Below are 87,875 nucleotides of genomic sequence, written 5' to 3' on the forward strand. Positions count from 1 at the left end.
GGATCACCCAGATTGACCAGGTCACCCAGCAGAATACCGCCAGTGCTGAAGAGAGTGCCGCCGCCTCCGAAGAGCTTTCCGGCCAGGCCGCCCAGATGCGCGAGATGCTGATGCGCTTTACCCTTAAAGGTGGCAGCAGCGCTCACTCCAACGTACGAGCTATACCGCAGAAGACAACGGCAGCGAAAAACAGCGGCTGGGGCGAGTCACCGGCACAACCACAGAAGAAGATTGCTGCCAAACAACCTATTGCGCTGGATGACGATGAGTTTGGTAAATACTAGTTTTCTGTAGTATCAATAGACACCTTTTCCCCGGGATCTGGACGAACCTGTTCAGATCCCGGCGTCATCGATAGGCAATAACTTATGGGTTGGCCTGGGTTGCTCTGGCGTCCATAGCGACTGCATCAAATCTCATCGAGTAAACTGCTGAATAATATGGAAGAACCATCGGGTTAGCATCTGAAGATAAAGGAGAGGGAATGAGTTTCGAGTTGACTCTGTCAACGGCACGTAACCAGTCAAGCGAGGAATGATGAACCAGCGTAAAACTCGTATCCTGATCGTTGAAGACGAACAATCCCATGCTGATGTGATCAAACGCCATCTGCTGGCTCACAGCGAGTTGGTGAAAGTCTCCATTGCCATCAACTTGCAGCAATGTGCTAAGGAAGTTGAAGCTAACTGCCCAGATCTTCTTCTGCTTGATCTGAATCTGCCTGACGGCAGCGCAATTGATTTCCTCAATAAAAAGCTGGACCAGCGCTCCTACCCGGTTCTGATCATGACCGCGCAAGGCACTGAAGAATTAGCTGTCGCGGCCCTGAAGGCCGGGGCTCTTGACTATATCGTCAAAAGTCCAGAATCTTTTGCCACGATTGCCCGCGTCGTCGAACGCTCCTTGCGTGAGTGGCGAATCAAGCAGGAACACCATAATGCGTTAGTCGCCTTGCAGGAGAGTGAGCTGCGTTTTCGTACCCTGTTGGAGGATGTCAGCTCCGTTGCAGTACAGGGATATCGCGCCGATGGTACGGTATTTTATTGGAATAAGGCATCGGAAGAACTTTACGGCTATTCCAAAGCTGAAGCCCTGGGAAAGAATCTGATTGATCTGATTATCCCGTCTGAAATGACGGATGAGGTACGGCATGCTTTTAAGAGCATGAACATCTCTGCTGACGTACATCCTTCGGGCGAACTGACATTGCTGCACAAAAATGGTGCGCTGGTAGAAGTTTTTGCCAGCCACAGCCTGGTTCTTAGAAATGGCAATGCCCCCGAGCTCTACTCTTTTGATATCGATATCAGTGCTCACAAGCAGATGAAAAACCAGATTCTGGAACAAAAGGCGATGCTGGAAGCGTTACTGCAACATACCGGGATGCCTTTGTTTGTCCTCGATCTTGACCATACGGTCATCGCCTGGAATGTGGCTTGTGAAGAACTGACCGGCATCAAAGGCGCTGATGTCATTGGCACCAGAGATCATTGGAAAGCTTTTTATTGCCATGAACGCCCTTGTCTGGCCGATGCCGTCCTTGACCACTTCGATAAGAACACCATGTCTTCGTTGTATTCTTCTTATACGGAATCTGATTTTGCAGATGGTGGCCTGCAGGCAGAACGCTGGCTAACCGGGGCAAACAATACTCAACGTTATGTCATTTTCAACGCAACCCCGGTTTACAATGAGACCGGTCAGATGATCGCCGTGATTGAAACCCTACAAGACATTACTGAACGCAAACAGGCAGAAGAAGTTCAGCAACAGGCGCACACACGTTTGACTACAGTCATCAACAGTCTGGATGCCGCCGTTTATATTTCTGATATGGAAACGTACGAGATTCTGTTTATCAACGAGCACACCCGCAAAATATTTGGTGATATTGTCGGTAAAAGCTGCTGGTCTTCTTTGCAGAACGGCCTTGATGGTCCCTGTTCATTCTGTACCAATGACAAATTGATTGATGCTCAGGGGCAGCCAACCGGGACCCTTGTCTGGGAGTTCCATAACACTCTCAACAGATGTTGGTATGAATGCCGGGACACCGCAATCCCCTGGGTCGATGGCCGGTTGGTGCGGATGGAGATTGCTACGGATATCAGCAAACGTAAAGAGAACGAACTGCTTCTGCGCAAACTCAGCCAGGCAGTAGAGCAGAGTCCAGCCGCCGTGGTCATTACCGACCTTAACGCTGCGATAGAATACGTCAATCCAAAATTTACTCAAATTACCGGGTACAGCGTTGCTGAACTGATGGGCAAAAATCCGCGGATACTCCAATCAGGACAAATGGATAAAAACGTTTTCCGTCAGCTTTGGAACCACCTGCGGGCTGGTGAAGAGTGGCAGGGGGAGGTGCTGAACAAGCACAAAGATGGGCATCTGTTCTGGGAACGTGCTCAGATTTCACCCTTGCGAGATGATCAGGGACGGATCACTCACTACATTGGAGTCAAAGAAGATATCACCGTTCAAAAACGCTATGAGAGTCAACTTCAATACCAGGCCAATCATGATGCGCTGACGGGTCTAGCCAATCGGGTCTTGCTGATGGATCGGCTTGACCAGGCAATCCGTTACGCCCAGCGGTCCCAGCGCGTTGTGGCGGTGGCCTTGCTAGATCTTGATCGCTTCAAGATGATCAATGATACCCTTGGACATGCCACAGGCGACGCAGTGTTGTGTCAGATTGCCTACCGGCTTGAAAGCGCTGTACGTGAAACCGACACGGTGGCTCGCTTTGGCGGTGATGAATTCATGGTATTACTGACGGAGGTCGCTGTTGCCCAGGATCTGAATCGGGTGATGCAGAAAATATTGGCGATCTTCACGGAACCTTACCAGGTAGAGCAGCGCCAGCTGATGTTGTCCGCTAGTATCGGGATCAGTTCTTGTCCACAGAATGGTCATGATCCCGAGACCTTGATCCGTTACGCTGATATCGCCATGTACAAGTCGAAAAAATCCGGCAGTGCCTTTTCGTTTTACAACGACGAGATGGCCTCCTTTGGTGTTGAAACGCTGGATCTGGAGCATGATCTCCATGGTGCCCTGCAGCGTCAGGAGTTTTGCCTGCATTACCAGCCCAAGGTCGACCTAAAAACCGGTGATATCAGCGGTTGTGAAGCGCTGTTGCGCTGGCAGCATCCGCAGTTGGGAATGGTTTCCCCGGGGCAGTTTATCCCCTTGGCTGAAGAGACCGGACTGATTGTCCCCATCGGCACCTGGGTGCTGGAAGAGGCCTGTCGTCAGAACCTTGTTTGGCAAGCGGCCGGATTGCCACCGATCCAGATTGCTGTCAATCTGTCGGCCCGCCAGTTCCGCCAGGAAGATCTGGCGGCCACCGTCAATGCCATTCTGTGCGAATCAGGACTCGCCCCAGGCTTGCTTGAACTGGAACTGACGGAGAGCATGATCATGGATGATCAGCAAGGAGCCCAAACAGCTTTGGTTGCGCTGAAAAATCTGGGTGTCTCGTTGAGCCTGGATGATTTTGGGACCGGCTATTCGAGCCTGAACTATTTAAGCCGCTTTCCGGTCGATCACCTGAAAATCGATCAGAGCTTTATTCGCGATATCGGCACATCAGATGCTCGCACCGCTGTTGTCTCCAGCATTATTGATATTGCTCACAACCTGCAGCTCACAGCCATCGCGGAAGGAGTCGAAACGACAGAGCAATTGGCGTTTCTGATCGCCAACGATTGCGATGCCATGCAGGGGTATCTATTCAGCAAACCGCTGCCGGCAGATGAATTTGCCCAGCTGTTACAGCAGGGCACCTGTTTACATGACATGGTGCCTGGAGTGTCCGCAGAAAAATAATCCACTTGTTAAAAAAAATGATGATTGAAGGCCCTCAGTCAGAAATTTTTAGGATGTCGTCTGGTAAGATAGTCAAGAATACAACCACAAAGAGCAAACCCCGAGCAATCCGGGGAAGCAAAGCCACGGATCCCCCAGGGACAGCGGGTTGCCGTAGATCCATTCGCGTACAGGTTTTCAATCGACTGTCGACGGGTCTTCGTCAAGCAAATGACAAGGTGACATATTGCCTTACTGTCCCCCGGGGGGATGGTTGTTAAAATGAGCGACGCGGCGGCTTGAAGTCTGTCCTGGCAGGTTTATTCTTGCCCGTCCCACACAGAAGGTAATCATGGAACCTTACTCTTTTCCAGCACATCTCTCTTTCTCCAGCGATCTCTTCTCTAATAGGTTCCGACACCAAAACTTTGTCGCTCTTTTTGGTGACAAATTACAGGAATGGAACACTTTTGCTCTTCATGCTCAAATTGGTGTGAGGGCTTCATGAAGAAACTATTGATAAGACATGCTCTTACCGCAGTGCTTCTGGTGGCGTTGTTGCCGACAGCTCTGTGGGGCAAAGACATCCCTACTATTCGTGTCGCCGCTTTCAACTATTATCCCGCCATCTTCCTCGACACCGATAATCAGGCTCGGGGATTTTATGTCGATATGCTGGACGAGATTGCCTCACGGGAGCAGCTTCGGTTCGAGTATGTGTTCGGCTCATGGAGCGAGGGCTTGGAGCGGTTGCGAACTGGTGATGTCGAGCTGGTTACCAGTGCCGCCTATACCGAAGAGCGCGCCACATACATGGATTTCGGCCAGCAAGTTCTGCTCACCGTCTGGGGGGAACTCTATATCCCTCAGGATGTGTCAACTGTGCCGATCACAGACTTTAAAGATCAACCGATTGCGGTCATGCTGGGGGATCATAATGCCCGCTCTTTCAAGGAGCATCTGGCCAAGTTCGGCATCAGCAGTCAATTTATTGAGTATGCTGATTTTGACGAGGTATTCGCTGCGGTCAAAGATAAACAGGTCAGCGGCGGGGTCGTCAACTCAGTGTTCGGTGATGCTGCTGCGAAACGATATGAGGTGCACTCCAGTGGTATCGCCTTTAATCCCTTCAATATCTACTTTGCTGCCGCCAAGGGAGAGAATGCCGAGCTGCTGAGGTTGCTGGACGATTATCTTTTGGACTGGCGCAAGGACAACGCTTCAGTTTATTACCAGGCCCGCCTGAAATGGGGTGCCGGGCAGGAACCTGAAGAAGTCATTCCTGCCTGGGTAGTCAAGCTGGCGGTCGTGGCAGCGCTGATGTTTCTCGGCGGACTGGTGTTTATTGTGCTCCTCCGCCATCGGGTAAATAAGGCAACCCATGAAGTACAAGAGAGCAACAACATGATTTGCCTGTTGCTCGACTCCACTGCTGAAGGGATTTACGGCCTCGATACTCAGGGTATCTGTACCTTCTGCAATGCTGCCTGCGTTCAGATCCTGGGCTATGACAATGCAGACCAGCTCATCGGTCGTAACATGCACGACCTGATTCACCATTCCCATGTTGACGGAACGATGATACCTGCCGAAGAATGTGATCTGTTAAAAGGCATGAATCGGAAGGTTCATTGTGACAGTGAAATGTTCTGGCGGGCCGATGGCAGCAGTTTCCCTGTCGAGTACTGGTCATATCCGATCCGACAGGATGATAAAGTTATCGGTCTGGTGGTCTCCTTTGTAGATATCACCGAACGCAAGCGGGCCGAAAAAAACTTGTGGGAGAGCGAAGAACGATTCAGAAAGATGTTCCGTAACCATAGCGCCGTAATGCTGTTGATAAAACCAGAAACCGGCGAAATTTTCGATGCAAATCAGGTTGCGGAAAAATTCTATAGGTATTCGCGAGAAGAGTTGCTACGCCTAAATATCAGCCAGATCAATATTCTCTCACCTGATGTTGTAGCTGCGGAAAGGCAGGCCGCTATTGAAGAAAACCGAAATTATTTCATCTTTCCACACCAACTTGCTGATGGTGAAATTAGAACTGTCGAAGTACATTCGAGCCCAATATCGGTGAACAGTACAACTTTACTTTTCTCTATTGTGCATGACATCACCGAGCGCAAGCGCATTGAGCAGGATCTCATTGAACAGAAAAATGCCTATCAAAGTATTCTGTTTGCTTCACATGATGGATTTTTAGCCATCGACACACAGGGACACATATTGGATACCAATCCAGCTTACCTGGCTTTATCCGGTTACGATCGGGATGAGTTGTTGAGCCTGCATATTTCCGATCTTGATGCCAACGAAAATGCTGAAGATGTCGCACGACACATTAACAAGGTAATGGCACAGGGGAGCGATTTATTTGAAAGCGCGCATCAACGTAAAGACGGTTCGGCCTGGTCCACAGAAGTTAGTACGACCTACAGTCCTTTGAATGAGGGTCGTTTTTTCACGTTTCTTCGCGACATCACTGAACGCAAGCAGGCTCAATGGACGCTGGAGCGGAAAAACCATGAACTGGAGCAATTTATCTACAACGTTTCTCACGATTTTAAAAGTCCCCTGATTACCGTCAGAACCTATACAGGCATGTTGCGGCAGGACCTTCTTGGTACTGACCATCAACAGATCACCGAAGACATCAACTATATCGACAAAGCCTCGGATAAAATGCAGCAACTTCTCGATGCCTTGCTGCAATACTCACGCATTGGCAGGATCGATGCCCCGGCACAAACCCAGACCGCCCAAAAGCTCGTGAATGACAGTTTAGACACATTGGCAGGTATTTTACAGGAACATCAAGTCGAGGTATCAACCAGAGAATTGACCCAGCAGTTACATGGAAATCTCATGCATTTCGGGCAGATCTGGCAGAATTTGATCGAAAATGCTGTCAAATATAGGGGCGAACAAGCTCAGCTTCACATCAAGGTCGGAGCAACTCAAGAAGGGCAAGATGTCGTTTTTTATGTCCGGGACAACGGAAGGGGGATTGCGCCAGAGCATAACGAACGGATTTTCAATCTTTTCTCCCAACTCAACGCGGGCAGCGAAGGCAGCGGTCTGGGACTGGCCCTGGTAAAAAAAATTGTGTCCATCTACCAAGGCCGCATCTGGGTAGAATCGGCTGGAGAGGGTACAGGCAGTTGTTTTTATTTCACCCTGCCGGGAGCGGTGAATCGACATGAGGTGATCAAGTGACACAACATCACCATGGAACAACATCTACTCCGGAGCCCACCAACGACAACAAAGCAACATCACCCCTCTACTTTGTTGTTGCTGCCCTGCTCTGGACCCTGACTATCGCTGCCTTGGGTTACTGGCATTATGATCGGGTTGCCGCTGGTTTTCAGGCCACGGCGCTCACCGCGGCGCGAGAAAGTATCGAAAAAGACAAAATCTACCGGCTATGGGCTTCAGAGCAGGGCGGTGTCTATGTCCCGGTAACGCCTCAGACACCTCCTAATCCGTATCTTGCCCATATCCCCGATCGCGATATTGCAACGCCGACAGGAAAACCACTGACCCTGGTGAACCCGGCCTACATGACCCGTCAGGTTCATGAGTTGGCCAGCGAACGTTTCGGCACCCGTGGCAAGATTACCAGCCTTAATCCCTTACGACCGGAAAACCGACCGGATGCCTGGGAAACACTGGCGCTGCAAGAATTTAGTGCTGGAGTCAAAGAATATTCCAGCCTGGAACAGCTGGAGGGTGAAACATTTTTACGCGTCATGTCACCTTTCTATGCTGAAGTCCCCTGTCTACGCTGTCATGCCTCTCAGGGCTATCAGGTGGGTGATCTGGTCGGTGGTATCGCCGTCGCCCTTCCCTGGGAACCCTATAGGCAGGCCCATCAACAAGCCTGGGTCGGCTATGGCTTTGGCTATGGCGGCGTCTGGATCTTGGGACTGATTCTGCTCGAAGGACATCGCCGGCGTTTGCGCCTGTACCTTGAACAACACCGGCAAAGTGAGCAGTGTCAACGCGAATTGCTGGAGCGTCTGCAGAAACTGGCAGCCCATTTGCCGGGTATAATCTATCAGTTTCAACTGAACCCGGATGGCACATCCCGACTACCTTATGTCAGTGACGCCTTGCCTGCCATTTATGGCGTCCATCCCGAAGATGTCAAAGCCGATGCTGCGGCAATTTTTGCAGCCGTCCATCCGCAGGATCACGCTGAGTTTATCACATCGATCCAGCAGTCAGCCGACACTCTGGATGTCTGGAAAAATCAACACCGGGTGCTGCATCCATCAGGAAACGTCATCTGGGTAGAGGGGCACTCATCCCCGGAACGACTACCTGACGGCAGCACCATGTGGCATGGTTTTGCCCAGGACATCAGTATCCGCAAACAAGCGCAAGATCTCTTGGAGCAACAGAAAACCCAGTTAGAGCAACGCAACAGAGCCCTGAGGCAGTTCAACTATGCCGTTTCTCATGAGCTGAAGACACCCCTGGTCAGCATCGAATCCTCTTTGGGACTGATTCAGAGTTCCTTGCCGCAAACTACGGATCCCGAGCTAACCCGAGTGTTCGGTTATGCCCGTACTGCCACCCGGCAGATGAATAATCTGCTCGAAAGTCTGCTACTGATGTTCCGTATTGATTCAACAAATCGTGGCACAGAGGCAACGGCATTGCGCGGACTAGTAGAGGATGCCATCGACCAACTGACCAGGCAAAGCAAGCTAGAGGGGATCAAGGTGACCATTGCCGAAGAGGGACCAGATTTATGCGGCGACCGGGACACGCTGGTACAGATCTGGCTGCACCTGATCGGCAACGCCGCCAAATACATGGGAGACCAGAAAGACCCGGCAATAGAGATCGGGACTGAGAAAATCGATCAGGGAATTCAATTTTTCGTTCGCGACAATGGGATAGGCATTGAGAAGGCGTATCAGGGTAAAATATTCGGTTTGTTCGATCGGCTTGACAAAAGCACCGAAGGCACGGGCTTGGGACTGACCCTGGTAAAACGGATTGTTGAGTATTATGGCGGCACCATCCGGGTTGAATCGGCTGGAGAGGGTCAGGGAAGCTGCTTCTACTTTACCCTGCCGGATGTTCTTGTCCTTAAGGACACGACAATATGACAAACGAAAAAACCAGGGTCATCTTGCATGCAGAAGACGAGCCTGCTCATGCGGCTATTGTTCGGATAGCACTTCAGCGCCACGTTGATGATGTGCACCTCCAACAGGTCGAGGATGGCAGGGCAGCCCTGGACTATCTCTATCGTCGCGGACCTTACGAAGACCCATCCGTATTTCCCAGACCAAACCTGATTCTCCTGGATTTGCGTATGCCTCATGTCAGTGGGCTTGAAGTTCTCGCCATGATCAAGAAGGACCCGGAGCTTCAAACGATCCCCGTGGTGGTACTGACAACCTCCGATATCGAAGAGGACCGCTTAGAAGCACGCGCCTGCGGTGTTGATGGATATGTGACCAAGCCGGTGGATTTTGACAAGTTTGTTTCTATGATCGATAAATTGTGTGTCACTTGGCTTTAGTATTCAGCTGACACTTACTGAGTGAACCGTTGCCTAACGACGCAGGTAATTATGTCTGTCTCGTAAATCACCATATACCCGACATTTATAACCCCAGCCTGATTTCAGTAGGTTGGACTTTCTCGATATTTGTTTTACCATCGAGTCCTATATCACCTATGACTTATCATACATAAACCAGATGGCCTTTGGGGATGACAATGGTAGGTGGGGGAGAGGCTTGAAGGAACAGATGGATGTAGCGGCAGTGCTGTGGTTTTAACGCTCAAAACTGAGCGGTTCTGGCAAATAAAGAGGGGGAGCAAGAGTGGCAAAATTTTCTTTGGCAAAGGTCAAACAGGCTCAATTTTTTATATTATTTTTCTCAAATAGTGCGTTGGCATGTTTTTTTATTTTATAAGTCACTGGAAATACATTGTCACAGTGACGAATCTGAGGCAAAGGTCATTTTGACCCTGACCGTTACCCTCGGCAAATCAGTGATTTTCCCGAGGGTAACGGTCATTTCGTCACAACGACTGTCACAGAATCGTCACAAGAACGTCACAGACACAAAAAAAGGGTCAGCGAAATCCGCTAACCCATTGATATTATTGGCGCGCCCGAGAGGATTCGAACCTCTGTGCCTCCGGAGGGAATCAGCCTAACACAACATGCTAATCAAAAAAATGCTTAAATAATGTGTGTTTATACGTTTTATAAAATATATATTTTTATTTTTATGTAATATAGATTCATTTTAAATAAGACTATATATTTAAAATACTTTACATTGAAATGATATTAACCTAAGATTTATCCATGCTCAGAAGCCTTGCTTGGACAGAAGAATATATCAAAAACATCTCCCTCCCCCCGGCAGATCTGCTACCAGAAAAGGGGCCAAATTATCTTTGCGTTCTCTCACAAGTAGGCAAAGAAGAGCTCCACAACCTCACACCCGAAAGCGCGCAGATAATTGCTCGGCTGCACCCCATCATCGTCTGGTCAGAGAAGAAACATTGCATTTGCGGCCGCCGAACGTTCCATATAATAGCGAACCGCATCCCAGATAATGAAACAGTCCCTATTGGCATTCTGCCCAAGAATACAAACAAGGAAGAATTAAAGCAGCTTATCTATGCAGATGTCTTTTTAGGGATGCTTGCTTTTGCAGTTAAAGACCCGGCGTCCAGCCTTTTTCAGTACAGTCGACTAACCACCAAGAAAATAAGAAAAAACCTTTCTCCCGCACTGGCAGGCTCTGTCGATACTTGCTCCAAATTTTTAGGAGCCACTCCACCCACCCTTTACAAAAAAACAACATGACACCTCTCCGCACATCAACGAACGAAATAAGAATATATTTCAAAAAATTCGCGAGAGAATACTGCAGAGTTGCAGATAAAGATGTTGAAGAGATTTTTGACATGATCATGGCACCGCCTGATTTGCAAAGGCTCTTTCTCGTATTGAAAAATGTCCCATCTATCTTTCCCCTAGCTAAAAGAGTTTTCGAGGAAGCAGACGGTCCACAGATCATTTCGCCCAAACTGGAATCAGCCATTGCCACTACAAATAAATTGCTTGAGCAGTATGACCGGTTCAAAAACAATCTAATCTTGGACTCCCTCATTCCAATTGAGGGAGAGGAGATCGAAAAGCAACTCTACTCTAAGCTGGAGAGCCATCCCCTTTATTGCTGCCTTGCTATCTCACCACCTGACACATACGACCACGACCAAATCCAAAAACAGGACACCTTCCTAGCCCAGATATTTGTGGCCACGCATAAACTGCCTGACGACTTCAGAGACAACATAACCAGACTAAAAAACAACTTCCTTGCAGTAAGAACCCTCTGTAAGGCATCACACACAAAGCTCATCTCATTACTTCCTAATGTCGCGACATCCCCCCAAGTCTATTTTGAAACTCTTCAACTATACGACGATCACAAATTACTGAGCGAGACAGGAAGAATACTTAAGCTCTCCCTTCGTCTATCAAAGGGTACACCACAAAAAGCAAAACCATTGAAACCCAAATTACCCCTAAACGAGGGAGACACTGAGCTCAGTCTTTCCAGAGTGTGGACCGGAGACAGCAAGATCAGTTCCCCCCTTCTAACCCCTGAAGAGGAAGAGAACTACATCACCCATGGAGGATCAGAAAAAGAGCTTACGAGCGGGTGGGACCAAATTCCTGTCCCATGTCCCGACAACAGACGCTATTCTCACATCACGAGAAGAGACCTGGCAATTCAGGCAAGACATCGCAGCAACCATCTCGCTCACTCCAATCAACTCAGCCCAATTTCCTGGGATGAACTGAATCAATTTGACATCAGTATCTTGATAAAACTTATCTGTGGAGATGAAAAAACAGAAATCCCGGCGGTACATAAAATCGTGCTTGGAGCCATGTTTTTGGCGGGCATATCCGTAGAAAGAGCCGCACGCCTCTACGTCTTGCAAAAAGAGGCGCTAGCCCACAACTCCCCTGAAGGGATTTACTGGCCAAGCGACCAAACACCTTTCATCAGGCTAAGGTCGCCCGGCCCAAACCTTAGCCCAAAAAGCCGCCTCATAACTTCCAAACTGGCGCACAAAGTGATCTACTTCAGCCACATCCCGCTAACTCATATTTTTTGCTATGCTGTAGAGAATAGTATCTCCGAACTGCTTAATTCAAAAATCCCACTCACACTCATTGAACCCTCTCAAGTTGAGCAAACCGTTACTGAACTCAAAAAAATCTTCAGCAACTTAAATTCTCAATACGGCTCTAGGCTCAGCCTCTCAAGAATTCAAAGCTATTTCGTTAATGCTCTTTCCAGGGAACCCCAGGAGGACATTCCTTCCTCTATGCTTTTTTTCGGGCAGCCACCAGAACGATTTATTGCCCGCATGCATTACACCTGCGCGCCACTCCAACGAATGGAGCGCAGCTATCGCAATCTTATTGTCTTAACATTTAGTGAAGTTTTGCGAACAGCAACCTTTCGAAATCCAGACCCGGTGAATCCTGATGCCAGACTTGGCACCCCATACTGCCCTAAAACGGATGCTGTGCAAAATCTTATCAAAAGTCTGCGCACCGCTCTGAAACAAGCCAGACCTCAAGGCATTAGGACATTCAAAAAGGTTAAGAATTTTCATAACCACTACGCAATTTACACATCATGCCTAATTGCCTTCTCGACGAGCTTTCGAGCCATCCATGATCCATCTTTTGACGAAGATGAAATTGATTTCAAGAGCGGCTTAGGAATTATCAGTGACAAAGACGACAAAACCCACTACCACTCACGCATGGTTACTATTCCTACTGTCTGCCAAAAACAAATCAGCAATTACAGGAAACACTTGAACTACCTCTACGATTTTTTTTCGGAAGAAAGTCCTGCAATCTTCAACCTGTTCAAAAACTACTGCTCGCCAGGATCCCCCTTAAACCTGTTCTACCTTACGAATGATGATGAAAAAATTGTCTTACTAAAACCGGCAATCCTAAGTCCCTACTTAGCAGGTATTCATAAATACGATCTTCCGGTAAATGCAAATCGACACTATATAAAAAATGAATTACAGGATCGCGGGTGCTCTCCAGAACTTTACGAGGCCCAACTCGGTCATTGGGAAACAGGGCAAGAACCATGGAATCGATTTTCCAACCTTGACCCAATCGTCTTTTCCGAGCAAATGCAGAGCCACTTGGACGCTATTCTCGAGCGAGATGGTTGGCTACCCATAGAAGGGCTATTGCCATGATAGAACCTGCATACATTTGGGTAGCAGCAGCAAGCAACAAACACTCTCCCTCTGAAGACATATTTAATTCAACCGAAAAAATTGCCCTTAACTTTCTTAAAGAGCATTTTCCAGATCTCTATACAGGGGCCAAAGGGAGCAGCTATTACACCAACGACATACTGGCTTTGTCACAACACCTCAGCACCAAGTTAAAATCAAAACAAAAAGCTGAGTGTTTTAATTTTCTGGCACGCGGTTTTGAGGCAGGAAACAGAGAACTTCTCTGGGATGTTCCACTTGCCCCTGTCTACATCACCGTCAAACATGAAAAGACCTACTCAACACGTAATAAATTTATCCACCTACAAAATGCTAAGGCAATAGTCAACGCCATCTCGGAAGACATCAAAGCTGGCTTACCAAAAAACAAGGATGAACGGTTTGGCCAGATCCTGGTCACTGCGATCATGTTCGGAGGGCTTATTAACAGAAAATGGATTCAGCCGTTCTGGAGCAGTTTATTAAATTGCGACTACTACCAAGCGAACAACATCTTTTGGATAGAAATGAGTCTTTCCCATGACACAGAAAACCAGAAAAACAACGTGCTCCATCATCGACTAGTCCCTGACCCCTTGACTCGCCTATTGATTTATCGGCTACCTCAATCCCTTCAAGATATCGCCCTAAAGAAAAACCAAACGGCCTGGACTTGTGCAGCAACCTATTTTCAACGACTTGATCTGTCCCGTAGATTTCGGCCACCGTCTCTAAACAACCTGCTAGACATTGCTCTGGCTCGCTACATTACACTAATGCCCCACGATATCGTCGGGTTCGCCTGCGGGGATCTCCCTGCGACATCGCTCCCGCTGGAAAGCTGGTTGCGCTGCCTGACAGGCAAAGCGATACCTGTTGAAAAACCAATCATGACCGATGAAGAGCAAAAACCTATCAGTGTGCGGAGAATTTACAATAACGAAAAATGCAAGACGGCCATACAGCTGGAGCTCATGGCAGAGCTCCTTAAAGATCTTCGCAAACCAAAAAAAGGAAAAATTTCAAAACGCAAGGGCTCATCAATTTTAAGCACTTTCCGACAAAAGTATGGGCACGAACTAAGCCCAACCTTCCAGCTGCTGATTTTCTGGGCCGAACGATTTCTTGAGAAAAGAATAACGCAAGTTGAAAGGCGCAATATCAACGCCATAAAAGTTTCGAGCATTCACCGTTATTTAACCGGCATTGGGGCGGACCTCCTTGCTGCCGCCAAAAATCAAAACCCGATCATGATCGACCCCGGTGATTTAGAACTAATCTACGAAGAAACTGCCCAGCGCAAGCCATCAGAAGTCTTGAAAATTAGGCAGTTTCATAGCTTTCTGACCGGTTACTACAGCCTTCCACCACTGGAATGGTCTGAGATGCTTAACACTGGTAGCGGTGCGATAACATGTGTCAGTTCGAACCTCATAGATGAACAAATTTACACGATGCTTTTAGAGTCGCATGGATGGGAAAAAACACATGGGAGGTGGGAAAAACTGCGCATCATAGCAATCATTCTGATGTTCAGATGCGGACTAAGACCCTCTGAGATAAGGGGAATCCGCCTCATGGACATCCAAGGTGTCACATCATACGAAATACTTATTCGCAACACCGCTCTTAGCGACACTAAATCAAAAAAAGGAGTTCGCAGGATTCCGATCTCCGGCCTATTGACCGAAGAAGAACTAACCTATTTATTAGCCTTTGCAAAAGAACGTAAAACAGAGGATCAACTCTTTGGCGATGGTCTATTTTTAGCTCATCCATCCCAAAAAAAAGGCTTGTTGCCAGAGGACAAACTCTACAACCCCGTCAGAAAAGCGTTAAAGAAAATCACCTTTGATGAAACGATAGTTCTTTACCATCTCAGACATTCCTTCCTGAGCTGGTTAAGCCTTCAGGCCCAAGCGCTAGATAAACCATATTTTTGGCCAGTGATCGAAACCCTCGCTAGCCCATGCGTAAAGATTGGTCCCCTGCTAGATAAAATCAGGAAAAATGAGAAATGGAACAGAAAAAACAATTTCATTTTTTCCGCTCTCATGGGTCATGCATCACCACATACATCAAGTCAACACTATAACCACTTCCTCGACCTTACTCTCGGGCTTCACCTACAAAAGAACCAAAACTGTATAGATATGAACCACCAATCACTTGTTAATCTGACCGGGAGTGACAGGTCGACAGCCTTTAAATATCTTGACAAAGGCAACCTCCACCCACTTCAGGTGGCCTTAAAAGCAATTGAGGGGAGATTTTCTAAGCAACTAAGACACCCGTTAGAAAAAGACTCAAAGCAAACTAAAGCCCTAGAATACAAAGTCGAAGAGAACTCACTCCCCCCCTGGGATGAGGCCATCTTTTTGGTACTGAAATATAATTCTGATCGCTCACCCATAGCTCAAAAAGATCTTGAAATGGCAGCTCATGTCTATGAGAAGACAAGAGACTTCGATGGTCGGAAAATAAAAACTGCCAAAAATGGAGTCAATCAAGCAATTAAGAATTTCAATACAAGGTGGGGCGGCATAACATTTGGAAATTATGTTGAAGCTCAAAAATTCATAAAGTTTATAGAGAATTGCAAGATTTCCAAGGAGAACTTGCTAATAGTTCACCATCCACAATACGGACAAAATAAAAAGCAGAGCTGCCTTGAAATGCAAAAGTGGTCAAAGTCGTTAAAAGTAAATATAAAGAATTTTCTATCTGGTGAATTTTCAGACGACCAAGTACTAAAGCTAAAAGGACAAATAACGCTCAAGGTTTTAAACGTTTCCGTAAAGCCAAAAAATAAAAGGGGCCAGAAAATGAGCCGGGGTTTCCAGATTGTAATCAAAGCATTGAATGATTTATGGAGTTGAACTAATTAATACATAAGGATTGATTGCAGTAAAAATATTGCATTTATTATTTTTTTGATTTTACTTAAATTTATATTACTATTCAAAATAACAACATATCTAAAAGTATACTTTTTCTACAATAAGGGTTTTCCCTGCATTATAGTTTTCCTCAACCATTTCCAGATCAACTTTAAAGGCTGTATTTTTTGAAATTTTTATTTCATCATTTTCATATTTTTTCATAAATTCCTCATCAATGATTTTTGCATTATAATTAGTACCCATAAAGTAGACTGTAATCATAGTCCTTAGATTTCTTGCATTCATTCTTCCCAACAATATACGTCCATCAACTTTATTATCAGGGTGGTTGGATGGCGGGCAAAGAACATCCGGATCTATCTTATTGACTGAGTCAAATTTGAACTCATTATTTTCGTTTATATAAATGAGAGGATATTTTTCTTTAATTATAAATTTCCTTGCGGTAATCTTTTTCAAAAAAAGTGCAAGTTTCCTTTCATCTATAACTCTTAATATTTGAATAAAATCACTTTGCTTAGAATGATTAAATTCAATAAGATTTTCAGAAAGCGAACTAATCAAATTCGAGAAGCACTTCATTTCACCATTGATGAAATTAAATATAAGCATTCTTCCGCATAAAATATAGTTTTTAGTACTGCAACTTATTTCTTCGTCAATGCTTTCTTCAAATAAAAATTTACTTTTAATAAACAGAGGAAGAGAAATTTCTTTTTTTGGAAAATTTTTGTTACTTATCTTATCTGTTGCTAAACTAATCAAATATTCATCGACACTTTCAACAGTACTAGATAATAAATCTAAACTTTTTAAAATCTCACTAACCGATAGTCCGCTCAACCCAGAAAGAGTTGCATTCCAATTAACAAAGCTCTCGTTCATATTGCCTCCTGGATGCCTATTGAAATGCCTGGCTAAGGCGGATATAATTGTGTATAGCAGAATCTCAAATACACGTCAATACACAAAAAAATACAGCTGAGGTGATATGACAGAAAATCTTAAAATTCTAGGAAAAATCATTAAAGACTCACGAGAGGGAGCCAATATGAGCCAGCAAGACCTGGCTCATGTCATGGGGATCAAGGCTAAACATTTAAGTCAAATTGAAAATGGCCGAGCTAAGCCCTCAGAATCTCTTATTAGGTTCTTCAGCATGATTTTCGGGCACAACCCTGAAGAATTGGTAAAGATACTGCTGGAAAAGCCAACAAAGAAATTCGACTACCAGAAGGCTTATAAAATTACAGGTTCATTGATTGCAGGCTTAGGACTCGCTGGGCCGGCATTTCCCGTAGTCACTACTGCCGCGCTAGCCGGAGTTGCTACTGCGACCGTTGTATTGAGGATGCGCGAAGCCCTGGGGGCTCGGTCAGATAAGGAGTTGGGTGAAAAATATTTAGGCGTAAACTCAAATACAATTTCCAATTGGAAATCGAGAAACCATATCCCACGTAAATACTTAGAAGAAGTGGCAGAAAGAACGGGAAAATCAATCGAATGGTTTTACGATTCCCACTCTAATTTCAATTTCGACATTTCAGCAGAATTGATTAAATCTTTTGAACAAAAGCTTGAGTTTGCTAATGTAAAACCTTCGCTCGAAGCCAAAGCCAAAACCATTAGCTTTTTATTAAAATCGTCATTCGCCCGGGGAAAACTTGATCTAAAAGAGATTGATCAAGCTATAGAATTACTAGCCTGCGCCTAGCAGTCTGTCGGACTTTTCGTCCAGAAAATGTTAAACTCGCCGGATCTTAAAACTCCCCGCGAAGGTGAAGCTTCCATGAGTGATAAGTTTCGTCAAGTCGACCGGGAAACCCTTTTTCTGCTGCCGCCGTCCATGGACGATTGGCTGCCAGATGGGCATCTGGCCCGCCTTGTTGTCGAAATCGTCAGTCAACTTGATCTGAAAACAATCAAGGCAGTTTGCAGAGGATGTGACTTCAAAAACTTCATCCTGAGATGTTGCTGGCACTTCTTTTTTACGGCTATTCAACCGGTGTTTTCTCCAGCCGCAAAATGGAGCAAGCTACTTATGACTCGGTGGCCTTTCGCTACATCGCTGCCAACGACCATCCTGATCACGATACCATCGCCACCTTCCGTAAGCGCTTTCTCCCGCTCTTAGGTCCGCTGTTCGTACACATTCTACTGATTGCCCAACAGATGGGCTGTTTAAAACTCGGCAAGGTTAGCCTTGATGGCACCAAGATCAAAGCCAATGCCTCCAAGCATCGTGCTTTGAGCTGGAAATATGCCAATCAGCTTGAAACCCAAGATAGAGTCACTTTGTCCACTACTCATGGGATTTTTCCTTAGACTGAGTCTTTTTTGGCGCCCGTTTTCTGTAGGGCAGAGCCTCATCCTGGAGTCGCCGTCCTACCACATCTTCCTTGGCAATCAAGCCCAGATCATCCACCATCCCAAGAACGCGCAGCACCTGTACATAAATTCCCATGGCTACAGACGGACAACCTTTCTCTACTTTGTAAAGGGTGGGACGTGAGATGTCCGCCCGGGCACAGACCGTCTCCATTGAGAAACGGCGGCGCAGGCGCGCATCTTTGAGACGTTGTCCTAATGCTTCAAGTTCTTTTGCCGAAGAAGGATACAGTGTCACGCTTTTTTTGTTCATAGTGATAATTATTATTTACATATAGAGCTATAATGTCAATTTAAATTAACCCTAAGGTTGATCTCCAGCAATGTTGTGTTCGCCGCAGAAGGCGTGGTAAGAAAAACTTGTACACAGTCTCCGTTGATAACCATGTGTGTTGATGTTGATGGAATCCGCTAAGTCAATGGGGTTGCGTTTGTTTGTCGTGTTTGCCCAAATAAATGTCAAGTTGCAGGGAATTTGTTTTTGACCTGAAGATACCCTGAAAAGAAAAGTATAAATACGTTGCTGGGCGGATGAAGAAATAATGTTGTTAACTGGCTGATGTAGTCTTGCTTTGGTTGCTTCCTGGTTCGCTCCCAAAGTAAGTAATCGTCTGTTTGGCGGCGACCATGGCCGTCATGGAGGAGAGTCGATGCAAGAGGACAACTCGGAGATTGTCGATGAAAACAATTGGACTCATCGGAGGGATGAGTTGGGAGTCTACCCAGCTGTATTACCGGCTGATCAACCACATGGTAAGGGACGAACTGGGCGGGTTGCATTCAGCCAGGCTTGTCCTCTACAGCGTTGACTTTGCCGAAATTGAAGCTCTGCAGCATCAGGGAAATTGGAAGGCAACGGCAATGATCCTGGCCTCAGCAGGCCGTGCGCTTGAATCGGCAGGGGCAGACTTTCTCGTTCTCTGCACGAACACAATGCACAAAGTTGCCCCTCAGATTGAGCAGGCCGTCAATATTCCCCTCCTTCATATTGGCGATGCGACGGCCAGCGTGCTTAAAAAAGATGGAATAACCTGTGTCGGACTGCTGGGAACCAGATTTACCATGGAGGAGGCATTTTACTGCGACCGTCTCAGGGAACATGGCCTCCAGATTATTGTGCCTGATGCTCACCAACGAGCTGGTATTCATGCTGTGATTTATAACGAATTGTGCCGGGGTGAAATCAAACCTGAATCAAAAGCCTTCTATCTGGGGGTGGTCACATCATTAGCAACACGCGGCGCTCAAGGTGTTATCCTGGGGTGCACCGAGATTGGCTTATTGATTCAGGGCTCGGATACAGAAGTCCAGCTTTATGACACGACAGAAATCCATGCGCAGCAGGCGGTCCAGTTGGCGCTAGGGAGGAGTTAACCATGCTTAAAGAACAACTTGAAAAGCTTAAAGAGACTGCGGCCCAAAAAATCTCACCTGAAAATATGAAAAAAATGCTCCATTCCCGTGTGGCAGTGGAGAACTCCGGTATTCTTGCCAGGGCCATTCGACCGGGAGAAAAGATGCCCGATTTTTCACTAGAGGATGCCCAGGGAAGATCTGTTTTACTCAAGGAGTTGCGGGCACGAGGACCCGTGCTGATCACTCTGTATCGGGGAGTTTGGTGACCTTACTGCAATGCGGAGCTGGAAGCTCTGCAGCAGACATTGCCACAGGTAGAAGAGACCGGTGCAACCCTGGTGGCCATCTCCCCCATGCTGCCCAAATATGCCGGTCCCCTGGTCAGCAAGTTGGGGCTGACCTATCCGCTGCTGAGTGATCCTGGTGGCTCCTATCTGGACCAATTACGGGTGATGTTCGATCTGCCCGAAGATCTCATAGAGATCTATCGTGGCTTCGGCATCGATCTGGAGCGCTTCAATGGGGATAACCGCTGGCGATTGCCTCTGGTTGGCAGGATTGTGGTCGATACGGATGGAGTTATCCAGAATGCTGACTTTTTTGCCGATCACACCGAACGCGTTGAGCCGGAGATGTCGGTTGCACAGTTACGAAAACTCTAGCCTTCAGACTTGGTTCTCCTGTGTTCTGTTTATGGCTTAAGCGGCTACCCTAGGTGTTTTTTACGTGGATCTTCTCTACAATGGAAGCATATTTGCTAACACCATCGGGAGCATGATCATGACCAATGCATCATTGTTCTGGCGTTGTCTCTTAACAATTCTGGCTCTGGTTTGCTTGCTGGGCTGGACGACGCCACTGAGCGCAGATGCAACGGAAGAAGCGCTCTGGACTGCGCTCGGTACGGGTGAGGCCGTGGCGCTGATCCGCCATGCTCTGGCTCCCGGTACGGGCGACCCGGCCGGCTTCAAGCTGGATGATTGCGCGACCCAGCGAAATCTGTCGGAAGAGGGGAGGCGTCAGGCGCGTCAGATCGGCAATACGTTCCGCGAGAACGGCATAACCAGCGCGCACGTATGGTCAAGTCGTTGGTGCCGCAGCCTGGAAACGGCACGGTTACTGGAACTGGGATCGGTGGAACCCTTACCGTCCCTGGATTCTTTTTTTAACCAGCCTGGTCGTGGTCCTGCACAGACCGCCACGCTGCGAGAGTTTCTCAGCCGTCCATATCAAGGGCCACCGCGCGTGCTGGTCACCCATCAGGTCAATATCACCGGCTTGACGGGTGTCGTGCCCCGCTCTGGCGAAATCGTCGTAGTTCAACCGACATCAGAGGGTGCCATACGGGTTATGGGGCGTTTGGTACCAGGCAGCTAGCAAATGCAATACATAGGATCGGAGGCGGTGTGAAGTCTTCCGGTGGGACGGTTATATTGATTGTCGTGGCCCTGGCACTGATTGTTGCCATGGCAATAACATTGTGGCTGGGCGGTTCCCGCAGTCGCCACGGTTATGGTGTCCTGCCGCCGAAGGGAATTCACTGGTTGGGTCAGGGCATGTGTCTGTGCCGGGATAAAATAAAAAGTCCCCCTGTTTTTCCTGCTCATGGGGCAGGGGCAGATGCCCCTGGCTGATGCGGTGGGCATTGACGATAATCTTTGAAGCGGCGGCCTGGCTGCAGATCTCGGTCAGACTTACGGTCGAGATGACGTCTGAGGTGATCATGTCTCCGAGCATCATGCCCGGACCCACTGAGATGGTAAGTGTTAAGAGGTTTACCTAAGGTGTTCATCTTCAGAACATGTACCATTTCGAGAGGCTCTCTGTTTTTTTATACATAGTCACACCGCAATCAATTTTCAGCAGGCGATCACCATTCCATCTAACAGCTAAAATCGCCCTTTGACAACAGCATCTTGTCTGGTTATACTCGCCTTATAGTTAAGGCGAGTATAACCAGAGGATGTTGAGATGCCAAGAATCCCGCTAGAAACACAAACTTTATATGCAGAACTGCTGGAGCAACTGGCGATTCTTGAGGCCCAGAGGTCTATTGGAAGCCTTACGGGAGGATTTACCCTTAAGAAGATCAAAGGGGAGAGCTACGTGTACTTTCAATACTTCTCGCCTGGTGGAAGTCGGCAGCAAAAGTATGTCGGAAAACTTACGCCAGTCTTGCAGTCAATAATTGGCCAGCACCAGCAGGAAAAGGAACTTTATCAAGCAGACCTGCAAAGTATCCATCGACTCAGCGCTCAAGTCAGTGTCGGCGGTGCCATTACAATTCCCCATGCCCCGTTCAGAGTCCTTCAGTCTTTGGCAGACTCTGGGGTGTTTAGAATGGGAGGCGTCCTTGTCGGAACTCATGCTTTTGCAACGATTGGCAATATGTTGGGTTACCGGTGGGAGAGTGCGGGCATGATGACCCACGATATTGATATCAGCATTGATCGCAATCTGTCAGTTGCTATCCCATCCCTTCCGAACACAGACATCCCTGAAACGCTGGAGCAACTTAAAATGGGCTTTTTCCCGGTCCCGGAACTTAACCCCAAAAATCCGTCGACCTCGTACAAGGTTCGTAATAGCCCACTGCGCCTTGACCTGTTGACACCATCTAGCGGCAGGGGTGAGGACTATAAGTCGGTTCCGATCAAGCAACTGCAGGCTGCGGCTCAAGCTCTTCACTATCTCGACTACCTCATTGAAGGCTCGATGCAAGCGGTAGCTCTGTCGCGGAAAGCTGGCTCTCTTGTTAACGTGCCGGACCCAGCAAGGTTTGCCCTCCACAAATTAATTATCTCCCAAGAAAGGCCGGCGATAGAGCACGCTAAGAGAAACAAGGACTATCGACAAGCATCTTTACTGATAGACCTCTTGATTGAGGAACGCCCCAACGACCTTCAATCTGCCTGGTCAGCACTAAAAAAGCATGGAGAATCCTGGACGAGAAAGGCTTTGAAGGGCTATCAGGCTGCGTTGCGCAACTCACCCTTTGCCCCGGCATTGAGTCTGGAGGATTTTCTTCAGAGTGTTGACGCTTGACATCTTTCATGTCCTGAAGAGCCGGGGGTTTGTCGCGATTCTTGGTGCTCACTGAGTTTGAGTGGAGAAGCTAGGCTCAGACGGCACTGTTTTTACCGCTCAAGGCGCGACGACGATGATGGTTCACACCTTTTGTTGATAACCGGACGATTCTCTGTTGACAGTCAAGGCTAAGCTGGCACCGCAGCACCGGTTTGTCCTTGTTGCCATTATTTTGATCAGCAAGATGCCATCTGGGTAGCCATGGGGCTTCATGCTCGAAGGATCACTCTGCTGGTTGATTCAACATCTGTTGCAGACCGGTCAGTCTGCGGGTCACATTGCGGTTCCTGATGGCCATGCCCAACGCTTTTTTCTGTCCAATCATCACCACCAGTTGTTTTCCCCGGGTCACGCCGGTATAGACCAGATTGCGCTGCAGCAGGGTGTAGTGCTGCATGGCTAAAGGAATGACCACGGCCGGATATTCCGAGCCCTGACTTTTGTGGATCGAGGTGGCATAGGCCAGGGCCACTTCATCAAGCTCTCCAAACTCATAGGGAATCAGCCGCCCGTCATAATCGACCGTTAGTTCTCCCTCCTCCATATCGATTGCGATGATGGTACCGATATCGCCGTTAAACACCTCCTTGTCGTAGTTATTGACCATCTGGATGATCTTGTCGTTTGGTGAGAAGGTGGTGCCGAAACGGGTGACCTTGGGTTCGGAGGCGCCATTGAGTTGTTGTTGTAAGTCCAGGTTCAGCGACCGGGCACCGAGACCGCCACGGTTCATCGGGGTCAGTACCTGGATGTCCCTCACCGGGTTTAGGCCAAAACGTTTGGGAATCCGCTGCGTCACAGTGCGCAGCAAAATCGCGTGAATTTCTTCCGGTGTCTCTGCCGGGATAAAATAGAAGTCTCCCGGTTTGTCCTGCTCATGGGGCAGGGGCATCTGTCCCTGGTTGATACGGTGGGCGTTGACAATAATCTTTGACGCGGCGGCCTGGCGGAAGATCTCCGTCAAACGGACGGTTGGGATGACTTGCGAGGCGATCATGTCTTCGAGAATCATGCCGGGCCCCACGGAAGGGAGTTGATCCACATCACCCACCATGATCAGGGCCGCCGTTTCTGGAATCGCCGCCAACAAGCGATTCATCAGCACCACATCCACCATGGAGGATTCATCCAGGATCACCAGTCGGGTTTCCAGCGGATTATCCCGTCCCCGTTTAAAACCAAAAATGCTGGGATCAAACTCCAGGGTCCGGTGGATGGTTTTGGCTTCCAGGCCGGTTGATTCCGTCAGGCGTTTGGCCGCCCGTCCGGTGGGGGCACAGAGGGTGGTGGGAATGCGCTTGGCCTTAAGGATTTTGAGAATACTGTTGACCAGGGTGGTCTTGCCGACCCCGGGACCACCGGTGATGATGGTGACCTTGCTGGATAACGCCAGACAAATCGCTTCCTGTTGTGATGTCGACAGGGTAAGACCGGTTTGTTCCTGCACCCAGGGCAGGGCCTTAGCCGTGTCGATCTGTCCCCAAGGCGGTTTGCCCTGCAGCAAACGGTGCAGATGCTCCGCCACCCCGGATTCGGCTCGGTACAGGGGGGTCAGATAGAGACAGTCAACCGCGTTGATCTGGCGGGCGATCAGTTGCTCTTCCGCTACTTCAAGGGCGACAGCTTCCTCGATCACCGTAATCGGAATCTCCAGTAAGGCAGCGGCATCAGCGATCAGTTTCTCCCGGGCACAGGCGCAGTGACCGTCACCGGAGAGTTCCTGCAACACATGCCGCACCCCGGCCTGGGCGCGGATCAGGGAGTCAGGAGGAATACCAAGTTTCTGGGCCAGGATATCAGCGGTCTTGAAACCGATGCCGTGGATATCCAGGGCCAGCCGGTAGGGGTTTTCCGTGACCTTGGCGATGGCCTCTTCTTTGTAGGTTTTGAAGATACGCACGGCGCGTGCGGTACCTAGCCCATGGGACTGCAAAAACACCATGATCTCGCGGATGACCTTCTGGTCGGCCCAGGCCCCGCTGATCCGCTCCATCCGTTTTTTGCCGATACCAGGCAGTTGCAGCAAGTAGTCTGGTGTCTCTTCTATCACGGTAAAGACCTCTTCACCGTAAGCCTCTACCAGCGCCCCGGCAAAGTGGGGTCCGATGCCTTTGACCATCCCCGATCCCAGATATTTCTGAATCCCTTCCAGGGTGGTGGGAGGCACGATCTGCAACTGTTTGGTTTTGAACTGCAACCCATGGGTGCGGTCGTTGTGCCAGACCCCGGTGCACTCAACATATTCCCCGGCGCTGACAGACGCTGCCGAGCCAACCACCGTGACCAGATCGCGCTGACCACGGACCTTGACCTGGAGAACACAAAACCCCGACTCCTGCGCATGGAAGGTTACCCGTTCAATGGACCCGGCCAGACGCTCCAGGGGATTGTCGGGATGGTGCGCCATCAGCTCAGCGGTTCCAGACAGTCGGGGCTGTCATGACGCGGGTTGTTGATCAGAGTGGAGATCGGGATCAACTGAAGGAGGTCGGAGGGGAAAGGGGCGTAAAGTGCTTCAAGCTGTTTTGCCTCGGTAATCTGCCGATCCAGCCAATGGTCGTACTCAGACGCAGACAGAATCACCGGCATCCGGTCGTGAATCTTCGCGACCAGTGTGTTGGCCGAGGTGGTCAGGATGCTACAACTGTCGATTGTCCCTTCCGGTCCCTTCCAGGTGTCCCAGATCCCGGCGAAGGCGAGGGGTGCGGCATCTTTTCGATGAATGTACCAAGGCTGTTTGCTGCCGTTTTCTTGCGACCACTCAATAAAGCCTGAGGCGGGAATCAAACAGCGGCGATAGCGAATGGGGTTACGGAAAGACGGCTTTTCATGGGCAGTCTCACTGCGCGCGTTAATCATTTTGTTGCCGATGGCAGGGTCTTTAGCCCAGTGGGGGATCAGCCCCCAGCGCAGCATTCCAGCGTAGCGGGACCCACCACCATTCTGACGAATCACCAGCACATTTTGGGTCGGAGCAATGTTGTAGCGCGAAGCGATTGAAGGAACATCCTCGACGCCAAAGCTCTGCTGGATTTGGTCCGTGGTTGTGGTGAGTACGAAGCGTCCGCACATGGTTAGGCGCCTTATTTTGTGAAAAAGGGAGCTACCCGCCTTTACCGGGGGACCCTTAACAATTGACAGTTCCGGAAATAATTGAAAGCCTCCCATCTGTGAACCGCTCAAGGTTCTCAGAAAAAGAGGCTTCCGTTGGTCAACATACAAAGTTTATGTTATTCGCCTTGGGGCTGCAAGTACCATCTCGTCTGGATACAGAAGTGTCGTTGAAAGATGCTTTATGGTCGAATTCGCCAACACGGTAGAACGCAGAAATCTGTCACAGTTTCAACGTCTCCAGAAAGGATTTGCACGTGCTCTTGCATCACTGCTGTAAGAACAATCAGTTTTTCTCTACTTCTGCCTCCTGTAAAAAAACATTAACATATAGCGTATAAACATATACAAACATATGTATTTGCAAATTCTTTGCTTTCACCGATACTTGATCGGCAGGCAGTAAGCCTTTGTTAGGTCTCGGAATATTGAAAGGAAGCTGGTGTAATGCGCTTCAAGGCACGATATCTCATTGTTTTTATAAGTGTCTTAGCCTTTTTTGTCTTCCAGATATTTGATCTCCAGCAGTATTTTTCACTAGAATCTCTAAAAGCACAACACTCCAATCTTCTCGACCTTCACCACAGATATCCAATTCTGACCCTGGCCATCTTCTTTTTGCTCATGATGTTACTGACCGCTTTGTCGATCCCGGGACTGTCAGTGGTTATCCTTGCAGGAGGTGCGGTATTCAGTTTTCCCCTGACCCTTCTAGTAGTCTCCTTTGCCGATGTCATTGGGTCCATCTTTGCGTTCCTCGGGTCACGTTATTTCTTTGGCTTCCATCTCCAGAAAAAATACTCCAATAAATTAGATATATTAAATCAGGGGATCACGCGAGATGGGGCTTACTATCTTTTGTCTCTGCGACTGATACCGATAGTTCCCTGCTTTATGATCAACCTGATGTTTGGCCTCACACACATCCGCATCAGAACCTTTTATTGGACAACTCAAGTCGGCAAGCTACCCCATAATGCAATCTATGCCAACGCGGGTACCCAACTTGGACAAACAGATTCACTTATTGGAATCCTGTCTCCAGAACTATTGATCTCTTTCGTTCTGATTGGTTTATTTCCTTTACTTGCTAAAAGATGGTTGGCTCAGACACCAGAACCAAAAGTCTATACAAAATAATGGAGGGTTTCTTGAAATTTTTTTGAGCCGAAGCTGTGATTACTTAACCCGTCTTGTTTTTTGACAATTCTATGGTTGATATCCGGAATGTCAGAATGTACGCCTGGAATCACGTTCGTTACCGTTGCTTCGTATATCCTGCATACAGATCCAATTGCTATCGATTTCAACCACGGTTCCTCCTCTTCTCTCCACAATTGTCTGATTAACAATAATGACGTTCCCCCGGTTGAGTAGACACCGGGCTAAGCTACAAGTTTGAAATAGGTCGCCTCAAAATCGGCCGGGCTTTTATAATCCAAAGTCGAGTGAAGACGACGGCGGTTATAGAATCGTTCGATGTATTCAAAGATACTTTGTCGAGCATGGAAGCGGGTCGGATATTTCTGATGAAATACCAGCTCCTGCTTCAAACTACCAAAGAAACTTTCAACAGGGGCGTTGTCCCAACAATCGCCCTTGCGGCTCATGCTACAGAGCATGCCATGCTTGGCCAACAGATTCTGAAAGTCGCTGCTGGCATATTGTGAGCCGCGGTCAGAATGAAAGATGACTCCTGATGGTGGTCTGCGCCTTTGCACTGCCATCATCAGGGCATTCATAACCAATTGCCGGGTCATTCGTTTATCCATGGCCCAGCCAACAACCGACCTGGAAAAAAGGTCGAGGATCACGGCCAGATAGAGCCAGCCTTCAGTGGTCCAGATGTACGTAGTCGATCGTTCTTAACTTTTAAGTAATTGATTTTGCTTATATAAATGTTTAATCTATAGTATAGTGTTTTGCAAGAAAAGGAACTTCTCACCCTCATTTTCTGGCAAAACGATGCGACCTAAAAAACCGAAAACACAACCTCAGGACCAACTGTTTCAGATCAGGGTGAACCTTGTTTGCGACCCGACCAACCCCTTGGTCAAACTGGCCGACCGAATCGACTGGGATGATCTGGATGAACAATTTGCTCCGCTGTACGCTGAAGACGGTCGTCCGGCAAATGCTACACGGATGATGATCGGTCTTACTCTGCTACAGAGCCTCTACGCTTTAAGCGAAGATGAGGTTGTTGGCCGCTGGTCAGAAAATCCGTACTGGCAGTATCTGTGCGGCGAAACCTTTTTTCAGCATCAGCCTCCCATTGCCCGCAGTGGTTTGAGTAAATGGCGTGCACGGATCAAAAGCAAAGGGATGGAAGCTCTGTTACAGCAAACCCTCGCTGTCGGTCTTGTCACCGGGGCCGTGAAAGACACCAGCCTCAAACGAGTTAGTGTCGATACCACCGTACAACCCAAAGCAGTAGCTCATCCAACCGATGCCAAACTGCTCAACCGTAGTCGGGAGCGCCTGGTCCGGTTGGCGAAAAAAGAAGGAATTGACCTGCGCCAGAGTTATCAGCGCAAAGGCCCCCAGGCCGTTCTGAAAGCCGGTCGCTATGCCCACGCCCGCCAGATGAGACGCTTGGGCAAAGAAGTCAAACGCTTGCGGACTTACCTTGGTCGAACTGTCCGCGATATTCAACGCAAAGCTGAGGGTTTATCGATACCCCTCAAAACAGAACTCGAATTGGCAAACCGTCTTCTAGCGCAGCAACGGCATGACAAAAACAAGCTCTACAGCCTGCATGAGCCCCATGTGGCCTGTATCAGCAAAGGCAAGGCCCACAAGAAGTACGAGTTCGGCAACAAGGTCAGCTTCTGCGTCACCAACAAAGAAGGGTTTATCATCGGCGCCCAGGGGCTCGAAGGCAACCCCTACGATGGTCACACCCTTAAAGGAACGCTTGACCAGGTCACAGAATTAGCCGGCACGCGGCCGGATCGCTGCTACGTTGATCGCGGTTACCGTGGCCATGGCGTGACGGATACACAGGTTTTTCTCTCCGGTCAGCGGCGCAACATGACACCAACGATCAAAAAGGAACTGAAGCGTCGCAGTGCCATAGAAGCCGTCATCGGCCACCAGAAAACAGAAGGTCAACTGGGCTGGAACCGATTACGCGGCATCCTTGGCGATAAAATCAACGCCCTGATGGCCGCAATCGGTTACAACCTCAGGCTGATCTTGAGAGCCTTGAGCTTTCTACTTCAAATTTTAAAAGAGCTGGTAGCCACAATATCCGTCAGGTTGGATCAGCAAACAAAAAACGCTATTACTTCAGCCTGAGATTCGGGCTTTGGAGCTATCGACTACGTAATGTCGCCTGCATAAACCTGATTAGGTGCTTCCGGGGAGAAGTTCCGATTTAGTAGGTTCGGGGCGACCGGCAAATTATGCTTCGAGTTAGTGGTCGCCTTGAAACGCCGCTTTGTTTTCGCTTTCAGGCCATCTTCTCGCATCAGGCGGGCAATGCGATTTTCACTGCAGGTTTCTCCCTGCTTTTTGAGCGCCTGATAAACACAGGGGCTACCGTAAGACTCCCCGCTGTTGCGATGGACGGTGCGGATCTTCTTGCGCAGCGTGTTGTTTGACTGCTTCTGCTTGGATTCGGGGCTCTTTCGCCAAGCATAGTAGCCGCTGCGTGAGACCGACAGCACCTCGCACATGACCGAGATGGGAAATTCCGTTTGGAGTTGCTGCATGAAACGGAAAATCACTTCGGGTCGTTGGAGAAGATGGCCATCGCTTTTTTTAAAATGTCGCGCTCCATTTTAAGGCGCTGAACTTCGCGCCTGAGCCGACTCAGTTCTTCAGCCTCAGAGGCTTGCTTCCCTTTGCCGGGAAAAGCCTCTTCGGGATTTTCACTGTACAGGTGAATCCACTTATAAAGTGTGTTGGGGTGGATCTCCAGATCTTTGGCCACCTCCGACACGGAATGATCGCTGCCGGTTACCAAACGAACCGTCTCGATCTTGAACTCACGGGAATAACGTTTTCTCTTCGAAACCATGCCAGTCCTCCTTGTGCTGTTGTAGCAGCTTTTCGGACTGTCCACAATTTCGGGGGAAGGTCATAATAAAATAATTATTACACACTTCTTTAACAGCCAAATTATTGATTATCAACGTCGGTTCTGTTGAGTTCCGACCTCCTGATCATGAACCTGGTGCGACGTTTGTACGGCCGACATTCCTGGCACCATCTTTCATGATCTGACACATGTTATTACCAATCAGACAAGCGAAAGGACATCATCATGTTTCGTAACATTCACCGATCCGTAAAAGCCTCTTTGAGTGTCGTACTTATTGTTGCTATGATTTCTGGATGTGGCAACAGCTCATCTTCAAATGACGACACCGGCCTTCCTCTGCCGAAAAACGTTTTTCTGATGGTCTCCGACGGTACCTCATTCGGAGCCTGGGATGCCACCGCGTTGTTTCAGTATGGCTCAGCTACGGGAGCTGACTATTTCGACGCTGAATTCAGTAAGTATCTGATGACGACCTACCCCCTCAATACCTCGTCCGTACCCACCGGCGGTCTGACGGAGGAGGTCAGTTACGACCCGGATCAGGCATGGGGACTCGCCTCCTACAACGCTGCCGACAGTTACATTCACCAGAATTACACCGATTCCGCCGCTGCCGGGACCGCATTGAGTACCGGCCGAAAAACCTACAACAATGCCATGAACTGGAGTAACGATCCGGCAACAACGGGCTCTGAACTGGTGCCGACCATCGCCGAACTGGCAAAAGAAAACGGCAAAGTCGTCGGGACGATTTCCTACGTTCAGTGGTCCCATGCAACTCCGGCAGCACTGAGCAATGCCCACAATATCAGCAGAAACAACTATGCCGAAATCGCCAATATGATACTCGACGGTGACGTTGTCGATGTCATCATGGGTGCCGGCCATCCCCGATGGGACAATAATGATACCCAACTTTACGCCGCTTATGACGACCCTGCCATCGATGACGCCAGAGCTCACTACGTCGGTGGTCGCAACACCTGGATTCAACTCAAAGAGGGAACTCATGCCGGCAATCTTGCGCTTGTTGAAACCAATAACGATTTCGCTGCTCTCGCCCAGGGCGATTTGAGCGTGCTCAACGGTCGCAATCGGGTCGTCGGCATTACCCAGGCAGGATCAACCCTGCAGTAAAGCTGATCCGGCTATGCCGTAACAGATACCCCCTACAGCGATCCCTACAATACCAATGTACCCAGCCTTTAAACCATGACTAATGCGGCATTGAGTGTATTGAGCCAACTTGACCAGGGGGAAGGAATGTTCCTGCATATCGAAGGGGGGGCAGTCGACTGGGCCGCTCACGGCAATCAGACTTCACGCATCATTGAAGAACAGGCCGATTTCAATCTGGCGGTCGCTGCAGTAACTGACTGGATCGAGGTAAACGGCGGATGGGAGGAGAACCTACTGATCATCCTGACCGACCACGGCAACTCAATGCCCATGGGGACAGCGTCTGATACGGTTCCTCATGCACGTATTTCCTTCAATGACATTTTCGAAGGACAGTACACGACGGAAAACCAGCAGGGAGTTCGTTGGTGGAGTGGCACCCATACCAATGAATTGGTACCGCTGTTCGCCAGGGGAATCGGGGTTGACTATTTTGCTGACCTGGTCGATGGTACGGAAAGCAATTTCTGTGTTTACTATGCCGATTGGTGTGATACCGGTTACGATGGGCGCTACGTTGATAACACCGATGTTTATTCGGTAATGGAAAGAGCGGTTGGCGGGGCACAATAAAAACTCTCCCTTCTGCAAGGATATTTCGGATGCGGGCGGTTTAGCAGAATACCGCCCGCATGTTTAGTCTTCCAATAATATAGAACTCATATAGATCTGGTTTGGTGGTCAATTCAACACCCAACCATAGCAAAGTGATACGGAGCAACGTCATCAGCGTTACACCGTGATCAAGCTTTAACCACAAGGTTTTCACGGCTTGACGCTGTACCGTTTCTGGTTTTTGTACTGCGTTGGGAGGTCCCTGATTAGTTTACGTCAGGCCGGCTGCATATTTCGGATCGGGTCAGAAAACGCATTCCTTCCGACCCTTCCAGAGAAAACATGCCACCACGGCCAGGGATAGCATCAATGACAAGTTGGGTATGCTTCCAGGTTTCATATTGATCGCCACCGATATAAAAAGGGCAGCCACCAATTTCACCGAGAAGGATATCATTTTCTCCCAGTAACAACTCGCCTTCCTGATAACACATGGGAGCGCTGCCTTCGCAGCATCCGCCGGACTGGTGGAACATCAGCATTCCGTACTTTGCTTTTAACCTTTCAATCAGTTTGAGGGCGGCGGGAGTTGCCAGAACTTTTTTCTCTTCCGTATTTTTCTCCATTTTCTAAGACCCTGTTCACGGGATGAGGGCTCGCAGTTGCGAGCCCTCATCTGGCCAATCAGAAGAAACCGAGGGCTTTTGGTGAATAGCTCACCAACAGGTTTTTGGTATGCTGGTAATGGTCAAGCATCATGCGATGGGTTTCGCGGCCTATCCCAGATTGCTTGTAGCCTCCGAAAGCGGCATGGGCTGGATAGAGGTGATAACAGTTGGTCCAAATCCGGCCAGCCATGATGTTACGACCCATACGATATGCAGTGTTCATATCGCGCGACCAGACTCCCGCCCCCAGTCCGTAGAGTGTATCATTCGCAATTTCAAGAGCCTCGGCCTCATCCTTAAAGGTTGTTACAGATAGAACCGGGCCAAAAATTTCTTCCTGGAAGATGCGCATCCTGTTGTTGCCACGAAAAACTGTCGGGTTGATATAGTACCCGTCTTTGAGATCTCCTTCAAAATGAGTGCGTTTGCCGCCGATCAGCAACTCAGCACCCTCTTTTCCAGCCAGATCGATATATGAGAGGATTTTTTCCAGTTGTTCCGAAGAAGCCTGGGAGCCGATCATAGTGTCGGTATCAAGAGGGTGCCCCTGGGTGATGGCAGCAACTCGGGCAATAGCTTTTTCAATGAATTCATCGTAGATCGATTCCTGGATCAAAGCGCGTGATGGACAAGTGCAGACCTCACCTTGGTTGAGGGCGAACATGGCAAAACCTTCGAGGGCTTTGTCATAAAAATCATCATTGTCAGCGCAGACATCAGCAAAGAAAATGTTCGGGGATTTTCCACCCAGTTCCAGGGTGACCGGGATCAAGTTTTGTGAAGCATACTGCATAATCAGTCTTCCGGTCGTGGTTTCACCGGTAAAGGCAATCTTGTCGATGCGTTTGCTGGTTGCCAGGGGTTTGCCGGCTTCGAGGCCGAATCCGTTGACGACATTGAGGACACCTGGCGGCAGGACATCTGCGATCAGATCCATCAATACCATGATGGAGGCTGGAGTTTGCTCGGCCGGCTTGAGGACGATGCAGTTGCCCGCTGCGAGGGCCGGAGCGATCTTCCAGGCTGCCATCAGGACAGGGAAATTCCAGGGAATGATCTGACCGACAACACCAAGCGGTTCATGAAAATGATAGGCAACAGTGGTTTCATCCAACTCCCCCAGGCTGCCTTCCTGAGCGCGAATGCAACTGGCGAAATAACGGAAATGATCAACAGCCAGAGGCATGTCCGCCGCCAGGGTCTCTCGAACGGGTTTTCCATTGTCCCAGGTTTCAGCGACGGCCAGGGCTTCCAGATTGGCCTCCATGATATCGGCAATCTTATTCAACAGTGCGGCGCGTTCAGCAACCGTTGTTTTACCCCAGGCTGTTCTGGCGGCATGGGCGGCGTCCAGTGCCAAATCGATATCCGCCGCTTTGGAACGGGCGATTTCACAAAAAGGCAGTCCAGTGACCGGTGAAATATTCTGGAAATAGTCACCATCAACTGGTGCGGTCCATTTTCCGTTGATAAAATTGTCGTAACGCTGACGAAACTCAACCTTGCAACCTGCCTGTCCTGGTGCTGTGTACAGCATGTTTTCCTCCCTTGTCTTGTTAGGTTGTGGACACTTCAAAAAAGAGACGTTAATGCTTCAGACAGCAGGGATCGTGCCATTATCTATAACAACGTTTTACTTATTGTCACTTGATAAGAAGAGTCCTTGTGTTGACGCGGTTTTGTGGACAGATAAAACATATACATGTCTATTTTCCGTCCCCCAAATAATTTCAATAAGCTTCATACTCATTGATATCAAAGAAAAAAAATCTAAACTGTTTCATCATGGGACATTTGTGTAGAGCGATATGGTTTAAATTGAAACAGTTTCTTTAAAAAATCTGGTGGCCAGTGGCCAGCTCAAAAAAGTGCTTGAGGATTTCTTGCTGCACGGGTAGTCTGTCAAAATATAACAATATTTGAAGGCTGATTGGTTGTTATGGAACTAATAGCTGAAAATGAAATGGTTCAGCAGGCTCGCAGGTGTTTTTTTGACGGGGTGCCTGCGCCGACCGGTCTTGTTTCAGATACAATTCTCAATTCATGGAAACGATCCCGTGCTCACGGTATTGCAGTTGAGCAGGATCCTGCTGATGTGCCGGTTTTGTCTGCAGTGACGCTGAATGAAGTTCAGCAGGCCGGAAGCACTCTGACGGCAATTGCCGGTCAGGTCATGGATCATCTGTACAGTCAGATTCGTCAAACCTCAAGCATGATCTTGCTGACGAATGCCACTGGCACCATTCTGCATTCCCTTGGCGATAATGATTTTGTCGACAAGGCCCGCCGGGTTTCACTACAACCAGGAGGGATCTGGTCTGAGGAGGTACGTGGGACAAATGCCATCGGTACCTGTCTGATTGAACAGTCCCCGGTGGTTGTCCACCGTGAAGAGCATTTTGCTGTCAGCAACCATTTTCTGACCTGTTCGGCAACCCCCATCTTTGATCCTTTCGGTCATATTCTGGGAGTTCTTGATGTTTCCGGCGACGGCGCAGCGTATCAACAGCACACAATGGCGTTGGTACGTATTTCCGCCCAGCAGATCGAGAACACGATGTTTTCTCTGGATTTTGACGACAGTCTGACCATCCACTTTCATTCCCACCCACACTTTATCGGGACTTTTTATGAAGGAATTATCGTTTTTAACGTTACTGGAGAGCTAGTGGCGGCAAACCGCAGCGCTTTGCTACAACTTGATCTCGATCGCTACCGCATCCAGGGATCCGTATTCGAGCAATTCTTCGATTGTCCCTTTGACCGTCTGCCAGGGTGCAGCAACAAGCCGATTCAGCCAGTTTTTGAACTGTTCGGGCCGGAAGGTCGCCGTTTTTATGCCCGCATTCGACAGCGTACCCGCCATTCTAAGCAGGTTAATACTGTTATGAGTGGCCTCTGTGCCGAGATCGATGCGGATCGTGTAAGTAAGAACAACTGTCAAAAACTAGAACGTCTTTCGTTAGGTGATACACGGATGACAAAAGCCATTCGTCAATCAGCTAAAGCTTTGAGCCATGATATTCCAATACTGATTGAGGGAGAATCCGGTACCGGTAAAGAACTTTTGGCTCGGGCTCTGCACGATTGTAGTCCGCGCGCCAAAGGCCCCTTTGTCGCTCTCAACTGCGCAGCGATTCCCTCCGGACTGATAGAGTCTGAGTTGTTCGGCTATCGTGATGGTGCATTTACCGGGGCTAGCCGGAAAGGGTACGTGGGAAAAATCCGTCAAGCCGATGGAGGTATTCTGTTTCTTGATGAAATTGGTGATATGCCTCTTGAACTACAGGCCATGCTGCTACGCGTGTTACAGGAGCGCAAGGTTTCCCCATTGGGGGGAGATGGTGAGCGGGCGGTCGATATCGGTCTGATATGCGCCACTAATCGGAACATCAGTGAGGATGTCAAATCGGGGCGTTTCCGCGAAGATCTTTACTATCGCCTCAACGGCTTAAGAGTGCGTCTTCCACCCTTGCGACAACGCAGCGATCGTCTGTTGCTGGCTGAACAACTGCTGAATGAATTGCAGCCGCAGGATCGACAACTGCAGCTAAGCCAATCTGTTATCGATCTTTTTGATAGACATCCCTGGCCCGGTAATATCCGCCAAATGTACGGTCTGTTGCGGACCGCATGCGCGCTATTGGATACGCATGAGACTCTGCTGGGTATTGAGCATTTGTCGGAAGACTTCCTGGAACAGATTGATTCTTTGTCTCTCGATGATTTCAGTGATGTTGAACCTTCAGCATCAGGTTCTCCCGTTGACATCTTTGCCGATCTTGAAGAATTGCAACAGCAGGCCATTCAAGATGCTATCAAACTATGTAAAGGAAACTTTTCTGCCGCTGCCCGGCGTCTAGGGATCAGCCGTTCGACCCTTTACCGCAAGCTGAAGGGATGAGCATACAAATTTGTTTGTTGATATAAAGATGTGTCAGTCGAACTGATAGATTTCTTTTCCCGGCTTTTTCTTTTCATCAGGGATTTTCTGCGACAGCAGACAACCAGGTACAGACTGGCCGGCAAGAAAAAATGAACGAATAATCTTAAGAAAAAAGCAGGGACCGTTATGCACCCACCAGGGTAACAGGATCGCGCCGGCTCCAGAAAAGCAGGCTGGAGTCTTTCTGTCACGAATGCTGGCTGGCAGGCCAGTAGTCTATTAAGCTCACATTCAACTACATGGAATCCTGCGGAGTAGGCGCCACATCGGTGTTGACAACAACTCCCCCAGTCATTCTGCTTTGATTGAGGGCTACGCCGGCAATAGTGAACATGTCTTCCAGCGACTGATTGTCAACCACTTCGGAAAAGTACCCGATACCAATATTCACATTGAGAACCGAGTAAACACTTTTGCTAGGGTAGGGAATAGTCAGCCCTTTGATGCTTTTTAAGAAGCTATCCGTTGTTCTGGTGATGGAACTGAGCGTGGTTTGTTGTGACAGAATGACATAAAGACCGTTTTCATAGCTCACTAATGATTTTATAGAGTTATCCAGAGATCGCAAAAGTGAGTCGCTGATAATTTTGTTTGTTTGCTGGATTGTCTTATTATTGAATAAAGATGATATTTTTTCAAAATTATTAATTTCTATCAACGTTATTGACAAAGGAGACAGGCTGCTGATCTTCAGGCTGGGGTGAAGGTTGTTGTCCCGCCTTTGAGAGGAACTCTTTTCACCTGTGTTTTTTCCGATCGTCTGTTTTTTGGGTTGGTCCAGTAATGAAATGACATCTTTAAGAGCTGACCCTTCAAGGATAGAATCGTTTTCTCCCTTTTGAATATTGTCAATCAGGTTATTAAAAGTACTTGAATGCCTGTTTGTTTCCGTCATTATGTTAAGCATGATCACTCCCTTGTCTTTGACCGATTTCCTTGATCAGCCTCCACCTATTTAACAGCAAAAACCAATCCAATCTTTTATAAAATGGCACTATATTTTTCTGTTACGCTGCTAACTATTTGAAATAAGACGAGATTATTTCAATCAGACAGGGATGGTGCCGATCTCCATTTGAAGTTTAATTCGATGTAAGTGATCGATGCTGTTTCATTGTGCAAGAGTGGTTGGGTCCCGGACTTTTATTTTGATTCCCTTGAGTGTTTTGTTTTTTTGTGTCATGACAATTTATTATTAACTTCAGGGACTTAACTAGTTTGGGCAGGATGGAATGCTTTATGCTTGAAGTTGCTTTGCTTCGCTGTAACAGGAGCTTTGTTCGGAAATTGCGATACCGAAGGGACAGCAATCAGTGGATAAATCATTGATGCAGATTTCTGCCGACCGATCATGGCCGGAACCGTCTAACCAGACAGATGGTTTCATCACAGACTGCGTGATTGATGGTTATTGTGAACATCAGGACTATATTGATGTAGACATTGTGACCAGTGAAAATAACATGCCCTCTTGCGTGGCTATCGCTTCTTCCGGCCGAGGGAAAAGTGTGTATTGTGTTTTTCAACCAGGGATAGTCAGCGGCACGATTGTTGACTTGTATGTTTAGAAATCAATTTGCTTGTTGATCACGATGAAGAACAACTGACAGAACTTGTATCGCTATAACACTAATTCCTCTGTCGCTACACTTTCATAATGAAGGTCGGCCAGCCATCATTATGATAGCAACGCGCACTAGCTTGACACACCTTTCCATACAAAAGCCCGAATATAACTCATTTATTAAATAAACACTATTGGCACGTTTTTAGCTGTGAAAAAAGCCAGAGGTTGTTTAGCGCAGCTTTGAATCTTATTCGCTGGCAAGGCAGCCAAATATTCACCTTCAATTTGATGCAGTCTCCATTCCAAATCACTGGACGGTCACAATGCTGTTTTGCGAATGAGCATCCTTGAGGAGCGTTGGCACTGCCACACAGGTTGTCATTCTGTTCAGTCACTTAGCCGAGAGGGCCATATGCCATTTTCATTGATGATCGTTGACGATGATCCGAGCCTGATTTCTTCAGTAAAGAGATTATTTCATAAGGACGGTATAGAAATTCATGCGGCCAAAGATGGGCAGCAGGCATTAAGTGCTCTGGAAAAGTTCAGAATCGACACTGCCGTTGTCGATTTGAAAATGCCTGGTATGAGCGGCATGGATGTTCTCAGGGAAATAAGGCAGCGTTCAACGATGACCAGGGTTCTCATGCTCACCGGACATGGGGGAGTATCGGATGCGGTCGAAGCGATGCAGATCGGTGCCTATGATTTTTTGCAGAAACCATTTTGTCCTGAGGGCTTACGTGAAAAAATATTTGCCCAGATTGAAGTCTGGAAAGCTCAGTGCCAACAGGAGCAAAGGTTTGAAAAGATAAAGAAAACCTTTTCCTTTGTTGATCTTATTGGCGAAAGCCCTGCCATGATTGAATTGAAGGAGCTGGTTGTCAGGGTGGGTGCGTCTGATGTTTCGGTGGTGATTGAAGGAGAGAGTGGAACAGGAAAAGAGCTGGTTGCCCAGGCTCTGCACGTCCACAGTAACCGTAAATCCAGGGAAATGGTGGCTGTTGATTGTGCGTCGATGGGCGAAACACTCATGCAAAGCGAGCTGTTCGGGCATACAAAAGGAGCTTTTACCGGGGCATTGTCTGAAAACCGGGGGTTATTGCGCAGTGCTGATAAAAGTTCCTTGTTTCTGGACGAAATTGGTGAAATGGATCTCTCGTTGCAAGCCCGGTTACTACGTTGTCTTCAGGAAAAATCTGTACGTCCGGTCGGTAGTAACCGAACGTACGACATTGATATTCGCGTTATTTCTGCAACGAACAGAAACCTTATTGAAGCTGTTGCAAACAATCAGTTCCGTGAAGATCTTTACTATCGGCTCAATACTGTACTTATCCAGTTACCCCCACTGCGCGAACGGCAAGATGATATTCCCCTTCTGATAGACTATTTCACGAAGAAATACAGCAGGAAAATCGATCTGAAAAAGCGTATATCCAAAGAAGCCTTGCACTGTTTATGTCACTACCACTGGCCCGGCAACGTCCGTGAACTTGCCAACGTCATTGCCCGGGCCCTGGTCATAAGTTCCGGAGACGAGATTACCCCGGCCATGCTACCGAATGAAATATATCGGGCTGCTGATCCGCTACAAGATAAAGTTGTTCAAACCAACGGTGACCGGCTCGACGACTACGAAAAGGCAGCAATTATCAATGCGCTGAAAAAATCCAATCAGGTCAAATTTCATGCAGCAAAACTCCTGGAGATCGGTGAAGCCACCTTGTACCGCAAACTTCGCAAGCACGGTTTGTTCTAGCCGATAACAGGTTTTTGTAGAGGTCCAAAGAAATATCATGAAACAAAAAATACTTGTTCTTGTTTCGGTTTTTATATTGCTGGTTCTTATCTGGTCCCTGCTGGGGGTCAACTATAGGCTCCATTTATCCCTGCATCAGCAGTTTTTTGATCGTGTCCAGATGCAGGTTGATGAGCGAGGATTCGGAATTCAGTTTTATTTCGAAGAGCTCAATCGTGGGTTGCATCAGATCGCGATTGACACTGAAATCGTCGATTATCTCCAACAATACAATACAACTGCGACCTCCGGTGGCATCAGCAGTAGCGGGATCACGGTTAATCTCCTCCCTGAAAAAGTTGCTCCCCCGCTAAGTTGGACTCTCAAGGCGTCATCTCATCCGGACTATCGTGCCTTGTCATTGCTTTCATCAAAAGGTGACCTTCTGGCGGGAGATGCGCTGTCCACCATCCAGGTAGGCCGGGTTCTTGAGTTCTCCTCTTCTGATATGGATTCGATGATTTTTGATAACGATGTGTTGATCGTCAGGGTACTTTTTGCGGATGAGTTGCTCGGATATCTTGTCGCTACGGTTTCATACGATCAGCTATATCACTATCATACTGGTGTAGTGATGGATGGTTGTCTGATCTTCAATGGAGATCGTCTGGTCTTTCCTCTGGCTGACACTGTTTCTTCATCCAGCGGGTCATTGAGCCTGTTTCGTGAGTCCACCCGAAACAAACGCTTGCGCTTAGAGGGTGATGATCGTATCAGCCGGCTTGTGAGCCATATCGGTGACTATCGAAGTCCTGCGATATTTTATGCTGATATAAAAAACACGCCCCTGACCCTGGCTCACATTGAAGACATGGCTGAGCATTTTAATAACCACAAACCGGCCCTCATGCTGACTGTTTTGCTTGTTGCTTCGGTGTCCATTGTGTTTTTTGCGTTACAGATGGTGCGCAGCAACACCCGTAATAGTGTGATGAGAGAGGTATTGGATCAGCAAATCAACGAACAGAAAAAACTTGATTCGGCATTGGCCCAGCGCGATTTCGTGATCAGGGAAACCGAGATAGGCACATGGTCCTGGGATGTGACCACGGGAAAGATCGAAGTCAATGAAATATGGTCAAAGATGCTGGGTTACAGTTTGTCCGAGATCGATAACCAGCTCTCCTTCTGGCAAGAACGTCTTCATCCCGACGATCAGGAACGGGTCCTGGCAGCAATAAATGATGTACTTGAAGGACGCACGGACCACTATCGTACCGAGCACCGTGTCAGACACCGAGACGGCAGCTGGTTGTGGATTCGGGATGTCGGATCAGTTTACCAGTACAATCGCCAGGGAGAGCCGCTGGTCATTAAGGGAATTCACATCAATATCAACGAAATTCGCATCCTGTGTTACGAACTTGATAAAAGCCGAAATGAACTGCTCCAAATTGTCGATCGGTTTCTTGACAGCATGATTGTAGTTGACTCTCAACTAAAGATTAGCAGAGTCAATGAAGCGACAGCATCGCTGCTCGAATTCTCAGCTGCTGATCTGATTGGGCGATACGTTGGGGAGCTTTTTGTTGAGCCTGATCTGCTGGTCGACACCTATTTTGGTTTTCCCAACCATCCCGAACATCAGGATAAGCAAGAGTGGCGCAATATAGAGCTGACGCTGTGCTCAGCCAGCGGTAAGCGTCATCCCGTTTCCATCAATATCAGCCGCCTAAACGATGACAGTGGGCGGCCAACGGGAGTGGTTGCCGGAGCCAAGGATATTTCTTCACTGAAGCATGCATTGGATAAATCAAGAAAACAACAAAAATTCATCAGCGAAATTCTCAATATTTTACCCGGCGGGGTGCTGGTTCTCAGTAGCGGTTTTGATTTGCGGCAGCGTAATCGGACCTTCGAACGTTTGATCGAAGATTGGTCTGCGACCTATGGGATAGATCCGCATGACTTGCGTCATCGGGTCCTTGCCGAGATATCGTCCCGCATGGACGAATTCGGTAAGAATATGCCCGGTAAAAATGTGGTCTACATTCCCCTGGCCGAGGCCGGATTATACATTGAAATCTACGTTTCCCAGGCGGCGACCAGGCACCACGCCGGCAGGGTGGTTTTTATAATTGATGTTACGTCCCGGGAGATACTGGAACAAGAAAAATTACTTCATTCAACCGTGATACGGCAAATCAGTGACGGCATTATCGTGACGGATATACGTGGTGTAATTCAGTATGGTAACAAGGCTGTTCAGCAAATCTCCGGATATTCATTGTCGGAACTGGTTGGTCAGCGGATGTCGCTATTTAAAAGCGGGCATCATGATCTCACTTTTTATGACTCCCTCTGGAACCAATTACTAGCCGGCAATTCCTGGGAAGGGGAAATAAAAAATATTTCCAAAGATAGGAAGATTCTTAACATCGACAGCTCAATTACACCGGTACGAAATACTGAAGGGGAAATCACTAATTATGTATCTGTCTGGCGTGACCGTACTAAGGAGTTGGACTTACGTCGGCAATTGGTCCATTCGCAGAAATTCCAGGCTGTAGGGACCCTCGCTGCAGGAATCGCTCATGAGATCAATACCCCAATTCAATATATTCGGCATAATGTCGATTTTATGAAGGAGTCATTTGATCAGCTGGTCGGCGTTCTGGATAGAGTTAATCTGCTGGTAGATCAGTGCTGCATATCCAACAATCAGGATGTGTGCCTTGCAATTGCTGAAAAATTGAATAAAGCCGATCTGGAGTTTTTGCTTAAAGAGTTGCCCGAGTCCATTGCTGATTCACTAAAAGGCATCAATCAGATCACTAAAATTGTCACAGCAATGAAAGAGTTTTGTCACCCGGGCAAGGGGAGTCTAAAAGAATCCTGCGATATTAATAAAACAATAAAGAATGCCGTTACCATTACGCAAAATGAATGGAAATACGCTGCGACCGTCGAGCTCGAACTCGATCCAGATCTACCGCTTATTTATTGCTATCCCGACGCCATTCAGCAGGCAGTTCTGAACCTGATCATCAACAGTGCCCAGGCCATCAGTGAACAAAATAAAGCAGGTTCGGAGCAGTTTGGCCGCATTGATATCACAACCGCAACAATCAACGGGAGCATACGGATTCTCGTCAAGGATAATGGACGGGGAATCCCTGCCGAACATCAACATCAGATTTTTGAACCCTTTTTTACAACGAAAGAGATCGGTAAAGGGACAGGTCAGGGACTTGCAATAGCTTATGATCTGATTGTCAATAAGCATTGCGGACGGATCGACTATATCCCTTCAGCCGGTCCCGGTGCGACTTTCGAGATCCAGCTGCCATTGCAAAAATCTGACATTGCAGTCTAGCTTCGCCAGCTTGTCCCTTCCGGGATAGCTGCCAGGGATCTTTCTTTCTTTTAACGATGCCAGGACTTTCATAATGAAAGTCACAGGCCAGTTGTTCACTGTTGAAATGAAACAATTTCCATGGTGCAATCTGGTAAAACGTATGGCCACTTCCCGTCTTAATCTGCTCCCATCCGTAACGTACTGATAAAAAAGATAAAAGTAAAGCGAGCAACATTGCCAGAGTTGGCATGTATTATGCTTTGCTATTGGATTTAGTAGTCAGGCATCGTTGCGGCAATAACTTAAATTTTTTGGTTGCTGTGTCAGAATACCGTATATGTGAATAAGCGCATCAACTACTTATCAATCAGATAAATGTGCTTTAAGCGTTGGCGTAAAGTCATTTCCTCTTCATAAGATTAATAATAAAGGAGTCATTGCATGAACCCAGAGGGCAAGCAGACCAAATCACATGAGGGCGCAACTGAAGAGACAAAATATCAAGATACTCGGAATATCGATGAGCGAATCGACGCCTTTGTGTCAGGTGATGAGGTCGTACCTCGGCAGATAGACGAGAGCCATTCTGACTCCGATAAATCAGCGGCGGCCAAAAAATCCCAAGACCGTTTGGAAGAAGAACCTGCAATGGATTTTTCTGAGCTGGTTGATGGTGAAACCATCGATCTGATGACTGATGCCGTGCTGGTGGCTCAGGTTACTCCCCCTGCCGGTGACACCAGTACGCAGGGTGCATCTGAAGATTCCGACAAAGATACTGTTTCAGCAGATGATAGTGCCGCAGAGGCTGGCGACTCATCTTTTAACTATATCCCCTGGCTGTTCGGGGCCGGGCTCATTGGCGGTGCCGCTGCAACGGTGGCGGCTGGTGGTGGATCATCAAAAAGTACTGCTCCGGTGGATCAGGTTCTCACATTTGACGATCTGGGGGATGACGACGATACGACCAACGTGCTTGACACCGACAAAACCAGTTTCAGTGCTGAGATCAACGGTGAAGGAGGGGAAAAGACCTTTACTATCAATGCCCCGAACGCCGAGGTTGTTGAGTTGGTCGGTACACTGGTCAGTGCCCCCGGTGATGGCGTAGAGACAGTCGTATTTACGATTGATGATGTAGAAGGGGACGCACGCACCCTGACCATCAAGACAGCAGGCCTGGCCACCGATAACGATGCACACCGGCTGGTCTTCGATTTTTCTGACGGTGACCCTAACGATGTTGTGACCCTCGATCCTGCAAGTACCATCAGTGCTTTCAGTGAAATCGAGGTTGTCGCCGGAACCCTCAACGTTCTCGGAATTGAACTGCCTGCCGGAACCACTTTTGTCGTGAACTCCGGGCTCGAATTGTCTGTTGCTCAGTTCCTTGCTGCTCCCTCTATCACCAGTGTGACCGGCCATGGCGAAGTGACGATTATCGTGACCAGTGTCGAAGAGGCTGATGCCCTGGAGGTTTTTGTCGCTCAAGCTCAGGATCAGGTTCTGATCGGCACCAGCTATACCATTAAGGTTGCCGAAGGTGTTGAGCTGGATGAGAGTTGGGATGCTACCGAACTCCAGGCTGCTCTCGATGACGTCACTTATCCCTCCATCCCGGAACTGGCTGGCCTGATCAGTGATCTTGAGACAGCCATTCAGGAGCAGATCGACAGCAATGAAGCGGATATTGCCGCGCTGGTTGATGACTCAGCCGACAACGGTGGAACAGCCACCACCGCGTCCATCGCCGGACTGTCGGCTGCACTGACTGCGTTGCAGGATCTGGCCGGAGAGCTGTCCGACACCTTTGATGGCCGTCTTGACGCCGTGGAAGGGCAACTTGCCGGTATCACCGACACGGTCAAAGAATACATCGATGGAGAAATAGCCACCCTGCAAACCGCCATCGCAGGCAACGAAGCTGATATTGCCGCGTTGATTGATGATTCCGCCGACAACGGTGGAACAGCCACCACCGCGTCCATCGCCGGTCTTCAGGCCGCGATTACCGCGCTTGAGACTGCGACGGGCAGTGATGTCAGTGACCTGGTGGCCGAGGTTGGGGCGCCAGCCAGCGGCACGGTAGGTGACGATGATTATGTTGCCGCCACCGGTCTCTATCTGGCCATCGAATCCGCCGTTGCCGCCGCCGTCACTGATCTGGAAGGTCAGATCGCCGACCTGCAAACCGCCATCGATGGCCTCGAAGTTGCCGATATCAGTGGTCTCAGCACCGAATTGACCAGTCTGGGCGATTCCATCTCCGACTTGCAAACTCTGGCTAAAGATTTGTCCGAAACCTTTGATGCTCGTCTTGATGCTATTGAAGACACTCTGGATGGTCTGACCGATACCGTTGTCACCTATGTCCAAAGTGAAATTTCGGCTCTAGAAGGCACCCTCGAAACAGGGGATTACACCACCATAGAAGCCTTGAGCGATGCAGTCAAAGTCCTTGAAGGTGCCGGACTCGGTGATCCGACCGATTTAAGCTCGGTTGCCGGTCAGTTGGCAGCCCTTGCCGCCCGCCTTGGTGCCCTTGAAGCGCCGTCCCTGATTACCGCCAACGAACTCGACAACCACATCGAGCTGTTCGACTACTCCGGCGACAGTGACTTTATTCGAGTCGAAGCCGGCGAGGGCGATGACACTATCAATTCCTTCGATGGCACCACCGAAATCGTCGGCGGCCTGGGTGCCGACACTATCAACCTGACCTACAACGACAGCTCCGCCGACACCGTCGTCTACCAGACCGTTTACGATGGTCAGCACCTGCCGGTGACCACGGTGACTTTCTCCACCGATACCGATGACTACCGCGAAGGCGCAGTCCTCACCGTCACCATCAATGGTACCGAAATCAGCCATACCGTCACCGCCAAAGAAAGTGGAAATATCGAAGCGGCGTTAAATGGGCTGGCGTCTGAAATCAATGCCGAGCTGGTGCCTGTGGATGTGTCGAGTGCTGTGATCGGCACCAAGTTTTCTCTTTCTACCGATGAGGGAACTCCGGTGACGGCGGCAGACCTTGCGGCAGATGGTACCTATACGGTGCCCGAAGGATATCTGTTTCTTTCATTGACCGACCTCTGCAAAGAAGCTGCATTTAGTGCCCCCCCTAATCCACTCTACCCCGGTGAGACCTTTGTTCTGACCAGCGAGTCTTACTACCTTGACGACGATAATAAGCTTATCGCTGTTGAAGCAACAACGTACAAAAACTACTTGAGCTATGATAAAAGTGATACAGACCCTGCTGCCACGATGGCCACTCAGATCGTTAACGCCGACGCCCTGCTCGCCACCGTCGCCGTCAGCGACGAAGTCCTCACTCTGACCGGCCTTAGCGCCACCAACCTCACCGTCACCGCCGGTGGCGATGTCGAAACCGCTATCGACCACGCCGGAACCAAAACCCGGTACAGCGTCGAGTTCAGCAGTGACAGCGCCGACTGGCCCACCGCCACCAACGACGATAACAGCACAGAGTTTGATCGTGAGCTGAGTGTCACTCTCGATCTGACCCCGGATGACGACAGCGATACCGACGTTACCGTCAGCGCCGATGTGCTGTACAACGAAGATGGCTCGGTGAACATGACCGGCTCGGTCGCCGCCCTGGTGAGCGCCATCAACGCCGATACCAGTGTGAACGGATCGATCACCGCTGCAGTTAACAGCAGCGATAATTACGTGATCAACATTACCGCAGCTGCAATACCGGATACTGCCGACGACATCCCGAGCTTCACGGTGGTAAGCGCCCAGATCGACCAGAACGGCGCCCAGCAGGAGGTGACGGTCAGCTTCAGCGACGACGATGCCGACTATTACGACGGCGGTACGCTGAGCGTCACTATCAACGACGAAGAAATCAGTGTCGATATGGTTGCTGGTGACGCCGCAGCCTCGGTTAAGGCGCTGGTTGACGAAGTGACTCGGATTCAAGCGATCACGGATGTTGATGACACTGACTATTCTGCAGCCGTTGCCGGGGCGCTGGAAAGCGCCGTGCAGGCCACCGCGCCCTCAGGCGAAGAAGCGGTCATTTCCAGTGAAAGCACCACGGCTTTGGTCATGACCTTCGACGAATACGTTAAGGGTGAGTCTGTTTATTTGACGACCGATGCTTTTGTTGTGAGCGGAAATTATTTCTCGGTTGGTACCGGTTTAGTGGCGGCGGAAGAACTGGCCGGAACAAGCTATTCCAGTTACTACGGATTTGAAAGCCTCACCGCTGCTGCCGCCGCGTTGCAGGACCGGGTTGACGCGAACACGAACTTCACCACCGGGGATATAACCGTCACCGCCGATGAGGACGCAGGGACGATCACCGTGGCCTCAATCTATAACGTGACAACAGCGGATGGAATGAGCTATGCGGTCATGGCTGACCTGCCTTCGCTCACCCTCACCGCCAAAAGCGAAGCCGATTCCCCGCTCACCGTCACCTCCAGCCTCGATTACGCCGGGGTGCTGCAGACCGCGACCATCGACCTGGACGATGCGACCAGCTATACCAGCTACGCCGATGACACCGCTGCCGACCATGACGACTTTGCCGATGTTTATTACGACGGCGGCAAGGTCTATGCGACCATTACCCCGGTTGACGCCGATGGTCATGCCGATACCGAGAATGCGGTCACGGTCAGTGCGGATATGGTGGAGGGGATTAACGCCAAGCTGGCTGTGTTCGCACAGGGTTTTGTAACGACCGGCATGGCTCTGACCTTGCATCCCGCTTACCTGGAGGGAGGGAATCCATTCTCGTTCACTGTCTCCGGGGAGACATACGATTATACTGATTACACCGACTACCTTACCTTGAACTCTATTGCGATAGATGCTGATACGCTGGGGAACTTCCTGGATTGGCTTGGTGCCTTAGCGGGTGTGTCTGATGCATCCATTGAGAACAATGCAGAAGAAACAGCCTCCAATCTTGTTATTACGATGGAAGACGGTCTGGGCGTTGCAGATTTCCACTTGAGCGAAATGGGGCTTGTGGCCTCCAGTAACGTTCTTAATTATTCCGGAAGTGAACGAATTCCACCCGTTTCCGCTGCCGACGCCACCACCGCCGCCCTGGCCGATGCCATCAACACCGCCATCACCAACAGCACCGACAACCTAGACGACCTGCTCAGCAGCGCCAGCGTCGGCGACGACGGCACCATCACCCTCACCGCCGCCGAGCCGGGCGTCGAAACCTTCAATGTCAGCGCGACATTGGACTACGCCGGTGTGCAGCAGATTGCCACCATCAGTCTGGACAGCGACGCCACTTACGACACCACCTTCACCGACGGCGAAACAGTTGATGACAGCGCTACCGCTCGCGGTGCCGAGGTTTATTACGACGGCGGCAAGGTGTATGCGACCATTACTGGCGCAGGCGATGACGGTGAGTTGGGGACTGCCGATGATGTCGAGTTGACGGTTTCGGCGGATATGGCGGAAGGCAGTGGTGAAATCTGGTATGTCCAAGGGGAAGCTGCTGTTACGAGTGATATGACACTTCACGCGGGCCCATATAGCATCCGTATTGGTGATGGAACTTCCTATACAGAAATTGATACGAGTTCCGTTGATTACGACACCGATACCATTGGCACCTACATGGCTTTCCTCAGTGGGCTCGACCAGATTAAATCTGCTGAAATTGTTGCTGCTGGTGACGATGCCGGAATGATCAGGATTGAAACAGAAGTTGGTTATACATTGGATTATTTATCACTTGCTGCCAATATGTACCCATCTTCGGTAAATGGTATACCGTATAATGATGGTGGTTTAAAAAAATTCACACTGAATCGTAAGGAGGCAGGCGTAGATGCCGCCGCCGCCACCTCTCAAGCCCTGGTCGATGCCATCAACGACCATATTATCGGGGTCACTGAAGTTAGGACAGAGGATACCCCAGCGGTAATTAAGATCATCGGTAACTTCACAGAATCAACAAAAATCCATTCTGATAAGCTCACTTTGAGTTACACAATCGACTCTGGCGGATCATCTCTGTCTGATACGGTAACTTGGAATGGTGAAACAAACGAAGTTCCTGGTTATTATTATCCTGGCTACTCCGGCTATTATCCTGGCTACTCCGGCTATTATCCTGGCTACTCCGGCTATTATCCTTTCTACTCCGGCTATTTTATGCCAGGGACTTCTTACAATTATCTGGCAAACAATGATTCGTCTCTCGGTAATGCTAACCAGGACGCAGAGTTGAAAGATTTTCTTGCTTTTATCAGGAATATAGATGGAATCTCATCCGTTGCTCTTGGAGATGCTGATGGTGATGGTAATGCCGACGATATCGTCATTACCAGCGAAGGAAGTGGATCTGGCACATCTTTGTCCTTCACCATCAACGATCATGGGGCTGACTGGTTCACAGACGATGACCAGGAATTCTCTGCCAGCGGAACCGATGGAGATGTGATTACACCAGCTGTACCAGCAGATCTGGCCGGCATACTGGAATCGGCCAGCTACGACAGCTCGACCGGCGAAATCACCCTGACCGCCGCAGTTGCTGGCAAAGAAACCTTCAAGATTTCCGACGTCACCCTCGATTACCAGGGCGTCAAGCAGATCGCCACCGCGCAGTTCAGCACCACCGATAGCGATTACTACGAAGGCGGCACCATGACCGTGACGATCAACGATGGAACGGCGGACATTCCGGTTGTTGCCACCATGGTCGCCGCCAGCGCCTCAGGCAGCATTGCCGCGCTGGTGACCAAGCTGACAACCGAAACCGCACAAGGCGGCGTTCTGGACGGCATTGTCGGCAGCGTCTCCGCCGCCTCTGACGGCACCATCACCCTGACTGCACCAACCGCCAGTGATGACATCGCCTTCACCATCACCGACGCCGAAATTTCCACCACCGGCACCAAGCAGGAATCGACGGTTGCGTTCAGCTCTTCGGCCGATGATTACTACGATGGCGGTGAACTGAGTGTGACCATTGACGGGGTGACCATCAGTGCGGATATGGTTGAAGGTCAGATGGTGACATATACAGCTTCAGTTGCCCTGACCGATAGTGTTACTTTTGCAAGTGAAGTGCCAAATGTAGCAGACCTGGTTCTGCTCTCCCCTGAAGGTGATACTGTAACAATCGATTGGGATGAATACGACGGCGATCCGATCAGCGCAGTTTGTACGGATCTTATCGATAATGTTGCAGCTATTGCTGATGCTGGAATTGATGCTGATGGCATATTCTACCAGACTCTTGCTTCGGGTTACGAGATTGATAGCAGCTATTCCGGGTCCACGACATTGGCCTTTGATAGCCCTGAGGGTGGCTTCATTTTCGGTAACTATGCTGTTGTCGAAAAAGACGGCGTCAGTGTTCAGGCTCTGGCCGACGCTATTCAGGATGCGATTGATCAAGATCCCGAAAATGCGGATCAAGATAATCCAAGCCTGCAAGGCACTATCGGCGAGGTCTCCGTCTCCGGCACCACCATCACCCTGACCGCTGCCGATGTCGGTGCGGACAGCTTCAGTATTGATTCGGCAACCGCCAATGTCGCGGCGGTGACGCAGGTGACCGAGCTGGACTTCTCTGCGACGAGTGACGAGAACTTCTACGTCACGGGCGATGACGGCAACCAGGGGACATTGAGTGTAAAAATCGCCGGGGTCACCGTCACTGCCGACATGGCCGACAGCAAATCGGCCAGCATCCAGAACCTGGCGGACCGGATTATTGCGCTCCGTGATGGTACTGAAACCGTTCCGCAGGACCAAGCCATTGCCGCCGCTGTCGGTACGGTCGAGGTTTCCGGTGACAGTTTGCTGCTCAGCGGCGCGGCTGGCGGTGTCGACACCATGGAGGTTGGCGACCTGACCCTGACGACCCCCTACATCAATGGCTCCAGGCATGAGGTGACCATCCAGTTCAGCAACACCTATTTGGATTCGGACGACATCCTCGGCGAAAGCATCAGCATCACTCTGGATGACATCACCACCACTCTGACCATAGATCAGGCTCTGCTCGACGGCATCACCGGGGACCGGTCCGAAGGGATCATCGCCGCATTGCTGAGCGCAACCATCGCCGACCACCAGGCTGCCACTAGCAGCTACCTCGACCTGACCGCTGCGGCGAACGCACAGACTACCAATATGCTCACCTTTGTCGCTGATACTCGCGGCTTCGGTCTGCTCGATGAGGTGACCGTTGCAGTCACGACAGATGGTGGCAACCAGGTCAGCCCGGTCGCAGCCATCCTTGAAGTGATCGACCCGGGTGTCGACGATATTGCTGACAGCACCGATTCGAGTACTGTTGTGGTCAATTCTACGGACGGTTCCGGCAAGGCTGTAACTGGTGCGGACGGATACACCCTGAACGACGATGATTCGACCGACGATAGCCTGGAGGTGACCAATGAAACGGTCGAAGGCATCGACCCCGATCCGGAGGATCAGATCGTCACCAATCCGGATGATGATGACGATTACCTGGGGGACAGCGCCCTGACCGGTGCGGCAGGTATTGTGCAAGAGGTCACCAACCCGGCTGATGATGACGATCTCTACGGGGATGATCCGCTGAGTGGAGCGGACGGCGTGGCGCAGGATGTCGAAAACCCGGATGACAACAGCGACCTGGAAGGTGTTGCAGATGGTTATTACACCGAAGAAGCCGGCACCGACACCCTGTACTACTCCGACGGCACATCGACAACGACCGATGCCGACAAGATCGACCAGACCAGCACCGCCGGCGCGGTGGTAGGTGAGCTGGCCGACACCGACACCACCAGCGGTGATTTCGATGTCACCGAGGAGGCAGAAGGGATTGAAGCCTATGACTGGGATGAGGCGACAACCACCAGCTTGTTCGGTGGTAGTGATGAAGCCGATATCATCAGCAACTTCCAGGTAGAGATTGACAAGATTGCAGTGGACGGTGATTTGGCGGACAGCCTCATCTCCGGGGATGTAGAAGCCTTCTACGCCTGGAACGATTTTAACCTTAGCTTAGATGAATATGGTCTCGTGTCAGCGGGTCAAAATACTGTCAATTCCAAGTCGGTGACTGCTGCCGACCTGGACAACGCTAACGCCATTGCTGATCTGCTGAATAAAGTTTTCGATTTTGACGGCGAGGCAACAGATAACGGTGCCCTCAACACCAGTATTTTCGCGGTCAACGCAGCAGATGACAGTTCACAAACAGCGATCTGGGTGCATGAGCAGAGCACAACAGGAGATGATACGGTTGAGGCTTATGAGTTAAGTCTGCTGGCTCTGGTCGATACCATCGGTGGCGAATTCAGCTCTACTGACTTCGAAGGAGTCGATTTTACATATATGATTCCTGCATAACTTTTTGTCATGTTTTCGTCAAACAACGCCGCCTCTGAACAGGCGGCGTTGTTTTTTCCTTTCCGCGCCCCCTCTGAATGCAACAGATATTCACGATAGATGAACTTAACCCATTTAAAACAACTTGAAGCTGAAAGTATCCACATCATGCGTGAGGTGATTGCCGAATGTGATCATCCGGTAATGCTGTATTCCATCGGCAAGGATTCCTCGGTAATGCTGCATCTGGCACGCAAGGCGTTTTACCCGGCGAAATTACCCTTTCCGCTGTTGCACATCGATACCACCTGGAAATTTAAGGAAATGATCACTTTCCGCGACCGTATGGCTGCTGAATATGGTGTTGAGCTGAGGGTACATACCAATCAGGAGGCGCTTAGGCAGGGCATCAATCCTTTTGTCCACGGCAGTGGAATCTACACGGATCTGGCTAAAACGGAAGGGCTTAAACAGGCTCTTGATTTATCCCGGTTTGACGCTGCTTTTGGTGGTGCCAGGCGTGATGAGGAAACGTCCCGGGCCAAAGAGCGGATCTTTTCGTTTCGAACCGATACCCATCGCTGGGATCCTAAAAACCAGCGCCCGGAGCTGTGGAATATCTACAATACCAGGGTCAACAAGGGGGAGAGTATCCGCGTCTTTCCTCTGTCCAACTGGACGGAGCTTGATATCTGGCAATATATCGACCAGGAGCATATTCCTGTTGTTCCGCTCTATTTTGCGCAAGAGCGCCCGGTGGTCATGCGGAACGGTCTGATGATCATGGTTGATGACGCTCGCCTGGCGCTGCAGCCCGGTGAACGTGTTGAAATGAAATCCGTGCGCTTTCGGACCCTTGGCTGTTACCCCCTGACGGCTGCTGTTGAATCAACCGCCGCAACAGTGCCGGATATTATCGAGGAAATGCAGCTGACCAGCACCAGTGAAAGACAAGGGCGGCTGATTGATCATGATCAGGCCGGTTCGATGGAAAAGAAGAAGCAGGAGGGGTATTTCTGATGGCCTATCCATCAAGCCCGATGGCAACGGGTGCTCCTGCCGGTCGAAAGACGCAACACCGCAAAGATCTGCTGCGTTTTATCACCTGCGGCAGTGTCGACGATGGAAAAAGTACCCTGATAGGAAGGCTCTTATGGGATTCCAGACTCATTTTTGAAGATCATCTGGCGGCGCTGGTTGCTGATAGCAAAAAGCTTGGAACCCAGGGTGATGAGATCGATTATGCCCTGTTGCTCGATGGCCTTCAGGCGGAAAGAGAGCAGGGGATTACCATTGATGTCGCTTACCGATTTTTCTCGACCGACAAGCGCAAGTTTATCGTTGCCGACACCCCGGGGCATGAGCAATACACCCGTAATATGGTGACCGGGGCATCGACGGCCGATGTTGCGGTGATCCTGATCGATGCACGTAAGGGAGTGCTGACCCAGACCAGACGCCACAGTTACCTGGTTTCTCTGGTAGGAATCAAAAAGATTGTGGTTGCCGTCAACAAAATGGATCTGGTTGGCTACAATCAGGCATGTTTTGATGCTATTTGCCATAATTACCGGCAAATCGTCAGCGCCCTCAATGTTGATGAAGTCACCTTTATTCCTTTGTCGGCTTTAAGAGGTGACAATGTTATCAATCCGTTGCCGCCGGTAGCTACCGGTTTCAGGGGCGACGTTGCCGATGATACTGCCGCTGCAAAAATGACTTGGTACCAGGGGCCGAGCCTGCTTCACTATCTTGAACAGGTAGAAATCAATGACGATTCCGCCCAGCAGCCGTTCAGGATGCGGGTTCAGTGGGTGAACCGGCCAAGCCACGATTTTCGTGGTTTTTGCGGCACCCTGGCTGCAGGGACCATCAGGCCGGGTGACCCTGTTGTCGTGTCATCGTCGGGACGCACCACTAACGTATCACGTATTGTCAGTATGGATGGAGATCAGGATGTCGCTGTTGCCGGGCAGGCCGTGACCCTCTGTCTGGACGATGAAATCGATATCAGTCGCGGCGACATGCTCAGTCATCCGACCTGCGAACCAGCTTGTGCCGATCAGTTTCAAGCCAGGGTTGTCTGGCTGCATGAAGACCCTCTGTTGCCGGGACGCCGATATCTGCTGAAAGCCGGGTCAGCCTCCGTGACCGCCCAGATCACTGAGATGAAGCATAAGGTCAATGTTAATACCCTGTGCCTGGAGCCAGGTAAGACCCTTGACATGAATGAGATCGGGATATGTACGATCAGTATCTCCAGACCGATTGCTTTCGACCCCTATGAGGAAAACCGACACACCGGTAATTTTATTCTGATTGATCGCTTGAGTAACGCGACAATCGGTGCCGGCATGATGGAATTTCCATTACGTCGGGCCACCAATATTCATTGGCAGACCATCGCTATCGACAAGCGCAACCGCGCCCGCATGAAAGACCAGAAGCCGATGGTACTCTGGTTTACCGGGCTCTCCGGTGCCGGAAAAACGACTATTGCCAATCTGGTCGAACAAAAGCTCCATTCTCTCGGCAAACATACCTATTTGCTTGATGGAGACAACGTCCGTCATGGTTTGAACCGCGATCTTGGATTTACCGCTGCAGACCGGGTCGAGAATATCCGCCGGATTGCAGAGACCGCCAGGCTGTTTGTTGATGCCGGCCTGATCGTACTGGCCGCGTTTATTTCCCCCTTTAAAAATGAGCGGCTCCTGGCCAGGGAATTACTGGATGAGGGGGAATTTGTCGAGATTTTTATCGACACCCCACTGGACATCTGCCGACAGAGGGACCCCAAGGGGTTGTATGCCAAAGCCGGGAGCGGCGAACTGAACAATTTGACCGGGATTGATTCACCCTATGAAGCCCCTGAGTGTCCTGAGATTCGCATCGACGGCTCACGTTTGACAGCTGAAGATGCTGCAGACAATATCGTCAACATTCTTTTTGGTGAGGTTTTAACCTGACGTTGACAGGGTTATTTTAAAAGGAAAAAGCAGTTGATATCTAACCAGAAAACCAAAACCTGTCTCTTTCTTTCCGAAGCCTGCCTGCTCGATCGTAAAAGTGGTGCGGCGCAGAGTGCTCTGGCGATATTACAGACCCTTGGACAGAACGGTTGGGCGTGTCATGCGGCAACAATGACGTTGTTCGATGGCGACGATGAATACCCCCTCGCCGAGGCATATCCTGAACTCGATCCAGCTGTTCATACTGGTACAACAGTGAATGTTGCAGTCTCGCAGCTGCGGCAGAAAATTTTCGTTACCAGTTCAACCCGGCACCGGGCACTACGCCCCTGGGAGTTTCGAGCTTATCGCGATATGGCCGAAGAGCTGCTGGCGCAGCTCAAGCCCGATATCGTGCTGACCTACTCCTCCGAGGCGCTGCAACCGCTGCTGGCGCAGGCGCAGCAACGCGGTGCGCGGACGGTGTTTTACCTGGCCAGTGCCGGCTATGCCATGCGTGATGGTTGCAATTTCCGGTATATCGATGACTTCCTGATGCCGTCACGGGCTCTGGTTAAACTGTATCGGGACAAAAAAGGCATTGAAGGACGGGTTGTACATAACCCCGTCGCACAATTATTCGAAGGGAGTCGTAACCTTGACCCGGTACGTATCTCGACGCGCCGCCAGCGTTACGTGACCATGGTCAATCCCGAACCAGCCAAGGGGGGACTATTCTTTCTCAATATTGTCGGCCAGGCCGGGGCACTGACTCCGGATATCCGCTTCAGGGCCGTGGAAAGCCGCTGGGGGCGTGCCGACTGGGAGGCAAAGGGGGTCGATCTGACCCTGCTTGATACGATTGACTGGCAACCGGCAACCGATGATATTGCAAAAATTTATCAGGAAGCAGCTCTGCTGCTGGTTCCGTCTTTGTGTTTTGAAGCAGCAGGCCGCGTCATCGCCGAAGCCCTGCTGGCCGGGGTGCCGGTACTGGCGATGAACAGTGGCGGAATTGCCGAGCAACTGAACGAGGGCGGTTTTCTGTTCGATCCGCCGGCAGCGATGAAGGATCATTTTTTCGCCTCGCCGGATAAAAAAGATCTGCACCAATGGGTCAAGTTTATCAAGGTGTTGATGGAAGATGATACTCTCTATATCCGAGCGGTCAAGCTGGCACTGCATGCGGCCCGGATGCACGAACCCGGTGCAAGCAGAACAGCAATCGTCGAAACCTTTGACTTCTTGTGCGCCAAACCAGCGCTGACGAGTATCGGTGCCGACCAGGCAGTACGCGATACCCTGGCAGCGCTGCGCCTGAAAATGAACCATCTGCGCGAAGCGGTCAATGCGCGACTGGAGCAGGTGGCCGAACCCATGAAAAATGATGCGGCAAAAGATCCCTATATTGACATCCTTAAAATGTCGCTGGCGCAACCGGCGATCCGCGATGCCATGACGGCGCTGAAAAGTAATGACCTGGAGCGCGCACGGGCGATTCTGGAGCAGTATCTGCGGATTCTTCCGGAAGATCTCACCGCCCTTGGATTGCTGGCCGATACAGCGGATAAACAGGAACGCGACCATGAAGCGCGCCGGCTGATGGAACGGGTGGTCGAGTTAGCTCCCGGGTTCCTGCCCGGTCAGCAGCAACTGATGCGATATCTGCGCCATGCCGGGGATGCGGAAGCGGCCCTGAAGCTGAGTGCGGCGTTGGTGGCACGAGTCCCGAATCAGCCTGGCTATCTGGTATTGCATGCCAGCCTGTTGACGACGGCCAATCGTTTCGAGGAAGCAATCGATACCTACGAACGTTATTTTTCTGCCAATCCCGGCCAGGCCCACGATTGGATGCATTATGCTCTGGCGCTGAAAACCCTGGGTCGGCAGCAGCAGGGGGTTGATGCATACCGCCGGGCCATAGCGCTGGCTCCTGGACATGGAGCGGCCTGGCACGCGCTGTCGAACATGAAACTGGCGGTCTTCACGAATGAGGATATCGCGCTGATGGAAGCACAGCTGGAGCGGTCCGATCTGGCCGAAGACGACCGTTACCATATCAACTTCACCCTCGGCAAGGCTTATGAGGATCAGAAGAACTTCGCGGCTTCGTTCAGCAACTACGCTGCCGCTAACCATATCCGGCATGGCCAGACAAATTATGCCATCGACCCGCTGGAAGAGTATGTCGCCGGAGTAAAAGAATTGTTTACCAAGGAATTCTTCAGCGAGCGCGATGGTTGGGGTGATCCGGCTGAAGATCCGGTTTTCATCGTGGGTCTGCACCGGGCCGGGACGACCCTGACCGAACAGATCCTGGCCAGCCACAGCCGCATTGAGGGAACCAGGGAACTGACAGACATGCTGCACATCGGTCGTGATTTCGGCGGTATCGGGGCAAAAGGTCAGGAACAGGGGATCAATGCCGCCCTGTTGCGTGATCTGTCGGCAGCTGAAAGTGCGCTGCTGGGGCGGAAATATCTCAGCATGACCCGCGAAGAGCGCAAGACGCAGCGACCGTTGTTCATCGACAAAATGCCCAGTAACTGGATGTACGCCGGGTTGATCCACCTGCTTCTGCCGAACGCGAAAATTATCGACATCCGACGTAAGCCGATGGCGGCGGGGTTTGCCCTGTTCAAAATGAACTTTGGCCAGGGCGTGGATCATGCCTACGATCAGCAGAACATCGCCCGTTATTATCTGGCCTATGCCGACCTGATGGCTCACTTCGACGTAGTGTTGCCGGGGCGCATTTATCATATCCAGTATGAAACGCTGGTGGATGACACGGAAACAGAGATCCGCCGCCTGATCAAGTATTGTCGTGTGCCGTTCGAGAATCGGTGTCTGCGCTACTGGGAAACGGAGCGGGCGGTGCAGACCCCTAGTTCAGAACAGGTGCGTCGGCCTATTTACCGTGATGCGATGGAGCAGTGGCGCAACTACGAACCGTGGCTTGGACCGATGCGGGAAGCATTTGGTGACCTGGCATTGAACTGATCAGACGGGCGAGCGCGATGGTCAGGCATGCTGCCAAGGCGGCTGACCCCTTGTCGCGGTACCCAGATCCGGCGGCGTGGGCGAAACGCGATGGATCAATAGCTCGATAGTTACCGGCTTATTAAGGCAAGGGATATCATGTCAAAGATTTTAGCTGTTTGTTTGTTTGGGTTGACTCTTTTTGGCGCACCACACCCAGCCGTGGCCGCTGAAACCCTGCCATCCTTGTTACAGGAGGCTTTGGCCCAGCATCCGAGCGTGCGCTTGCGACAGAGCGAGCTGCGGGCCGCTGACAGTGATCTGCAGAGCGCACGCTGGGGCCGCTTCCCGTCGGTTGGGGTAACCACACAGCTGGTGGGGGGTGGTGATTCCCAGGCGGTACTGCGGATTGAACAGCCCTTGTGGACGGCAGGACGGATTACCGGAGAGATCGATTATTCCAGTGCTGCCAGGGCCGATGCCGATGCTGCACTAGGCGAAACCCGTCTAGAGTTGCTGGAGGAAACAGCCTCCGCTTTTTATGAGCTGGCCCGGCTGCAGGACCGGCTGCAAATTGCCCTGGATAATGAGACGGAACACCGTCGTTTACTCGATACGATCCGGCGACGGGTCGTTGCCCAGGTCAATCCGACAGCCGACCAAACCCTGGCTGCGTCGCGTCTGCATCAGGCGGTCAATGAACGGCTGACGACCGAACGGCAGTTGGCCATGACCCGTACCCGCCTGGAACAGATCGTCAATCGGTCAATCGGCAATGTCCTTGCGCCTGGACAAATGTCCTTTGAAATGAACAATTCGACCGATTTTGAAGATCGCGCTCTTGATTATTCACCCACCCGCCGCCGATTTACCGCTCAATCGCGCCAAAGTGCTGCAGATATCAAGCTTCAGCGTTCCCAGGTTTTTCCGGCCGTCGTGGCCGGATATGAGCGGGTCTTCGGGGATACCAGCTACTCCGGGATGAGCCGCGATCGAACCTATGTCGGATTGCAACTGCAACTTGGTGCGGGGTTGTCAAGCTATTCCAGGGTTCAGGCCGCCCATGCCCGGAATCAGGCCTCATACGACCGGATTGCGGCTCACGAACGGGAACTGCGCACGACGGTTCAACATCTCCATGCAGAAATCACGAGTTTACGTGCGCAGGAACCAGCGGTTCGGCAGATGCTGGTTGATGCTGATGAGATCGTCGAATCCTATCTCCGTCAGTTTCAGGTGGGGCGTAAAAGCTGGCTCGATGTCCTGAATGTCCAGAGAGAAAAAGCCCAGGCTCATTATGCCCTGACCGACCTTGTATACCCGCTGCAGCTGGCACAGGTTCGCCTGCTGCTATGGACCGGCGAACTTAACGAACATAACCTGGAAGAGCGCTTATGACGATTCACAATAAAGTTGCCCCGGATACAGGCATTCACGGAAGGCAAAGCACCGCATCCAACGTAGCTCCGAGGCCGGCGAATACCGGTGAGGAAACTGAAACCATCAGTCTGGCGGACCAACTGGCCATGCTGCTGCAGCGGCTGGCGGCCCTGCAGGGGGAGGCGGTGCCGGCTCATCGCTTCAGTATGCTCGAACACAGTCGCGATGGTGCCGAACTGGCGCATCTGCCGGTTGCTGAGCAGATGCGGGAAATGTGGCTGGCACGCTTTCGACGGGGACTGGTGCGCACTGTTGTGGGGGGCGAACTCACCCAGCGCGACTTCCCCCTGATCTGGGTCGCTCCTTACAGCGAAACCACTGAGCGCGGCGCTGCTTATCTGATTCGTGGCCGTCTCAGCAGTGGGGCCTGCACTGCCGAAGACTGCGACGGTCTGACTCTGGAGCTTGCTGCCGACGAACTGGCGCAAGGGCAGTGGCTGCGCTTGCGGGTCAAACCCGACAAGCTCCACATCGGCGCTAAGGCTCCCGAGAGTGCCGGTGACTGGTTTGCCTTTGCCGTGCGCAAACAGCGGCGGGTGTTTCTCGAAGGGGTTTTTGCGACCTTTGTGATCAGCAGTCTGGCGCTGTTTGCCGCCCTGTATACCATGCAGGTCTATGATCGGGTAGTGCCGACCAGCGGTTTTGCCACCCTGTGGGTCCTGACGATAGGCGTTGTGCTGGCCATTGGCCTGGAATTCATGATGAAGCAGGCACGAGCCCATATTGTCGAACGGGCTTCCAAGCAGATCGATATCGAACTGGCCGGGGTGTTTTTCGGCAAGGCCCTGGATATCCGGATGGATGCCCGGCCGGGGACGGTGGGAACCTTCGCCTCGCAGATCCGTCATTTTGAAGCAGTGCGTAACTTCATGACCTCATCGACCCTGTTTATTCTCGCCGATGCTCCCTTTGCCCTGTTTTTTATCGGCGTTATTGCTCTGGTTGGTGGGATAGTGGCCCTGGTGCCGACGGTGATGGTACCGGTTGCGGTATTTTCCGGGCTGATCGTCAGTCGCAAGATCAAAGAGTACACCCGTCGCCAGATGGATGAATCGAACCGTAAGAACGGACTGCTTATCGAAGCCATCGACGGGATCGAGTCGATTAAGGCCTGCGGTGCCGGCTGGAAGATGAATGATCGTTACCGTGACCTGACAGTCTCCCTGGCAGAAAACGACATCCTGCTGAAAAAGGTGTCGATCCGCGCGACCAATCTGTCCCAGTCGATCCAGCAGGTCAATTACGTTGGCATGATTGCCGTAGGGGCTTATGCCATCACCAGTGGGCAACTGACCATGGGGGGGCTGATTGCCTGCTCGATTATCGCTGGGCGAGCCCTGAGCCCGATCGCCCAGATTCCGCAGATGGTGTCCCAGTGGAGTAACGCCAAAATTGCCCTTGAAGCTCTGGATAATATCATGAAAATCCCCAGTGACCGGCTTGACGACAGCCGTCTGGTGGTCCCTGAGAGGTGCAGTGGTCAGTTGCGGATTGATCAGACAAGCTTTGGTTATATTCAGGAGCGTCCGGCGCTACAGGTGGAAAGTTTGCAGATCAAAGGTGGTGAGCGGATTGCCGTGGTGGGGGCGGTCGGTTCCGGTAAATCAACCCTGGTCAAGCTTCTTTCCGGGCTCTACAAGCCCCAGAACGGTGCGATTTTTCTTGACGGTATCGATATGGAGCAGCTGGCCCCGGACTTTCTGCGTGAGCACATCGGCTATCTCCCCCAGGATGTACGGTTGTTTAACGGCACCCTGCGGGAAAATCTGACCCTCGGGCTGCCGACTCCGAGTGACAGCCGGATTCTGCGGGCGGCCCAATTGACCGGTCTGGACAAGGTCATTGCCGGTCATCCCCAAGGGTTGGAACTGATGATCGCCGAAGGAGGGCGGGGGCTGTCCGGTGGACAGCGCCAGTTGGTGGGGCTGACCCGGTTGCTGATCATGCGCCCGCGTATCCTGCTCCTCGATGAACCGACGGCCTCCATGGACTCCCCGCTTGAGGGGCGGGTGATGGATCATCTGTTCAAGGAAATGCCTAAAGAGACCGTGTTGATCATTGTCACCCACAAATCGGCGATTCTGCCCCATGTGGAGCGGATCATTGTTGTGAATGAGGGGAAAATCGTTCTGGACGACAGTCGCGACAAGGTGCTGGCGTTGATGCGAAAACCGGCAACGCCGACCACGGGGCAGGGGTTACAACAGAAGACCCAGGGGGGGACCCCTCCCATCTCCCGTGCTGCCGTTGAGACGGGTGAGGCTCGGTTGCAAGCAGGAGGGGCACGATGAAACTGTTCTGGTTTTTACGTTCCTCGGATGTGTCTGATGAAGATGTCAACCAGGAGCCGCGCTCGCGGGTGGTGATCTGGGGGACGGCTCTGGTGTTGGCCGTGTTTGTCGGCTGGGCCTATCTGGCGGAGATTGATGAAATTACCCGGGCACCGGGATCGGTGATCCCCAGTTCGCGTACCCAGTTGATTCAGTCCCAGGACGGCGGCACGTTGGAGCGTTTACTGGTGGCGGAAGGGGATATCGTCGACGCCGGACAGTTGCTGGTGCAAATCGACCGTACCCGCGCCGAAGCCGCTTTTCTGGAAACCCAGGCCCGTTACGCCGCTCTTTCGGCCTCGGCGGCACGACTGCTGGCCGAGGTGCTTGATCGAGATCCTGACTTTCCCGTACTCCTTGACCAATACCCCCATTTGCGGGCCAATCAGCTTGAGCTGATGAAAAAGCGCCGTTCATCCCTGAACGAGGAGTTGAGTGCCTTTGCCAAAGTGCGGGAACTGGTCGAGCGGGAATTGGAAATGAACAAGCCCCTGGTAACGTCGGGGGATATCAGCCTGACCGAAGTGCTGCGCCTTGAACGGCAGGTCGCCGAACTGACAGCGCAGATCACCAACAAGCGTAACGGTTATCTTCAGGATGCCCAGAACGAACTCAGCCAGATTACCGCGGAGTTGAGCAGTGTGGAACAGCAGATGGCCCAGCGCAAAAATCTGCTGGATCAGACGGAACTGTTCGCGCCGCTACGGGGCGTGGTTAAAAATGTTCGGGTGACGACTGTCGGTGGGGTAATCCGCCCAGGTGAAGAGGTCATGCAGATTGTGCCGCTGGAGGATGATCTGGTCATCGAGGCCCGCATCAATCCGCGGGATATTGCCTTTCTGAGCATCGGCCAGGAAGCCAGGGTCAAGATTGATGCCTACGATTACACTATTTACGGTGACCTGCCCGGCAAACTGATTTTTATCAGTGCCGACACCCTCAAAGATGAGCTGAAGCAGGGTGAGCAACCTTATTACCGCATTCGTGTCCGGACCGAAGGGCGGTGTTTCAGCGCGACCCCGGATCGCGACCTCGATATTCAGCCCGGCATGAATGCCACGGTGGAAATATTGAGCGGGCAACGTACGGTATTACAATATCTGACCAAGCCGGTAGTCAAGACCCTGAGTGAATCAATGGGGGAGCACTAAAACGTTTTTCAGGTGCCGTGAATTGTTGATCAACGATCCGGGGCTTTTATTCTGGACTATTGTTTTGAAAGTCTTCTCAGCGAAACAGTGCCTTTCATATTGAAAAGATAGTCTGCTCCTTTCGTCTTTCCTTGGCGCCAGATCCCTTTCCTGTTCCCGCCCTCAAATCTAAGGCCATGAAATTATTTAGGAATATAATTTCATTGGGCAGATTCCAAAGTAGGTTCGCTTTTTGCTCTATAAAAAAATTAAAAAAACAGACAGATAAAAATGTGATCAGGGTTTGTCAGGTTGCTGTCGCTGTTGCTAAATGAAGGATGTCGATATGACCAGAGATGAACAAATAGGAAGCCTCGTCAAGATGCGGCGAGAAGAGTTGCTCGTGGGAAAAGCCGAACTGGCAAGGATGACCGGTTTATCCGTTCAGACCATCGACCGGATTGAGAGGGGGCATCAATGCCGCTACTCAACGATCGAAAAAATTATTAATGCCTTAAGAGTTCGCTTTGATGAGTGTCGCAGCCCTTATCTTGATGCTACCTGACGAGTATTCGCACAGACGGTTTAAAAACAATGGATTACACATCATTGATGGTTCATGCCTACAGCATCGTCACCGGACAGAGCCATGAGGAAGCTCTTGACTCATTGGGTATTGCCGGCCTGATAGCGGTTGCGGATATCTGCCCGGTAGAAGATGAACCGTTACTTGAAGATTTATGTCGGGATGCGCGCGGGGTTCTTGCATGGACGGCAGCCGACAGAATATAGGGCTACCAGCAATAACGCGACCCGACTGATTCGATCTGTCAGCGGAAAAAACCTTATTGATGGAGTGAGTCATGTCGTTGTCCGTTATGTTTGTTGATGATGAAAAGCCCATTCTGAATTCCCTGAGAAGGATTCTGCATCCTTTTTCGGACGAATGGAAATTTACTTACGCCGACAGCGCAGAAGGAGCATTGATCGCCCTTAAAATCATACCTGTCGACGTTATCGTTGCTGATATGTGTATGCCGGGTATAGATGGTTTCGAGTTGCTAAGTGGTATCAGTGAGCAATACCCGGATATGGTGCGCGTCATGATGACCGGCCGAACCGAGTACGACATTTATCGTAATGGCAGGGAGATCAGCCACTATTTTTTGTGGAAACCGATCAAGGCCGAAGCATTGAGAGCCTTTTTACTGTCGGTATCAAACCATGATGCCGATCAGATAGCATCCACAATGAAAGAACATTTACTGGATTAGACATTTCATGAAACCTGTTAGTGAGGGCGAACAGCGTGTTTAAAAAGAAAAAAACAGCCGGTAAGCAGATCGACGTCTTTATTTGTGAGGGAGTTGAAATTAGTGGCGACCTTTCCTATGGCACATCAGCCGTTGTTGATGGTGCTTTTCAGGGGACCATCTTGAACGGGCGGAAGTTGACAGTCGGCACGAATGGGCATATCACCGGTGATATTCAGGTAGGCCATTTAATTATTGCCGGACAGGTAAATGGAAACATCAATGCCGAAAAGCGCGTGGAAATCAAGGAAACAGCGCAGATCTTTGGCGATATTGACACACCTGAACTGCATATTGCCGAAGGAGCAGTTTTTTCAGGAAAGCACCGCCGACCCAGGCGGTCGCCGCGTGACATCGGATCGCCATTGCGATCTGAGCTGGTTTACAAACCGATCCCCTGACAGTTGCCCCCGGCAGGAGGATCTTGATTCTTGTTCACAACCAGCAAACAACAGACCCAGCCTCAGGTACCATACCGGACCTGTCGTTCGATCTGTCTGTTAAGCGAACCCAAAATGTGGAGGTAGTCAGATGAAATTTTTTACCAAGGAAGGCCAGGAAGCTCCTGCGGGAACCCGCACCGCCAACATTGAGTCCGACTCGTTGACGAAGCAGAACGGCACCACTGACGAGAGTCATGGTGAAGGCACAGTCAAGGGTTCGCCCCTGGCTTATGAGGATATAAACAAAGATGTAACCATTGTCAGTGATAACTCCATTGTCAACGGGGAGCTTGACGTTAAAGGTGCCCTGGTTGTTTTTGGCAGGATTGACGGCAAGGTTCGATGTGATGCCGATGTGCTGGTTGCACCGTCCGGCAGGGTCAATGGTGAAGTGTTAGCCTTGAACCTGCAGGTTGGAGGACGAATTGATGGCAACGTGGAATGCGGTACGCTTCATATCCACAAAACCGGAAAACTCTACGGACAAACGGCAACCGACACCTTTGTTATCGATGCCGGCGGTTTTTTTGAAGGGCAAAGCGGGCGCCGGACGACCGACAACGTCACTCAGCTTAAGCGCAGTGCGTCCTGAACCGATCAATAGCATCCTGGCTGTCTTTGGACGGTGAACGGGCCTTTATTGCCGTCTCTGCCGTTTTGAAAGGCCCAGGTCGGCAGTGAGCTCTTATTCTGAACGTCTCTGGAGATGATCACTCCGGCAGACAGAGAAATGACAGTAAAAAAGGGCAGTTATTGTCCTGGCTCGTCATTTGCTTATTGGTCCGGCATACGTCCATGTAAGCTGCGAGCCGATTTTCTTTTTTGCTATGGAATGGCTTTGTCTAATATGTGGCCAGGCTGCAGACTCGACCGCGAGGGGTATATCCTGTTTGTTTTCTCTGATTAATTTTTCTGTCAAGCTCCTGTGCAAAAGCGCGCCAGGACGGCCAGGACCACTTGCGTCGCTGATGTTATTATCACTCGTTCAGGTGGTGCCGGGTCCCCTATGCGCCCAGGTATTTGTCGTTCGTGACTATCAGTCCGGGGTGACCCTGGCCGCAGGACAGCTTGAGGTTTCAGCCGACTACCTCGGTATGAACGATACCCTCGATGTCCTGGGCATCAAAGCCGCGCGGAGCGCATCAGTCAGTTCCCGCGTTCGCAGTGACAGCCTGGGCGACCTTGAAGGGGGACGACTGCTGGTCTCCTACGGGTTGACAGATCAGTTGATGGTTTCGGCGGGATACAGTTACCGCATCTTTGATGTCACCTTCGCTGATTTATCGGTTGACAACTACCAGCTCAGTGTCAGCCGGCGCCACAATCTGTATCAGCGGCCCGACGCGTCAGCCGCTTATCTGTTCAGTGTTCTCGGTGTCAGACACAATCGCTCAGCGGACTTTTCGACGGAAAGAATACCGGATATTGATTATCTGGCTCGTAAGGTATCAGACCGGGTCAGGGTTACCGAAGAGCCGGGACGTATCGTTATTCAGTACGATGAACTGATCTACAGTTCGCCCCGGGTGGCCCGTGACGGAACCGTAAAGGATCCCCTGCAGCTGGGGTTGAGCCACAGCAACGATACAACCCTGTATCTGCGGGGCGGAGCGGGACGGCGCTGGGAGCGGTTTAATATCGCCCTGTTTGCCGAAGTCGGTTCAACCTGGATTACAGGGCACCTGGAGCATAATCTGGAGGATTACGGGGTGGATACCAGCAGCCCGCTGCTGAAGAACCTCGACACCGATCTCGATCGCCGCGAGCATTATGCCAAAGCCGGTATTGATCTGTATTACGAAACCTTGTTCGGGGTTGCCGCCCACGTTGGATATGCTTACCAGTTCCTGCAGCGAGACGGCGGGCTGAATGATTACCAGAGCAATCATACCCTGAGTGCCGAACTGGTCATGCGACTGAATCGCCAGATCGCCCTGACCCTGGGCGGCAGCTATTATCGCAACCATTTTAACGGACATATTCCGTTGCTTTACAACCGTTATACCCAAAGTACCTTTGCCCGCGATTATGGAGTCGTGACCGCCGGCATGACCATGGTATTCGGGCGTTAAACGACAGAAAAGAGACAGCGCGATGCTGGAACCGGATGGCCAGGACAGTTCAAACAAGCCTTCAGGCGCGGAGGCAGATCTCCCGCGGGTGGCTTTTCCCTGGTATCTGGTGCGAACCAAGCCCAGACAGGAACATCTGGCCTGCTGCCAGTTGCTGCGTCAGGATTACCAGGTTTACCTGCCCAGGTACCGGCAATGGATCAACAGGAACGGAGACTGGCAGCCGGAAGAAACCCCCTGGTTTCCCGGATATCTGTTTGTCAGACAAAGCGATGAGGATCAGAGTCTGGCACCTGTTCGAAGTACTTACGGCGTACTGAACCTGGTCTCCTTCGGACCGCAGCCGCAACCCGTGGGCGACGCGTTGATCAACCGGCTTAAAAAGCTCGAACAGCAGCAGCAGCAAAAGTACGACAAAGAATTCCGGCTGCCGTTTAAACCCGGCGATCGGGTGTTGATTGACGAGGGGCCACTACGCGGGCGCCGGGGGATTGTTTCCAGATGCGGTCAGGAACGTGTACAGGTTCTCTTGTCCATGCTCGGCCGAACCGTCAAAGCCAATGTCAAGGCCGGGGCCCTGGTCGTCGGCTGAATAACCTCGAAGGTGGTTTGGCTCGTATGAGAAGGTGCGCTTTATAGGCCCTGCTCGATTTAACAACTATCCAGAATAATTGATAAAAATCGAAAGCTATTGCGTTTCGAAAGGGCGGTAGCTTGTCCTGAATTCGATATTCTACGCACCGAACAGGTCGTCAGGGAATGAGTAAATGAACAACATTTTCCGTAGTGTGCTGTTAACCATGATCAGTGCCATGTTGGTGGGTTGTATCAGTTATGCCGAGCTGGTCGGGGCGCCTGAAGAGCGCTTGCTGACCAGCGCCGTGGTGGAACGCTTATTGGTCACGGTGGCAACGGAAGATCAGCATGCCGTACCCCAAACGCGGTTACCCCTTCAGCGTCAGGCAGAACCACACAATTACCGTATCGATCATGGCGACGTGCTGCTGGTCAATGTCGCTGGCCGTTCCGAATTGAGCAGCCCCGGTGCCGTTGCCGGCACTTCTGCCGGACGTGCCACCGGCAGCCGTATTGACGGCGATGGGTATCTGCGCCTACCGCTGATCGGCCGGGTTCATGTCGCCGGCAACACCACGACCAGAATCGAGGAGATGCTGGTAGAGCAATTCTCCCGTTATCTGGTCGATCCCTGGGTCATCGTTGAAATCGCCGAGCACCGCAGCCAGCCCTTGTATTTACTCGGGCAGTTTCGCAACCCGGGCACCCATTATCTCGATCGCCCGCACAACCTGCTGGCCGGTATTTCGCTGGGCGGAGGAACCCTTGACAGTGCCAATCTGCGCAGTGCCCGGCTGATCAGAAACAACCAGACCCAGCCGGTCGACATTTATCGTCTGCTGCAGGAAGGAGCCCTGGATCAGAATATTCAACTGCAGGGGGGGGACACCATCTTCGTGCCTGACGATAAAAACCAGAATGTCTTCGTCTTTGGTGCAGTCAGTCGTTCCGGGGCGGTGGCCATGCCGAGCGGGCGCCTGAACATTTCCCAGGCCCTGGCGGCGGCCGGAATCTTTGAAACCCGCGGTCAGGTCGGCAAAATCCGGATCATTCGCTCATTGTCACCAACCCGCGGTGAACTCATCACGGTCGACCACCATTTGATTCTCAGTGGTCGGGCTCTGCCCTTCGAGCTGGTGGAAGGGGATATTATCTACGTACCGCGCAGCGCCGTTGGCAGCTGGAACCAGGCCATTCAGGACCTGCTGCCCTCATTGCAGATGGTCAGCGCTATCCTCCAGCCCTTTGTCTCCATCAAATATCTGCGCGACAATTAATCCATCCGTATCCGCATACCACCGTCGAACCTGTCAATCCTGACCCAACACGGCAGCGCGCAGTCACGCCGACAGGTCACGTTTGACGGCTGAACCCAGGGAAAACCTCACCTATGACGCTCAATCATCACAGAGACACCAATAACTCCGCAGCTGCAGAACCGCCGAACGCGACCGACATGGAAGAGATTCACCTGTCCGATTATCTGTTTGTACTGCGTCGACGCTACAAAATCCTGGTGAGTTGTTTTGTCGTAATCGTCGGCGCTGTCGCAGCCTATACGTTTCTGGCGACACCGATATACCAGGCGGACGCGACATTGTACGTCCGCAGTGAAAAAGCCAAGGTCGACCTGCTCGGAGACCTGGGTTTGGGCTCCACCAGCCCGATCGAATCGGAAATTGAAATTATCAAGTCCCGCACGATTGCCGAGGAAGTTGTCAGGCGACTGAAGCTGATCTGGCATGTTCAGCGCAACAGCCTGCCGGTTGAGGTAAATATCGTTGAATTTGTTTCCGGCGCACAAGAGCCGGTCTATCAATTGACCCTGCTGGATGATAACCGCTACCTGATCGACCACAAAAGCTTCTCTCGCCCGGTCGAAGGGGTTGTCGGCGACCTGGTGCGGACAGAAAGCCTGAGGCTGCTCATCAGTGAATTCTCCGGTCAGCCAGGCAGCATCCTGCGTCTGGCCCTGATTCCCGAGCATGCTGCCGTCGACCAGATCAGAAGCAACCTCACGGTGTCCCAGCGCGGGCGTAATACCAATATTATCGACTTGTCCTCTCGGGATTCCGATCGTCATCGCGTCGAAGAGATTGTCAACACCATTGCCCAGGTTTTTCTGGAGCGAACCGTCAGCCGAAAATCGCAAGAAGCCGGCAAATCCCTCGATTTTATCTCCCGCCAGCTTGACAATATTCGTGATGACCTCAATCGCGCCGAAGAGCAGCTCGCCTTTTACCAGAGTGAATCGGGACTGCTTGAGCTTGATTCAGGCGTCAGCCTCGCCATTGACCGCCTGGCTGAGATCGAAAAAAATCTTGCCGCTGTTCAGGTTCGGCGCAGTCAGTTGAATGTGGCCATCGAATCGGTCGAGAACGCCATCAACCGCAACGAAAACTATGTACCGGCCTTGCTGCTCACAGAACCACGGGTGGCCCAGCTTGCCGGCCGACTGGCCGAACTGGAGCTGCAAAAGCAAGCCCTTTCCCTGGAATTTACCGGCGAGCATCGCGCCCTGATCAGCATCAGCGGCGGTATTGCCGATACCCAGAAGCAACTGCTGGCGACCTACCGGGGACTGTTGACCGATCTGTATCAGCAGGAAAACAACCTCAACCAGCAATTGCAGCAGTACGAACAAAGCTTCAAAGAGTTGCCGGACGCCCAGCGCCGCCTGGCCCAGTTATCCCGTCAGGCCAAGGTCAACGCCGATATCTACATCTTTCTGCTCCAGAAGCATGAAGAAGCACGCATTATTCAGGCTTCCACCATCAGCCATATCGATATCATCGATCCGGCGATCACGCCTCGCTTGCCAGTGAAGCCCCAGAAAAGGAAAAACCTGCTGCTGGGGATCATCGTTGGCCTGATGGCCGGGGTCGGCGCCGCATTTTTTCGTGAATATATGGACGACAGTCTCAAGGACCCCGAACAGATCAAACGTCTGCTTGGTGCCCAGCTGCTCGTCACCATCCCGTTTATGGGGACATCCAGTGAGCGGCGAAAAAAGAACAACGCGCCTGCCCGGATGCTCATTACCAATGACAAGGTCAAGCGTACAGCATCGGAAGCCTTTCGCATGCTGCGTACCGCGATTCATCTCTCCCCGGCCGCCATCGATAAAAAAGTGATCATGGTCACCAGCGCCCTGATGGATGAAGGCAAGAGTACCATCTCAGCCAATCTGGCCCTGGTGCTGAGCCAGGCCGGAAAAAGAGTGCTGTTGCTGGGTTGCGATTTGCGCAAGCCCTCGCTCCATCACTTTTTCGGAGGCAGACGTTCAGACGGCTTGTCCGAGTTGTTGCTGGGGGATGTCACCCTCGATGTGGCGGTTTCAGCAACCGACTTTCCTCGGCTTGAATATATGACCTCCGGAATGAAGGTTCCGAACCCGGCAGAACTGTTGGAAACGCACCAGATGACAGATCTGCTGGCGCGATTAAGCGAACGTTACGACCATATTGTTCTCGATGCTCCGCCATTAATGCTGGTAACCGATGCCCTTATTCTCAGTCGCCTGTCACACCTCAACATCATCGTTTATGAGGTCGGACGCATGGGACGCAAGGCAACCACAGCGCTGAAAGACCTGCTCCAGAGTCTGCCGACGCCGGTTGCCGGAATCGTCCTGAACGATAAGCAGTCACGCGGTGCCGGCTACTACGGTGGCTACTACGGTGGCTACTATGGTGATGACGACGATTCGGCAGTGCGAAAGCGCTGACCATGATCACAGGCCCTGGGGTCACTGACGCCAGGATAAACCGGAGAACTGTTTGTTCCGACAAAAGAAGGATTTTCACGATGATCGATTATCATTGTCATCTTTTGCCTGGCCTGGATGACGGCAGCCGGTCGATCCATGAATCAGTATTCATGGCCAAAGAACTGGTGGCAGCCGGTTTTTGTACGGTCTACTGTTCGCCCCATCTTATTCGCGGGATCTATGACACCAGCAGGCAACAGCTCGAAAGCTCACTGGCCGCCCTGCAGGATCTGTTGGATAAAGAGGGAATCTGTCTGCGGTTGAAGGCGGGTATGGAGTATTATGCCGACGAATTCCTGGAGGAATATCTCACCACGGCTGTCCCGCTCGAAGGAACTGACCTGCTGCTGTTCGAGATACCCTTCCCCTGTCATTCGGCGAAGATCATTCTGGATGCGATACGACACATAAAAAACAAGGGATTGACGCCCCTGCTGGCCCATCCCGAACGCTGTGTCGCTCTGCCACCCGACTGGACACCCGGTTTGTTCAAGCGATCCATCCATCATCTGCGCACTGATCAATTAATGGTTTCCCATCTCTATGATCAGATCAGCCTGGCCGATCTGATCGATTGCGGCTGCAAGCTGCAGGGAAATATCGGCAGTTTCGCCGGTATTTATGGAAAAACCGCACAGCGGGTTGCCACGGCTATCGCTGATCAGGGGCTGTACTTCTGCTTCGGCAGCGATGGCCACCGCATCGACCAGCTCAGCCGCTTGCTTCAGTGGCTACCGCAGGTTCTGACATATCTTAAACAAGATCCCTGATCGATTGAGTGGGCTGGAAGATTTCTGCTTCATGTTGTCTATTCATAAAGGAGTGTGACATGCGTAACCTAATGATATTTTTTATGATTGTCATCCTTGTTGCCGGCACCAGCGGCTGTGGCAGCAGCAGTAAACGCAAATCGCCGGTCGACATAGACCCCGTCGCCGGACGCATCATCCAGGGTCCTGTGGATGGGGCCATTGTTTTTGCTGATAAAAGTGCCAACCGGTTACGTGATGACGATGAAGTCTGGACCGAGAGCGATCGTTTCGGCAATTTCAGTCTGGCTGTTCCTGCCGATTATGGCCCTTTCCAGCTGGTCAGTCTTGGAGGAACCGATACCCTGACCGGCAAGCCTGCCTTGCCCATGATGGCACCATCCCGAAGCACCACCGGAAATACCAATATCACGCCGATAACCACCATCGTCGCATTAGCACCGGTCGCGGAACAAGAGTCGGTCAGGTCCAAACTGGAAGGACTGATCGGCACATCCTTCGATGTGGATCATGCCGCCACCGAAGGGGTCTCCCCCCAAGTCCTGGCAACCGTCAAAGCGATAGAACAGAATCTCACTGTCGTCCGGGACACCTTTGGTGTCACCAGTTCAACAGATCAATTCAGGGTCATGTCAACCATCGCCACTGAAATAGCCAAGCCTTCAGTCACCCTTGACGAGGGCACCGCTGCCCTGAAAACCGTCCTTCCCGCCGCCATCTTGCAGGCACCACAGGTAGTGGAAAAGGTTGAAGATAAAGACATCGCTGCCATTCAGGAGATTCTTACCAGTGTCACAGATAGCGTTGTAGCTAAGGTAATCGAAGCACCTACAAACGAGGCCGGCATGGTGGTCGAGGATGAAACTTTAAGCACCGCGGTGGAACAAGAACAGCAGGAGATCCTGGAGGAGCATAAAGACACCATTGTTGATGCAGTGAAAACCGTGCGTTTGTCCTTGGAGCCGATGGTGGTGTGGCAAGGGAATTCCGATGTAACTGAAGTTGCAGGCAGGGTTACCGTGACCGCAGCTGAAGTGACCCGGGTTGACCTGGAGGTGGTTGTGTTCAACAACACCGGTGAGGAGAAAAGCTACCTTGACGAGCAACTCGAACTGGTGATTCGCGATCGTGTTTCCGATCGTTCCGCCCGCTTCAAGGTCTCCGCTGTCGACGTGACCGTCTACGCCGATAAGAGGGTATCTATTGATTTTAGCGAGGCACGCCTCGATGTCACCGCGACCAATTCACAAGGCAATGAAATTTCGACCCAAAGTGTGACCAATGACGGTGGTGGTTTGAGCGACCTGGTTACGTTTGATGAAACGAATAATCAAGTGCGGTTTTTTGTGGAGAATATTCAACAGAAACTGGCTGATCGCGTCGCCGATGATTTTGCCAATATCACCCTGGTGGGAGAGTATACGCTGACCCTGACCGCCGATCAGGTCCCGCTGCTTCCCCGAAGTGTCGAGGTTGTTGCCAACTGATCTGTTTTACCGCCTTCGGGACTGACGTCGTCAGGGCTTGCCCCTGACTCTTTGATGATTGTGCCTCTGGCTCATGGAGACGTTCTTGAACAGAATATTCTGCCCCCATTGTGACCGCATCACCCTCATGACAACGGTGGAACCTTCTATCCAGGCGGAGAATCAACAGCGGATTTTTGTCCAGCAACGCCGGCGCTGCCAGCGCTGCGGGCGCAGCTATCATACCATCGAAGTTCACGCCGACATGGTGCACCAATGTGATCAACTGCAGACCTTCAACCGTCTGGTCTATCAGTCTGAACTCTGTGGTGAAGAGCAAGCCAAAGACCTCCTCCGTGAGCGTCTTCAGCGGATGAAATCCTAGGCAGTATATCTGCTTGCGCCTGAAAGCGGTAACCCCATGCTCACCGTTCTGTATTGTCCTCACTGTCGCAAACGAAGCCTGATGGAGACCGTCGCGGTTAACGGTCAGGCCGAGCAGCAGAAACGCCCGTTTTTCGAGCGGACCTATGTCTGCCGATCATGTATGCGCAAACTCAATACCATTGAAATCGCCGCCGATGAGTATGTCGCGTGCGACGATCTGAATCGACGCATGGATCAGTACGCTCAAGCCATGCCGCAAACAACCAGGTCCCTGTCGGCCGATTCAACGGTCGCCAGTGGCATCGATACACCGGGAAAATCCGATGATTCTGCGCATTGATCAAATGGCATTTGATGGTCCGTATCTGGATCCGGAAGAGCTGATGGATATCGAAGGGGTCTATGTGGTTTTTTGCTATTTGCAGGGCAGGATCCATCGGTTGACCAGCGGAGGATCGACACTGGTTAAAACCGCCTGTCGAGAAATTCTGCAGAATTGTAGTGAACATGGGGAGTGCCGGGAGGGGGGAGTGCCCATCCTTCTTGTGCGCTACATGGCGGGCAGCAGCAAGCTCGAACGGATGGATGTTTTGACAGCGGTAAGGAAAAAACTCACCAGCGCCAATGTCGGTCGGAAACCCTGTCTCGCTCTGGAGCAGACAAAGGATCACCGGATGTCAACAAACGCTGAATAAATACAGCAGGCAGTGGAGGCTGAAATATGGGGTTGGCCTATTGTAGCAACTGCGGTCAGACAACAACCACCAGGGTTCTTGAGACCCGTACCGTGCGGGAGCAGGAAAACGCCCTGGTCAAGCGCACAAGGCAGTGCACCCACTGCAATGCTCGCTTCCTGACCTACGAAATACCCGAAGAAGAATACAGCAAAGTCAACAAGGTCCTGAGCCTGCTCTCCTGTATCCGTAACGAAACGGCGTAACGACGCAGAGGCGCACTATGAATTACAACTCCCATGTCAGTGTTATTGTTCCGGTATTGAATCAGGAAAATAATGTCGAGCAGATTCTCACCAGGGTAAAGGATCAGACCAGAGCCCCGCTCAAGCTCTTTGTTGCTGATCTGGGATCGAGTGATGAGACGGTGGCAGTGGTCCTGGAATGGTTTCGGAACCATCAGCATCAGCAACTCCAGTGTGTCTTGACCTGCAAGCTGAACGGTTCAGACAAGGATCCCTGCCAGGTTGCGCTCAAACACAGTGCCGGGACCTCCACCTACCAGTTAAAGCAGGGCGAAATCCCGGATCCGGATGAGATTAACAGGTTCATCCAAAACGCAGAACGACAGTTTTCAAGGTGTTAAGCCCAGGACCCATTGTTATCAGAAACAACCATCTCACACAGAGCCACCAAGCCACCAAGACCACCAGGAAAGACGAATCCTGTAGTCCACGGAAAACACGGAAAAACACGGAAAAAACCATCTCTCACAAAGCCACGAAGAGCACAAAGAAAATCTGATTTTGGGGTTAACCCTTAAAAACCGGTTATTAGCATTTGCTTCAGTGTCCGCTTCTGTCCGTGTGGGTCTGTGGCAAAAAAAGGTGGTTGCCTTGCCTTTGACCTTGACCCTGCCGCGTATGTTTGAAGGTTTTCACCGCGACAAAGGGCCCTGGTTTTGATCCGTTTCTATCCGCGTTCATCAGTGTTCATCTGTGGCTAAATAGATCGTTTTTCAGCTTCTGCCTATATCTGCTTCTGTCCGCCTGCGTCTGTGGCCAACAGATGATATTTCATTCACCAATCACGAGAAACACAATGAATCTGAAAAAAAACTTCGCCCTCATCGGGGCCGCCGGGTATATTGCGCCGCGCCATTTAAAAGCCATCCGTGATACCGGTAACCGCCTGGTAGCAGCGGTTGACAAGTCCGACTCGGTCGGTATTCTCGACAGCTTTTCCCGTGACGTCGCTTTTTTTACCGAGTTTGAGCGTTTTGACCGCCATGTCGAAAAGCTTCGGCGGCAGGAACCGGAAAGCCGCATCGACTATGTCAGCATCTGTTCCCCCAACTACCTGCACGATGCCCACATCCGCTTCGCCCTGCGAATCGGTGCCGATGCCATCTGCGAAAAACCCCTGGTGCTCAATCCCTGGAACCTCGACGCCCTGGCGGAAATGGAGCGCGAAAGTGGCCGGAAGGTCTACAACATCCTTCAGCTGCGCCTGCATCCATCCATCATTGCTTTGCGCGACAAGGTCGCCGCCACTCCGGCTGGAACCAGGTACAACGTCGATTTGAGCTACATCACCTCACGCGGACGCTGGTATTTCACCTCCTGGAAGGGCGATGAACAAAAGTCGGGTGGAATAGCCACCAATATCGGCGTGCATTTTTTTGACATGCTGCTGTGGATTTTTGGCCCGGTCCGTGATTCCCGGGTCACCCTGCTTGAACCGGGAGCCATGGCCGGAGAGCTCGAACTGGAGAGGGCCGACATCACGTGGTTTCTCTCGGTGGACGCCCATGATCTGCCCCTGATGGCCGTGCAGAAGGGGCAAAGCACCTTCCGCTCAATCAAGGTTGACGGCGTGGAATGTGAATTTTCCGACGGTTTTACCGACCTGCATACCCGGGTTTACGAGCAGATTCTTGTCGGCCAGGGGTTCGGGATCGAAGAGGCCCGCCCCTCCATCGAACTGGTCCACCAACTCAGACAGGCCGTCCCGACGCCAACAACCGGCGGGCGGCGTCTCTCCAACCTCTTTCCCCTTAAAGGCTCATATCATGGGTGATTTTTTCGTTCATCAATCCACCTACATCGATGATAACGTCACCATCGGCAACGGCACCAAAATCTGGCACTTCTGTCATGTTTTGCCCGAAACCCGTATCGGCAGAAACTGCTCCTTCGGACAGAACTGCGTCATCGGGCCACGGGTCACCATCGGTAACAACGTCAAGGTGCAGAACAATATCTCCATCTACGAAGGGGTGGAGATCGAGGACGATGTCTTTCTTGGCCCCTCCTGCGTCCTGACCAACGTTACCAATCCCCGCTCCCAGGTACAGCGCAAAGCCCTGTATGAAAAAACCCTGCTGCGGCGCGGGTCCAGTATCGGAGCCAACGCCACCATCGTCTGCGGTATCACCATTGGTCGCTACGCCTTTATCGGCGCCGGAGCGGTGGTGCACAACGATGTTCCCGACTACGCCCTGATGCTCGGTGTTCCCGCCCGGCAAAAGGGGTGGATGAGCCGCCACGGTCATGTACTTAAAAATCCTGACGACCAGGGAGTGATGGTCTGTCCGGAAAGCGGATTGCGCTATCGTCAGAGTTACGAATGTACCCTGCGTTGCCTCGACCTCGATGAAGACTGCCCCCTGCCGGCCAAATTCGCAACCGGTACCGTCACGTATGATGCACTGAAAAAGGCTTGTTTTTAGCAGGCTTAAAACAGAATGCAGAATGTAGAATATAGAATATGAACCATTCTGAATGCTGACTCCTGAATTCTGAATTCTGTTTCATCATCTCAAGCCCTTTGTTTTCGGCCACCAAGTCACCAAGGCCACCAAGAAAGATTTTAAGGTTTAACCCCAAAAACAGATTTTGCCTTGCCTTTGACCTTGACCCAACCGTGAGAGATTTCAAGGTGTTACCGTGATCAAAAAGATTTTAAGGCTTTAAGGACTTTCAACACGGTAAAGTCAAATGCAAAGATGACACGGTAAAGTCAACGGCAAAAGCGATGAATTTAAGGGTGTCACCGCGACAAAAAGCCAACAGCAGGTTTGACCCCATTGTTTTCGGCCACCAAGTCACCAAGGCCACCAAGAAAGATTTTAAGGTTTAAACACAAAAAACAGTTTTAGCCTTGCCTTTATCTGCGTTCATCAGCGTTCATCAGCGGCTAAATACATAGTTTTTCAGCTTCTGCCCCTGTCTGCAGTTGTCCGCCTGTGTCTGTGGCCAACAGATGATCTGTGCCCATCTGCGGCATAAATATTCATTAGATAACAAGGTCCCCCCATGCAATTTATCGATCTGAAAGCCCAGCAGGCGCGCCTGCGTCCGAAGATTGAAGCTCGCATTCAGGCGGTTCTCGACCATGGTCAGTACATCATGGGGCCGGAAGTGGCCGAACTGGAAGACTCTCTGTCCGCCTGTACGGGAGCCAAACACTGCATCACCGTTGCCAGCGGCACCGAGGCTCTGCTGATCAGTCTTATGGCTTTGGGGATTCAACCCGGTGATGAAGTCATCACCACGCCGTTCACCTTTGTCGCCACCGCCGAAATCATTGTCCGGCTGGGTGCCACCCCGGTGTTTATCGATGTTGAACCCGACACCGGCAATATCGATACACGTCAAATCGAAGCGGCCATCACCGACAAAACCACCGCCATCATCCCGGTCAGTCTCTATGGGCAACCCGCCGATATGGATGAGATCAACGCCATTGCTGCCCGTAACGGGGGGATTCCCGTCATAGAAGATGCCGCCCAGAGTTTCGGTGCTCTTTATAAGGGCGTTCCCAGTTGCAATCTCAGCACCATCGGCTGCACCAGCTTTTTCCCCAGTAAACCGTTGGGTTGTTACGGCGATGGTGGTGCGATCTTCACAAATGACAGTGGTCTTGCCCAGGCTTGTCGGGAGATCAGGGTACATGGCCAAAGCCGGCGCTACGTTCATACCCGCATCGGGGTCGGTGGTCGCATGGATACCCTGCAATGCGCTGTGGTGCTGGCCAAACTGGAGCAGTTTGAGTGGGAGGTGGAGCAGCGTCTGCTACTGGGGGCACATTACGATGAGTTGATGGATGCCATGGGGATCAAGCGGGTTCAGCAGCGTCTTGATCGCACCAGTGTGTATGCCCAATATACCGTGATGGTAAACAAGCGTGATGTCGTCCAGACCCGACTCAAAGAGGCCGGCATCCCGACGGCCGTGCATTATCCGATCCCGCTGAATCAACAACCGGCCTACCTGGGGTGCTGCAAAAGGGGGCCAACCCCGGTTGCGGCAGAACTCGCAGGGCAGGTCATGAGCCTGCCCATGGGAGCGGATCTGACCAACGAACAACAGCAGTGGATCGTTCAACAGTTGTATCAGGCCTCTGAATTCTGACAAGGGGAGTCATTGTAGCATCCGTCAGTCCACGGAACACACGGAACAACACGGAAAAAACCATCTCACACGAAGTCACGGAGTCACGGAGAAACCCGTTTGAAGGGGTTAACCCTTAAAGACCGGTTATTAGCATTTGATCCATGTCCGCTTCTGTCCGCCTGCGTCCGTGGCAAAAACAGATATTGCCTTGCCTTTGACCTTGACCCTCACCGCGTATGTTTAAAGGTTTTCACCGTGACAAAGGGTCCTGGTTCAGATCCGTTTCTATCCGTGTTCATCAGCGTTCATCTGTGGCTGACTAAAAAGTGTTCCAGCATCTGCCGTTGTCCGCTGTTGTTCTTTTCGGTCAGACCACATGAATTTTACAGCCAACGGCCTCTACCACTTTTTTAATCGTCTCAAACTTCGGGGCGCTACCTGGGGTCAGGGCTTTGTATAAGTTTTGTCGGCTCAAATTGGTTTTACGAGCGATTTCGGTCATTCCCTGCGCTTTGGCAACATCACCAAGGGCGCGCTGGAAGCCGTCAATGCCGTTTTCTTCCAGCATCACCTGAAGGTATTCATGAATCATCTCGGGGCTGTCGAGATATTCACTGGCATCAAATTTCTTGGTTTTAAGAGTCATCATTCCTCCAGTAATTGCCGCGCTTTTTCAATGTCTCTGCTCTGGCTGGACTTATCGCCACCACAGAGCAACAGAACAATGACGTCGTCGCGGATGGTGTAATAAATTCGATAGCCGGGACCAAAAAACAAGCGTGCTTCAAACAGGTTCGTGGCGATGTTTTTGTGATCACTCATATTGCCCTGCTCAAAACGGTAAATGCGAGCAAGGATTCGACTGATCGTGTTTTTGTCTTTGAGTCTCATCAACCATCTGTCGAAGATTTCGGTTGTCTCGATCTGGTATCTCATGGCGAGATTGTCGCACAAAAGAGACACCTGTGCAAGCATTGTTGAACCGTAAAAATCAGCTGGGTCTGCTAATCCTGTTTGCCTTGGGTGATGGGGACTGGCTCCGAAGTTGCCTGTCCCTCTCAGCGGCTTCGTTTTTATCCTGTCCATCCATGTCAATAAAGCTTCTGATCTTCCCTTCTTCGCCTCTTTGCGGCTCGGATCAGGGGGCCTACTTTTGGTGAGTGAGCACAGCGAACGGGCGTGAGACAGGTTTTCAAGGTATTAAGGTAAAAGCCGGCGGCAGATTTTTACGGCTGCCCAACAGCCACTCCTTGTCTGAAGTGTAAAAATGGTGCAAAATAGATGTACATATGCACCAGATAAGGAGGTTTGTTATGCCCCGCCAGAGTGTCAGCCTAACAGAGCCGAATGCCCTATGGATCAAGGCGCAGATAGACAGTAAAGAATACACCGGCGTCAGTGATGCGATAAACGATTTGATCCGTCAGGCACGGCGTAAGGAAAACGAACAGACAGAAAAAATCAGAACCTTGTTGATTGAAGCGGAAAAATCGATAGAAGAGCAGGGGTACAGCACACTTTCGGTTCAGGAGCGTCTGGCCGAATTCAAGAAGAAAGCCGGAGCACGTGACTTGCTATAAGCTTGCACCGGCAGCCGATAAAGATCTTGAACAGATCTGGTTTTTTGGCCTTGAACAATTCGGCGTAGAGCAGGCTGATCATTACTACACTGCGCTGATGGACCATTTTGATACTCTGGCTGAAAAGCCCCTGAGCTATCCTGCCGTTGACCATATACGTGCAGGCTATCGCAGAAGTGTTTTCGGAGCGCATTCTGTTTTTTATAAGGTCCGCAGTGATCACATCGAGATTATGCGTATCATCGGGCAACAGGATTTTAGCGGCTAGAGCTTAAAGCTTTCAACGCGGTAAATTAACATACGCCAGTCCACGGAAAACACGGAAATACACGGAAAAACCATCTCTCACGAAGCCACCAAGTCACCAAGGCCACCAAGAAAGATTTTAAGGTTTAACCCCAAAAACAGATTTTGCCTTGCCTTTGACCTTGACCCTCACCGCGTATGTTTGAAGGTTTTCACCGCGACAAAGGATCCTGGTTTAGATCCGCTTCTGTCCGCCTGGTGTTAATCGACAAATGAATGTCCCGGGAAGTTCCCGCCCCTGTCGGGTGATGTCTACGTTGTTGACACAGTCTCTGATGATGGTAGAATTGTGTGAATAGTTCACACAGGAGGTGCTGTCATGTCAAGAACAACGAGTGTTACGATTGGATCCCAGCTGGACGAGTTTATTCTGACGTTGATCAAGTCCGGGCGCTACGGCTCAACGAGTGAGGTCGTGCGTTCAGCTTTACGGCTGCTCGAACGCCAGGAAAATCAAACGGCAGCTTTGAGAAAAGCGGTCGAAGCGGGAGAACAAAGTGGAGAAAGTGATTTGTCGCTGAGCGATATCGCCGCACAGGTGAAACGGAAACATCTTGTATAGGCTTTCCAGGCTCGCGGCAGAGGATTTTGCTGCCATTTTTGAATATACCCTGCTCAAATTCGGAGCTGACCAGGCCGATGCGTACACAGATGATCTGGAAAGGTGTCTCTGTCTCTTGTCGGATTCTCCACAGCTGGGGCACGCTTGCCCGGATATTGCAGCCGGCCTTCGTCGATTGAATCACCAACGACACGCTATTTTTTACCGGCAACGCAAGTCCGATATTTTTGTTGTCAGAATACTCCACCAGCAGATGGAACCGCTTAAACATTTTCCGGAGTTGTAAAGGTTGTCACCCGCCTGCGCGGGAATGACGGTAAAGAAGTTTTACCATTGCTACAGGGTTTCAAACCAAAGATAAATTTTTTAGCCCTTATCCTTCTTTATCCTGTCCATCCCTGCCAATAAAGCTTTTGATTTGCCCTTATCAGCGTTCATCAGCGTTCATCTGCGGCTAAAAAAAGAAGTCCACGGAAAACACAGTAAAACACGGAAAAAACCATCTCTCACGAAGCCACGAAGAGCACAAAGAAGCCCGGTTGAAGGGGTTAACCCTTAAAAACCGGTTATTCGCATTTGTATCATTGTCTTCTTCGGTCCGCCTGTGTCTGTGGCCAACAGATTGTATTTGCCCTGATCCGCGTCCATCTGTGTTCATCTGCGGCTGAATAAAAAAGTTTTCCAGCTTCTGCCTCTATCCGCTGTTGTCCGTGTGGGTCTGTGGCCAACCGGTGTCAATCGCCTGAGCTCTGAAGGTTTCCACAAAGCAACATTTGTGGTAATGTGGGCCATATACTTTCACATGCCGGAGACAGGGATATGAGCCGACTGACCATCGACATGACCGAACAGCAACATCAAACACTGAAAGCTATGGCAGCACTTGAGGGCAAGACCATCAAGCAGTTTACGCTTGAGCGCCTTTTCGAGACAAAAAAGGTGGATCACAACAGCCTTGACGACATCAGAGCGTTGCTCGCCGAGCGCGTCGCCCAGGCGCAGAGTGGAGAAGTCAGTCAAGGCAGCATCAGCGACATCGCAGAGCAGACCATACGCGCTGATCTTGCAAAATGACGAAACCTTATATACTCACGACTGGTGCGGTTGCCGATCTTCAAAAAATTGCACGCTACACCGAACGCGAATGGGGTACCTCACAGCGTAGGGAATACCTGCTGCAGATCGAGGTTGCTGCAACCGAAATTGCGACAGGGCAGGGAGTTTATCGGGAACGGAATGATCTCTATCCAGGTATTCGTGTACGAAGCGCAGGTCACCACTACATTTTCTGTCTACCACAAACTAACGCACCAGCACTGATTCTGGCCATCCTTCACAAGCGGATGGATCTTGTTGTGAGATTAAAAGAGCGGCTGGACTAGTTTCTGTCCGGAAACCGCCCTTTTTCACCAGCTCGGCGTCAATCTGCGCATCCGCTTGTGCGGCGTAAAGCACTACGCCTCCGCGCAACTGCTTGATTTCCTTGATCCGGCAAAAAATTACAGTTTCCAAACCAGAAACGCACGTCGCGCCATCCGGCCAACAGATTGTACTTGCCCTTATCCGCGTTCATCCGCGTTCATCCGTGGCTGAAAAAGGAAGTCCACGGAAAACACGGAAAACGGTCAAAACCATCTCTCACGAAGCCACGAAGTCACCAAGAAAATCTGATTTTGGGGTTAACCCTTAACTGGTTATTCGCATTTGCTTCATTGTCTGCTTGTGTCCGCCTGCGTCTGTGGCCAATAGATTGTATTTGCCCTTATCAGCGTTCATCTGTGTTCATCTGTGGCTGAATAAAACATTTTCCAGCTTCTGCCTCTGTCTGCCTAGTCTTAATCGACAAATGAACAACGTCCCGGAAGCTTTCCTGAATGGCGCGGCAAAAGTCGAGTCGCTAACCGGTGAATAGTGCATGTTCCTTTATTGGTTTCCTGGACAGCATACGTCGATACGCCGATGACGGATTTGGAAATATACAAAATGAGGAACGGAAATCGATAAAGTTGAGTTGAGGGTTGTGGTTTGGTGCCTGTCCCCCTTGGAGTTTTGTGTCTGTGGCCAACAGATTGTCCTTGCCCTGATCCGCGTTCATCAGCGTTCATCTGCGGTTAAAAAAGTTTTCCAGCTTTTACCTCTGTCACTCTCGGTGTGCTTCGTGCATTGCCGGCTTGAAGATTCAATTCTGAATTCTGAATCCTGTTTCTCCATCCCCCAAAGTGATCATCATGAAAATTCTTGTTACTGGTGGTGCCGGTTTTATCGGCTTGGCGGCTTTGTGGGGGAAGGTAAGTAAGGAGACCCTGACTACTAAGATTTGTCAGGTGAAAATACTGGATACCCGTTTTCAAGGTAATAACCATCGGCACCAGTGGTCACTTTTTTGCGAATATTGCATAAGCCTACGGCAGATTTAATCCTTTTTTCGACGCCTCTACTTCTAACATTCATGGAGGGTACTAATGGCAATTGTAAAGAGCTACGCTGTTGGCGCAGGCGATATGTTTTATATTCGCCATGGAAGTGACAACTTTACCATTATTGACTGCGATCTTAATGACGACAATCGAGACGACATCATCCAAGAGCTTAAGGTTGAGAGCAGGAACAAAGGGATTAGGCGATTTATATGTACTCATCCTGATGAAGATCACTTTGGCGGGATTCACTGGCTTGATGATGCCTTGCAGATCTATAACTTTTATGTTGTAAAGAATCAAGCCCTCAAAAATCAAGTTACGGATTCGTTTAAGAGATATTGTGAACTAAGGGACGGAGAAAAGGCCTTCTACATTCATAAAGGGTGTTCCCGAAAATGGATGAACATTAAGGATGACGAGAGGGGTAGTTCTGGACTTAGTGTGCTGTGGCCTGATACCAGCAATCAACATTTTAAGGAAGCTTTGAGAGCATGCGAGGATGGTGAAAGTTGCAACAACACTTCCGCGGTTATTCGTTACAAACTTTCAGGTGGCGCAAGTTTTTTATGGCTTGGAGATCTTGAGACAGCGTATATGGAGGATATTGTAGATGAAATTAAGCTGGAAAAGACGACTGTTGTTTTTGCTGCACACCATGGCAGGTGTTCAGGAAAAATACCTAATTCTTGGCTTAAAAAACTTGATCCCCAGGTTATCGTTATTGGAGAGGCCCCGTCCCGTCATCTCAATTACTATACCGGATATGAAATATTAACCCAAAATAGAGCGGGGCATATAACGATGGAGTGTGTCGATAATAAGATTCATTTCTATTCATCGAAAAGCGATTACTCGAAAGATTTTCTTGATGATGAAGGGCGTACAAGCTACCCAAACTACTTTGGTAGCCTTACTGTTGAAACTGAATACACTCTGTAATGTAAGAATTGGCTGCCGTAAAAATGAGTGAACTACCGAAATACTTCGATGCATATAGCTTGAACGCTAGGGTAAAACCGGCATTATTTTTAGTCTTTCCAATATTTATCTCTTTGCTTGTTCTCTTTGAGCCTTCGCGAACTTGGACAGGTTCTACAGTAATTTTCCTTGTCGCTTTTGGGGTGATCAATTTCGCTGCAAATCAGATGTCAGCAAAAGGTAATGACCTTCAGGACAAATTGTTCAAAAGCTGGGGTGGAGCCCCGACTACTACCATATTGAGGCACAGCGACAAGACCATCGATAGTGTCACTAAATCACGTTACAAGGAAAAGTTGGCGCAACTTATTCCAAATTTCACCCCCACAACGGCTGAATATGAGAAAGCAAACCCAGAAGAAGCTGACGATCTATACATGTCCGCATCAAATTACCTTAAGGAGTACACCCGAGATACGACAAAATACCCGTTAATATTCAAAGAAAATATCTCATACGGATTTTCTAGAAATTTAAGAGCATTTAAATGCTTAGGAATTTTCATAGTGGTTTCATCTCTGTTTGTGAGCTTGACCGTAATATCTTTTGATACCCCAAATTTTGGCAATATGTCAGTGAAGGCTGATATTCGCCATCTTTCGTTTTCGCATTTTGGGCTTGTGATTATTCATCTAGCGTTGATATGGGCTTGGGCGTTTCTTGTGACGGAAAAGTGGGTAAAAATAAGAGCTTTCGCTTATGCAAAGCGGTTATATTCCGCATGCGAAACAATAACTGTAGATTGACGAAGTTTCTAAATGTCTAAAATAGAAATATCAGTATGATATCAGATGGTTGTCATTGCCCGACTCAAAATCGGAATATTTAAAAACACAGTAATTAGTCCCTATGACGCAGTACTGCGTTTCCATCGAAAGTGCTCAATTTGACATCGTCTATTCACCGCTTAACCAAAAGCAAATTTGCCCGAAACGTTGCCATCGTTGCCAGCGGTACCGCAGCGGCTCAGGCCATCGGCATGGCTTTTGCTCCGGTTATTACCCGCTTATACGGCCCGGAAGCCTTTGGTTTGCTAGGTGTGTTCACTGCTCTGACAGGCGTTTTGGTACCTGTTGCCGCGCTGACGTATCCGATTGCCATTGTCCTGCCGAAAGACGATTCCGATGCGCGGGGCATTGCGCGTTTATCCCTCTACATTGCCGTTGTTGTGTCGACACTCGTAGCCATGGCCCTATACGTCGGCGGAGAGAAATTACTAACCCTGCTGGATTCGCAGTCCATTGCCCCATATGTGATGCTGATCCCCTTGTTTATGCTGTTTGCAGCATGTCAGCAAATTGCCCGTCAGTGGTTGATTCGGAAAAAACAATTCAGCATTACTGCCAGAGTCGCGGTTTTGCAGGCATTTATCATTAACAGTGCAAAGTCGGGTATCGGTTGGTTTAATCCGGTTGGTGCTGTGTTGATTCTGTTGGCCACGGTCGGCCAGGCATTGCATGCCGCAATGTTATGGATAGGGATTCGCAAGAGTCAAAACGATCAAAAAGATAAGAATCGTAAACCGGCAAGCCTGAAGGTATTGGCAAAAAGGCACCGTGATTTTCCTTTCTTTCGTGCACCCCAGGTCATGATCAACGCGATATCACAAAGCCTTCCCGTACTTATGCTTGCCAGCTTCTTTGGGCCTGCGGCTGCGGGTTATTACGCACTTGGTAAAACCGTTATGGGGGTTCCATCCACACTTATCGGCAAATCCGTTGGTGATGTTTTCTATCCACGCATTACAGAAGCAGCTCATAACAAAGAAAATTTATTCCGATTGATCCTTAAAGCAACCCTGGTACTGGCAGGCGTGGGATTTTTGCCATTTGCATTGGTAGTGGCTTTTGGGCCCTGGTTGTTTGCTTTTGTTTTCGGTGCGGAGTGGGTTACCGCTGGGGAGTATGCCAGATGGTTGGCGCTCTTCTTTATGTTTAATTTTATTAACAAGCCAAGTGTTGCAGCTGTTCCGGTGTTGGGAATACAGCATGGATTATTTGTCTATGAATTGTTCAGTACCGGAGCCAAGGCAATCGCTCTGGCGGTTGGATTTCTTTTGTTCAACAGTCAAATCTGGGCTGTAGCTTTGTTTTCTATTTCTGGGTTGATTACTTATACCGCGATGATCATTTGGATAATGTTTCATTCGTTAAAAGGTCATGTCTGATGCATAAGCAGGTTGATAGTTCACACTATAAATTCAGTAAATATATGCATTATCGCCGATGGTTGAGTATGTTTTATCAACTTAGTGAGGTAGTGAATTTAAACCCACAAAATGTTCTGGAAATCGGTCCTGGACCAGGATTATTCAAAGCAACGGCCAGTGCGGTCGGTATTCGTGTAAAAACACTAGATATAGATCCTGATTTAAGTCCTGATTATATAGCTTCAGTCTTCGATATGCCATTTCAAGACAGTTCATTCGACGTAGTTTGTGCATTTCAAATGCTTGAGCACTTACCTTTTGATAAAAGTTTAAATGCTTTTTCCGAAATGGCCCGAGTTGCAAAAAAAAATATAGTGATCTCTTTGCCCGATGCTGCTACACGCTGGCCATATTCTATTCACATCCCAAAAGTTGGTGTTTTTCACTTTTCAATACCGAAGCCGCGAATACGTAAGACAATTCATCGTTTCAATGGAGAGCATTATTGGGAAATCAATAAGTCCGGTTACGAACTTTCTAAAATTATTGAGGGCCTTACCAGCTCGGCTCCTGTTACATTGCTGAAAACATACCGTGTCCCCAAAATCCATATCATCGTTTTTTTATTTTTCGCCGTTAATTCACATCCCCGATCGCATTATAAACATAAGAAAACAATAGTAAGAAAACAATAGTAAGAAAACAATAGTAAGAAAACAATAGTAAGAAAACAATAGTAAGAAAACAATAGTAAGAAAACAATAGTAAGAAAACAATAGTAAGAAAACAATAGT

68 protein-coding genes, 4 pseudogenes and 1 riboswitch are annotated in these 87,875 nt (G+C 50.4%); of the genes and pseudogenes, 60 read left to right on the forward strand and 12 right to left on the reverse strand.

Annotated elements, in window-relative coordinates; all coding sequences use genetic code 11:
* The 8 genes from AC1931_RS13865 to AC1931_RS13900 form a co-directional block, all read left to right on the forward strand.
* Positions 1 to 284 (forward strand): hypothetical protein (locus AC1931_RS13865; RefSeq protein WP_483877880.1); only part of this gene is annotated, 284 nt, incomplete at its 5' end.
* 253 nt (positions 285 to 537) lie between these two features.
* On the forward strand, positions 538 to 3,834 hold the full coding sequence (locus AC1931_RS13870) for an EAL domain-containing protein (RefSeq protein ID WP_483877881.1): 3,297 nt from the start codon (positions 538 to 540) through the stop codon (positions 3,832 to 3,834).
* An 82-nt stretch (positions 3,835 to 3,916) separates the two neighbouring features.
* Positions 3,917 to 3,990: riboswitch (cyclic di-GMP riboswitch) on the forward strand.
* A 327-nt stretch (positions 3,991 to 4,317) separates the two neighbouring features.
* The gene (locus AC1931_RS13875; RefSeq protein WP_483877882.1) at positions 4,318 to 7,032 is read left to right on the forward strand and encodes a PAS domain S-box protein; all 2,715 of its coding nucleotides are present in this window, start codon (positions 4,318 to 4,320) and stop codon (positions 7,030 to 7,032) included.
* Positions 7,029 to 8,939, forward strand: a complete 1,911-nt coding sequence (locus AC1931_RS13880) for an ATP-binding protein (protein WP_483877883.1) — start codon at positions 7,029 to 7,031, stop codon at positions 8,937 to 8,939. The genes AC1931_RS13875 and AC1931_RS13880 overlap by 4 nt, the downstream gene beginning before the upstream one ends.
* On the forward strand, positions 8,936 to 9,358 hold the full coding sequence (locus tag AC1931_RS13885) for a response regulator (RefSeq protein ID WP_483877884.1): 423 nt from the start codon (positions 8,936 to 8,938) through the stop codon (positions 9,356 to 9,358). The genes AC1931_RS13880 and AC1931_RS13885 overlap by 4 nt, the downstream gene beginning before the upstream one ends.
* A gap of 801 nt (positions 9,359 to 10,159) precedes the next feature.
* Positions 10,160 to 10,666 (forward strand): hypothetical protein, encoded by a 507-nt coding sequence (locus AC1931_RS13890; protein WP_483877885.1) that lies wholly within the window; start codon positions 10,160 to 10,162, stop codon positions 10,664 to 10,666.
* Between the two features lie 101 nt (positions 10,667 to 10,767).
* On the forward strand, positions 10,768 to 13,110 hold the full coding sequence (locus AC1931_RS13895; RefSeq protein WP_483877886.1) for a hypothetical protein: 2,343 nt from the start codon (positions 10,768 to 10,770) through the stop codon (positions 13,108 to 13,110).
* Positions 13,107 to 16,010 (forward strand): hypothetical protein, encoded by a 2,904-nt coding sequence (locus tag AC1931_RS13900; protein WP_483877887.1) that lies wholly within the window; start codon positions 13,107 to 13,109, stop codon positions 16,008 to 16,010. The genes AC1931_RS13895 and AC1931_RS13900 overlap by 4 nt, the downstream gene beginning before the upstream one ends.
* Before the next feature lie 99 nt (positions 16,011 to 16,109).
* Here AC1931_RS13900 and AC1931_RS13905 read toward each other — a convergent pair whose 3' ends face one another.
* A complete protein-coding gene (locus AC1931_RS13905; RefSeq protein WP_483877888.1) occupies positions 16,110 to 16,919 on the reverse strand; it encodes a hypothetical protein in 810 nt (269 codons plus the stop codon).
* Positions 16,920 to 17,025: 106 nt separating this feature from the next.
* On the opposite strand from AC1931_RS13905, the gene AC1931_RS13910 reads away from it, so the two are divergent.
* Positions 17,026 to 17,748 carry a helix-turn-helix domain-containing protein gene (locus tag AC1931_RS13910; RefSeq protein WP_483877889.1) on the forward strand — a complete coding sequence of 241 codons (723 nt, stop codon included), beginning with the start codon at positions 17,026 to 17,028 and terminating at the stop codon, positions 17,746 to 17,748.
* A 75-nt stretch (positions 17,749 to 17,823) separates the two neighbouring features.
* Positions 17,824 to 18,317: pseudogene (locus AC1931_RS13915) on the forward strand (transposase); the annotation flags it as partial.
* 19 nt (positions 18,318 to 18,336) lie between these two features.
* Here the strand turns inward: AC1931_RS13915 and AC1931_RS13920 are convergent.
* Positions 18,337 to 18,675 (reverse strand): helix-turn-helix domain-containing protein, encoded by a 339-nt coding sequence (locus AC1931_RS13920; protein ID WP_483877890.1) that lies wholly within the window; start codon positions 18,673 to 18,675, stop codon positions 18,337 to 18,339.
* 425 nt (positions 18,676 to 19,100) lie between these two features.
* Here AC1931_RS13920 and AC1931_RS13925 point away from each other — a divergent pair, with 425 nt between their 5' ends.
* The 4 genes and pseudogenes from AC1931_RS13925 (at position 19,101) to AC1931_RS13940 (ending at position 21,155) form a co-directional block, all read left to right on the forward strand.
* The gene (locus tag AC1931_RS13925) at positions 19,101 to 19,796 is read left to right on the forward strand and encodes an aspartate/glutamate racemase family protein (RefSeq protein WP_483877891.1); all 696 of its coding nucleotides are present in this window, start codon (positions 19,101 to 19,103) and stop codon (positions 19,794 to 19,796) included.
* 2 nt (positions 19,797 to 19,798) lie between these two features.
* Entirely contained in the window at positions 19,799 to 20,044 is a 246-nt protein-coding gene (locus AC1931_RS13930; protein ID WP_483877892.1) for a hypothetical protein, read from the forward strand.
* A gap of 12 nt (positions 20,045 to 20,056) precedes the next feature.
* Positions 20,057 to 20,440: pseudogene (locus AC1931_RS13935) on the forward strand (redoxin domain-containing protein); the annotation flags it as partial.
* 118 nt (positions 20,441 to 20,558) lie between these two features.
* Entirely contained in the window at positions 20,559 to 21,155 is a 597-nt protein-coding gene (locus AC1931_RS13940; protein WP_483877893.1) for a histidine phosphatase family protein, read from the forward strand.
* A 51-nt stretch (positions 21,156 to 21,206) separates the two neighbouring features.
* Here the strand turns inward: AC1931_RS13940 and AC1931_RS13945 are convergent, their stop codons facing one another.
* Positions 21,207 to 21,518, reverse strand: coding sequence for a hypothetical protein (locus tag AC1931_RS13945; protein ID WP_483877894.1), 312 nt, complete (start codon positions 21,516 to 21,518; stop codon positions 21,207 to 21,209).
* Positions 21,519 to 21,749: 231 nt separating this feature from the next.
* On the opposite strand from AC1931_RS13945, the gene AC1931_RS13950 reads away from it, so the two are divergent.
* Entirely contained in the window at positions 21,750 to 22,823 is a 1,074-nt protein-coding gene (locus AC1931_RS13950; protein ID WP_483877895.1) for a GSU2403 family nucleotidyltransferase fold protein, read from the forward strand.
* 265 nt (positions 22,824 to 23,088) lie between these two features.
* On the opposite strand, the gene recD2 is transcribed toward AC1931_RS13950, so the two are convergent.
* Together recD2 and AC1931_RS13960 are read right to left on the reverse strand one after the other, a co-directional pair.
* Positions 23,089 to 25,272 carry an SF1B family DNA helicase RecD2 gene (recD2, locus tag AC1931_RS13955; RefSeq protein ID WP_483877896.1) on the reverse strand — a complete coding sequence of 728 codons (2,184 nt, stop codon included), beginning with the start codon at positions 25,270 to 25,272 and terminating at the stop codon, positions 23,089 to 23,091.
* The gene (locus AC1931_RS13960) at positions 25,272 to 25,937 is read right to left on the reverse strand and encodes an SOS response-associated peptidase (protein ID WP_483877897.1); all 666 of its coding nucleotides are present in this window, start codon (positions 25,935 to 25,937) and stop codon (positions 25,272 to 25,274) included. Before AC1931_RS13960 ends, recD2 begins: the two co-directional genes overlap by 1 nt.
* A 486-nt stretch (positions 25,938 to 26,423) precedes the next feature.
* On the opposite strand from AC1931_RS13960, the gene AC1931_RS13965 reads away from it, so the two are divergent.
* Complete coding sequence (locus tag AC1931_RS13965; protein WP_483877898.1) at positions 26,424 to 27,116, forward strand: TVP38/TMEM64 family protein; 693 nt, start codon at positions 26,424 to 26,426, stop codon at positions 27,114 to 27,116.
* Positions 27,117 to 27,361: 245 nt separating this feature from the next.
* On the opposite strand, the pseudogene AC1931_RS13970 reads toward AC1931_RS13965, so the two are convergent.
* Positions 27,362 to 27,829 (reverse strand): annotated as a pseudogene (locus AC1931_RS13970) (IS3 family transposase); the annotation flags it as partial.
* A gap of 112 nt (positions 27,830 to 27,941) precedes the next feature.
* Here AC1931_RS13970 and AC1931_RS13975 point away from each other — a divergent pair.
* Positions 27,942 to 29,276 carry an IS5 family transposase gene (locus AC1931_RS13975; protein WP_483877899.1) on the forward strand — a complete coding sequence of 445 codons (1,335 nt, stop codon included), beginning with the start codon at positions 27,942 to 27,944 and terminating at the stop codon, positions 29,274 to 29,276.
* A 26-nt stretch (positions 29,277 to 29,302) separates the two neighbouring features.
* On the opposite strand, the pseudogene AC1931_RS13980 reads toward AC1931_RS13975, so the two are convergent.
* A pseudogene (locus AC1931_RS13980) lies at positions 29,303 to 30,000 on the reverse strand (IS3 family transposase); the annotation flags it as partial.
* Between the two features lie 246 nt (positions 30,001 to 30,246).
* Between AC1931_RS13980 and AC1931_RS13985 the strand changes: the two are divergent.
* Positions 30,247 to 31,161: an alkaline phosphatase gene (locus AC1931_RS13985; protein WP_483877900.1), complete on the forward strand. Its 915-nt coding sequence runs from the start codon at positions 30,247 to 30,249 to the stop codon at positions 31,159 to 31,161.
* A 75-nt stretch (positions 31,162 to 31,236) separates the two neighbouring features.
* Complete coding sequence (locus AC1931_RS13990; RefSeq protein WP_483877901.1) at positions 31,237 to 31,776, forward strand: alkaline phosphatase; 540 nt, start codon at positions 31,237 to 31,239, stop codon at positions 31,774 to 31,776.
* Positions 31,777 to 32,024: 248 nt separating this feature from the next.
* Here the strand turns inward: AC1931_RS13990 and AC1931_RS13995 are convergent, their stop codons facing one another.
* Together AC1931_RS13995 and adh are read right to left on the reverse strand one after the other, a co-directional pair.
* On the reverse strand, positions 32,025 to 32,384 hold the full coding sequence (locus tag AC1931_RS13995; protein ID WP_483877902.1) for a DUF779 domain-containing protein: 360 nt from the start codon (positions 32,382 to 32,384) through the stop codon (positions 32,025 to 32,027).
* Between the two features lie 58 nt (positions 32,385 to 32,442).
* A complete protein-coding gene (gene adh, locus AC1931_RS14000) occupies positions 32,443 to 33,963 on the reverse strand; it encodes an aldehyde dehydrogenase (protein WP_483877903.1) in 1,521 nt (506 codons plus the stop codon).
* 402 nt (positions 33,964 to 34,365) lie between these two features.
* Here adh and AC1931_RS14005 point away from each other — a divergent pair, with 402 nt between their 5' ends.
* Positions 34,366 to 36,330: a sigma-54-dependent Fis family transcriptional regulator gene (locus AC1931_RS14005; protein ID WP_483877904.1), complete on the forward strand. Its 1,965-nt coding sequence runs from the start codon at positions 34,366 to 34,368 to the stop codon at positions 36,328 to 36,330.
* Positions 36,331 to 36,607: 277 nt separating this feature from the next.
* Here the strand turns inward: AC1931_RS14005 and AC1931_RS14010 are convergent, their stop codons facing one another.
* Positions 36,608 to 37,279 (reverse strand): nucleotidyl cyclase domain-containing protein, encoded by a 672-nt coding sequence (locus AC1931_RS14010; protein ID WP_483877905.1) that lies wholly within the window; start codon positions 37,277 to 37,279, stop codon positions 36,608 to 36,610.
* Between the two features lie 406 nt (positions 37,280 to 37,685).
* Here AC1931_RS14010 and AC1931_RS14015 point away from each other — a divergent pair, with 406 nt between their 5' ends.
* The 29 genes from AC1931_RS14015 (at position 37,686) to AC1931_RS14155 (ending at position 79,104) form a co-directional block, all read left to right on the forward strand.
* Positions 37,686 to 37,940, forward strand: coding sequence for a hypothetical protein (locus AC1931_RS14015; RefSeq protein ID WP_483877906.1), 255 nt, complete (start codon positions 37,686 to 37,688; stop codon positions 37,938 to 37,940).
* A 411-nt stretch (positions 37,941 to 38,351) separates the two neighbouring features.
* Positions 38,352 to 39,701, forward strand: coding sequence for a sigma-54-dependent transcriptional regulator (locus AC1931_RS14020; protein WP_483877907.1), 1,350 nt, complete (start codon positions 38,352 to 38,354; stop codon positions 39,699 to 39,701).
* 37 nt (positions 39,702 to 39,738) lie between these two features.
* Complete coding sequence (locus AC1931_RS14025; protein WP_483877908.1) at positions 39,739 to 43,056, forward strand: PAS domain S-box protein; 3,318 nt, start codon at positions 39,739 to 39,741, stop codon at positions 43,054 to 43,056.
* Positions 43,057 to 43,479: 423 nt separating this feature from the next.
* The gene (locus tag AC1931_RS14030) at positions 43,480 to 52,407 is read left to right on the forward strand and encodes a beta strand repeat-containing protein (protein ID WP_483877909.1); all 8,928 of its coding nucleotides are present in this window, start codon (positions 43,480 to 43,482) and stop codon (positions 52,405 to 52,407) included.
* Between the two features lie 99 nt (positions 52,408 to 52,506).
* Positions 52,507 to 53,406, forward strand: coding sequence for a sulfate adenylyltransferase subunit CysD (gene cysD, locus AC1931_RS14035; protein ID WP_483877910.1), 900 nt, complete (start codon positions 52,507 to 52,509; stop codon positions 53,404 to 53,406).
* Positions 53,406 to 55,355 carry a sulfate adenylyltransferase subunit CysN gene (gene cysN / locus AC1931_RS14040; RefSeq protein WP_483877911.1) on the forward strand — a complete coding sequence of 650 codons (1,950 nt, stop codon included), beginning with the start codon at positions 53,406 to 53,408 and terminating at the stop codon, positions 55,353 to 55,355. The genes cysD and cysN overlap by 1 nt, the downstream gene beginning before the upstream one ends.
* A gap of 33 nt (positions 55,356 to 55,388) precedes the next feature.
* Positions 55,389 to 58,340, forward strand: a complete 2,952-nt coding sequence (locus AC1931_RS14045; protein WP_483877912.1) for a sulfotransferase — start codon at positions 55,389 to 55,391, stop codon at positions 58,338 to 58,340.
* 138 nt (positions 58,341 to 58,478) lie between these two features.
* Positions 58,479 to 59,717 carry a TolC family protein gene (locus tag AC1931_RS14050; protein WP_483877913.1) on the forward strand — a complete coding sequence of 413 codons (1,239 nt, stop codon included), beginning with the start codon at positions 58,479 to 58,481 and terminating at the stop codon, positions 59,715 to 59,717.
* Positions 59,714 to 62,050 (forward strand): type I secretion system permease/ATPase, encoded by a 2,337-nt coding sequence (locus tag AC1931_RS14055; protein ID WP_483877914.1) that lies wholly within the window; start codon positions 59,714 to 59,716, stop codon positions 62,048 to 62,050. The genes AC1931_RS14050 and AC1931_RS14055 overlap by 4 nt, the downstream gene beginning before the upstream one ends.
* A complete protein-coding gene (locus tag AC1931_RS14060) occupies positions 62,047 to 63,240 on the forward strand; it encodes an HlyD family type I secretion periplasmic adaptor subunit (protein WP_483877915.1) in 1,194 nt (397 codons plus the stop codon). The genes AC1931_RS14055 and AC1931_RS14060 overlap by 4 nt, the downstream gene beginning before the upstream one ends.
* A 325-nt stretch (positions 63,241 to 63,565) precedes the next feature.
* Positions 63,566 to 63,784, forward strand: coding sequence for a helix-turn-helix domain-containing protein (locus AC1931_RS14065; protein WP_483877916.1), 219 nt, complete (start codon positions 63,566 to 63,568; stop codon positions 63,782 to 63,784).
* A gap of 29 nt (positions 63,785 to 63,813) precedes the next feature.
* Positions 63,814 to 64,011, forward strand: coding sequence for a hypothetical protein (locus tag AC1931_RS14070; RefSeq protein ID WP_483877917.1), 198 nt, complete (start codon positions 63,814 to 63,816; stop codon positions 64,009 to 64,011).
* 71 nt (positions 64,012 to 64,082) lie between these two features.
* A complete protein-coding gene (locus AC1931_RS14075; protein WP_483877918.1) occupies positions 64,083 to 64,493 on the forward strand; it encodes a response regulator in 411 nt (136 codons plus the stop codon).
* A 35-nt stretch (positions 64,494 to 64,528) separates the two neighbouring features.
* Positions 64,529 to 64,933, forward strand: coding sequence for a bactofilin family protein (locus tag AC1931_RS14080; RefSeq protein WP_483877919.1), 405 nt, complete (start codon positions 64,529 to 64,531; stop codon positions 64,931 to 64,933).
* A 130-nt stretch (positions 64,934 to 65,063) separates the two neighbouring features.
* Complete coding sequence (locus tag AC1931_RS14085) at positions 65,064 to 65,567, forward strand: bactofilin family protein (RefSeq protein ID WP_483877920.1); 504 nt, start codon at positions 65,064 to 65,066, stop codon at positions 65,565 to 65,567.
* A gap of 376 nt (positions 65,568 to 65,943) precedes the next feature.
* Positions 65,944 to 67,047, forward strand: coding sequence for a hypothetical protein (locus AC1931_RS14090; protein ID WP_483877921.1), 1,104 nt, complete (start codon positions 65,944 to 65,946; stop codon positions 67,045 to 67,047).
* A gap of 22 nt (positions 67,048 to 67,069) precedes the next feature.
* Positions 67,070 to 67,639, forward strand: a complete 570-nt coding sequence (gene nusG / locus AC1931_RS14095; protein ID WP_483877922.1) for a transcription termination/antitermination protein NusG — start codon at positions 67,070 to 67,072, stop codon at positions 67,637 to 67,639.
* Positions 67,640 to 67,814: 175 nt separating this feature from the next.
* Complete coding sequence (locus AC1931_RS14100; protein ID WP_483877923.1) at positions 67,815 to 68,900, forward strand: polysaccharide biosynthesis/export family protein; 1,086 nt, start codon at positions 67,815 to 67,817, stop codon at positions 68,898 to 68,900.
* A gap of 113 nt (positions 68,901 to 69,013) precedes the next feature.
* Positions 69,014 to 71,350, forward strand: coding sequence for a GumC family protein (locus AC1931_RS14105; RefSeq protein WP_483877924.1), 2,337 nt, complete (start codon positions 69,014 to 69,016; stop codon positions 71,348 to 71,350).
* An 80-nt stretch (positions 71,351 to 71,430) separates the two neighbouring features.
* Positions 71,431 to 72,162 (forward strand): tyrosine-protein phosphatase, encoded by a 732-nt coding sequence (locus AC1931_RS14110; protein ID WP_483877925.1) that lies wholly within the window; start codon positions 71,431 to 71,433, stop codon positions 72,160 to 72,162.
* Positions 72,163 to 72,221: 59 nt separating this feature from the next.
* On the forward strand, positions 72,222 to 73,649 hold the full coding sequence (locus tag AC1931_RS14115) for a hypothetical protein (protein WP_483877926.1): 1,428 nt from the start codon (positions 72,222 to 72,224) through the stop codon (positions 73,647 to 73,649).
* A gap of 85 nt (positions 73,650 to 73,734) precedes the next feature.
* The gene (locus AC1931_RS14120; RefSeq protein WP_483877927.1) at positions 73,735 to 74,013 is read left to right on the forward strand and encodes a hypothetical protein; all 279 of its coding nucleotides are present in this window, start codon (positions 73,735 to 73,737) and stop codon (positions 74,011 to 74,013) included.
* A 36-nt stretch (positions 74,014 to 74,049) separates the two neighbouring features.
* Positions 74,050 to 74,355, forward strand: a complete 306-nt coding sequence (locus tag AC1931_RS14125) for a hypothetical protein (protein WP_483877928.1) — start codon at positions 74,050 to 74,052, stop codon at positions 74,353 to 74,355.
* Positions 74,339 to 74,710 (forward strand): hypothetical protein, encoded by a 372-nt coding sequence (locus AC1931_RS14130; RefSeq protein ID WP_483877929.1) that lies wholly within the window; start codon positions 74,339 to 74,341, stop codon positions 74,708 to 74,710. Before AC1931_RS14125 ends, AC1931_RS14130 begins: the two co-directional genes overlap by 17 nt.
* A 26-nt stretch (positions 74,711 to 74,736) precedes the next feature.
* Positions 74,737 to 74,955: an NrdR family transcriptional regulator gene (locus AC1931_RS14135; protein WP_483877930.1), complete on the forward strand. Its 219-nt coding sequence runs from the start codon at positions 74,737 to 74,739 to the stop codon at positions 74,953 to 74,955.
* A gap of 17 nt (positions 74,956 to 74,972) precedes the next feature.
* Positions 74,973 to 75,335 carry a glycosyltransferase gene (locus AC1931_RS14140; protein WP_483877931.1) on the forward strand — a complete coding sequence of 121 codons (363 nt, stop codon included), beginning with the start codon at positions 74,973 to 74,975 and terminating at the stop codon, positions 75,333 to 75,335.
* A 455-nt stretch (positions 75,336 to 75,790) separates the two neighbouring features.
* A complete protein-coding gene (locus AC1931_RS14145; protein WP_483877932.1) occupies positions 75,791 to 76,768 on the forward strand; it encodes a Gfo/Idh/MocA family oxidoreductase in 978 nt (325 codons plus the stop codon).
* Complete coding sequence (locus AC1931_RS14150; RefSeq protein WP_483877933.1) at positions 76,761 to 77,420, forward strand: acyltransferase; 660 nt, start codon at positions 76,761 to 76,763, stop codon at positions 77,418 to 77,420. Before AC1931_RS14145 ends, AC1931_RS14150 begins: the two co-directional genes overlap by 8 nt.
* A 586-nt stretch (positions 77,421 to 78,006) precedes the next feature.
* Positions 78,007 to 79,104 (forward strand): DegT/DnrJ/EryC1/StrS family aminotransferase, encoded by a 1,098-nt coding sequence (locus AC1931_RS14155; protein WP_483877934.1) that lies wholly within the window; start codon positions 78,007 to 78,009, stop codon positions 79,102 to 79,104.
* A gap of 349 nt (positions 79,105 to 79,453) precedes the next feature.
* On the opposite strand, the gene AC1931_RS14160 is transcribed toward AC1931_RS14155, so the two are convergent.
* Positions 79,454 to 79,732 (reverse strand): addiction module antidote protein, encoded by a 279-nt coding sequence (locus AC1931_RS14160; RefSeq protein WP_483877935.1) that lies wholly within the window; start codon positions 79,730 to 79,732, stop codon positions 79,454 to 79,456.
* Positions 79,732 to 80,172, reverse strand: a complete 441-nt coding sequence (locus tag AC1931_RS14165) for a type II toxin-antitoxin system RelE/ParE family toxin (RefSeq protein WP_483877936.1) — start codon at positions 80,170 to 80,172, stop codon at positions 79,732 to 79,734. The genes AC1931_RS14160 and AC1931_RS14165 overlap by 1 nt, the downstream gene beginning before the upstream one ends.
* A 227-nt stretch (positions 80,173 to 80,399) precedes the next feature.
* Between AC1931_RS14165 and AC1931_RS14170 the strand changes: the two genes are divergently transcribed.
* The 11 genes from AC1931_RS14170 to AC1931_RS14220 all read left to right on the forward strand — a co-directional run bounded on the left by AC1931_RS14170 (position 80,400) and on the right by AC1931_RS14220 (position 87,776).
* A complete protein-coding gene (locus tag AC1931_RS14170; protein ID WP_483877937.1) occupies positions 80,400 to 80,666 on the forward strand; it encodes a ribbon-helix-helix domain-containing protein in 267 nt (88 codons plus the stop codon).
* Complete coding sequence (locus AC1931_RS14175; protein WP_483877938.1) at positions 80,653 to 80,934, forward strand: type II toxin-antitoxin system RelE/ParE family toxin; 282 nt, start codon at positions 80,653 to 80,655, stop codon at positions 80,932 to 80,934. Before AC1931_RS14170 ends, AC1931_RS14175 begins: the two co-directional genes overlap by 14 nt.
* 357 nt (positions 80,935 to 81,291) lie before the next feature.
* Positions 81,292 to 81,534 (forward strand): type II toxin-antitoxin system ParD family antitoxin, encoded by a 243-nt coding sequence (locus tag AC1931_RS14180; RefSeq protein WP_483877939.1) that lies wholly within the window; start codon positions 81,292 to 81,294, stop codon positions 81,532 to 81,534.
* A complete protein-coding gene (locus tag AC1931_RS14185; protein WP_483877940.1) occupies positions 81,527 to 81,820 on the forward strand; it encodes a type II toxin-antitoxin system RelE/ParE family toxin in 294 nt (97 codons plus the stop codon). Before AC1931_RS14180 ends, AC1931_RS14185 begins: the two co-directional genes overlap by 8 nt.
* A gap of 533 nt (positions 81,821 to 82,353) precedes the next feature.
* A complete protein-coding gene (locus AC1931_RS14190) occupies positions 82,354 to 82,608 on the forward strand; it encodes a hypothetical protein (protein ID WP_483877941.1) in 255 nt (84 codons plus the stop codon).
* Positions 82,605 to 82,916, forward strand: coding sequence for a type II toxin-antitoxin system RelE/ParE family toxin (locus AC1931_RS14195; protein WP_483877942.1), 312 nt, complete (start codon positions 82,605 to 82,607; stop codon positions 82,914 to 82,916). Before AC1931_RS14190 ends, AC1931_RS14195 begins: the two co-directional genes overlap by 4 nt.
* 846 nt (positions 82,917 to 83,762) lie before the next feature.
* Positions 83,763 to 83,951 carry a hypothetical protein gene (locus tag AC1931_RS14200; protein ID WP_483877943.1) on the forward strand — a complete coding sequence of 63 codons (189 nt, stop codon included), beginning with the start codon at positions 83,763 to 83,765 and terminating at the stop codon, positions 83,949 to 83,951.
* Positions 83,952 to 83,996: 45 nt separating this feature from the next.
* On the forward strand, positions 83,997 to 84,893 hold the full coding sequence (locus tag AC1931_RS14205; protein ID WP_483877944.1) for a ComEC/Rec2 family competence protein: 897 nt from the start codon (positions 83,997 to 83,999) through the stop codon (positions 84,891 to 84,893).
* 23 nt (positions 84,894 to 84,916) lie between these two features.
* On the forward strand, positions 84,917 to 85,678 hold the full coding sequence (locus AC1931_RS14210; RefSeq protein ID WP_483877945.1) for a hypothetical protein: 762 nt from the start codon (positions 84,917 to 84,919) through the stop codon (positions 85,676 to 85,678).
* Between the two features lie 140 nt (positions 85,679 to 85,818).
* Positions 85,819 to 87,099 carry a lipopolysaccharide biosynthesis protein gene (locus AC1931_RS14215; protein ID WP_483877946.1) on the forward strand — a complete coding sequence of 427 codons (1,281 nt, stop codon included), beginning with the start codon at positions 85,819 to 85,821 and terminating at the stop codon, positions 87,097 to 87,099.
* Positions 87,099 to 87,776, forward strand: a complete 678-nt coding sequence (locus tag AC1931_RS14220) for a class I SAM-dependent methyltransferase (RefSeq protein ID WP_483877947.1) — start codon at positions 87,099 to 87,101, stop codon at positions 87,774 to 87,776. The genes AC1931_RS14215 and AC1931_RS14220 overlap by 1 nt, the downstream gene beginning before the upstream one ends.
* Positions 87,777 to 87,875: the final 99 nt, after the last annotated feature.

This window comes from Pelovirga sp. C15f (genome assembly GCF_057178085.1).

Excerpts from the sequence above, each read along its gene's own strand:
- AC1931_RS13925 (WP_483877891.1), top strand. The coding sequence starts at position 19,101 with ATGAAAACAATTGGACTCATCGGAGGGATGAGTTGGGAGTCTACCCAG.
- AC1931_RS14020 (WP_483877907.1), top strand. The coding sequence starts at position 38,352 with ATGCCATTTTCATTGATGATCGTTGACGATGATCCGAGCCTGATTTCT.
- AC1931_RS13985 (WP_483877900.1), top strand. The coding sequence starts at position 30,247 with ATGTTTCGTAACATTCACCGATCCGTAAAAGCCTCTTTGAGTGTCGTA.
- AC1931_RS14065 (WP_483877916.1), top strand. The coding sequence starts at position 63,566 with ATGACCAGAGATGAACAAATAGGAAGCCTCGTCAAGATGCGGCGAGAA.
- nusG (WP_483877922.1), top strand. The coding sequence starts at position 67,070 with ATGCTGGAACCGGATGGCCAGGACAGTTCAAACAAGCCTTCAGGCGCG.
- AC1931_RS14160 (WP_483877935.1), bottom strand. The coding sequence starts at position 79,732 with ATGACTCTTAAAACCAAGAAATTTGATGCCAGTGAATATCTCGACAGC.
- AC1931_RS13930 (WP_483877892.1), top strand. The coding sequence starts at position 19,799 with ATGCTTAAAGAACAACTTGAAAAGCTTAAAGAGACTGCGGCCCAAAAA.
- AC1931_RS14130 (WP_483877929.1), top strand. The coding sequence starts at position 74,339 with ATGATTCTGCGCATTGATCAAATGGCATTTGATGGTCCGTATCTGGAT.
- recD2 (WP_483877896.1), bottom strand. The coding sequence starts at position 25,272 with ATGGCGCACCATCCCGACAATCCCCTGGAGCGTCTGGCCGGGTCCATT.
- AC1931_RS13910 (WP_483877889.1), top strand. The coding sequence starts at position 17,026 with ATGACAGAAAATCTTAAAATTCTAGGAAAAATCATTAAAGACTCACGA.
- AC1931_RS13990 (WP_483877901.1), top strand. The coding sequence starts at position 31,237 with ATGACTAATGCGGCATTGAGTGTATTGAGCCAACTTGACCAGGGGGAA.
- AC1931_RS14135 (WP_483877930.1), top strand. The coding sequence starts at position 74,737 with ATGGGGTTGGCCTATTGTAGCAACTGCGGTCAGACAACAACCACCAGG.
- AC1931_RS14180 (WP_483877939.1), top strand. The coding sequence starts at position 81,292 with ATGTCAAGAACAACGAGTGTTACGATTGGATCCCAGCTGGACGAGTTT.
- AC1931_RS14070 (WP_483877917.1), top strand. The coding sequence starts at position 63,814 with ATGGATTACACATCATTGATGGTTCATGCCTACAGCATCGTCACCGGA.
- AC1931_RS14190 (WP_483877941.1), top strand. The coding sequence starts at position 82,354 with ATGAGCCGACTGACCATCGACATGACCGAACAGCAACATCAAACACTG.
- AC1931_RS14055 (WP_483877914.1), top strand. The coding sequence starts at position 59,714 with ATGACGATTCACAATAAAGTTGCCCCGGATACAGGCATTCACGGAAGG.
- AC1931_RS13960 (WP_483877897.1), bottom strand. The coding sequence starts at position 25,937 with ATGTGCGGACGCTTCGTACTCACCACAACCACGGACCAAATCCAGCAG.
- AC1931_RS14110 (WP_483877925.1), top strand. The coding sequence starts at position 71,431 with ATGATCGATTATCATTGTCATCTTTTGCCTGGCCTGGATGACGGCAGC.
- AC1931_RS14060 (WP_483877915.1), top strand. The coding sequence starts at position 62,047 with ATGAAACTGTTCTGGTTTTTACGTTCCTCGGATGTGTCTGATGAAGAT.
- AC1931_RS14025 (WP_483877908.1), top strand. The coding sequence starts at position 39,739 with ATGAAACAAAAAATACTTGTTCTTGTTTCGGTTTTTATATTGCTGGTT.
- AC1931_RS13995 (WP_483877902.1), bottom strand. The coding sequence starts at position 32,384 with ATGGAGAAAAATACGGAAGAGAAAAAAGTTCTGGCAACTCCCGCCGCC.
- AC1931_RS13900 (WP_483877887.1), top strand. The coding sequence starts at position 13,107 with ATGATAGAACCTGCATACATTTGGGTAGCAGCAGCAAGCAACAAACAC.
- AC1931_RS13965 (WP_483877898.1), top strand. The coding sequence starts at position 26,424 with ATGCGCTTCAAGGCACGATATCTCATTGTTTTTATAAGTGTCTTAGCC.
- AC1931_RS14195 (WP_483877942.1), top strand. The coding sequence starts at position 82,605 with ATGACGAAACCTTATATACTCACGACTGGTGCGGTTGCCGATCTTCAA.
- cysN (WP_483877911.1), top strand. The coding sequence starts at position 53,406 with ATGGCCTATCCATCAAGCCCGATGGCAACGGGTGCTCCTGCCGGTCGA.
- adh (WP_483877903.1), bottom strand. The coding sequence starts at position 33,963 with ATGCTGTACACAGCACCAGGACAGGCAGGTTGCAAGGTTGAGTTTCGT.
- cysD (WP_483877910.1), top strand. The coding sequence starts at position 52,507 with ATGAACTTAACCCATTTAAAACAACTTGAAGCTGAAAGTATCCACATC.
- AC1931_RS14200 (WP_483877943.1), top strand. The coding sequence starts at position 83,763 with ATGAAAATTCTTGTTACTGGTGGTGCCGGTTTTATCGGCTTGGCGGCT.
- AC1931_RS14075 (WP_483877918.1), top strand. The coding sequence starts at position 64,083 with ATGTCGTTGTCCGTTATGTTTGTTGATGATGAAAAGCCCATTCTGAAT.
- AC1931_RS14050 (WP_483877913.1), top strand. The coding sequence starts at position 58,479 with ATGTCAAAGATTTTAGCTGTTTGTTTGTTTGGGTTGACTCTTTTTGGC.
- AC1931_RS13870 (WP_483877881.1), top strand. The coding sequence starts at position 538 with ATGAACCAGCGTAAAACTCGTATCCTGATCGTTGAAGACGAACAATCC.
- AC1931_RS14165 (WP_483877936.1), bottom strand. The coding sequence starts at position 80,172 with ATGGACAGGATAAAAACGAAGCCGCTGAGAGGGACAGGCAACTTCGGA.
- AC1931_RS14140 (WP_483877931.1), top strand. The coding sequence starts at position 74,973 with ATGAATTACAACTCCCATGTCAGTGTTATTGTTCCGGTATTGAATCAG.
- AC1931_RS13890 (WP_483877885.1), top strand. The coding sequence starts at position 10,160 with ATGCTCAGAAGCCTTGCTTGGACAGAAGAATATATCAAAAACATCTCC.
- AC1931_RS14145 (WP_483877932.1), top strand. The coding sequence starts at position 75,791 with ATGAATCTGAAAAAAAACTTCGCCCTCATCGGGGCCGCCGGGTATATT.
- AC1931_RS14125 (WP_483877928.1), top strand. The coding sequence starts at position 74,050 with ATGCTCACCGTTCTGTATTGTCCTCACTGTCGCAAACGAAGCCTGATG.
- AC1931_RS14205 (WP_483877944.1), top strand. The coding sequence starts at position 83,997 with ATGGCAATTGTAAAGAGCTACGCTGTTGGCGCAGGCGATATGTTTTAT.
- AC1931_RS13975 (WP_483877899.1), top strand. The coding sequence starts at position 27,942 with ATGCGACCTAAAAAACCGAAAACACAACCTCAGGACCAACTGTTTCAG.
- AC1931_RS14030 (WP_483877909.1), top strand. The coding sequence starts at position 43,480 with ATGAACCCAGAGGGCAAGCAGACCAAATCACATGAGGGCGCAACTGAA.
- AC1931_RS14105 (WP_483877924.1), top strand. The coding sequence starts at position 69,014 with ATGACGCTCAATCATCACAGAGACACCAATAACTCCGCAGCTGCAGAA.
- AC1931_RS14210 (WP_483877945.1), top strand. The coding sequence starts at position 84,917 with ATGAGTGAACTACCGAAATACTTCGATGCATATAGCTTGAACGCTAGG.
- AC1931_RS13945 (WP_483877894.1), bottom strand. The coding sequence starts at position 21,518 with ATGATGCTCGGAGACATGATCACCTCAGACGTCATCTCGACCGTAAGT.
- AC1931_RS13885 (WP_483877884.1), top strand. The coding sequence starts at position 8,936 with ATGACAAACGAAAAAACCAGGGTCATCTTGCATGCAGAAGACGAGCCT.
- AC1931_RS14010 (WP_483877905.1), bottom strand. The coding sequence starts at position 37,279 with ATGCTTAACATAATGACGGAAACAAACAGGCATTCAAGTACTTTTAAT.
- AC1931_RS13940 (WP_483877893.1), top strand. The coding sequence starts at position 20,559 with ATGACCAATGCATCATTGTTCTGGCGTTGTCTCTTAACAATTCTGGCT.
- AC1931_RS14090 (WP_483877921.1), top strand. The coding sequence starts at position 65,944 with ATGTTATTATCACTCGTTCAGGTGGTGCCGGGTCCCCTATGCGCCCAG.
- AC1931_RS14115 (WP_483877926.1), top strand. The coding sequence starts at position 72,222 with ATGCGTAACCTAATGATATTTTTTATGATTGTCATCCTTGTTGCCGGC.
- AC1931_RS13920 (WP_483877890.1), bottom strand. The coding sequence starts at position 18,675 with ATGAACAAAAAAAGCGTGACACTGTATCCTTCTTCGGCAAAAGAACTT.
- AC1931_RS13905 (WP_483877888.1), bottom strand. The coding sequence starts at position 16,919 with ATGAACGAGAGCTTTGTTAATTGGAATGCAACTCTTTCTGGGTTGAGC.
- AC1931_RS14100 (WP_483877923.1), top strand. The coding sequence starts at position 67,815 with ATGAACAACATTTTCCGTAGTGTGCTGTTAACCATGATCAGTGCCATG.
- AC1931_RS14220 (WP_483877947.1), top strand. The coding sequence starts at position 87,099 with ATGCATAAGCAGGTTGATAGTTCACACTATAAATTCAGTAAATATATG.
- AC1931_RS14005 (WP_483877904.1), top strand. The coding sequence starts at position 34,366 with ATGGAACTAATAGCTGAAAATGAAATGGTTCAGCAGGCTCGCAGGTGT.
- AC1931_RS13895 (WP_483877886.1), top strand. The coding sequence starts at position 10,768 with ATGATCATGGCACCGCCTGATTTGCAAAGGCTCTTTCTCGTATTGAAA.
- AC1931_RS14155 (WP_483877934.1), top strand. The coding sequence starts at position 78,007 with ATGCAATTTATCGATCTGAAAGCCCAGCAGGCGCGCCTGCGTCCGAAG.
- AC1931_RS14150 (WP_483877933.1), top strand. The coding sequence starts at position 76,761 with ATGGGTGATTTTTTCGTTCATCAATCCACCTACATCGATGATAACGTC.
- AC1931_RS14085 (WP_483877920.1), top strand. The coding sequence starts at position 65,064 with ATGAAATTTTTTACCAAGGAAGGCCAGGAAGCTCCTGCGGGAACCCGC.
- AC1931_RS13950 (WP_483877895.1), top strand. The coding sequence starts at position 21,750 with ATGCCAAGAATCCCGCTAGAAACACAAACTTTATATGCAGAACTGCTG.
- AC1931_RS13875 (WP_483877882.1), top strand. The coding sequence starts at position 4,318 with ATGAAGAAACTATTGATAAGACATGCTCTTACCGCAGTGCTTCTGGTG.
- AC1931_RS14170 (WP_483877937.1), top strand. The coding sequence starts at position 80,400 with ATGCCCCGCCAGAGTGTCAGCCTAACAGAGCCGAATGCCCTATGGATC.